73 protein-coding genes and 1 riboswitch are annotated in these 81634 nt (G+C 63.3%); of the genes, 32 read left to right on the forward strand and 41 right to left on the reverse strand.

The features are described 5' to 3' along the window. The first annotated feature begins 212 nt into the window (after window positions 1-212). The gene (locus ACF8FG_RS18975) at window positions 213-1025 is read left to right on the forward strand and encodes an RHS repeat-associated core domain-containing protein (RefSeq protein WP_392519138.1); all 813 of its coding nucleotides are present in this window, start codon (window positions 213-215) and stop codon (window positions 1023-1025) included. Window positions 1026-1197: 172 nt separating this feature from the next. Here the strand turns inward: ACF8FG_RS18975 and ACF8FG_RS18980 are convergent, their stop codons facing one another. From ACF8FG_RS18980 to mnxG, 19 genes are all read right to left on the reverse strand, one after another. Then, window positions 1198-2049: a CsgG/HfaB family protein gene (locus ACF8FG_RS18980; RefSeq protein WP_014590789.1), complete on the reverse strand. Its 852-nt coding sequence runs from the start codon at window positions 2047-2049 to the stop codon at window positions 1198-1200. Between the two features lie 34 nt (window positions 2050-2083). Next, window positions 2084-2497 carry a curli assembly protein CsgF gene (locus ACF8FG_RS18985; RefSeq protein WP_014590788.1) on the reverse strand — a complete coding sequence of 138 codons (414 nt, stop codon included), beginning with the start codon at window positions 2495-2497 and terminating at the stop codon, window positions 2084-2086. Next, a complete protein-coding gene (gene csgE / locus ACF8FG_RS18990; RefSeq protein ID WP_076403148.1) occupies window positions 2494-2895 on the reverse strand; it encodes a curli production assembly/transport protein CsgE in 402 nt (133 codons plus the stop codon). The genes ACF8FG_RS18985 and csgE overlap by 4 nt, the downstream gene beginning before the upstream one ends. After that, a complete protein-coding gene (locus tag ACF8FG_RS18995; protein WP_081384713.1) occupies window positions 2892-3419 on the reverse strand; it encodes a type II secretion system protein in 528 nt (175 codons plus the stop codon). Before ACF8FG_RS18995 ends, csgE begins: the two co-directional genes overlap by 4 nt. Beyond that, window positions 3394-3768: a type II secretion system protein gene (locus tag ACF8FG_RS19000; RefSeq protein ID WP_003247965.1), complete on the reverse strand. Its 375-nt coding sequence runs from the start codon at window positions 3766-3768 to the stop codon at window positions 3394-3396. The genes ACF8FG_RS18995 and ACF8FG_RS19000 overlap by 26 nt, the downstream gene beginning before the upstream one ends. Window positions 3769-3773: 5 nt before the next feature. After that, entirely contained in the window at window positions 3774-4253 is a 480-nt protein-coding gene (locus tag ACF8FG_RS19005) for a type II secretion system protein (protein ID WP_014590786.1), read from the reverse strand. Beyond that, the gene (locus tag ACF8FG_RS19010; protein ID WP_076403150.1) at window positions 4250-6115 is read right to left on the reverse strand and encodes a secretin N-terminal domain-containing protein; all 1866 of its coding nucleotides are present in this window, start codon (window positions 6113-6115) and stop codon (window positions 4250-4252) included. The genes ACF8FG_RS19005 and ACF8FG_RS19010 overlap by 4 nt, the downstream gene beginning before the upstream one ends. Continuing rightward, window positions 6112-6618 (reverse strand): hypothetical protein, encoded by a 507-nt coding sequence (locus ACF8FG_RS19015; RefSeq protein WP_014590784.1) that lies wholly within the window; start codon window positions 6616-6618, stop codon window positions 6112-6114. Before ACF8FG_RS19015 ends, ACF8FG_RS19010 begins: the two co-directional genes overlap by 4 nt. Then, the gene (gene pilO, locus ACF8FG_RS19020) at window positions 6618-7181 is read right to left on the reverse strand and encodes a type 4a pilus biogenesis protein PilO (RefSeq protein ID WP_318078806.1); all 564 of its coding nucleotides are present in this window, start codon (window positions 7179-7181) and stop codon (window positions 6618-6620) included. The genes ACF8FG_RS19015 and pilO overlap by 1 nt, the downstream gene beginning before the upstream one ends. Next, window positions 7168-7710, reverse strand: coding sequence for a pilus protein (locus ACF8FG_RS19025; protein ID WP_014590782.1), 543 nt, complete (start codon window positions 7708-7710; stop codon window positions 7168-7170). The genes pilO and ACF8FG_RS19025 overlap by 14 nt, the downstream gene beginning before the upstream one ends. 1 nt (window position 7711) lies before the next feature. After that, window positions 7712-8491 (reverse strand): hypothetical protein, encoded by a 780-nt coding sequence (locus tag ACF8FG_RS19030; RefSeq protein ID WP_081384714.1) that lies wholly within the window; start codon window positions 8489-8491, stop codon window positions 7712-7714. After that, the gene (locus ACF8FG_RS19035; RefSeq protein ID WP_070383956.1) at window positions 8475-10148 is read right to left on the reverse strand and encodes a GspE/PulE family protein; all 1674 of its coding nucleotides are present in this window, start codon (window positions 10146-10148) and stop codon (window positions 8475-8477) included. The genes ACF8FG_RS19030 and ACF8FG_RS19035 overlap by 17 nt, the downstream gene beginning before the upstream one ends. 183 nt (window positions 10149-10331) lie before the next feature. Further along, window positions 10332-10865 carry a response regulator gene (locus ACF8FG_RS19040; RefSeq protein WP_019437656.1) on the reverse strand — a complete coding sequence of 178 codons (534 nt, stop codon included), beginning with the start codon at window positions 10863-10865 and terminating at the stop codon, window positions 10332-10334. A 249-nt stretch (window positions 10866-11114) separates the two neighbouring features. Further along, window positions 11115-11756: a SurA N-terminal domain-containing protein gene (locus ACF8FG_RS19045; protein WP_014590778.1), complete on the reverse strand. Its 642-nt coding sequence runs from the start codon at window positions 11754-11756 to the stop codon at window positions 11115-11117. Between the two features lie 12 nt (window positions 11757-11768). Beyond that, complete coding sequence (locus ACF8FG_RS19050) at window positions 11769-13259, reverse strand: ABC transporter substrate-binding protein (protein ID WP_240432668.1); 1491 nt, start codon at window positions 13257-13259, stop codon at window positions 11769-11771. 194 nt (window positions 13260-13453) lie between these two features. Beyond that, window positions 13454-14119 (reverse strand): SCO family protein, encoded by a 666-nt coding sequence (locus tag ACF8FG_RS19055; protein WP_014590776.1) that lies wholly within the window; start codon window positions 14117-14119, stop codon window positions 13454-13456. Beyond that, window positions 14116-14772, reverse strand: a complete 657-nt coding sequence (locus ACF8FG_RS19060) for an SCO family protein (RefSeq protein WP_318078804.1) — start codon at window positions 14770-14772, stop codon at window positions 14116-14118. Before ACF8FG_RS19060 ends, ACF8FG_RS19055 begins: the two co-directional genes overlap by 4 nt. Continuing rightward, the gene (locus ACF8FG_RS19065) at window positions 14769-16745 is read right to left on the reverse strand and encodes a cytochrome D1 domain-containing protein (protein ID WP_014590774.1); all 1977 of its coding nucleotides are present in this window, start codon (window positions 16743-16745) and stop codon (window positions 14769-14771) included. The genes ACF8FG_RS19060 and ACF8FG_RS19065 overlap by 4 nt, the downstream gene beginning before the upstream one ends. A gap of 18 nt (window positions 16746-16763) precedes the next feature. Next, window positions 16764-22628, reverse strand: coding sequence for a manganese-oxidizing multicopper oxidase MnxG (gene mnxG / locus ACF8FG_RS19070; RefSeq protein WP_318078803.1), 5865 nt, complete (start codon window positions 22626-22628; stop codon window positions 16764-16766). Window positions 22629-22956: 328 nt separating this feature from the next. On the opposite strand from mnxG, the gene ACF8FG_RS19075 reads away from it, so the two are divergent. After that, window positions 22957-24030, forward strand: a complete 1074-nt coding sequence (locus ACF8FG_RS19075) for an enoyl-CoA hydratase/isomerase family protein (protein WP_070383960.1) — start codon at window positions 22957-22959, stop codon at window positions 24028-24030. A 16-nt stretch (window positions 24031-24046) separates the two neighbouring features. Then, window positions 24047-25198 (forward strand): acyl-CoA dehydrogenase family protein, encoded by a 1152-nt coding sequence (locus ACF8FG_RS19080; RefSeq protein WP_014590771.1) that lies wholly within the window; start codon window positions 24047-24049, stop codon window positions 25196-25198. A gap of 116 nt (window positions 25199-25314) precedes the next feature. Here the strand turns inward: ACF8FG_RS19080 and ACF8FG_RS19085 are convergent, their stop codons facing one another. Beyond that, the gene (locus ACF8FG_RS19085) at window positions 25315-26247 is read right to left on the reverse strand and encodes a LysR family transcriptional regulator (protein WP_014590770.1); all 933 of its coding nucleotides are present in this window, start codon (window positions 26245-26247) and stop codon (window positions 25315-25317) included. A 120-nt stretch (window positions 26248-26367) separates the two neighbouring features. Here ACF8FG_RS19085 and ACF8FG_RS19090 point away from each other — a divergent pair, with 120 nt between their 5' ends. Continuing rightward, entirely contained in the window at window positions 26368-26628 is a 261-nt protein-coding gene (locus ACF8FG_RS19090) for a DUF2790 domain-containing protein (protein WP_318078802.1), read from the forward strand. A gap of 1 nt (window position 26629) precedes the next feature. Here ACF8FG_RS19090 and ACF8FG_RS19095 read toward each other — a convergent pair whose 3' ends face one another. Beyond that, the gene (locus tag ACF8FG_RS19095) at window positions 26630-27322 is read right to left on the reverse strand and encodes a tRNA (adenine(22)-N(1))-methyltransferase TrmK (protein WP_053868119.1); all 693 of its coding nucleotides are present in this window, start codon (window positions 27320-27322) and stop codon (window positions 26630-26632) included. A gap of 136 nt (window positions 27323-27458) precedes the next feature. Here ACF8FG_RS19095 and ACF8FG_RS19100 point away from each other — a divergent pair, with 136 nt between their 5' ends. Then, window positions 27459-27839: a RidA family protein gene (locus ACF8FG_RS19100; protein ID WP_004577524.1), complete on the forward strand. Its 381-nt coding sequence runs from the start codon at window positions 27459-27461 to the stop codon at window positions 27837-27839. A 215-nt stretch (window positions 27840-28054) separates the two neighbouring features. Further along, window positions 28055-30055 carry a U32 family peptidase gene (locus ACF8FG_RS19105; protein ID WP_076403154.1) on the forward strand — a complete coding sequence of 667 codons (2001 nt, stop codon included), beginning with the start codon at window positions 28055-28057 and terminating at the stop codon, window positions 30053-30055. 329 nt (window positions 30056-30384) lie between these two features. Here ACF8FG_RS19105 and ACF8FG_RS19110 read toward each other — a convergent pair whose 3' ends face one another. Then, the gene (locus tag ACF8FG_RS19110; protein ID WP_014590767.1) at window positions 30385-31710 is read right to left on the reverse strand and encodes a sigma-54 dependent transcriptional regulator; all 1326 of its coding nucleotides are present in this window, start codon (window positions 31708-31710) and stop codon (window positions 30385-30387) included. Window positions 31711-32050: 340 nt separating this feature from the next. On the opposite strand from ACF8FG_RS19110, the gene ACF8FG_RS19115 reads away from it, so the two are divergent. After that, window positions 32051-32317 (forward strand): hypothetical protein, encoded by a 267-nt coding sequence (locus ACF8FG_RS19115; RefSeq protein WP_014590766.1) that lies wholly within the window; start codon window positions 32051-32053, stop codon window positions 32315-32317. A 106-nt stretch (window positions 32318-32423) separates the two neighbouring features. On the opposite strand, the gene ACF8FG_RS19120 is transcribed toward ACF8FG_RS19115, so the two are convergent. From ACF8FG_RS19120 to cobW, 4 genes are all read right to left on the reverse strand, one after another. Continuing rightward, a complete protein-coding gene (locus tag ACF8FG_RS19120) occupies window positions 32424-33014 on the reverse strand; it encodes a VWA domain-containing protein (RefSeq protein ID WP_014590765.1) in 591 nt (196 codons plus the stop codon). 77 nt (window positions 33015-33091) lie between these two features. After that, window positions 33092-34105, reverse strand: a complete 1014-nt coding sequence (locus ACF8FG_RS19125) for an ATP-binding protein (RefSeq protein ID WP_014590764.1) — start codon at window positions 34103-34105, stop codon at window positions 33092-33094. A 1-nt stretch (window position 34106) separates the two neighbouring features. Further along, window positions 34107-37868 carry a cobaltochelatase subunit CobN gene (gene cobN, locus ACF8FG_RS19130; RefSeq protein ID WP_267273901.1) on the reverse strand — a complete coding sequence of 1254 codons (3762 nt, stop codon included), beginning with the start codon at window positions 37866-37868 and terminating at the stop codon, window positions 34107-34109. A 3-nt stretch (window positions 37869-37871) separates the two neighbouring features. After that, complete coding sequence (cobW, locus tag ACF8FG_RS19135) at window positions 37872-38939, reverse strand: cobalamin biosynthesis protein CobW (RefSeq protein ID WP_318080666.1); 1068 nt, start codon at window positions 38937-38939, stop codon at window positions 37872-37874. 99 nt (window positions 38940-39038) lie between these two features. After that, window positions 39039-39256: riboswitch (cobalamin riboswitch) on the reverse strand. A 100-nt stretch (window positions 39257-39356) separates the two neighbouring features. Here cobW and ACF8FG_RS19140 point away from each other — a divergent pair. The 4 genes from ACF8FG_RS19140 to ACF8FG_RS19155 all read left to right on the forward strand — a co-directional run bounded on the left by ACF8FG_RS19140 (window position 39357) and on the right by ACF8FG_RS19155 (window position 42998). Further along, on the forward strand, window positions 39357-39734 hold the full coding sequence (locus ACF8FG_RS19140) for a glyoxalase superfamily protein (protein ID WP_010954367.1): 378 nt from the start codon (window positions 39357-39359) through the stop codon (window positions 39732-39734). After that, a complete protein-coding gene (locus ACF8FG_RS19145; RefSeq protein ID WP_318080667.1) occupies window positions 39731-40093 on the forward strand; it encodes a hypothetical protein in 363 nt (120 codons plus the stop codon). Before ACF8FG_RS19140 ends, ACF8FG_RS19145 begins: the two co-directional genes overlap by 4 nt. A 171-nt stretch (window positions 40094-40264) precedes the next feature. Further along, window positions 40265-41842, forward strand: coding sequence for an ATP-binding cassette domain-containing protein (locus ACF8FG_RS19150; RefSeq protein WP_318080668.1), 1578 nt, complete (start codon window positions 40265-40267; stop codon window positions 41840-41842). Window positions 41843-41978: 136 nt separating this feature from the next. After that, entirely contained in the window at window positions 41979-42998 is a 1020-nt protein-coding gene (locus tag ACF8FG_RS19155; protein ID WP_014590758.1) for a branched-chain amino acid aminotransferase, read from the forward strand. Between the two features lie 231 nt (window positions 42999-43229). Here ACF8FG_RS19155 and ACF8FG_RS19160 read toward each other — a convergent pair whose 3' ends face one another. Next, window positions 43230-43658, reverse strand: a complete 429-nt coding sequence (locus tag ACF8FG_RS19160) for a multidrug/biocide efflux PACE transporter (RefSeq protein WP_019436996.1) — start codon at window positions 43656-43658, stop codon at window positions 43230-43232. A 92-nt stretch (window positions 43659-43750) separates the two neighbouring features. On the opposite strand from ACF8FG_RS19160, the gene ACF8FG_RS19165 reads away from it, so the two are divergent. From ACF8FG_RS19165 to ACF8FG_RS19180, 4 genes are all read left to right on the forward strand, one after another. After that, window positions 43751-44605: a LysR family transcriptional regulator gene (locus tag ACF8FG_RS19165; protein WP_019436995.1), complete on the forward strand. Its 855-nt coding sequence runs from the start codon at window positions 43751-43753 to the stop codon at window positions 44603-44605. 155 nt (window positions 44606-44760) lie between these two features. Beyond that, window positions 44761-46506: a hydantoinase B/oxoprolinase family protein gene (locus ACF8FG_RS19170; protein WP_070383965.1), complete on the forward strand. Its 1746-nt coding sequence runs from the start codon at window positions 44761-44763 to the stop codon at window positions 46504-46506. A gap of 13 nt (window positions 46507-46519) precedes the next feature. After that, on the forward strand, window positions 46520-48604 hold the full coding sequence (locus ACF8FG_RS19175) for a hydantoinase/oxoprolinase family protein (RefSeq protein ID WP_119713547.1): 2085 nt from the start codon (window positions 46520-46522) through the stop codon (window positions 48602-48604). 148 nt (window positions 48605-48752) lie between these two features. Then, window positions 48753-49709, forward strand: coding sequence for a helix-turn-helix domain-containing protein (locus tag ACF8FG_RS19180; RefSeq protein ID WP_014590753.1), 957 nt, complete (start codon window positions 48753-48755; stop codon window positions 49707-49709). A 60-nt stretch (window positions 49710-49769) separates the two neighbouring features. Here ACF8FG_RS19180 and ACF8FG_RS19185 read toward each other — a convergent pair whose 3' ends face one another. Both ACF8FG_RS19185 and ACF8FG_RS19190 read right to left on the reverse strand, forming a co-directional pair. Continuing rightward, window positions 49770-50663: a DUF2950 domain-containing protein gene (locus ACF8FG_RS19185; protein WP_119713546.1), complete on the reverse strand. Its 894-nt coding sequence runs from the start codon at window positions 50661-50663 to the stop codon at window positions 49770-49772. Next, the gene (locus tag ACF8FG_RS19190) at window positions 50660-52120 is read right to left on the reverse strand and encodes a DUF3300 domain-containing protein (RefSeq protein WP_019436990.1); all 1461 of its coding nucleotides are present in this window, start codon (window positions 52118-52120) and stop codon (window positions 50660-50662) included. Before ACF8FG_RS19190 ends, ACF8FG_RS19185 begins: the two co-directional genes overlap by 4 nt. 243 nt (window positions 52121-52363) lie before the next feature. Between ACF8FG_RS19190 and ACF8FG_RS19195 the strand changes: the two genes are divergently transcribed. Then, on the forward strand, window positions 52364-52615 hold the full coding sequence (locus ACF8FG_RS19195; RefSeq protein WP_014590750.1) for a hypothetical protein: 252 nt from the start codon (window positions 52364-52366) through the stop codon (window positions 52613-52615). 81 nt (window positions 52616-52696) lie between these two features. Next, a complete protein-coding gene (locus ACF8FG_RS19200; protein ID WP_070383967.1) occupies window positions 52697-53416 on the forward strand; it encodes a TorF family putative porin in 720 nt (239 codons plus the stop codon). Here the strand turns inward: ACF8FG_RS19200 and ACF8FG_RS19205 are convergent. The 3 genes from ACF8FG_RS19205 to ACF8FG_RS19215 all read right to left on the reverse strand — a co-directional run bounded on the left by ACF8FG_RS19205 (window position 53413) and on the right by ACF8FG_RS19215 (window position 56215). Then, window positions 53413-54285 (reverse strand): DMT family transporter, encoded by an 873-nt coding sequence (locus ACF8FG_RS19205; RefSeq protein ID WP_134697680.1) that lies wholly within the window; start codon window positions 54283-54285, stop codon window positions 53413-53415. The two genes, ACF8FG_RS19200 and ACF8FG_RS19205, sit on opposite strands and share 4 nt — an antisense overlap. A 328-nt stretch (window positions 54286-54613) precedes the next feature. After that, window positions 54614-55648 (reverse strand): RHS repeat-associated core domain-containing protein, encoded by a 1035-nt coding sequence (locus ACF8FG_RS19210; RefSeq protein ID WP_080557789.1) that lies wholly within the window; start codon window positions 55646-55648, stop codon window positions 54614-54616. Between the two features lie 144 nt (window positions 55649-55792). Next, window positions 55793-56215 (reverse strand): RidA family protein, encoded by a 423-nt coding sequence (locus ACF8FG_RS19215; protein WP_014590747.1) that lies wholly within the window; start codon window positions 56213-56215, stop codon window positions 55793-55795. 188 nt (window positions 56216-56403) lie between these two features. Between ACF8FG_RS19215 and ACF8FG_RS19220 the strand changes: the two genes are divergently transcribed. Continuing rightward, a complete protein-coding gene (locus ACF8FG_RS19220) occupies window positions 56404-56730 on the forward strand; it encodes a hypothetical protein (protein WP_014590746.1) in 327 nt (108 codons plus the stop codon). A 44-nt stretch (window positions 56731-56774) separates the two neighbouring features. Here the strand turns inward: ACF8FG_RS19220 and ACF8FG_RS19225 are convergent, their stop codons facing one another. After that, window positions 56775-56987, reverse strand: a complete 213-nt coding sequence (locus tag ACF8FG_RS19225) for a PLDc N-terminal domain-containing protein (protein WP_003247877.1) — start codon at window positions 56985-56987, stop codon at window positions 56775-56777. 102 nt (window positions 56988-57089) lie between these two features. Beyond that, window positions 57090-57560, reverse strand: coding sequence for an FAD/FMN-containing dehydrogenase (locus ACF8FG_RS19230; RefSeq protein ID WP_134697679.1), 471 nt, complete (start codon window positions 57558-57560; stop codon window positions 57090-57092). 161 nt (window positions 57561-57721) lie between these two features. Here ACF8FG_RS19230 and ACF8FG_RS19235 point away from each other — a divergent pair, with 161 nt between their 5' ends. Then, entirely contained in the window at window positions 57722-58729 is a 1008-nt protein-coding gene (locus ACF8FG_RS19235) for a GlxA family transcriptional regulator (protein ID WP_014590744.1), read from the forward strand. Window positions 58730-58765: 36 nt separating this feature from the next. On the opposite strand, the gene ACF8FG_RS19240 is transcribed toward ACF8FG_RS19235, so the two are convergent. After that, the gene (locus ACF8FG_RS19240; RefSeq protein ID WP_014590743.1) at window positions 58766-59449 is read right to left on the reverse strand and encodes a TetR/AcrR family transcriptional regulator; all 684 of its coding nucleotides are present in this window, start codon (window positions 59447-59449) and stop codon (window positions 58766-58768) included. Between the two features lie 277 nt (window positions 59450-59726). On the opposite strand from ACF8FG_RS19240, the gene ACF8FG_RS19245 reads away from it, so the two are divergent. The 4 genes from ACF8FG_RS19245 to ACF8FG_RS19260 all read left to right on the forward strand — a co-directional run bounded on the left by ACF8FG_RS19245 (window position 59727) and on the right by ACF8FG_RS19260 (window position 63747). Next, window positions 59727-60707 (forward strand): aliphatic sulfonate ABC transporter substrate-binding protein, encoded by a 981-nt coding sequence (locus ACF8FG_RS19245; RefSeq protein WP_014590742.1) that lies wholly within the window; start codon window positions 59727-59729, stop codon window positions 60705-60707. 16 nt (window positions 60708-60723) lie between these two features. After that, window positions 60724-62088, forward strand: a complete 1365-nt coding sequence (locus ACF8FG_RS19250; RefSeq protein WP_392519136.1) for an LLM class flavin-dependent oxidoreductase — start codon at window positions 60724-60726, stop codon at window positions 62086-62088. Between the two features lie 133 nt (window positions 62089-62221). Further along, complete coding sequence (locus tag ACF8FG_RS19255; RefSeq protein ID WP_003247865.1) at window positions 62222-63058, forward strand: bifunctional allantoicase/(S)-ureidoglycine aminohydrolase; 837 nt, start codon at window positions 62222-62224, stop codon at window positions 63056-63058. A gap of 89 nt (window positions 63059-63147) precedes the next feature. Next, window positions 63148-63747 carry an START domain-containing protein gene (locus tag ACF8FG_RS19260; protein WP_019436985.1) on the forward strand — a complete coding sequence of 200 codons (600 nt, stop codon included), beginning with the start codon at window positions 63148-63150 and terminating at the stop codon, window positions 63745-63747. Between the two features lie 82 nt (window positions 63748-63829). Here ACF8FG_RS19260 and ACF8FG_RS19265 read toward each other — a convergent pair whose 3' ends face one another. Further along, entirely contained in the window at window positions 63830-64252 is a 423-nt protein-coding gene (locus tag ACF8FG_RS19265) for an Lrp/AsnC family transcriptional regulator (RefSeq protein WP_010954389.1), read from the reverse strand. Window positions 64253-64439: 187 nt separating this feature from the next. Between ACF8FG_RS19265 and ACF8FG_RS19270 the strand changes: the two genes are divergently transcribed. Then, window positions 64440-65492 (forward strand): ornithine cyclodeaminase, encoded by a 1053-nt coding sequence (locus ACF8FG_RS19270; RefSeq protein ID WP_318081800.1) that lies wholly within the window; start codon window positions 64440-64442, stop codon window positions 65490-65492. 67 nt (window positions 65493-65559) lie between these two features. On the opposite strand, the gene ACF8FG_RS19275 is transcribed toward ACF8FG_RS19270, so the two are convergent. From ACF8FG_RS19275 to pobA, 3 genes are all read right to left on the reverse strand, one after another. Beyond that, on the reverse strand, window positions 65560-66441 hold the full coding sequence (locus tag ACF8FG_RS19275) for a LysR substrate-binding domain-containing protein (protein ID WP_014590738.1): 882 nt from the start codon (window positions 66439-66441) through the stop codon (window positions 65560-65562). A gap of 44 nt (window positions 66442-66485) precedes the next feature. Further along, the gene (ggt, locus tag ACF8FG_RS19280; protein ID WP_019436983.1) at window positions 66486-68276 is read right to left on the reverse strand and encodes a gamma-glutamyltransferase; all 1791 of its coding nucleotides are present in this window, start codon (window positions 68274-68276) and stop codon (window positions 66486-66488) included. Between the two features lie 150 nt (window positions 68277-68426). Next, window positions 68427-69614, reverse strand: a complete 1188-nt coding sequence (gene pobA / locus ACF8FG_RS19285) for a 4-hydroxybenzoate 3-monooxygenase (RefSeq protein ID WP_019436982.1) — start codon at window positions 69612-69614, stop codon at window positions 68427-68429. A 172-nt stretch (window positions 69615-69786) separates the two neighbouring features. On the opposite strand from pobA, the gene ACF8FG_RS19290 reads away from it, so the two are divergent. The 3 genes from ACF8FG_RS19290 (at window position 69787) to ACF8FG_RS19300 (ending at window position 72058) form a co-directional block, all read left to right on the forward strand. Next, complete coding sequence (locus tag ACF8FG_RS19290; protein ID WP_014590735.1) at window positions 69787-70665, forward strand: helix-turn-helix domain-containing protein; 879 nt, start codon at window positions 69787-69789, stop codon at window positions 70663-70665. Window positions 70666-70740: 75 nt separating this feature from the next. After that, window positions 70741-71139 carry a MerR family DNA-binding transcriptional regulator gene (locus ACF8FG_RS19295; protein WP_003247847.1) on the forward strand — a complete coding sequence of 133 codons (399 nt, stop codon included), beginning with the start codon at window positions 70741-70743 and terminating at the stop codon, window positions 71137-71139. Between the two features lie 19 nt (window positions 71140-71158). Next, window positions 71159-72058: a hydroxymethylglutaryl-CoA lyase gene (locus ACF8FG_RS19300; RefSeq protein ID WP_070383972.1), complete on the forward strand. Its 900-nt coding sequence runs from the start codon at window positions 71159-71161 to the stop codon at window positions 72056-72058. Between the two features lie 533 nt (window positions 72059-72591). On the opposite strand, the gene ACF8FG_RS19305 is transcribed toward ACF8FG_RS19300, so the two are convergent. Beyond that, the gene (locus tag ACF8FG_RS19305; protein WP_014590733.1) at window positions 72592-73110 is read right to left on the reverse strand and encodes an MgtC/SapB family protein; all 519 of its coding nucleotides are present in this window, start codon (window positions 73108-73110) and stop codon (window positions 72592-72594) included. A 169-nt stretch (window positions 73111-73279) separates the two neighbouring features. Between ACF8FG_RS19305 and ACF8FG_RS19310 the strand changes: the two genes are divergently transcribed. From ACF8FG_RS19310 to ACF8FG_RS19330, 5 genes are all read left to right on the forward strand, one after another. Beyond that, the gene (locus ACF8FG_RS19310; protein ID WP_014590732.1) at window positions 73280-73519 is read left to right on the forward strand and encodes a DUF3203 family protein; all 240 of its coding nucleotides are present in this window, start codon (window positions 73280-73282) and stop codon (window positions 73517-73519) included. Between the two features lie 121 nt (window positions 73520-73640). Further along, window positions 73641-75044, forward strand: coding sequence for a cytochrome c oxidase accessory protein CcoG (ccoG, locus tag ACF8FG_RS19315; RefSeq protein WP_318081807.1), 1404 nt, complete (start codon window positions 73641-73643; stop codon window positions 75042-75044). Between the two features lie 50 nt (window positions 75045-75094). Further along, window positions 75095-76504 (forward strand): GntR family transcriptional regulator MpaR, encoded by a 1410-nt coding sequence (mapR, locus tag ACF8FG_RS19320; protein ID WP_003247831.1) that lies wholly within the window; start codon window positions 75095-75097, stop codon window positions 76502-76504. Window positions 76505-76561: 57 nt separating this feature from the next. After that, entirely contained in the window at window positions 76562-78223 is a 1662-nt protein-coding gene (locus ACF8FG_RS19325; RefSeq protein WP_392519137.1) for an ATP-binding protein, read from the forward strand. 61 nt (window positions 78224-78284) lie between these two features. Then, on the forward strand, window positions 78285-80351 hold the full coding sequence (locus tag ACF8FG_RS19330; protein WP_019436977.1) for a PAS domain-containing protein: 2067 nt from the start codon (window positions 78285-78287) through the stop codon (window positions 80349-80351). Window positions 80352-80358: 7 nt separating this feature from the next. On the opposite strand, the gene ACF8FG_RS19335 is transcribed toward ACF8FG_RS19330, so the two are convergent. After that, entirely contained in the window at window positions 80359-81105 is a 747-nt protein-coding gene (locus ACF8FG_RS19335; RefSeq protein WP_041167155.1) for an SDR family oxidoreductase, read from the reverse strand. Window positions 81106-81634: the final 529 nt, after the last annotated feature.

Below are 81634 nucleotides of genomic sequence, written 5' to 3' on the forward strand. Positions count from 1 at the left end.
CTGAAAATGAATTTCTCGAACATACTCCAAAAAAACCTTGGTAAATCTCGATGAGCAGTCAACGTCACCTCCCGCACTTCTACATGCATACGCACTTACACTCGGTGCTGACAAGCGCTGCCAGCGCTACGTTCTTCCGTGACAGCTCCGTAGTACTGGCCGAATTATTGTGTGAAGCCAATCAGACAGCGACCACGCTTGTAGGCTCTGACATGGCCAGATCACCCATAACACGCAGTACGGAAAGCACCTCCTTACCGCAGGCTTACACCTCATACGGCTACGAGCAACCGCCAGAGCCCACGCTCAAATTAACGGGTTTTACCGGCCAACCCCGATCAGTATCTGCACATTTATACCTGATGGGCAGTGGGCGCCGTGCCTATAATACTGCCCTCATGCGCTTCTGTTCCCCTGACGATCTGAGTCCATTCGCTAAAGGCGGGATCAACGCTTACGCTTATTGTAAAAATGATCCGACAAATTACTCAGATCAATCGGGGCGTACCCCGATATCTAACCTAAGCACAAAGAAACCCCCCACTTCTCTATACAAGCCAAACCCGGCAAGCAAAACCATAAAAAAGACAAACCCCGCATACGATTTGGAATTTGATTTTGTCGAGGACCTTATCAGACGAAAGCCCTCAAGCACCAGCAAAGTCGACCAAGCAGGCAGCGGAGTCGACACCGTTAAAAATTTAACACCTGACGAAATTCAATCCACATTGAGAGCCATCACCCCAAGATCCGAAACACACCCTGACATAAATATCACACTGCCGACCAGTATTACACCTCCTGAGGTAGACGCCTTAGTAGCCTATCAAAAACAAGCAGTATCAAGGGTTACAATCACAGGACTTGATGCCTGGGTAACGGCTCGAACACTCAACCTAAAAATAGAATCCATTATGACGGACGCCGGACTCCCCTACAATGACCTACGCAGAATGCACGGTATCCTGGGCAGGAAACTGCGTATACTCCGACAACAACCTAGCCCTTCACTGACAAAGCGTTAACGTAGCCGAACGCAAACATCGTATATCGCCCCGGCCACCGCATCCATTACCGCTACTGAGCCAGTTGCAGATCTTCCTGGCGAACAGCAAACTCTACCTTAAACTTCAGTGACCAAGTGCCTTGCGCAGCCTAAGGCTAACATCATGCCCGCCTAAAGGCCCTTAACACTCATCAAGGCTGCAGATTCTGGCTCAAGAACTTGTCCACCGTGGCCTTGCCATCAGCTGGATCCCCCGCGACCTGCCACAACCGCCGCTCGATCCCCTGCGCCAGCAAGTGCCCCACCGCCGCTTCGATCGCCGACAGCACGCACAGCTGCGCCGGTTCATTGGTGGTATACCCCACCTCGGCTTCCAGCAGTTTCTTGAACTCGATGAACTTGAATACCCCGGCACTGCGCCCTACCGAGTAGATGGTCTTGCTGGTCATCACGTTGGCCAGCACCTGCCCGGTGCGCACGTCCACGGCGCGCAGGTTGACGGTGACCTGGTCCACCCGGTATTCGCGGGAGATGTCGATCCCCAGGTAGCGGGCACCTTCGCCGCCGCTGCGCACGTTGGTGTCGTAGGCGATGATGCCGCCTTCGAGCATCAGGTTGGCGGCCTGCAGCGGTGGCAGCTCGCCCATGATGTTTTCCGCCACATCCGGCTTTTTCTGCGAAGCACGGATGATCTTGCGCTCGGTCAGCAGGTTCTGCAGCCCTTCACGCTCCAGCACCACGAACCAGCCGCTGGCACTCAGGGCGTCCATCAGCATGCTGGCCGCGCCTTGGGTGACGCTGGTGGAGAACGAGCTGGCCGGGGTCGGCTTGTATTGCCCGGTCTGGTCGCGGAAGCCGTACACCACGGCCATCAGCCGGCCTTTGGGCCGTGGCATGTTGATCAGGTCGTAGTAAGTCGAGGCCCTTGGGGTCAGGGTCGGGGTTTCCGAGTCCTGTTCGGCCGACATGGGTTCGCGCAGGCTGCAACCACTTTGCAGGCCTAGGGCGGTGAGGATCAGCAGCGTGCTCAGCAGACGTTTCATGGTGTTCTCTCCCCAACATAAAAGCCCTTCCCTCTCAGGGGTTCAGGCCGCTGACCTCAATGATCGAAATTTCTCCTGTGGCACGATCGGTGACCTTGATGCTCAAGGCCCCGGAATCGTCGATGACGTCGATGAGAAACGCATCGGTCGCCATGCTGCCGGTGTTGCCGTTGCTGATGTTGTCCAGCAACTGCGACAACATCCGCGACTCCAGCTGGTTGCTGAAGCGCTCAAGGGCTGTGGTGCCGGTAAAGGCCGAGGCACGGTCCTTGAGGTCCGGGTCGTCGTAGTCGTTCTGCGCCTGGGCGTTGTTCAACAGCCAGGTGCCGTTCAACGGGTTGCCGCCAAAGGCCGGGTTGACCGGGGTGTACACCAGCTCGGTGGCCTGGGCAGCACAGGCGCTGGCCAGCAGGCAGGCGGCAATGCAACGTGGAATGTGGTGGTTCATAGCTCGTCCCTCTCCAAGTCGGTGGTGTCCTGTAGCAGGCGTTGCAGCTTGCGTTGAATGATCTGCTGCTTGACCAGGTCGGCGGCGGCGACGGCCTCGTCTTTGAGCTCGGTGGTGTTCGGTGGCAGGAAGCGGCGGTACACCACTTCACGCTCGAACTCCACCGTCACCAGGCTGCCCCAGCGGGCATCGGGGCGTTCGCGTACCACCAGGTTGAAGTCCAGACGGCTGGTGGCACGCAGGCGGTCGGCGAAGTAGTAGTAAAAGTCGTGGCCGATGTGCGAGATCGTGTTGTCGACGATAAAGCCCTGCATCTCGTCTTCAGCACCGGCCCTGGCACAGGTAGTCACCCCTGCCATCAGCAGCAGGCCCAGGCACAGCGTAGCCAGGCGCTTCATGGCGTGTCTCCCGGGCCTGCATTCGTCTGCACACCGCGTGCACTTTCGGTAAAGGCCTGTTCGGCGACGAACTGCCAGTCGCTGTAGTGCTCCAGCCCCTCGAAACCGCTCCATTCGGCGCTGAAGCCACTGCGCTTGAAAGGGGTGGCGTCCGAGCGGCTGTACACCCCGGTGATACGGCCGTCGATCGAGCGCAGCAGGCCCCATTCGTCGCTGTTGCTGATCGGGTCAGGGTAAAGCCTGCGAATGTGCCGTTTGGCCTGCGGGTAGCGGTTGTCCTGCAGCAGGTCGGCCAGATCCTGGGGGTACTGGGCCAGCCCTGGCGAGGCGCGATAGTAGCTGCGCAAGGCCTGGGCATACTGGCTGCCGACCCACAGCAACTGGCGTTCGCGGTCGCGCTGGGCGGCGCTCGCCCAGATCGTGCCGGTGGCCGCCAGGGCCACGCTGCTGACCGCAATCAGCAGCAGCACACCCAGGTAGGTGAAGCCGCCGTTGGCCTTACCATTCAGCGAAGAGGCTGCCATCACGCGCCCTCCCTGTGGCACCGCTCTTGATATCGGCCACGCCGCCCGCCACACCCTCGGGCGGTGGCACCAGTTGCCAGGCATCGCTGCGCTCGGTGATCGGGTCGACCGGTGTGTTGCGCAGGTAACGTTGCTCCACCAGTTGTTCCAGCGAATCGGGGTAGTGGCCGGTATCACCGTAGTAATGGTCCAGCGCCTCGCGCAGCACTGCCAGGCTTTGCCGCAGGGTGGCCTCGCGCGAGCTTTCCAGGCTGTTGAAGTAGCGCGGCATGGCGATGGTCATCAGCGTGGCGATGATCGCCATCACCACCAGCAGTTCGATCAGGGTGAAGCCTTTGCTGCGTTTCATGGCTGTCACCATTGCCCGTAAGGGATATTGTTCAGGCCTTTGCCGCGGGCCCTGGAATAAACGTCGAACACGTCTTCGCCCTCGCGCGGGTTGTCGGGGCTGCTGTCGTAGGCGCGCAGGCCCCAGCCGCCTTCGTCTTCATCCTTTGCCGCCACCAGCGGGTCGTGCGGGATGCGCCGCAGGAAGTAGAACTTGGCGCCCTTGGCACTGCGCACATCGCGCACGCCCTCTACCAGCACCTGCAGGTTCGGCGGGTAGCCACTGCTGTCCACGCGTTTCTCGATGTAGCCGGCGTCGAAGGCCCGCTTGTAGGCATCGATGGCGTCGCGAATCTGGTACAGCGCCTCGCGCAGTTGCTGCTCCTTGCCGCGGCGTACCACCGTTTCGGTCAGCGGCGCGGCCATGCTGGCGAGCAACCCGAGCAGTGCCAGGGTCAGCACCACCTCGATCAGGCTGAAGCCGTGCATGCGACGCCGGGCGTTCATGGCCGTGGGCTCCCGTTGACCGGGGCGACCGCCATCTGGCTGTCCACGACCGGTTCATCGGTGGTCGGCGCATTACCAGGTACGTCCATCGGCGGGAGTGGCGCCATCTGGCGCACCTGCATGGCCGACTCGGTGCCCGTGGAAAACTCCATGTCCGACGGGCTCTGGTACGGCAGGTTACGCACGATGCGCGGGGTGATCGCCAGCACCAGCTCACTCTTGCTCATGTCGTCCTTGTTGCTGCCGAACAGCCGGCCCAGGCCCGGGATGTCGCCAAGGCCGGGAATCTTGTTGCCACTGGCGTTGTGGTCGTTGCGCACCAGGCCGGCCAGCACCTGGGTTTCGCCGTCGTGCAGGCGCAGGCTGGTCTGCGCGTTGCGGGTGTCGACCTGGACCGGGATGGTGCCCTGGCGGGTGGCCTCCAGCGGGGTGGCGTTGCTGACCTCGAGCGCCACCTTGATCGCCACTTCGTTGTTCAGGTGCACGGTGGGCTGCACTTCAAGCTTCAAGCCGACGTCCAGGTAGGTGACGCTCTCGGTAATGACCGGCCCTTGAGTCGACGGCACCGAGGTGGCGCTGATGATCGGTACCCGCTGGCCGATGTGGATGCGCGCCTGCTCGCGGTTGCTGACGCGGATCACCGGGCTGGCCAGGGTGTTGATGTCTTTGTCCTGGGCGTTGATCTTGGCCTGCGGCGCCGGCGCAATGCTGATGCGGCTGGAATTGATGCCTTTGAGCTGGTCGAGCACGCTGACCGGGTTGCCATCGTCGCTCAGCACGCCGAAGGTGTTGGGCCATTGCAGGCCAAGGTCGAGGATGCGCGAGGTGGCCACTTCCATCACCTCCACTTCCAGCACCACCTCGGGGTTTGACTGGTCCTGCGACTGCAGCAGCTTCTCGGCCATGCGCACGGCATCCGGAGTATCGCGCATGGTCAGGGTGTTGAGGCGCTCGTCAACGAACACGTCGCGGGTCTTGAGCATGGTCTTGACCATGTTCAACGCGGTGTTGGCGTCGATGCTGGTCAGGTAGAACGTGCGCATGACCAGTTCCTGGTAGTCCTTGGTCTTCTGCGGCGAATCGGGGTAGACCATGACGGTGTTGTCGTTGACGATCTTCTGGCGCAGCTGGTTTTGTTCCAGCAGCAGCGCTATCGCGTCCTCAATGCGCACCTCGCGCACGAAGATGGTGGCTTTCATGTCCGGGCGCAGGTCCTTGTCGAAGATGAAGTTGATGCCGGCCACCTGCGACAGCACTTCGAAGATGGTCTTCAGGTTGGCATCGCGAAACTCCAGGGTGACCGGCCGCTCGAGCTTGCTGCGCAATTGCGGGTACGGCTGCGCGGTGCGTGCCTGCACGTTTTCGATGTCGCTGCGCAGGGTCATGCCCTTCTGGTTCTGCGGGTCCAGACGCAAGACTTCGCGCATGTAGCGTTCGGCACCGAACAGATCGCCCTGGCGCAGCGCCGCCTGGCCAAGCGCTATGCGTTCGTCCAGGGTGCGGATCAGCTCCAGCTGGCGAATGCCTTCCTGGGCGCGGCGGTTGTTCGGCTCCAGGGTGAGCACCCGGCCATAGCCCATTCGGGCATTGGCGAAGTCATGGCGGACGCGGTCGCTGTCGGCCTGGCTAATCAAGGCCTCGACCGCCGCCTGGCGGCTGTGGGCCAGGGCGATATTCAGCTCTGTATCACGCGGGTCGTCGCGCAGGGCCTCTTCCAGGCGGGCGATGCCGGCCTCGTACTGGCCCTCTTTCATCAACTGGTCGCTGTCCTGGCGAACCGCACTGGAGCCGCAACCGGCAATGGCCACGCACAGCGCCACGAGCAGAAACGGAGCAGGCTTGCACAGCTTTGACGACTTCATGGTGCGCTCCCGACAGACAAGGTCTGCGACTGGTGCAAAGGCAGGTAGACCAGGTTCAGCTCGCTGGCCGATACCCGATCGAGGCGATAGGTGTCTTCGATCACGTCGCCTTGGCGCACGACGTAGAGTTTTTCGCCGCTCTGCAGGAAGACCTGCAGGTCGTCGCGGTCACCCATGCGGCCGATGAACTGGAAAGGCAGTTCCGGGGCCGTCGGGGCCGCGGCGACGACAGGTGCGGTCATCACGGGTTGTTCGGTGACCGTGGCCAGGGTTTTGGGTTGGGTCCATTGCTGGGTTGGGAACAGGTCGCGGGAGGCCTGTTCCGGCCCTTTCGCGGGCAAGCCCGCGCCTACAATGGGCGCAGCGCTTTCTGTTGTAGGAGCGGGTTTACCCGCGAAGGCCGCGACGCCATCGTCCTGGCCAAACCAATGGTCCGGTGCCCAGGCCAGCGCCGCGCTCACACCGAGGAAGCCGGCCCAGATGACTGCACGTTGTGTGTTCATCACGACCTCGACAGATAAAGGGTCATGCGCAGGCGGGCATTGAGCTCGCTGTCGCCGATGCGCTTGCGTTGCAGCTCAAGGTCTTCCAGCACCAGCGTCGGCAGTTGCTTGAGCAGGCCCTTGATAAAGCCGCGAATCTGCGGGTAGCTGCCGCGCACTGGCAGCACGATCTGGTAGCGGGCCAGCTGGGTCTTGGGGTCGATACCCAACGCGTATTCACCGCGGGCCAAGCTGATGCGCTCGGCGCTGGCCAGACGGTACAGACGCTCGATCAACTCGCTGGCCTGGGGCTGACCGGGCAGTTGCTGGCGCAGGCTGTCGAGGGCCTGCTGCTCGGGCTGGACCGCAATCTTCAGCTCACCCCGCTTGACACGCCCTACCTGTTCGCTGGCCTGCGCTTCGGTGGCACGCAGTTCGCGTACGCTTTGCCATTGCGGCAGCACGCCGGTACACCCCACGCCAATGGCGAGCAGGCCTACGGCTACGGCAGCCAGGCCTACCGGGCCGACAACGCGCAGGCGCTCCTGGAGGATCAGGCTGCTGAACGATTCAAGGGCGCGCATGGCCGGTCTCCCAGGTGGCGGTGAGGGTGAAGCGCACCGGGTGCTCGGGCCGCGCAGCGAGTACCTCGTGGTTGAGCAGCGACACGTCGCTGAGCTCATCACTGGCTTCCAGGCGCTGGTGGTACTGCAGCATCGCTTCGAGGTTGCGCGCCTCGGCGGCAATGCGCACCTGGCCCTTGCGCGCATCCGGCGTCAGGCCGAGCAGCGCGACGTCGTCCTGCGGCATGGCTTCAAGCATGGCGAACAGTTGCTGCCAAGGGCGTTGCAGTTGCTGCGACACACTGCGCATTTGTGCCAGGCGCTCAGCCTGCTCCCGGCTGGCAGCGCTGTTCTTGGGTTGTGCGATGGCCGGGCGGCGGCCCAGTTGCAGTTCCAGGCTATGGACGCTGGCTTCCAGCGCCACTTGCTCGGTCTGCAAGCGTTGCTGCAGCAGCACCAGGCCGGCGACCATGGCGCAGGCAAGGACGAGCAGCGACCAAACCAGCGGGCCGCTGCGCCGTGGCTGGAATTCCAGGTCGAGGCGGCGCATGTCAGGCCACCGCCCGCCACATGGCGCACAGCGGGTCGGCTTCGCTGGCTGGCTGGCACAATTGCACCGCCGCCAGTTGCGGCACGTCGCAGCGGCCCGGGGCATGCAGGTACACCCGCGGCAGGTGCTCGCCGTACAGCTCACAGGTACGCTCGATCAGTGCTTGCAGGGCCTGGTCGCTGTCAGCGCAGCCTTGCGCCAGCACTTGTTGCCAGGCACCGCCGGCGGCCAGCAGCAATACACTGCGGCGCGGCTCGGCCAGGACGAACAGGAAGTCACCCTGCTCCAGCTGTGACCAGCAACGGTTGTAGGCAGCCATCAGGTATGGCTGCACCGAGCGCAGGCTCAGGCGGCTTTCCCGGCCCAGTGCCTGCAGCCGCTGCAGCAAGGCTTCGGGCAGCGCCGTGGCAATGCGCGCGGCACCGGCAGGCTCCGGTGACAGCACGATGCGCCAGTCGTCCAACGGCTGCCCGTAGAGGTTTTCGAAGCAAGCGCGGGCATAGGCGTCCAGCTCGCGAGTGTGGCCGATGGCGTCACTCCAGGGCACCAGGCAGAAGCGGCTGTAGCGGGCCGACAGCAGCACCCGCAACTGGGCGCCACGTACCGCATGCTCGGCCAACAGCGCAGCAAGTGCATCGACGGCAGCTTCCCAGGCCGGTTGGGTGACGTCGCTGCTGAACGCGCGGCTGCCCAGCCATTGGTGGTGGTTCTTGTGCCAGCGACCCAGGCCGACACCCTCGGCGCCCAATACGGCGCAGTAACGGTCAGATGAATGTGACACGGTTGATCTCCTCAAGGGTGGTGCGGCCATCGCGGACCAGGTCCAGGGCCGAGGCCCGCAGCAGGCGCAGGCCGCGCTGGCAGGCAAGCGTCTTGATCTGCGCCAGCGGGCGGCGCTCCACGATCATTTGCCGCAGGTCATCATCCAGGTGCAGCAGTTCGGCAATGGCACTGCGGCCGCGGTAACCACTGCCACGGCAGTGGCCGCAGCCCTTGACGCGGACGAACGTCCAGCCGGCCACCCCCTCGCGGGTCAGGCCTGAGCCATACAGGGTGTCGTCATCGTGTTCGCAGGGCGTGGCGCAGTGCGGGCAGGCCAGGCGAATCAGGCGCTGGGCCAGTACCGCATTGAGCGCGGAAACGAAGCTGTAGGGGTCGACCTGCATCTGGCTGAAGCGGCCAATCACGTCGAACACGTTGTTGGCGTGGATGGTGGTGAACACCAGGTGACCGGTGAGTGCCGATTGCACGGCAATCTGGGCCGTGTCGGGGTCACGGATTTCGCCGACCAGAATCTTGTCCGGGTCGTGCCGCAGGATCGAGCGCAGGCCGCGGGCGAAGGTCAGGCCCTTCTTCTCGTTGACCGGGATCTGCAGCACGCCGGGCAATTGATACTCGACCGGGTCCTCGATGGTGATGATCTTGTCCACGCCATGGTTGATCTCGCTGATCATGGCGTACAGGGTGGTGGTCTTGCCGCTGCCTGTAGGGCCGGTAACCAGAATCATGCCGTAGGGTTCTGCCGCCAACCGGCGCAGGGCGCGCAAGGTCTCGTCGGCAAAGCCCAAAGCTTGCAGCTGCACGCCGCTGACCCGGTCGGACAAGTCCTGCTTGTCGAGCACCCGCAGCACGGCATCTTCACCGAAGATGCTAGGCATGATCGACACCCGAAAGTCGATTTGCCGGTCGCCCACGGCCACCTTGAAGCGGCCGTCCTGGGGCACGCGTTTTTCGCCGATGTCCAGCTCAGCCATGACCTTGATGCGCGAGATCACCTGGTCGGCGAAGGCGCTGCCACTGGCCTTGCCGGCACCGTTGAGCACGCCGTCGATGCGGTACTTGATGGTCAGGCCCTGGCCGGTCATGCCCAGGTGGATGTCGCTGGCGTGCAGCTTGAGGGCGTCGTACAGGGTGGAGTTAACCAGCTTGACCACGCGGCTCTGATCTTCGCTGATACTGGCCAGCGACAGGCGTTGCAGCGGGTCGCCCTCGCTGCTGGCTTCGGCGTCGTGGTCAAGGGCATCGACTGCGTGGAAGCTTTCTTCATGACGGGCCAGGAAGGTGGCCAGGTCGGCGGCGTGGGCCAGGTAAAGCGGCGCGCCTTGCAGTACGTCGTCGATCCAGGCCAGGCGAGCGGGGTCGAAGGGGTCGGCGAACACGCCCAGCAACTGGCCGCCTTGCTCGATCAGCACACATTCGCGCTTGAGGCACTGGGCCAAGGCCACCTTGTCGAAGCGTGGGGTGCTGGCCAGCAGGCTGTGGTTGTCGAGTACCGGGTAATGCAGGGTCAGGCCAAGGCGCCGGGTGAAGGTGTCGGGGGTGTCGCAGGTCAGGCGTTCCAGGCAGTCGAGCAGGCGCTCGTCAGTGGCTTGCAGGCGGGCCTGGGCCAGCAGTTCGCGGGGGTAGGCGGAAATTTTTGCTGGGTTCTTCGCGGGCATGCCCGCTCCCACAGGTACATCACAGGTCTGTGGGCTGCATACATCCTGTGGGAGCGGGCATGCCCGCGAAGACGTCAGTGCAGGCTTTGCAGATTCAGGGGTTGCATCGAATGCTTCTGGCATGGCCTGCGACTCCGCTCTGGGGCGCGTCGCAGGCTGGCTCGGCCAGGGGTGCGGGCGCCGCTATTCCCCTGTGAGCAGTTGATCGTCGTCGGGCCCTGGTGGCTTGGCGCCGTTACGGCGGCGGTCGGCCAACACCCAGCTTCCATCGTACAACTGCAGGGGGAACGATTCGTTCCTGTTCTGGCGTCGTTCGACGAACCCTTCGGCCGGGTTGTCCGTGGCCCTGCGCCGGCGCTCGATGCCCAGCAGGTCGAAGATCGCACGCGCCAGCTCCATCAGTGGGAACGGCTTGAACAGGACGTGACTCACTCCGAGTTCGGCGGCCCGCTCACGCACCTCGACGGTGGGGTGGGCGGTGATCAGCACGAAGTGGCATTGCCTGTTCTTGCGTACAGCCTCCAGAACCTGAAAACCTTCCATGTCGGGCAGGCGGTAATCCAGCACAACTACTTGCGGTGCCAGGCTTTCAGCCTGTTCGATACCACTGGCACCGTCGTGGGCAACATGAACTTCCAGGCCTTGCGCCTGCAGATACGCTTGCAGGTTCTGCGCAAGAGTCTGTTCGTCATCGACTACCAATACTCTGTTCACCAAGGTCGACTCCCAAGAACTGCCCGGTTTCCCGGTCTGCGAAGTACGCCCTTGTAGAGACTTGAGCAGGCTTCGTGCCAGGCGTGAATAATCATGTTGCACCACTGTAAACCACTGATTTTACTAAGGTGCCTGCCAGCAACCGACAGACGCTGAACAAGCACACCCAACCCGTTCCCCACAAGCGGGGAAAATGATGGCACATTGCCAAACCTTAATTCCCCAGCATTGGGGGAAGCGCCCTCAACGGCCTCAGTCGGCGATTTCCACTTTAGCGGACTCGCGCAAACGTTGGCGCACGGATTGGCGCGCCTGCGCCTCCCGCTGCCCGATGAGCGCTGCCCTGGCCAAGGCCAGGCCGTGTTCGCGTATGACCGATGGATTATCACTTTGGTTCTGCGCTCCTTGCAGTCTCTCCTGGTTGGCATCATAAAATGCCTCCACTTCGCCCTGGCTCGGCGCGTCGACTGCGCTGAGCAGGGCGTACACTTGCTGGGCCGCCATCTCATGCCGGGTGTATTCAGTGTACTGCGCCCTGTCGAAGCCCGCCTCTGCCAGTCGCCTTTCGAATAACGCCGGGCTGCCAAATGCCGCTTCTATCTCGCCAACCTGCGCCGACACTTGTTCATCGCTGACGGCAATGCCTTGGCGTTGCGCTTCCTGCCACAACAGCTCCTTGTCGATCAGCTCGTCCAACGCTTGGTCGCGCAGGCGTTTGTACAGGCCTGGGTTGCGGATGCTGGTCACCGCCCGCCCCTGGGCGTCCAGGTACTCGCTGAAGTAGCGCTCCAGGCGCATCAACCCGATCTCGACACCATTGACCCGCGCCGCCGGTACATCGGCCCAGCTCGCCCTGGTCAGCACCAGCAACAGGCACAACCACACGATCCGCATGACAACCTCCGCTCAAGGGCTGGCCGGCACTGGCCGGTAGGGGCTGACCGAAGTAAAGCGCGGTCCGGGCAGGGCCACCGCCACCACATGGGCACCTGCCATGCCCTGGCGGCGACCAGGGCCAAAGCCCAGTGCCGGGGTCAGGCCGGTGGGCACATCGTGCAGGCCTTCGAGCGCAGCGATCAGTTGCTCGCGGCTGGCATCCCGACCAATCTGCTTCAGCGCTTCGCTCAGCAGGCGCAACGCGCACAGCGTATTGACCTGCAATGACGCCTGACGCGGGTCCAGGCCCTGGCGCTGCTGCAGCCCGGCGAGCGTAGCCAGGCCTTGCTCGGTCCAGTCCTCAGGCACGTAGGGGTAGGCCAGAAACAGCCGCTGCGACCACTGCGCCGGCAAGCGCGCCACAGCGCCGGCTACCTGACTGGAAGCAGCGAACAGGTAGGGCTCGCGGCCGGCCACCTGCAACGCCGCCGCCAACTCGGCAAAGGCCTGGGCGCGGCCAAGGAAGACGATACCCTGCCCGTCCACCGCCTGGCCGTCGAACGCCTGGATAGCGGGTGGCGCCCAGCCCTGCTGTCGTAAACGCTCGCGCACCTGCTCGGCCAGCGCGGCCTGTTCGTTACCGGCATACACCACACGTAACCCATCCGGGGCCAAGCCCAGCGCCACACGGGCATGCACTGCCAGGCTCAGCAATTGCTCGGGCAAGCCGGGTAGCGGGTCGAAGACCTGTGCGCTGCCGCCGCTGCGCGGGGTGCTGCCGACCATCGGCACGTTCTGTGGCGCCAGCAAGGTCGTCAGGCGCTGGTCGAGCATGGGCGCCAATGGCGTGATCAGGGCGAACACCCGCTTTGGCTCGAGCAATTGTTGCAAGGCGCGTTCGGCACTGACCGGGTCGGAACCTGGGTCTAGTACGACCAGTTCCAGGCGCCGCCCGTGAATGCCGCCTTGCTGATTGAGTTGACCCACGCCGTCTTCCAGCACGGCACGCATCACCTGCCCGGCTTCGGCCAGCGGACCGCTCGCAGGCAGCAGCGTACCAAGGCGCAGCACGCCCTCCTCCACACCAGGGTCGCGTTCATCGGCCAAGCGTTTGAGATAGGCGGTGAGGTTGCGCTGGTCGGCCAAGGTCAACTCAAAGCGTGGCATGGCCGGGTCGAGGCGATTGCCAGCCGGGTCAATGCCCTGCTGGATGGCCCGCGCCAGGCTGCTGTCGGTGTAGGCCGGATAGCGACGGCCGTTGGCCTCGCGAGGGCCCTGGCCGAGTGCCAGGCGTTGCCAGTCGAGGCCGGGGGGGCGAACACCACCTTCGGCACGGCCACGGCCGTCGTTGCCATGGCAACTGGCACAGGGCAGCACGCTGGCGGGGACTGTGATGTCGCTGGCGCCGACCCGGGCTTGCAGTTGAACGTCGCTACTGGAAACGCCCTCGCGGTAGAGGCGTTTGCCGGCTTGTTCGTGGTCGGTCAGGTCCAGGGCCAGGGCTGAGGTCGAAGATGCCATGCCAAGCACGCATGTGAGCCATATCGCAAGCCCTGTGGGAGCGGCCTTGCGTCGCGAAAGGGCTGCGCAGCAGCCCCGGCAGTGGCAGCTCAAGCGCAGAAAGAGGGGAGCGCTGCGCGCTCCTTTCGCGACGCAAGGCCGCTCCCACAACAGGTGATGCCACAGAGGCCAATTGCCCAGGCGGCCCATGATACTCACCGACCGGCCAGCGGCTGGGTCAACAGCTGCATGCGCTGGGCAATCGCCGCTGGCGGTGCATCCGGGCGAATCTTGCTCCAGCGTTTACCTGCAACATCACCGGCAATCAGCTGCGTCGAATGCTGCTCGGGACTCGGCAGGAACTGCCCTATACGGCCAAGCACCAGGTCGACATTGGCCTTGTCACCGGTCAGGAACAGCCAGTTCGGCCCATCCACCCCCTGCTTGGCGGCGAACGCCTTCAGCGCCTCGGGCGTATCGTTCAGCGGGTCACTGCTGATCGACACGAAGGTCACCTGGCCGGCCAGCGCTGGCCCCATGGCCTCGCGCACCTCGCGCAGCTTGCGGGTGATCAGCGGGCAGGCATCGGTGCAGTGGGTGAAGATCACGTTGAGCATCACCACCTTGTCCTTGAGCACGTCACTGTAAAAGCGCAGCTCGCGGCCATTCTGGTCCTTCAGCACGGTGTCGGTGAACCAGGCCTTGGCGTCGCGGGTACCGCCACCACTGGCCATCGCCTGCGGTGCCGGCTGCGGCTCGGGGGCTTGCGGCGCATGGCCTTCGTGGGCGAACGCCACCGACGAGAGGATCCACAGGCAGCCAGCCAACACCAGCCAGTCGAATGCACGCATGCCAGCGCGGTGGGAGGTTGCAGTGCTCATGGTTGCACCTCGTGATGGTCGGCTATGGCAGTGCTCTTGGCATGCACCCGGCGCGCACTGAGGCGGTTGATTTCTTCGATCAATACGCCTGGGTCGGTGAAGCCGTAGTAACGCGTCCAGTGCCCGCTACGCCCGTCACCCACCAGTATCAGCGGCGGGTGCTGGCTGAGGTCGGCGTTGAAGCTGCCCAGCCCCTTCAGGGTTTCGGTGATGGCGTACGGGGTACCGGTCAGCCAGCTCCAGCCCGGCCCTTTCTGGAATGCCTTGGCATAGTTTTGCAGGCGCTTGGCGTCGTCCCGCTGGGGGTCGACACTGATCGACACCAGGCGAACCTCCTCGCCTACCCGGCCGCCCAGCTGCTGCTGGACCTTGCCCATGATCGACGACACCACCGGGCATACCGTGGTGCAGCTGGTGTAAATGAAGCCCATGACCACCAGATGGTCAGCCACCAGGTCCTTCTCCAGGCGTACCGGCATGCCTTCCTGGTTCAGCAGCGACACATCGGCAAAACGCACACTGGCCTTTTCCTGATGCGCCGCCGGGGGCTGCCCGGCATGGCCGTCATGCTCGTGACCGGCGTGGGCCATGGCCAGGTGACTGGCGAATGCCAGGCTAAGGGCCAACAGTGTGCAAGCAGGCTTGGCGTTCATCGCACATTCCTCACGTCAGTCTGGGAGGCGTTGATTGCAGCAGCCGGCAGAACGCGCAGGCTGGTGTAGTTTTCTTCGGCAAACTTGCGCCCCAACGAGGGCGACTGCACATGCAGGTACCAGGCACCGGCTTCAGGCAAGTTCAGCGCCGCCTGGTAGACACCTTCGCCCACCTCTTGCAGCTGCAGGTTGCGCGGCATCGACGATGGCGCCAGGAAGTAGCGCAGGCTCAAGTCGTTCAGGCCCAGGCGCGGCTGCCCGTCGTCACCGACAATCCGTACCCGCGCGGTGAAGTCGCTGTGCTGCGGCAGCGGCTGGTCGAGGCCGATGAACTCGGCACGCGCGCCTTTGCGTTTGCTGGCATCGCTCCCTGCGGCCACCTCGGTGCTGAAGCAATGAATGATTTGCGGCTGGTTGAGCAGGAAGGCAACGTCGAACTTGCCGGCGGCGGGCAGCTTCACCGTCGAGCCATACACCCCGGGGGCCATTTCGCGCAGGCTGCGGTCAACGACGATGGCGGCGCGGGCCTGGTGGCCGCGGTTGTTGTAGCCGGACATCGGCGCATTCATGCCTTCGGCATAGAAGTAGGTGTTGTTGTCCACCGGGTTGACCACGAACACCGAATTGTCATCACGCGATACCGACAGCCCCTGGGCCAATGGCAGGTCACCGGCCTGGCGCGGCGCTGCCGGGCCCGCCTCGAAGCCTTGCACGATGGGCGAACGCCCCTCGCCCAGGCTGGCCAGATTGATCATGCTCACTTTCGGCGAGGCCAGGCCACGCACATAGGCATAGCCTTTGGTGAACGTCAGCTGGTACGGTTCGGCCGCCACCGGGATGTGGTGGATCAGCTTGTCGGTACTGGCGTCGATGACCAGGGCCTGGTTCTCCAGGGTATTGAGCACGATGCCGTAGCGGCCATCATGGCTGAAGCGCATCGGCCCCAGGCCCTGTTCGGCCTGGACCGTGTGGCGCAGCTGATGGCTGCGGGCATCGAACACCCGTACGCTGCCCTCCTCGCCATCGACCACGTACACGGCCTGGGACAACGCCGAATAGCTGACCGACAGCGGGTGCGGGCCCACCTTGATGGTCTTGGCCAGGCGCATTTCCGGGATGTCGATGACGCTCAGGGTGCCGCTGTCGCGATTGCTGACGTAGGCATAGCGCGAGTCGGCGCTGAAGGCGATTTCGTGGTGCCCGGTACCGGTGTTGAAGTGCTTCATGGTGCTGCGCCCCGGCACGTCGATCACTGTTACCCCGCCTTTGCCCGGGTCGCTGCTGTTGTTGCCAACCCACAGCCGATGCTGGTCCGGCTGCAGGGCCACGCGCAGCGGCTGGTCGCCGGCGTCCAGGTCGGCCACGCGGGTAAAGGTTTCGGTATCGATCACCGAGACCTTGCCCCGCTCGGGTATCGACACGAAAACCTGCTTGTCGTCGCTGGTGGCCGCCCAGTCCATGGGCCGCCCTGGTAGCTCGATGCGGGCCATGGTGCTGGTCACGCCCCCCACCGACACCGTCGGGTCGATCACTGTCAGGCTGGCGTCATTGTTCAGCATCAGCAAGAAGTAGCTGTTCAGGTCGAGCAGCGGCCGGGCCCCGATGCTGCTCTTGAGAAACAGCGCCACCCGCGCCTTGCAGCTCTGCTCGCGGTCCCCTGCCGGGGCCGACTGTGCCGGGTCGATCCACGCCCCCGGGGCCATGCCCGACAGCGGTTGGCCACTGGTCTGGTCGCTGAGCTTGAAGCGGATGTTGGCGAAGCCGCCCTCCTTCAGCTCGCCGCCGGCCAATGGCCGGGCCTCGAACTCCACGGTCACGCCGTCCCGGCTGAGCCGGTGCAAGGCCTGCGGGCCGCCCCTTTCCTGCAACAACTCGCGCGGGTCGCACCATAGCTTTTCGTACGCCACGCCCAGGCCGATCAGCGCTACCCCCAGCACTACCCCCAAGTAAGCAGGGCGAGTCTTTTTGTTCATGCTCGCGTTCCCCTTCCGTCACTGCGCCGGGGCCGTTGCCGGCGGCGCTTCATTGGTCACCCGCAAGATCCCCCACAGCCCCGAAACGTTGCCGAAGGCGGCGTAGTCGCGGAACAGGTAGTCACCCGCCACCGCGTTGGCCCCGCCGGCACTCGGCAGCATGAAGCTGAAGTGCGCCGCTGGCAGTACGCTTTCCTGCGCGCCGATGTACATGGCCATCGGGTTGTAGCCAAAGCGCACCGAACCGATACCGGACAGTTTCATCGGGTAACCGTCCGCATCGTTCTTCTCGGCCTGGTAGTTGTGCAGGGGCCACAGGTGGCCATCGAGCTGGTAAGTGATACCCCGGCTGCCGCCACTGGGCATCAGCACATGGCTGCGTACCGGCTGGCCAGGCTTGGCGTACAACACCGGGGTTTGCGGGTCGCCACCAACCAAGGCATTGCTGTAGGCCATGTGCGCGTTGGGTACATCGGCGAAGCCAACGCCATCGGCATGGCCGAAGGGTGCATCCGGCGCCAGGCCGAAGCGCAACCACAGCGGTTCGGTCTTGTAGTTCATGGCCATGTTGCCGTTGTCCTTCGGATCCCCCGGCACGCCGTTCCCTTCGGTGGCGATGCCTTCGACCGGACGGCCGTCAGCCCAGCGCATGTTCATCGAGCGTTGCCACACGGTCACCAGGTCGCGGTAGTCGGGCTGCCCGCTGACCTTCACCGTGGCCTGTGCCCGGCTGGCGGCGTCCTCGGTCCAGGTGGCGGTCTGCGGCAGAATGCTCATGCCACCAACCAGGCCTTTTTGCGGCTGCTTGATGAAATCCGACGGGGTCAGGTTGAGGCCGCCGAACTCGATAGGCGTGGTGTTTATGTTGTCCACCGTGCGGCCCAGCTGCAGGGTCGGCTTGCCTTCACGCTCCAGGTGGCCGGCGTAGTACTGGTACACCCGGCTTGGATAAGCACCGCTGTTGCCAGCTCGCGGTGGCACGGTCTGTACCGGGTTTGCGCCCACATTGGCACCGTCGGACTTGGTGATGTCGTAGGCCAGTAACTGCGCATGCAGGCCGACATGGCTGGACGGCCGCATCAGGTTGTTGTTGAAGGCGGTGGAGCCCTCGCTGTCGAAGCGGTCGCGCTTGACCACGTTCTGCATCACTGCGGTGCTGGGCAGGTCCGGCATGACCAGCGGCAGGCGGTTTTCCAGGGTAATGCTGATGCAGTCGCCAGCATTGGCGCGCAGCACCAGCGGTTCTACCGGTACACCCGCCTTGAGCTTGCCGCTGACCGGGTCAAGGTCGGCCTTGCGCACGTACAGTACGGCAGTAGGATCATGCAGCGGAGCGCTATGGCCGCCCACGGTGAAGGTGGTACCGTCCTCCTCGTCGACCACCGTCACCTGCGGGATGCTGGTGTTGCGGCTGTTGAACACCAAAGTGCCGCCATTGGCCTTGAGCGGGGCGCCGACATGCTGGCCGACACCGGCCGGGTCATTGATGCTCACGCCATTACGGTTTTCGAGGATGTCGTTGGCCAGCGCAGCAACGATCTCATAGCTGCGCTTGACCGTGGGACGCGTACCGATTCCGTTTGCGTTGGCCGTGGTTTTCGGGCAGATGCCGTCGAAGTTCACGGTGTTGCGCATGGCCACTGGCTGCGGGTTGTTTGGCAGCGGGAACAGGTCCTGGCGTTGCGCGGTGTAGTTGCGCATCACCCCCCAGATGCCGTTCCAGTAGCCTTCCAGCGCCGCGTCCATGGAATACAGGTAATCGCCGTTGGTAGCCGCGGAACTGGAAATCATCGACACCGGCGACATGAAGCCCATCTGCTCGGAAATGCCGATCATCTGCGAGGCCTTCCAGCCCGAGTTCGAACTGCTGCCAAAGCCCGAGCCGTTCTGCAGCCATTTCACGCCGTGCAGGGTGACGTTGTGCTCCTCTTCATAGCCACCGGCGTGCAGGCGCAGGCGAACGTTATCACCCGAATAGGTGCGCAGCATCGGCGTGAACGGGTCGCCAGGCTCGCTGCCGGCCTTGTTGATGTGCGGCGGGAACAGCGTGGTGCCACCGGTGGGGCCGACTGCCGAGGTGATCGCCGAGGGCGCCATGTTCATGGCTGGGATGGCACGGTCGGTACGGCTCTGCAAGGCGAAGCTGAGGTCGCCACCCAGGCCGTCTGCCTGCATGCCGCGCTTGCCGTCGGGGCCGACCTTGTTCGGGTCGAACACGCGCAGCGCCAAGGGCTCGTTCCGGTAGTTGACGACAAACATGCCAGGGTCATCCACCGAGATCGCCTGCGGGCATGGCCGGCTTGGGCAGCCCGGGCTCAGGCCGCCGCGCGACTCCACCACCGATTCGAGCAGGTTGGAAGCCTTCTGCCGCACGGGCGGGTTGATGGCGTAGCGGAAGCTGTCGGCAGTAGGCGGATACGCCTGGCCATTTGGCACGCCGTCGGGACCGGCCCCCACATACACGCCGGCTTCATAGGCATGCTGGAAGTCGCTGTACTCCAGGAAGAACTCGCGGTAACTGTCGTTCTTGCCATCGCCATCATGGTCGCCGGTCTGCACCACCGCCTGCCAGGAAGTTGGCCCACCATCCTGCCGCGTGGCCGGGTTGTAGAGCTTCTCGCCGGTTTCGGCGTGGAACCAGGTGGAGCCGGCAGGTTCGGCCAATACGGTGGCGTAGAGCCCAAGTTGCTGGTGGGTCGATGGGCCGAGGTGGTCGTGGGTGAAGATGGTGCCCAGCCCACGGTCCACGTTGTGGACGTTCACCAGGGGGTCGGCAAACCAACGCTGCATGGCGGTACGTGCGCCTAGCCAGTCAGCCCGGCCAAAGCGGCCGAAGTACGGGTGCTGCCTGGCTTTCGGGCAGGCAGCAGTGCCGTCACGGCTGTCACCCTCGGTGCAGTCGTTGTAGGCACGGATGGCATGCACCCGTTCCACCACGCTACCGGGCGAGAGGATACCGTCTTCGTAGTTCCAGCCATTGGCCGAGCCGTCGGCGGCGGTCAGGTCCCACTTGGGCAGGTGGATGTGCTGGCCGATCACGTCGGTGGGGGTGCGTACCTGGTAGTCGTCCATTTCATAGACCGACGGGATCAGGTTGGTGTGGGTGTACATCGCGCAGTCGAAGGTGTTCATGCGCATCACCAGAGGCTCTGGCGGGCGCTGCTTGGTGATGATCGGCCAGGCGTCTTCCCACAACGCAAGGATACGCGCCTGCGGGAAGTGGTAGCCGACCTTGTTGTACACCGCATCGAACTGGATGTTGGCGCCCTTGTAGATGCGCGGCCGGTCGGCGGTGAACGTCGAGGTGCCACGGAAGTTCATGCCGGTCAGGCTTTCACCGCTGACAAACTCGCCCATGCCGGACGTCTGGGTCAGGCGCTTGCCCCTATCGTCCATGCAGGGCTCGTAGAATGGCGCGCCTGCCGTAGGCAGCGCACCGTTGGTGCGGAATGCCTTGGCTACCGGCTGACTGCCGGGGATCAAGGCGAAGCTTGGGTGTTCGGGCTTGGCGTGGAACTCCATCGCTGCCTGTTCGACATCGGTACCTTCTTCAGGCATGTAGATCGGCTTGGCCTTGTGCACCACCTTGGAGAAGTCGAGCTTGGTGGTGGTGGTCTGCGCTTCGCCGCCGGCAGACACCCCGTCCAGCGCATGCCGGCCCAGGCCACCGTCCCAGCCATCGACCTGGTTCGGGTCAAGGTTGGCCCACAGGGCCTTGCCGCTGTCCTTGAGCTGTTGCGCCAGGGCCGGGTCAAGCATGTCCAGCGGCGGGGTTGGCGGGCGGTTACCGACACTGCTTTCCATGCCACCGATCCAGAACGGATAGCCGGGGTTTTTCAAGCTGCCATCGGCGTTGCGGTTGGCATCGCTGCGGTCGACCAGCGCCAGTGAGCCGACGGCCTTGCGCACGGGGGCGTCATTGGCATGCTCGTCATCGCCCTCGTCTTCGCCGTCCTCGTCATCGTCGTGAGCAGCGACCAGTGCTTCGGATAACTTGGGCACCACCACCACCTTGCCCGGCATCGGCGCCATGGCCTTGCCTGGCAGCGGCACGATGGCCGGAATTGGCGTACCGGCGACAATTTCGCCATCCGGCAGGGCCCGTGCGCCAGCTGCCGGCTTGCCACTGCGCAGGGCGAACGGCGTAGCGTGGAAACCGTTGTCACCCTGCCCGCTCACTTCCAGCCGGGTACCTTCCTCGAAGGTATCGTGTACCCGCCACATTGCCCACATTCCTTGCGCGAAGTGTGGGTAGAAGTGGCAATGGTAGATGGCGTCGCCCGCTACCCGGTTGCGGTTACCCGAACCGCCGTTGGCAATTTCATAGGTATAACCAATGCCCGGCCCGATACCCTGGGCGTCGATATAGTCGGAGTTATCGTCATTGGGGTTGAACAGCCACTGGTGACCATGCAGGTGGAAAATGTGCTGTTCATGGCCATTGTGAGTGTTGCGGAACTTGGTGAAATCGCCGATGTAGCTGTGGTGCACGTTGGCAGGTTCGGCAGGGTACAGCGCCATGCTGGCTTTCACCCCGATGGCGCTGGCCGGTGGAACTTCGCCTGGGCGGATATGCTCCAGGCCGACGTTGGCCGGCACATCCACCAGCGTGCCGATATCGCCCACGGTATGCGCGCTGAGGAAGAACTCTTCGTAGGCGCACGACAGGCAGTCGTGCATCGGGCCCACGCCCAGGCGGTTGGCCACCACCTCGGCGCCCATGCCGCCAGAGCCGTAGTTGATCATGAACGAATCGCGCGTCGGCTCCAGTACATGGCCCATCACCGGGTCCGCCCAGTAGGCGGGGAAAGCCTGGGTGGCGGCCACTTCGTCAGCGAACTGCGAGGCGAAATCGCGGAAGGCTTCCAGGCGATTGGGCAGCGCAGGGTTGCGCTTGTTGATATTTTCCAGCGGGTAGGTAGAACGCGGGAAGCTGCCGTCCGGGTTAGGCCCCATGACAATGGCATCGGTTTCGCTGTTGACGATCTCGTTGCCATCGGTCATGGCGATGATCGGCTTGCCGGCCTTGCCCTCGCTCAGCCAGGGCTCGGCCTGCGGATACCGCGCCTGGTAGTCGATCACCGGCTGGCCGGTGGCGGTACGCCCGGTGGTAGCGAGGCGCATTTCTTCTTCGGTGAGGGTATTGCGGTAAGTGCGCCCCCCTTTGGGCACCACCACCACCTGGCCGAACAAGCCATTGGCGACGTTGCCGGCGCCACCTTCGCCACCAAAGGTGGCGCCTTGGCTGGTTGCCGCGAAAGCGCCCTCACGTTCGGCGTAAAGGGTGTAGCTGCGGGTATTGCCCGGCGACACCAGGAAATTGCCGTTGCGCCCGGTGTTGGCGGCGATGTCACCAATGCTGTTGACGGCCTGCATGCCGTTAACCTGGAAGCCCACGTGGCGGTCGCTGACCTGCTCGTCGGCCACGAAGTGCTCACCGCCCTCGTTCTCCACTTCGATTTCCGGCCCTTCCTCTTCTTCTCCTTCGACCTCGGTTTCCTCGTGGTCGATGCCATGCTTGTTGGGGTTGGCCTGGTAGGCCAGCAGGTTGGTCAGGTTGACCGTCAGGCAGTCACCGGCCGCCACGCGCAGCACGATAGGCCGCGGGCGCTTGTCCGGGCGCAGGGTAACTTTGCCCGGCACTGCGGCCCCGCCCATGCTCAGCGGGACGAGCTTGTCGTCCACCACATCCTCGCGCAGGGCAAACATCATGCCGTTGGCGTTTTGCGCGCCAAGGCGGTTGAACATCAGTGGCTGATCCAGTGCCACCACGTTGGCGACCAGGGTGCGCTGGCACTGCACAGCCGCCTCGCTGGTTGCTTCCCAGCCAAGCAAGGCCAGTACAAGTGATGACAGGATGGGGCCTTTCAGCGGCGTCGACATGCTGCACCTCCGGGACACAGGATCTCTGCGGGGAGCTGGAGCAAGGTGTGTGCCAGAAGAAAAATTTCATGTTTATCAGCAAGTTGCATGATCAACCGCAACGGATTGGGGAGGATCCCCCAGCAGGTTCCCCCGAATCGGGGGACGAAATCCCGTGGGGGTAAAGGCTGCTCCACAGGCGCACGCTGGCCTCACACAAGGTAAAAACGCACGGTACCCTTGCACAATTGTCGATTGTGCAAGGCAAATTCGCATGCCAGGATCCTGCGATCCTCCAGCGAACTCCAGACTTCACTTGGAAAATCAATAACAAAGCAGGGAGAACGCAATGACTGCACACGCTCATACCCCGGCAGCAACCGACCATGTACTGGCCGAGGTCCGTAACCAGATCGGCCATCTGACCCTGAATCGCCCAGCCGGTCTCAATGCCTTGACCCTGGACATGGTGCGCAGCCTGCGTCAGCACCTGGACCAGTGGGCCGACAACCCGCACGTACGCGCCGTGGTCCTGCGCGGCGAAGGCCCCAAGGGTTTCTGTGCCGGTGGCGATATCCGCTCGCTGCACGACAGCTTCAAGGCCGGCGACACGCTGCATGAAACCTTTTTCGTCGAAGAGTACGCCCTCGACCTGGTCATCCACCGCTACCGCAAGCCGATACTGGTAGTGATGGACGGCTTCACCCTCGGGGGCGGCATGGGCCTGGCCCAGGGCTGCGACCTGCGGGTGGTCACCGAGCGCAGCCGGCTGGGCATGCCCGAGGTCGGCATCGGCTACTTCCCGGACGTGGGCGGCAGCTACTTCCTCTCGCGCATCCCCGGCGAGCTGGGCATCTACCTGGGTGTCAGCGGTGCCCAGATCCAGGCGGCCGACGCCTTGTACTGCGGCCTGGCCGACTGGTACCTGGCCAGCGACCAGCTCGCAGCCCTCGACCGGGGCCTCGACCAGCTCGACTTCAGCGACCACCCGCTCAAGGACCTGCAAAACCTGCTGGCCAGGCTCGGTACCCAGACACTGGATGATGCGCCACTGGAAAAGCTGCGCCCGGCCATCGACCACTTCTTCGCCCTGCCCGACCTGCCAGCCATTGTCGAGCAACTGCGTGCGGTGAGCATTGGCGACAGCCACGCCTGGGCAGTGGCCACCGCCGATCAGCTGGAAACCCGCTCGCCTCTGGCCATGGCGGTTACGCTGGAGATGCTGCGCCGGGGGCGCGAGCTGAGCATTGACGACTGCTTTGCCATGGAACTGCACCTGGACCGCCAGTGGTTCCAGCACGGCGACATCATCGAAGGCGTGCGTGCCCTGATCATCGACAAGGACAAGCAGCCCCGCTGGAACCCGCCGACCCTGGCCGCGCTGCAAAGCCAGCGGGTCGAACAATTCTTCGAAGGCCTGTGAGCCCGGGAGTACACAGATGCAAGACCTCGAACTGAGCGAAGAACAGATCATGATTCGCGACATGGCCCGGGACTTTGCCCGTGGCGAAATCGCACCCCATGCCCAGGCTTGGGAAAAGGCCGGCTGGATCGATGATGGCGTGGTGCGCAAGATGGGCGAACTGGGCCTGTTGGGCATGGTGGTGCCCGAGGACTTCGGCGGCAGCTACACCGACTATGTCGCCTATGCCCTGGCCGTGGAAGAGATCGCCGCCGGCTGCGGCGCCACCGGGGCGATGATGAGCATCCACAACTCGGTAGGTTGCGGCCCGCTGCTGGCCTACGGCACCGCCGAACAGCAACAGCAGTGGCTGCCTCGCCTGGCCAGCGGCGAGGTGATTGGCTGCTTCTGCCTGACCGAGCCACAGGCCGGCTCCGAGGCGCACAACCTGCGCACCCGCGCCGAGCTGGTGGATGGCCAGTGGGTCATCAACGGTGCCAAGCAGTTCGTCAGCAATGCCCGCCGTGCCGGCCTGGCGATCGTCTTCGCAGTGACCGACCCGGAGCTGGGCAAGAAAGGCCTGTCGGCGTTCCTGGTGCCCACCGACAACCCTGGGTTCAAGGTTGACCGCAGCGAGCACAAGATGGGCATTCGCGCCTCCGATACCTGCGCAGTGACCTTCGACAACTGCCGCATTCCAGCCGCCAATATCCTCGGTGAGCGTGGCAAGGGACTGGCCATTGCCCTGTCCAACCTCGAAGGCGGCCGTATCGGCATTGCCGCCCAGGCCTTGGGCATCGCCCGCGCCGCATTCGAAGCGGCGCTGGTCTACTCGCGTGACCGCATACAGTTTGGCAAGCCGATCAACGAACACCAGAGCATCGCCAACCTGCTGGCCGACATGCAGGTGCAGGTGAACGCCGCACGTTTGCTGATTCTGCATGCCGCCCGCCTGCGCAGCGCCGGCAAGCCGTGCCTGTCGGAAGCGTCACAGGCCAAGCTGTTCGCTTCGGAAATGGCCGAGCGGGTGTGCTCGATGGCCATCCAGGTGCATGGTGGATACGGCTATCTGGAAGATTACCCGGTGGAGCGCTACTACCGGGATGCGCGGATTACCCAGATCTATGAAGGGTCGAGCGAGATCCAGCGCATGCTGATTGCACGGGAATTGAAAAACTATCCGCTGTAACGCAAAGGCAACGCGGTTCTTGGGGGAGCGGGCGACGCTGTGGCTGGCACCGGCTTTGCCGGTGTTCGCGGGCGCGCCCGCTCCCACAGGAATGTCACCGCGGCAAACTTCTCGCCTCAGCGCCAATACCGCGCATCATCCACTACCCTGGCATGCCCCTCGAACAGCGCAGGCAGCTGCTCCTTGAGGTAGTCGATCCAGGTGCGCACCTTCGCGTCCAGATAATGGCGTGACGGATACATCGCATACAGCGCACTCTCCCGCAGCCGATACGGTGCCAATAACCGGCACAAGCGCCCCTGCCCGATCGCCTCGCTGGCGGTGTAGAACGGCAGCAGGCCAATGCCCATGCCCAGCTCGCTGGCCACCAGCATGGCGTCGGCAACGTTGGTGGAGAAACTGTCGTTTGGCGCGATCACGCACTGGTCAACCCCTTGCGGGAACACCCAGTCGCCTTCGTACATCGGGTAAGCCATGCGCAGGCAGCGATGGCCGTGCAAGTCTTCGGGGCGCTCCGGTACACCGTGGGTATCCAGGTAACCGGGGGCCGCGCAGGGGATGCTGAAAATGTTGCCCAGCGGCACAGCGATCAGTTGCGAATCCGGCAGCGCACCGTCCACGGTAATCACCACGTCATGCCCTTCGGCCAGCGGGTCGGGGTTGCGCTGCGACAGCGTCAGCTCGATCACCACTTCCGGGTATAGCGTGTTGTAGCCAGCCACCAGCGGCATCAGCAACAGCCCCATGCCGTGCGGGCAGTGCAAACGCAGATGACCGCGAGGCGTAAGGTGCGCCCCTCGCGCTTCACCCACGGCTTCTTCGGTCAACAGCATGATCTGGCGCGCCCGCTCCAGAAACCGCTCTCCCGCCTCGCTCATGCGCAAGCGCCGGGTGGTGCGATGCAGCAGGCGGGTCTGCAGCTGGTTCTCCAGCTCGGCGACGATGCGCGAAACCTGCGCTGCAGAAATATCCAGAGCATTGGCAGCTGCAGCGAAGCTGCCACATTCCACCACACGGGTGAAGGTACGCATGGCATGCAGCATGTCCATGAAGGGGTGCTCCTTGTTTTATTCCTGCATTAAAGGCAGGAATCTATCACGGTTTAGCCCATTTATTGTGGATGACCAATGAATAGATCATTAGCCATCCATTAAAAAAAGGAGCCTGTCATGAAACGCTCGATCGCTGTCCTTGCCATTACCGCTGCCTTCACCTCGTTCGGTGCTTTTGCCGGTGCAGGCGAAAACCAGCCCGCAAGCAGCACCTATGAATACGGCATGCCGCTGGACGTGGCCAAGGTCTTCTCCATCACACCGGCCAGCAACACCGCCGACTGCCAGGTAGGCACCGCACACATGGTGTACGTCGACCATCAGGGCCAGAAGCGCGAAATCGACTACCGGGAAATGGGCAACTGCTCGCAGCAGTGAGTCAGGCCAGCACCTGGGTGATCCAGCCCACCTGCTGATTGAAATCGTCGATCTTCGCCTGAGGCACCGCATCGCGGGCCCGCTGGAAATTGGCCAGGGTCTGCTGCTTCTGCCGCAGCATGCGCCGCCACTTGACCACAAACGCCTCGCTTTTTTCCTGCATCAACACGGGGCCGAAGTACAGCTGTTCAGCGCTATACACCCCCCTGCCCGGCTCGGCGACGATGATCTCGTAATCGAAGCGGTTCTCCCGCAGCAGCTCCTCGCTGACGATCTGGTAATCATTGCCCGCCAGCCACTGGCGCAGTTCGCGCTCACCGCCATTGGGCTGCAGTACCAGGCGCGTGACGCCGCCAAGGCGCTGCTTGCCGGCTTCGAGTATCTCGCACATGGTGTCGCCGCCCATCCCGCAGATGCTCACCACCGAGATACGGTCTTGCGGCTCGACCGCTGCCAGCCCATCGGCCAGGCGTACGGTTACCTGCGCTTGCAGGCCGTTTCTGCGCACATTGCGCTGGGCCGAGGCGAACGGCGTCGGTGCCACTTCACCCGCTACCGCGGCCTCGAGCACGCCACGCAGCATCAAGGCCACCGGCAGGTAGCCGTGGTCCGAGCCAATGTCGGCCAGGCGCGCGCCCTGCGGTACATGGGCGGCCACGCGCTCCAGGCGCCTGGACAAAGTCTGTTCGTTCAACGTAAACCCCTGGTTTTGCAATCGCCTGCGATTCTGACGGCGAACGCCGCGCATTTCAAACGCCGAGGCACGCTCGACCGGGCAGGTGCGCTCGCGTAGGCTTGCCGTTTTCCTTCCGTTGCAAGGCAGACACACCATGGCACATGCAGACATCATCTACACCCCGGACCCGGACGCCGAGTCGATTTCCTCGGACGTTGCCGAGTACAACGGCGTGCTGGTCACCACGCAAATCCCGACCCACGCCGACGGCAGCCTGGAACTGGGCGGCATCGTCGAGCAGAGCGAATGCACCCTGCAGGCGCTGAAAGTGGCCCTGGAAAAGGCCGGCAGCGGTATGGACCGCGTGCTGCACCTGACCATCTACCTGACCGACATGGCCGACCGCGCAGCGTTCAACGAGGTGTACCAGCGCTTCTTCAGCAAGCCCTGGCCGGTGCGTGCGGCGGTGGGTGTGGCTTCACTGGCCTTTGAAGGCATGCGTGTGGAAGTGACGGCGATGGCTGCCAAGCGCTGAGCTGCGCTTGTGGGGGTGCGCAGCGCCCCCGACATCGTTGATTGGCCGGAAAATCGCCCGGGGCCGCTCTGCGGCCCTTTCGCGACGCAAGGCCGCTCCCACAGTTGCGCGTACCCGCAGCCAATCCCGCACCTCTCGGCACCCCAATGATGCCGCCAGCCCGTTTCACCGCTACAATGCCCGCCTAAACCGTGACAGCCCGAAAATATAACGACATGTCCCTTCCAAAGAATCACCTGGAACTGCTCAGCCCTGCCCGTGACGTGGCCATCGCCCGTGAAGCGATCCTGCACGGCGCTGACGCCATCTATATCGGCGGCCCGAGCTTCGGCGCGCGCCATAACGCCTGCAACGAAGTCAGCGATATCGCCGAGCTGGTCGAGTTCGCCCATCGCTACCATGCACGCGTGTTCACCACCATCAACACCATCCTGCACGACAACGAGCTGGAACCGGCGCGCAAGCTGATTCACCAGCTGTACGATGCCGGCGTTGACGCGCTGATCGTGCAGGACCTTGGGGTGATGGAGCTGGACATCCCGCCGATCGAGCTGCATGCCAGCACCCAGACCGACATCCGCACCCTGGAACGGGCCAAGTTCCTCGACCAGGCCGGGTTCTCGCAACTGGTATTGGCGCGGGAGCTGAACCTGCAGCAAATCCGCGCCATCGCCGCCGAAACCGATGCCGCCATCGAGTTCTTCATCCACGGCGCGCTGTGCGTGGCGTTCTCTGGCCAATGCAACATTTCCCATGCGCAGACCGGCCGCAGCGCCAACCGTGGTGATTGCTCGCAAGCCTGCCGCCTGCCCTACACGCTGAAAGATGACCAGGGCCGCGTGGTTGCGTTCGAGAAACACCTGCTGTCGATGAAGGACAACAACCAGACCGCCAACCTGGCTGACCTGGTCGAGGCCGGCGTGCGCTCGTTCAAGATCGAGGGCCGCTACAAGGACATGGGCTATGTGAAGAACATCACCGCCCATTACCGCAAAGAGCTCGATGCCATCCTTGAAGACCGTCCTCAGTACGCCCGCGCGTCCAGCGGCCGTACCGAACATTTCTTCGTGCCCGACCCGGATAAAACCTTCCACCGCGGCAGCACCGACTACTTCGTGACCGACCGCAAGGTCGATATCGGCGCTTTCGACTCGCCAACCTTCACCGGCCTGCCGGTGGGCGTAGTGGAAAAGGTCGGCAAGCGTGACATGCAAGTGGTGACCGACGTACCGCTGACCAACGGCGACGGCCTCAATGTGCTGGTCAAACGCGAAGTGGTGGGCTTCCGCGCCAACATCGCCGAACCGCGTGGCGAATTCGAAGAAGACGGCCACAAGCGCTACCGCTATCGCGTCGAGCCCAACGAAATGCCCGAAGGCCTGCACAAGCTGCGGCCCAACCACCCGCTGTCGCGCAACCTCGACCACAACTGGCAACAGGCCCTGCAACGCACCTCCTCCGAACGCCGGGTCGGCGTGGAGTGGCACGCCGTCCTGCGCGAGCAACGCTTGATGCTTACCCTGAGCAGTGAAGAAGGCGTGAGCGTGCAGGTGGCCCTGGACGGCCCATTCGGCGTAGCCAACAAGCCGCAGCAGGCACTGGAGCAGTTGCATGACCTGCTCGGCCAGCTGGGCACCACCCTGTACCACGCCGACCGCATCGAACTGGATGCCCCGCAGGCGTACTTCATTCCCAACTCGCAGCTCAAGGCCCTGCGCCGCGAAGCCATCGAGGCACTGACTGCAGCACGCGTGCAGGCGCATCCGCGTGGCGGGCGCAAGGCCGAGACCACGCCACCGCCGGTGTACCCCGAGTCGCACCTGTCGTTCCTGGCCAACGTATACAACCAGAAGGCCCGCGACTTCTACCACCGCCACGGTGTGCAACTGATCGATGCGGCCTATGAAGCGCATGAAGAACACGGCGAAGTGCCGGTGATGATCACCAAGCACTGCCTGCGCTTCTCCTTCAACCTGTGCCCCAAGCAGGCCAAGGGCGTGACCGGTGTGCGTACCAAGGTGGCACCGATGCAGCTGATTCAGGGTGACGAAGTGCTGACCCTGAAGTTCGACTGCAAGCCGTGCGAGATGCATGTGATAGGCAAGATGAAGAGCCATATCATCGACCTGCCGACCCCGGGCAGCGCGGTGGCCCAGGTGGTGGGGCATATCAGCCCCGAAGACTTGCTCAAGACCATCCCGCGCGGACCGCACTGAGTTCGCCGGGCAGGGCCTCTTCGCCGCTAAACCGATGTGTGTCCACCCCGATCAGGTGTAGGAGCGGGTTTACCCGCGAATACGGTAGCCGCGACAACAGTGAACGGCGGGTGGACATTGGCCAGCAGGCCCGGCCCTTTCGCGGGTAAACCCGCTCCTACACAGGCTTGTGCTTTCCCTGTAGGAGCGGGTTTACCCGCGAATACGGTAGCGGCGACAGCAGTGAACGGCGGGTGGACATTGGCCAGCAGGCCCGGCCCTTTCGCGGGTAAACCCCTCCTACAGGGGGCTTGTGGTTTCCCTGTAAGAGCGGCTTCAAAGAGCGCCGCTCAGCGTATCTGGTGCTTGTGCAGCAACCGATAGAACGTCGGCCGTGAAATGCCCAGCACCTTGGCCGCCACGCTCAGGTTGTCGCTGTGCCGGTTGAGCACATCGCACAGCGCCTGGCGCTCGGCGCGCTGCTTGTACTCTTCCAGCGTGCCCAGCGGCTGTTGTTCCGGGTCGAGCAGCTGCAACCCCAGGTCCTGCGCCTCGATCTGCCGCCCTTCAGCCAGCACCAGCCCGCGGCGCACGCGGTTGGCCAGCTCGCGCACATTGCCCGGCCAGTCATGCCGCCCCATCGCCGCCAGGGCATGGTCGCTGAACGATCGTGGCCGACGCCCGGTCTCCACGCTGTAGAAATGGGCAAAATGGTTGGCCAGCATCGACAGGTCACCATGCCGGTCGCGCAACGGCGCGGTCACCACCTGCAAGACGTTCAGGCGGTAATACAAGTCTTCGCGGAAACGCCCTTGCTCGATGGCCCGCTCCAGGTCCACATGGGTGGCCGCCAGCACCCGAACATCCACCGGTATTGGCTGGCTGCCACCCACCCGCTCGATGTGCTTCTCCTGCAAAAAACGCAGCAAGTTGGCCTGCAACTCCAACGGCAAGTCGCCGATTTCATCAAGGAACAGTGTGCCGCCATCGGCCGCTTCGATACGCCCGGTCTTGCGCTGGTGGGCACCGGTAAAGGCGCCCTTCTCATGGCCGAACAGTTCGGACTGGATCAAGTGCTCAGGGATCGCCCCGCAGTTGATCGCGATGAACGGCTGCTCGCTGCGTTGCGACTGGCGGTGCAGTGTGCGCGCCACCAGCTCTTTGCCGGTGCCGCTCTCACCGCGGATCAGCACCGGCGATTCGGTGGGTGCCAGTTTACCCAGCAACTTGCGCAACTCGCGGATAGGCCGGCTTTCGCCGAGCAACTCATGGGTCGTCTCATCGACCTTGACGGTCCCCTTGCCGCGCAGGCGTGCCATGCCAAAGGCCCGGCCCAGGGTTACCTGCACGCGGGAGACGTCGAACGGCAGGGTATGGAAGTCGAAAAACCACTCACACACAAAATCACCGAACGCCGGCATGCGCAGTTGGTCGGCGCTGAGCACGGCAATCCATTCGGTGTTGCTGCGCTTGATCATGTCCTTGACCGCGTCCGGGTGCCTCAGATGCGAAGCCTGCAAGCGCAATAGCCCGACATCGCACGTGTGGTCCAACGCGGCCCCGAGCATACAGCTGTCCACATCCCAACCTGCGTTGCGCAGACCAGGTAGCAAGCGGTGACAATCGTCGCAGGGGTCGACGATAAGCAAACGGCGTTGAGCGGCAGGCTGCTGCATAACCGATCCTTGGCGCCAGTTTTTGGTTTTTTGAAATAAAACAGCAAGTTGTGGCGCCCGTTTAACAGTAGCAACGAAGTTGACGGTGCCCAGTACCGTCTGTCTGCCGAATCATTTTTTTACAAACCGCCATGGGAATTTTCGCACTTTATCGACATCCCATGGCGGCGCAGGCAAGAACAGCGTCAACCCTGAAAAAAAATTACAGCCAATGTGTGACTTACCCACGAACAACGAGCATCAGTAGACATAACCCCGCGCTGCACTTCGCGATCAATGAGGCGACTTTGAAGCAACGCGGACTTCACTTCGATGTTTGGGACCATAGAGAGACCGAACCATGAATGCCCCGCTCCGTGTCAACGAAGCACTGCTGATTGCCGACCACGCCTTCGAACCTTTCCAGTGCGTAGCCTGGGATGCACCCAACGGTACTGGTGAACTGAGCCTGGCAGTGATCGACCGGACCAGCACCCGCATCGGCGCCAAGCAAGTGTCGTCGCGCATCTACTCCGACCCGGCCCAGTGGGCCAGCCTGATCGAAGAAGTGCGCGCCGAATTGTCTGAAAAGGGCTACGACCTGCAACCGTGGTCGATGCCAAAGTAATATCGGCCGGCACAACAAGTGCGTGCATGGTCACGCACTTGTACAACTTCTCTGTTGCTGTTGTGGCAACTTTCCCAATTGCGACAGAGTGTCGCAACCTGCCAGTTCAATCCACCACCTTGAATTGTTGCAAGTGCTGGTAATCAGCCTGCAATTGTTCTGCCAGACGCTGCGCGCGTCCCAGGCGCACTGGCGCCAGTTCCATATCGACCAACAACGTGGCGCATGGCATCGGCTGCACGGTATTGCTGTGCTGCAGGCGACCGTCGGTGAACACCAGGCAACGCAAGGCCTCTTGCGGGTGGGCTCGCTGCCGCGCCTGTAGCCAGTGCCGCGCCTGTTCCAGTGCGGCGATCAGCGGCGTGCCCCCGCCTGCCCCCAAGGCCTGCAGCCAGTGTTGCAAGGCAGCGGATGCCTTCAGCCCGTGGCGCTGCCACTGCGGCGTGCGGCCGCTGGCAGTCAGCAGGGCCAGGCGGGCGCGCTGGCGATAGGCCTGGTCGAACAACGCCGCCAGCAGCCCTTTGGTCTGCGCCAGCGCCTGATGGCGCCGGGTTGAAGCCGAGGCATCGACGATCACCAGCCACAATTCTGCCGGCCTGCCTTGGCGCTGCTGCCAGCACAGGTCCTGTCGCTGACGTGGCCGTCCTTTGAGCAAGGTTGGCAGCCAGGCTACCCGGCCGGCCGCCGCACTTCGCACGAGGCCACGGCGGCTACCGTTCTGCTTGCCTATGCCCGCTCTGGCATCCGCCCCTTTGGCTGGTGGCTGGGGGATGCTCAGGGCTTTTTTGCCCAGTTCGGCACCTCACGGCGCGCGCCGCTGGCCACCGGCTGTGCCGGTAATGCCCCCCAGTCGCCCTGCCCACCCTGTTCACCCGGGTTGCCGGCACCAGGCTGCTGGTCAGGCGACTGTGGCGCCGACGGCGGATTGGCCTGGGGCGTCATACGGCGGCGATGGCGCAAGGCGAATTCGGCCACCGCCTCGACATCCACTTCTTCGATAGCTGCAGCCCCCCGCCAGGCACAGTGGGCGCGCGCAGCGCGCAGCCACACCAGGTCGGCGCGCAGGCCGTCCACGCCGGCGGCGTAGCAGCGCTCGGTGATCCAGGCCAGCGCCTGGTCATCCAGGGCAATGTCGGCCAGGGCCTGGCGCGCCGCCTGGCAGCGCTCGCGCAGTTGCGCCTGGGCCTGGGCCCAGTGTGCGCAGAACGCCTGCGGGTCACTGTCGAAGGCCAGCCGGCGGCGAATGATCTGCTGCCTGGCCTCGGGCTCCGGCAACCCCTCCAGCGCCACGTTCAGGCCGAAACGGTCGAGCAACTGCGGGCGCAGCTCGCCCTCTTCCGGGTTCATGGTGCCGATCAGTACGAAGCGGGCGCTGTGCCGATGCGAGATACCGTCACGCTCGATGCGGTTTGTGCCGCTGGCAGCCACGTCAAGCAACAGATCGACCAAGGTGTCGGGCAGCAGGTTGACCTCATCGACATACAGCACACCGCCGTCGGCCTGGGCCAGCACGCCCGGGGAAAACTGCGCCTTGCCCTGCCCCAGCGCGGCATCCAGGTCGAGGGTGCCGACCAACCGCTCTTCACTGGCGCCCAATGGCAAGGTGACGAACGGGCCTTCGCCAAGCAGGTCGGCCAGGCCACGGGCCAGGGTACTCTTGGCCATGCCACGCGGCCCTTCGATCAGCACACCACCGATCCTGGGGTCGATGGCGGTCAGGCACAGCGCCAGCTTGAGGTCGTCTGCACCGACCACGGCCGCCAGCGGAAATTGTACGGGTTCACTCATTTCAAGCCTGTTCCTCGCCGTCGAGCAATTGTTCCTCAAGGGCTTCGCGGTAGTCGCCCGGCGCCTGCCACAAGCCGCGCTGCTGGGCCTCCAGCAGGCGCTCGGTGAGGTCGCGCAGGGCCTCGGGGTTGTGCTCGCGCATGAAATCGCGGGTCGCCGGGTCGAGCACATAGGCATCGGCCAGCCCCTGGTAATGATGGTCGTCTATCAGGTGCGTGGTGGCGTCGAAGGCGAACAGGTTGTCGACTGTCGCGGCCATCTCGAAGGCACCCTTGTAGCCGTGACGCTTGACCCCGTCGATCCACTTGGGGTTGAGCGCACGGGCGCGGATCACCCGGTTCAGCTCTTCCTTGAGGGTACGGATGCGCGGTCGGTCGGCCTGGCTGTGGTCGCCATGGTAGCTGGCCACCACCGCCCCGGACAGGGTTTCCGAGGCCGCCAGCATGCCGCCCTGGAACTGGTAGTAATCGTTGGAATCGAGCAGGTCGTGCTCGTGGTTGTCCTGGTTCTGCAGCACCGCCTGCACCTTGGCCAGGCGCTGGGCGAACTGGGCGCGGGCCGGGGTGCCGTCGTCGCTGCCGCCATAGGCATAGCCGCCGTGGTTGAGGTAGACCTCTGCCAGGTCGTCGCGGCTGTGCCACAAACGCCCGTCGATGGCGTTCTGCACCCCGGCACCGTATGCGCCGGGTTTGGCACCAAACACCCGCCAGCCAGCCTGGCGTGCGGCCTGCTCGGCATCCACACCTTGAGCCTGCAGCGCGGCCCGCTCGCTGCGCACACGGGCAGCCAGGGGGTTGAGGTCGTCAGGTTCGTCCAGCGCGGCCACGGCCTGCACGGCGGCGTCGAACAGGCGGATCAGGTTACCGAAGGCATCGCGGAAGAAGCCGGAAACGCGCAAGGTCACGTCCACCCGCGGGCGGTCGAGCAGGCTCAACGGCAAGATTTCGAAGTCGTCGACGCGCTGGCTGCCGGTGGCCCAGACAGGCCGCACGCCCATCAGCGCCATGGCCTGCGCGATGTCGTCGCCGCCGGTGCGCATGGTTGCCGTGCCCCACACCGACAGACCGAGCTGGCGCAAGTGATCGCCGTGGTCCTGCAGATGGCGCTCGAGGATCAGGCTGGCCGAGGCGAAGCCCAGGCGCCAGGCTGTGGTGGTGGGCAGGTTGCGCACGTCCACGGTATAGAAGTTGCGGCCGGTGGGCAGCACATCGAGGCGCCCTCGACTTGGCGCACCACTGGGGCCGGCGGGCACGAAGCGCCCGGCCAGTGCCGCCAGCAGGCCATGCATTTCAGCCGTGCCGCAGGCGTCCAGGCTGGGTGCGACCGCTTCACGCAGGGCTTGCACTACAGCGTGCACCGGTTGCCACTCACTCAGGTCGGGTAACTGTGCTGTGCCTTCCAGCGCCTGCCCGATCACCTGCAGTGCCAGCAGCTCAAGGCGCTCGCGGGTGTCGCCACAGGTGCGCCAAGGTTCATTGCTCATGGCCTGCAGCTGTTCAGGGCGCATGCCCTGCCACGGCTGCCCAAGGTCGCAATCGAGCGGGTCCCAGCCCGGTATCAGTGCCTTGGCCAAAGCCCGCAGCAAGCTGGCATTACCGCCACGGCCGTCGCCACGCTCAACCCGCAACAATGCCAGCAGCGTATCCAGGCGTAGCCGCCCTTCAGGTGACTGACCAAACACGTGCAGGCCATCGCGAATTTGCGACTCCTTCAGGTCGCACAGGTAGGTATCCAGGCGCGGCAGCCAGAGCGCCGCATCGTCCAGTTGCCCTTCCAGTTGCAACTCACGGTCAATGTGGTTGGCCTTGACCAGTTCGAGGATGTCACGCTGCAACTCGCGGGCACGCCTTGGGTCGAGCAACTGCGCTTCGTAGAATTCGTCGGCCAGTTGTTCCAGGTGGCGCAGCGGGCCATAGGTTTCGGCACGGGTCAGCGGCGGCATCAGGTGGTCGATGATCACCGCCTGGGTACGGCGCTTGGCCTGGGCACCCTCGCCCGGGTCATTGACGATGAACGGGTAGATGTTCGGCAGCGGGCCCAGCAGCGCGTCCGGCCAGCACTGCGCCGACAGCCCGACGCCTTTGCCGGGCAGCCATTCGAGGTTGCCATGCTTGCCGACGTGGATCACCGCATCGGCGGCAAATGCGTGACGCAGCCAAAAGTGAAATGCCAGGTAGCCATGCGGTGGCACCAGGTCAGGGTCGTGATACACCGCGCTGGGGTCCACCTGGTAGCCCCGCGCCGGCTGGATACCGACGAAGGTCAAGCCAAAGCGCAGGCCGGCAACCATCAGCCGGCCGCTGCGGAACATCGGGTCCTGTTCGGGCGGCCCCCAGCGTTCCAGCACTGCCTGGCGGTTGGCCTGCGGCAGGCGCTCGAAGGCCACCTGGTAATCGGCCAGGCTCAGGCTCTGGGCACAGGGGCGCTGGTCGAGGTGGTCGAGGTCGTTGGTCACCCCACCGAGCAACTGGTGGATCAGTTGCGTACCGCTGCCCGGCAATTTGGCCAGCGGGTAACCTTCGGCCTGCAGCGCCTTGAGGATGTTGAGTGCGGCGGCGGGCGTGTCCAGGCCGACGCCATTGCCAATGCGGCCATCCCGGGTCGGGTAGTTGGCCAGCACCAATGCCACGCGCTTCTGGGCGTTGGGCAGACGGGCCAGCTCGACCCAGCGGCGGGCCAGCTCGGCGACAAAGTCCATGCGCTCGGGGTGGGCGCGGTAGCAGACAACGTCGGATTGGCTGCGCTCGCTGCGCCAGGCCATGTCCTTGAAACTGACCGGGCGCGTGATGATGCGCCCGTCCAGCTCCGGCAATGCAATGTGCATGGCCAGGTCGCGCGCGCCCAGGCCCTGCTCGCTGGCTTCCCAGCCGGGCTGGTTGTCCTGCGCGCAGATGGCCTGCAGCACCGGGATGTCGCGGCGGAACGGGCGCAGGTTGGGGCGCTCGGGGCTGGACAAGGCGAAACCGGTGGTATTGACCAGCACTTCGGCGCCGGCCTCGTCCAGCCAGGCTTCGACCTGTTCCAGGCAAGCGCTTTCCTTGAGGCTGGCCACGGCGATCGGCAACGGGTTCAGGCCGGCAGCCTGCAGGCGCTGGCAGAACACGTCGATGAAGGCGGTATTGGCCGCTTGCAGGTGCGAACGGTAGAACAGCAGCGGCGCCACTGGCTGCTCGGGGTGCCAGTGTGGGTACCAGTCCTCGAGTGTCGCGCTGCCCTTGGCGGGGTGATACACCGCCGTGCGCGGCAAAGGCTGCGGCTCGTCCCAGGCATAGTCGCGGCCCAGCCATTGGCTGGCCAGGCAGTTGAACAGGTTGATGGCGTTGGCCTTGCCGCCCTGGCGCAGGTAATGCCAAAGCCGCTCGGCCTGCTCACCGCGGACGTTGCCCAGGCTGGTCAGCTCCGGGTCCGGGCGGTCATCGCCCGGCACCAGAATCAGCTGCACGCCACGGGCGGCCAGCTCGACCAGTTGTTCGACGCCGTAACGCCAGTAACCAACGCCACCGTGCAGCGACACCAGGATGACCTTGGCGTGGCGCAGCACCTGGTCGACATACAGGTCGACCGAGGCATGGTTCTGCACCTGCATCGGGTTGGCCAGGCGCAGGCTGGGAAAGTCTTCGGGCAATTGCTCGGCGGTGTCGGCGAGCAAGGCCAGGTGTGAATCGCCGCTGCAGAGAATCACCAGCTCGGCGGGTGTCTGGCCGAGGTCGGCAATGCTGTCATCCGGTACGAAACCACCGGGCTGGGTCCGCAGCAGGTGCATGGGTCAGGCGCCCAGTGCCTGGCGCAGGCGCGCTTCCAGTTGGGCAGCATCGAGGTCCTGGCCGATCAGCACCAGGCGGGTGATGCGCGGCTCGTCGGCGCGCCAGGCGCGGTCGAAGTGCTTGTCGAAACGGGTGCCCACGCCTTGTACCAGCAGGCGCATCGGCTTGCCCGGGATGGCGGCGAAGCCTTTGGCGCGCAGGATACCGAACTCCACCACCAGCTGGGTCAGCGCATCGAGCAGCAGGCTTTCGTCGGCTTCCGGCAGGTCGATGGAGATGGAGTCGAAAGCGTCGTGGTCATGATCGTCATGATCGTCGCCGTCGTGGTGCGAATCGTGGTGGGTTCGGCGGCCATCGATATGCGCCTCAGACTCGGCACCCACGCCCAGCAGCACCTCCAGTGGCAGCTTGCCGCTGCTGGCCTCGATCACTTTCACCGCCGGCGGCAGTTCTTCGGCCACCTCGGCACGCACCTTGGCCAGGCCTTCGGCGTCGATCAGGTCGGCCTTGTTCAACACCACCAGGTCGGCACTGGCCAACTGGTCAGCGAACAGCTCGTGCAGGGGCGATTCATGGTCCAGGTTAGGGTCGAGCTTGCGCTGGGCATCGACGTGGTCCGGGTAGGCAGCAAAGGTGCCAGCGGCCACGGCCGGGCTGTCGACCACGGTGATGACCGCATCGACGGTGCAGGCGTTGCGGATTTCCGGCCACTGGAACGCTTGTACCAATGGCTTGGGCAGGGCCAGGCCGCTGGTTTCGATGAGGATGTGGTCGAGGTCGCCACGGCGGGCCACCAGCTCACGCATCACCGGGAAGAATTCTTCCTGCACGGTGCAGCAAAGGCAGCCGTTGGCCAGCTCGTAGACGCGGCCGCTGGCTTCTTCCTCGGTGCACCCGATGCTGCACTGCTTGAGGATTTCGCCATCGATGCCCAGTTCACCAAACTCGTTGACGATGACCGCAATGCGGCGGCCCTGGGCGTTGTCGAGCATGTGGCGCAGCAAGGTGGTCTTGCCCGAGCCGAGGAAGCCGGTGACGATGGTGACGGGGAGCTTGGCCAGTGTTTTCATGTCGCATTGCCCTTGGCAGTGTGGCGCGGGCATGCAGGACGACAGCCGCAGGCCAGGCCGGCCGGGCTTGTTCGCCACCGGATCACCCCGCCCGGTTGAAAGTCGAAAACGTGACGAGGCAGGTCTCCTGGCTTGCACCGTTCCATGTCCCCGTTCAGTCGAACAGCGGGCTGGCGGGATGACGCCTTCCCGCGCGCTGGCGCAGTGGCTGTGTCGATCCGTTGTCGGTGCTTACAGTTGCGGGGGCAGCCGCGGCTTGTACCGCGTTCCCGTCTTAGCTTCGGCCAGGCCGAAGAACCTCGAAGTGGGCAAGGCTACGCAGTGGCTGGCGGGTGGTCAACCATTGCTGCCGGCTGGTCGACCATAAGGGGAGCAACTGCGCTACAGTGGCACCTTTTCAACGGACAAGGACGCACCATGCCCCTCGCCCCCGCCATACCTGTCCTGCGCATATTCTCGATCGACAAGGCCAAGGAGTTCTACCTCGATTTCCTGGGTTTCAGCCTGGACTGGGAGCACCGCTTCAGCCCGGACTTGCCGTTGTACATGCAGATCCATCGTGATGGCCTGATCCTGCACCTTTCAGAGCACCATGGCGATGCCTGCCCTGGCTCGACCGTGTTCGCCCGCCTCGACGACCTGCACGCGCTGGAGCGTGAATTGCAGGGTAAACAGTACGGTTTCGCCCGGCCCGAGGCCGAGCGCCTGGATTGGGGCCTGCAGATGCAGGTGTGGGACCCGTTCGGCAACCGCCTGCGCTTTTGCCAGCAGATCGATGACGAGGCCAACCCGTGAAGGCATTGGGCAAACGCGAAATGGGCCGCCTGGAGCGGGAGTTGGTCGCGTGCCTGACCGATGCCTGCGAAGCCGCCAAGGCGGAGATTGTCGGCTTCAGTTGGCTTACCCATCGCCTCCACCCCGAGGACTTTCCGGGCAGCCTGCGTATTACCTGGGTATTCGGGCAAGAGGCTGACAAGGCAGCGGCCGTGGTCGGTGATGCGAAGGCGCGCATGTTGGCACTTACCGCTCTGGCGCTGGAGCAAGCCGGCATTCAGCTGGACCATCCGGCCTGGCATGTGCGATTCGACAGTGAAGAAGCCTGCTCGCACGGCCATGGCGGAGACTGGGCCAAGCGCTTGCAGACGCAGCGCTAAGCCTCAACCGGCAGCCGGTGCTTTACCCGGCCCCAGACGGTCCGTTAGGCTACGCATTCTCTAAATTACGAGGTGTTCGTCCAATGCGCCATTGATGCCGCCGTCCGTTCGACGGCCAGTCTTCAGCCTCCGGTTCGTTCCGGAGATGTCGCGGCATTTGTGGAGTTGTGCATGACGAACACGTCGATTCTGACGCTGGACAGCGTCTCCTTGGCCTTGCCTGATGGCAGGCCGCTGTTTAGCAACCTCAACGAAACCTTCGACCAACGCCGCACCGGCCTGGTCGGGCGCAATGGCGTGGGCAAAATCCTGCTAGGGCAGATTCTTGCCGGCCGGCGTGAACCGAGCAGCGGCCATTGTCGGCGCCGCGGGCCTGTCCATTTGCTGGACCAGCAAGTCATCGCGCGCAGCGCCACGCTGGCCGACCTGGCCCAAGTGGGGCCGGTGATTGCGGCGCTGGAGCGCATCGAGCAAGGCAGCATCAAACCCCAGGATTTCGACACCGTTGGTGAGCGCTGGGATATGCGCGAGCAATTGCAGCTGCAGCTTCAGGGCCACGGGCTGGGTCAACTCGACTGGCGCCAGCCCGCACGAACCCTGAGCGGTGGCCAAGCCATGCGCGTGGCGCTGATTGGCGCGTGGCTCAGCGATGCCGATTACCTGATCCTCGACGAGCCAAGCAATCACCTGGACAGCAACGCCCGAGCCCAGTTGCTGAGCATGATCGAAGAATGGGACCGTGGCTTGCTGGTGATTAGCCACGACCGCAGCCTGCTGGCGCACATGGCACGCATTGTCGAATTATCCAGCCTGGGCTTGCAGGCCTACGGTGGCAACTACAGCCTCTATAGTGCGCAAAAAGCCAACCGAACGGCGCAGGCGCAGCAGCAACTTGCCCGGCTGAAGCAGGAGCAGCAACGCCAGGCCCGTGAACTGCAGCGCCAACGCGAAGACCTGGAGCGCCATCAGGCCCGGGCCGGGCGCCAAGCCAAGCACGCCAACCAGGCCAAGATTCTGGTCGACCGCAAGCAGGAGCGCAGCCAGGCCACTGCTGGCAAGCAGTGCCGCGACCATCGCGATGCTCGGCAAACGCTACTGGGCAAAGTGCGTGACGCCGCCCGCGAGGTGGAGCAAGACAGCGCCATTACCTTGCACGCGCCCGCACCTCAGCGCCATCCGGGCCGTGAAGTGTTGGCCTTGCAGGCACTTTGCTTGCCCCATGGCACCCGCAAAGCGCTTGACCTGCGCTTGTGCCTGGGCCAGCGCGTAGGGCTGATCGGCGCCAATGGCAGTGGCAAGTCCACCCTGCTCAGGCTGCTGAATGGGGAATTGCCGGCATCGCCCGACAATGTGCACCTCAGTGGTGAGACCGCCCTGCTCGACCAGCACTGCAGCACACTGGCAGGCAACCGCAGCGTGCTCGAACACCTACGCCAAGCCAACCCGACGCTGGCCCAGGGGAAATTGCGCAGCCGCCTGGCGCAACTGGGCCTGGATGCGGCCCGTATCGAACTGCCCAGTCGCCTGCTTAGCGGCGGCGAGCGTATGAAGGCGGCGCTGGCCGCCGTGCTGTACCGCGAACGGCCGCTCGATCTGTTGCTGCTGGACGAACCCGGCAACCACCTGGACCTGCCATCGCTGACAGCCCTGGAACGTATGCTCGGGCAGTTTCGCGGGGCGCTGATAGTGGCGTCCCATGATGCAGTATTGCTGGAAAACCTGGCGCTGGATGAGTACTTGCTGTTGTAGAAACCGAAAAAAAAGCATCGCAGCCTATCAATTCGTGACTGGCCGTTCCCGATCCGCGTGGGATGTATTAAGGTGGCATGGTGCGCATACAACAGCAGCCCGAGCGATCGGGCACTTGCAAGACAATGAGGGTGTCATGAGCAACGAAAGCATTAATTGGGACAAGCTGGGTTTCGACTATATCAAGACTGACAAACGCTACCTGTCCGTATGGCGCAATGGCGAGTGGGACAAGGGCACCCTGACTGAAGACAACGTACTGCACATCAGTGAAGGCTCCACGGCCTTGCACTATGGCCAGCAGTGCTTCGAAGGCCTGAAGGCCTACCGTTGCAAGGACGGCTCGATCAACCTGTTCCGCCCGGACCAGAACGCCGCCCGCATGCAGCGCAGCTGCGCACGCCTGCTGATGCCGCACGTGCCGACCGATGTGTTCATCGAAGCGTGCAAGCAAGTGGTCAAGGCCAACGAAAAGTTCGTACCACCGCACGGCAAAGGCGCCCTGTACCTGCGCCCGTTCGTGATCGGCACCGGCGACAACATTGGCGTGCGCACCGCCCCCGAGTTCATCTTCTCGGTGTTCGCCATCCCGGTTGGTTCGTACTTCAAGGGCGGCATGAAGCCGCACAACTTCCAGATTTCCAGCTTCGACCGTGCTGCCCCACAGGGCACCGGCGCGGCCAAGGTCGGCGGCAACTACGCTGCCAGCCTGCAGCCGGGCGCTGAAGCGAAGAAGGCCAACTTCGCCGACGCCATCTACCTCGACCCGCTGACCCACACCAAGATCGAGGAAGTCGGTTCGGCCAACTTCTTCGGCATCACCGCCAACAACGAGTTCGTCACCCCGAAATCGGCCTCGGTACTGCCAGGCATCACCCGCCTGTCGCTGATGGAACTGGCGCAATCACGCCTGGGCCTGACCGTGATCGAAGGCGACGTCGAAATCAGCAAGCTGGACCGCTTCATCGAAGCCGGCGCTTGCGGTACTGCTGCGGTGATCACCCCGATCGGCGGTATCGAGTACAACGGCAAGCTGCACGTGTTCCACGACCTGGAAAAGGTTGGCCCGGTTACCCAGAAGCTCTACAACGAGCTGACCGGCATCCAGAGCGGCGATGTTGAAGCACCGGCAGGCTGGATCGTCAAGGTCGACTGAGGCGCATCAGATGTATGAAAACGGGGCATGCCAGCGATGGCATGCCCCGTTTTTCATGGGTTTACGCGGCCACCTTGAGGTGCGGGTTTACCCCGACGGCAACGGTGAACGGCGTGTAGAGATTGGCCAGCAGGCCCGGCCCTTTCGCGGGTAAACCCGCTCCTACGACGGCCTGTGCCCAACCCCGACCTGTGCCCACCCCCGATCAATGAACCGCGCCGGGTGGCCGAATCATGCCAGGCGCCGCTGCACCAGCAGGTGCCGGGCTTTGTCGAACGCCCAGTTGTACAGCACCGTGTAGGGCAGGATGATCACGAAGAAGCCCAGCTCCACCATGAACGCCTGCAGCAGCGAAATCTCCAGCATCCAAGCCGCCACCGGCAGGCACCACACCACCAGGCCGGCTTCGAAGCCAAGACCGTGCACGAAACGCGTACTGGCCTTCCAGTTGATGCGTTCGGTTTGCACCCAGCGATCGACCAGTGCGTTGTAGACCATGTTCCACAGCATGGCGATCACCGACAGGGTCACCGCCAGCGCGCCCGCCGTTGCCAACGACTTGCCCATGATCCAGGACAGCAGCGGCGCACACAGCAGTACCGCAAAAACTTCATAGCCAACGGCGTGGACCAGGCGTTCGGTGAAAGACACGTTTTTCATTGCAAATTCCATCCATTGCGGGAGTCGTACTTCCCATTTTCTTTGATAGAACTGATACTCGCGACATAGCTACCATCGGTTTTATCAATACTATGCGTTACTCTCCCGAAGCTCTGGTCGCCTTTACTGAAGCCGCCTCGCTAGGTTCGTTTTCTGCGGCGGCGCGCAAGCTGCACAAAAGCCAGTCCACTGTCAGCATCGCCATCGCCAATTTCGAGGCCGATATCGGCTGCCAGCTGTTTGACCGCAGTGGCCGACACCCCACGCTCAATGAGGCGGGCAGGCAGGTGCTGAGCCATGTCGAAGCAATTCTCGACGCCAGCGCCCAGCTCGATGCGCTGGCAGTGCGACTGGCGCAAAATGTCGAGGCGCTGGTATCTGTGGTGATGTCGGACAGCTACAGCGTAACGTTCCAGGGGGCGGTGATGACTCGTTTCGCCCAGCACTACCCTCATACCGAGCTACGCTGCGGCCCGGCGGAGGACGCTGATGTGATCGAGATGATCCAACAGGGCCTGGCCCATGTCGGCATCCTTGCCACACAGCCCGGCTACCCCGCCGACGTGGCCGTGGCGCGCTTGCCGGAGCAGGCAGAGTTCGGCGTGTATGTCGCCAGCGAGCATCCGCTGGCGAGCCTGGCGCAGGTAAAGGCGCAGCACCTGGAGAACGCACGACAGCTGTATATCAAGACCTATGCCCCCAGCCTGCACCATGGCCGTGGCCAAGCGTGGTCGGCACCGGATTACCTGACCCTGCTTGAGTTCGCCGTGCGCGGGTTTGGCTGGGCCGAGCTGCCCAGGGCGCTGGTAAAACGGTTTGGCAACGAGCTGGTGGAGTTGCAGATAGCGGGCTACCCCCGGCGGGTGGATATGGATGTGGCCTGGTCGAGCCGACGTGCCTTGGGGCCGGCCGGGCAATGGCTGGTGCGACAGATGTTGGGCCAATAGTTGTGTCGCCTGCCCGAACTTGAAGTGCGCCCAGACACAACAACCGGTACACCCAGCGACAAGCCTTCCCCCCACCCCGCCCCTTAGCCTGTCACCACGCGCCGCCCCGCTGCGGCACGCACCCAAAAAAGCACAAGAACAAACGTTGGTGACCTATGCAGACAGTAGATCCGATCACCCTTGCGGTTGTCCGGGGTGCGCTGGAGACAGCGCAACGCGAAATGACCCTGACCCTGGAAAAGACCGGGCGCTCCAGTGTGTTCAACCTGGCCCACGACTATTCCAACTCGCTGTTCGACCACTTGCCGGAAATGATCCTGCAGGGCCAGGACATTCCCATCCACCTGGGCTCGCTGATCCCGGCCATGAAGTGCGTGGCCGAGTTCTTCGGCGACGACATCGCCGAAGGCGACGTGATCTACCACAACGACCCCGCCTACAAGGGCAGCCATATTCTCGACTGCTGCATGTACAAGCCGGTGTACTACCAGGGCGAACTGGTGTTCTGGACCGTGTGCAAGGGCCACCTGACCGACATCGGCGGCCCTGTACCCGCCGGTTACAACCCCGACGCCAAGGAAATCTACGCCGAAGGGCTGCGCATTCCACCGGTCAAGCTGTGGGAAAAGGGCAAGCGCCGCGAAGACGTGATCAACTTCATGCTCACCAACATGCGCGCCCGCCCCTATCAGGAAGGCGACCTTAATGCCCAGTACGGCGCCTGCAAGGTCGGCGAGCGGCACTTGCTGGAGCTGCTGGACAAGTACGGCGTGGCCCAAGTGCGTGCCTGCATTGCCGAGCTGAAGAACATGGCCGACCGACACATGCGGGCGCTGTTGCGCGATGTGCCGGACGGTGACTACAGCGGCACCGCCGTTCTTGAAGATGCCGGCCACGGCCTGGGTGAACTGGCCATCACCGCCCATGTGCGGATCCGTGGCGACCAGGCCCATGTACGCATCGAAAGCCCGCCGCAGGTGCCGTACTTCATCAATTCCTATGAGGGCAACTCGGTATCCGGGGTATACCTGGGGCTGATGATGTTCGCCCAGGTGGCGCCGCCTTACAACGAAGGCCTGTATCGCTGCGTAACGGTCGATGTCGGCCCCAGGGGCACGCTGTGCAATGCCGAGGAACCCGCGCCCCACGTCAATTGCACCACCACGCCGATGGAAACCCTCGCCGATGCCGTGCGCACGGCGCTGGAACAGGCCTCGCCACAGCGGGTAACGGCCTCCTGGGGGCACACCAGCGGCATCAACATCGCCGGCCACGACCCGCGCAACGGCAACAGCGAGTACGTGACGATGGTGCTGGCCTCGATCATTTCCGGTGCCGGTGCCAACCAGGTGATGGATGGCTGGCACGCCTGCGGCCCGCTGTGCTGCTTCGGAGCGCTGATGAGCGGTGACATCGAGCTGCTCGAACACGCTTATCCGGTGCTGATCCACCGCTACAGTCTGATGGCCGACAGTGGTGGCGCCGGTGAGTTGCGCGGAGGTTCGGGCACCCGCCTGGAGATCGAACCGCTGGACCACGCCATGACCGTAGTCGGCTTCGGCGAGGGCCGCCAGTTGCCCACCGCCGGTGCCGCCGGGGCTCGCAATGCCCTGCTTGAGCCCAAACTGGGCCGGCTGATCCATCGCCACGCCGATGGCCGCGAAGACCACTACACGCAGAACCCCATGCTCACCCTGCAGCCCGGCGAACGCATCATCAACATCAACCCCGGTGGTGGTGGCTACGGCGACCCGCTGCGCCGCCCGGTCGCAGCAGTACTGGAGGACGTGCGCAACGGCCTGGTCTCGCCACAAGGCGCAGCCCTGGAATATGGCGTGGTCCTCGATGCCGATGGCCAACTGGACGAAACAGCCACCCGCCTTGCCCGCGCCCCGCGCTAACCGGAGAACCATCATGCGTAACCAATATCGCCTGGGCATAGACGCTGGCGGCACTTTCACCGATTTCATCCTGGCCGACCGCGACGGCGGCGTGCAGCTGTTCAAGGCTCCCTCCACGCCGCAGGATGGCACCCTGGCCATTCGCGCCGGCCTGGCACAGATCGCTGACGCCACCGGGCGCAGCCCGGCCGAACTCATCGCCAACTGTGACCTGTGCATCAATGGCACCACCGTGGCCCTCAACGCGCTGATCGAACGCACCGGGGTCAAGGTAGGCCTGCTGTGCACCGAGGGGCACGAGGACAGCCTGGAAATCCGCCTGGGCCACAAGGAAGAAGGCCACCGCTACGACGCCCATTACCCGCCGGCACACATGCTTGCCCCACGCCACCTGCGCCGCCCGATCGGTGGCCGAATCCTTGGCGATGGCCGGGAGCACAGCCCGCTGGACGAAGCCGCCATCCATGCCGCCATCGACTACTTCCGTGCCGAAGGCGTGCAGGCCGTGGCCATTTCCTTCCTGTGGGCGGTACGCAACCCCAGCCACGAACAGCGGGCCGCCGAGCTGGTACGGGCTGCCCTGCCCGAGGTGTTCGTCTGCACCGGCTGCGAGGTGTTCCCGCAGATTCGCGAATACACCCGCACCTCCACCACCGTGGTCAACGCCTACCTCAGCCCGGTAATGGCACGTTACGTGGCGCGCATCGACAGCCTGTTCCAGGAACTTGGCGCACAGCAGCCGGTACGCTACTTCCAGTCCAACGGCGGGCTGGCGCCCGGGCACCTGATGCGTGAGCGCGCCGTCAACGCGATCAACTCCGGTCCGGCCTCAGCGCCACAAGCCGGGTTGGCAGTAGCGAGGCCGTTCGGTATCGACAACGTCATTACCGTGGACATGGGCGGCACCTCGTTCGACATCACCCTGACCAACGCCGGACGCACCAACTTCAGCAAGGACGTGGACTTCCTGCGCCAGCGCATCGGCGTGCCGATGATCCAGGTGGAGACCCTGGGTGCCGGCGGTGGCTCCATCGCCCACCTGGACGAATTTGGCATGCTCCAGGTCGGACCGCGCAGCGCCGGCGCCATGCCTGGGCCGGTGTGCTACGGCAAGGGTGGCCACGAACCCACGGTCACCGACGCCAACCTGGCACTTGGCTACCTGCCCGACGGCGCACTGCTGGGCGGCAGTATCCGCCTGAACCGCCAGGCCGCGCTGGACGCCATCCAGAGCAATATCGCCGAACCGTTGGGCATCAGTGTGGAACGCGCGGCATTTGGCATCACCACTCTGGTCAACCTGAACATGGTCAACGGCATCCGCCGCGTATCGATCGAGCGCGGTCACGACCCGCGTGACTTCGCCCTGATCGGCGCGGGCGGTGCGGCGGGCATGCACGTGGTGCGCCTGGCCGAAGAAATCGGCATGCACACCGTGCTGATCCCCAAGGTGGCCTCGGGCTTGTGTGCGTTCGGCCAGATCCTGTCCGACGTGCGCTACGACCAGCTCACCAGCCTGTCGATGCGCCTGGACGCCGGGCACGTGGACCTGGCGCAACTCAACCACACCCTTGCCGAGCTGCGTCAGCAAGGCCTGGCCAACCTGCGCGAAGACGGCTTTGGCGACCAGGCCAGCAGCTGCCACTACACCTTGGAGATGCGCTACCTGGGGCAAGTTCACGAATGCAGTGTGGACCTGCAGCAGCACAGCCTGGACGAGGCAGGCCTTGCCGCGCTGATCAGCCGCTTCCACAGCCGCCACCAGACGCTGTACTCGTACAGCGAACCCGACAGCCCGGTGGAGCTGGTGAACCTGGAGTGCTCGGTGATCGGCCACCTGCCACGCCCGCCGCAACCCGAGCTGCTGGGGCCGGCCGAGCCCCCCGCCCCCACCGCGCAATCCGTCCGCCCGATGCTGTTCAGTGCCGACGGTGAATGGCAGCCCACACCGGTGTTCAACGGTAACCACCTGTTGCCAGGGCAGACCGTGCATGGCCCCTGTGTGATCGAGGAAGACACCACCAACATTGTCCTGCCACCCGGCTGGCAGGCTCGCCTGGAGCCTTCGGCCACCTACCGGGTGACACGCGGGGGTTGATCTTGCGGTCGGCGCGCGCCGATCATGGGCCTGATAACCGCCCGGCAGTTTTGCGCTGCCGGGCGGTTCGTACAATAACAAGAGCTGCTTGAGTAGCTTGCCTGCAGTTCCTTTTTTCAATGCTGCCCTCTTTGAAAAAGGACCCACCATGCCCACAGAACTCTCGACCCACGGCTGGCCACAACCGGAACGCCAGGCACGCTGGGCCGAAGCCATCAGTGACACCTATTTCCCCTTGAGCCTTGAATTTGCTGCCGGACAGCCGTTCGATGGCCACCTGCAGCGCTGGAGTACGCCGAGCACGCCACTGAGCCTGTCGCGCTTGCGGTCCAGCCAGCTGGGTTACTCGCGCAGCAAAGCGCATATCGGCCAGGACCATGAAGCGTTCTACCTGGTGACCGTGCCGCATGGCAGCGAAGTGCACTTCGAACAGGACGGCCACCAGATCAGTTGCAGCCCGGGCGGTTTCATCGTCGAGCGCGGCGATGCACCCTACCGCTTCCACTACGGCACGCAGAACGACTTGTGGGTGCTCAAGCTGCCCGAGCGTGCGCTCAAAGCCAACCTGCTGGGGCACAAGCGCTATACCCGGCATTGCTTCGATGCCCGTCAGGGCCTGGGGCGCATCTTCGTCGAGCAACTCGACCTGTGTGCCCGCCATTTCGACACCAGCCCCGCGGCAGCCCGGCATTTACTGCTGGAACAGGCTTCTGCCACCCTGCTGCTGGCCTTGCAACAGGATGAGCGCGTGCTGGGCAGCGAAGGCAGCAACCTCAGCACCCTGCACCTGACGCGGGTCGAGCAGTACGTGCAGCAAAACCTGGGTGACCCCGAACTGTCGCCACAAACCATCGCCAGCGCCTGTGGGCTGTCACTGCGTTATCTGCACAAGCTGTTCGCGATCACGCCCTACACCCTTAACGAGTGGGTACGCCTTCAACGCCTGGAGGCCGTGCACCGGCAACTGCGCGACCCGCATTGCCACCTGGCCATCGGCGAACTGGCATTTCGCTGGGGTTTTGCCGACCAGGCGCAATTCACCCGCGCGTTTCGCCAGCAGTATGGGTGCACGGCGAGCGAAGTGCGGGCTACGCGTACGCACTGATAAAAGCAACGGAAACGTGCCCGCTTCCACAGGGACCGCAGCTGCGTTGGCTGTGCGGGCTCAATCCCCCGCCGCCACATCCACCACTTTCCAGCTGTCATCCGGGTCGAAGCGTTTCATCTCCTTCGCCAGCCTGTCGCCATTCGGCCCGAGGTCTTTTTCGAACACTTGGCCGTCATGGCTGATCATGAAGCTCATCACCCCGGTGTCGTCGTATTTGGCCGGCCAGGCGACCATGGCGAAGCCACGGCTCATCTGGTTACCGATCAGGTAGCTGTAGGCACCGCCCGGGGCGGACGGGCCCTGTGCATCCAGGATGCGGAAGTGGTAGCCATACCAGGCGTCACCGACCACATCCTGGCCGAACAGCGGGCCCAACGGGCTGACGTCACCGTCGCCATCGTCATCCCAATACAGCCCGTCATGCTTGCCCGGCGCGCTGAAAATCTTCTGTGCGTACTCCAGCGCACCATTGCCGTTATGGTCCTGGGTGGCGTAGTCCATTTGCGCATCGTGATAGGCCAGCAGCGACTGCAGAACACCCAGCTCGTTGCGCCCGATACGACGGGCGCGGATTTCGGCACTGCCCGCCTTGAGGTCGAAGCGCCAGCCCTGGCTGGTTCTGGTCAGCGGTATGGGCAAGGTCCAGTGACCGGTGCCCACCGCCAGGATGGCCTTGCCCTCGCCTGACATGTCGATGCTGTGCTGTGCGCGATACTGCTCGAGGAAGGTATCCACATCGCTGCGTTGCACACCACCGCGCGGTATGTAGGTGCGCCAGTCATCGCCCAGCAACTGGGCCAGGCGGGCTTCATCAGGTTTTTCCTGGCCCAGCGCCGCGACAAAGGCTTCCACGGCCTTCTCCGGCGTTGAGAAGGCTTGCTGGGCAGCGGCCATGAACGACCAGGCCAGACCTGCCGTCAGCAGCAATGCAGCGAGTGTTGGGCGCTTCATCGACGGCCTCCTGCGCCGCGACGTGCGGGCGCACTGGGCCGGGAGATCGGGTGCCCGGCGGCACGCGACGCACCAGGCCGCTGAGCGAACGACTGGCTGGTACGGCCGCGGTTGGCCTGCGCGCTGGTGCGCGACGGTGAGCGCACGCCGTCGAAAGCATTGTTGCGGGCACGGCCTGCCGTATTGGCAGGACGGCTCTGCGCCGGCTGCCGCGCCTGGCCGTCGCCCTGCCGGCGTTGATTGGCCAGGTTGCCGTTCTGCTGGCGGCCTTGGTCATTGCGGGTTTCCTGCCGACGGTCAGTAGCCCGCGCGCCATCATCACGGGACGGCATGCGGTTGCCGCCAGGATTGCCTGCCTTGACCTCGCGCATTTGTTCGCGGGCCTGACGGTTACTGGTAGCCGGCCGTTCGATACCTGCGCGGTCCATCGATGCCCTGGCTTTGTCTCGGGCCTGGGCCCGTTGGGCGTCGTCGCCACGGAACGCGGTGCGCTGAGTCGCACCGTCCAGCTGGCGGCCATACTGCTGACGGCTGCGAGAATCGCGGTATGGCACCCCGTCCCGGTTGGCGGCATTGTGCTGCCATTTGTTCTGGTTGTTGGTGATGCGGTTGTTGACGTTGAGGTTGTTGTAGCGGTTGACGTCAATGTCGATGTCATTGTTGTCCCAGTCGCAATCGCCCCACAACGAGGCAACGATCGCCACGCCGGTACCGAAGGCCAGGCCGGCCACCAGCGCGGAACCGGGGTAGTACATGGGCGGCGGCGGATAATACACCGGCGGCGAGGCCGGGTAGGCCCAGGTGCCATAGGTGGTGGTCGGGTTATAGCTGGGCACATACACCACTTGCGGGTCGGCCGGTTCGATGACGATGGTGGTGGGCGGGCTGCTGGCCGCTGCCCCTTGGGTGCTACTGCCGCTGGCGGCTGGCGCAGGTGCGGTCTGCACGGTTACGTTCTGGTACTGGCTGCTCTGCAGATTGCCGGCGGCCTGCGCCTGGTGGCGCAAACGCTGCACGCTGCCCATGACATCATCGGGCTGGGCGAGGAAAGCATCGCCCAGGCGCTGCACCCAGACCGGGTCCTGGCCAAGTGTTGCCAGCACCTGCGGGAAGGCCACCAGTGCCTGTACGCTAGGGTCCCAAGGCTGCTTGGCCACTTGCCTGACTGCATCGTCGCCGGTGGCCTTGGGGTTGGCCTTGGACCAGGTCACGGCTTCATTGACCTGCCCCGGGTAGGTTGACGCCATCAGCACCTGAGCCAGCAACTGATCAGGGTACAAGGCAATGGGGGCCAGCATCTGGTCCAGTTGCTCCTGGGAGAACACCGGGTCCTTGGCCACGGGCGTGGCAGCGGATGGCGCCGGATCCGGCGCGGGCACGTCTTCGGCCAGCACCAGGCCCGGAGCAGCGCTCAGGCAAAGCAGTGCCGACAGGACAGCAAACAATGGCATGCGCATCGCTTATCCCCACAAGGTCAGACCGCGTGGGTTAAGGGTAGCAATGGCGGTGCCGTTGACCAGACGAGGGGACGCAAACTTTTCGCGCTTCAACGGTGGGATGGTTGATGCGTTTGAGTCTAGGTGGGCTTCGCCGGAACCGTCGATAGTCACTATCGAGCAGGGCAATTTCTACCGAGCACTGTGGCCGCATAACCTAGCGCCATCCCCACGCTACCTCCTAGACCGCCCTGGAGCTAACCGATGAATACCTTGGCCCGCCAGCTGTCCGCCACCCTTGTCGTTTTTGCCATCGCCGTGATCAGCGGCTGTGCCAGCCACCCTGAACTGCGCCCGTACACCGCAGAAGAAACCCGCCAGTTGCAACTGGAAGCCTTACAGCGCCGCGGCCTGTCGCTGGACAATTACGAGCAGCAACGGCGGGTGATCCTGCGTGCCGACAAGCTGCCTGTAGTGACCGAGACCGCCGACGCTGAACGTTCGACCAAAGGCTGAACGGGCTAGCCGGCGGTTCCCTCCCTCCACTTGCGCAGGTATTCTCTACCGCTCAACCGCAAGCCTTCCAGGACGGAGACCATGATCAGGCCCCTTCTGTTGCTGAGTGCTGCACTGCTTTTCAGCCCCGTGTTACCAGCCCAGCAGATGAAACGCCAGCTGGGCGATTTCGACTTCACACTCGGCACCACTCCCTCGCGCAGCATGGCGCAAGGGCTTATCTCCCCCAGCGCCGTCGGCGCGTTCCATGGCGGGCTCGACCTCAGCCACCCCAGTGGTTGGTACCTGGGCCAGTACGCCCCAAGCATGGGCGTCACCCCCAACTCGACCCTGCGCCTGGACAGCTACCTGGGCTACAAGCACCATTTCGACAGCAGCCTGGGCTACGAGGTAGGGTTGATCCATTACAGTCAGCCCAATATCGCAGGCCCCGACAGCTACGCCCTGTATGGGGGGATTTCGGTGCTGGGCAGCCGCCTCGGCGGGGCGCTGCGCGACAACCCCGACAACCGCACGGGCACGCTGTTCGCCGACTTCGGCCATCTGCCGATGTTCGACGTCGACTTTACCGTCAAGCTCGCCCACCACCGCCTGGGCACGCCGTTCACCATTGGCGATGGCAGCCAGGTGAATACCTTTTCCGATTGGTCACTGGAGCTGTCGCGGCCCTGGCTGGGCATCGACCTGAACCTGATCTACAGCAACTCCAGCCTGAGTGGCGCGAGCTGCGATGCCTATGCGGGCATCAATACCTATTGCGACAGCGTGGTCACACTCAAGGCCCAGCGCAGCTTTTTTTAACGGCGCGGCGCCAACGCCAGGGCAATACCGCCCAACACCACCACACAGGCGATCAACAAACGCAACGACACCGACTCGCCGATCAGGGCAACCCCGCCCAGTGCAGCAATCACTGGCACGCTGAGCTGCAGGGTCGCCGCCTGTTGCGCACTGATCTGCCTGACCACGCCATACCAAACGGCATAGCCTGCGCCAGAAGCCAGCACACCGGAACCCAAGGCATACAACAAGCCAAGTGGCGTGAAGTGCGGGTCGGCCCCCAGCAACAGCATCGGTAGCAGCAGCACCAGGCACGGCAAGCTACGGGCAAAATTGCCGGCAGTGTCGGCCAGCGGCCTGGGCGAGCCTTTGCCCAGTAGCGTATATACCCCCCAGGCCACACCGGACAGGGCCATCAGCAAGGCACTGGCCAACGGCGGCGCGGAAACGCCGGGCAACAGCAGCACCAGCAGGCCGGCAAAGGCAATCAGCATACCCAGCAGCATGCGTACAGTGATGTGTTCGCCCCTGTACCACGCGAAGCCGAACATGGTGATCTGCACGGCACCGAACAGCAACAACGCCCCCACCCCTGCCCCCAGTTGCAGGTACGCCGCAGAAAACAGGAACGCGTACAGGAACAGGGCCAGACCGCCCCACCAACTGCCGCCCATGGTATGCACCGGCCTGCGCAGGCGAATCAGCAACAGCAGAAACAGCGCACCACTGGCCAGGCGTACCACGGTGAAGGACACCGGGTCGATCGCCCCGTCCTTCAGCGCCAGCCGGCAGAACACCGAGTTGGCGGCAAACGCCACCAGGCTGAACAGAGCAGGCCAAAGCCAGGCCCTGGTCTTGCGGTCGGTAAGCGTGGTCGTGCCTGAACTCATGGTGTGGTCACCTCTGAGTGGGATTGTTGTTATAGCGGCATTTAGTCAGGACCGGCACCGATATACAAGGAAGAATCCACCGTGAGGATGGCACCGGCTACGCCGGTGTTCGCGGGTAAACCCGCGCCTACGTGCGACCGCGCCGGCTTTTCAGGTTTTAAGCAAGACAGTTGCTTCCACCGGTGCAGCGCGTACCTAAAACTTTCGCGATTCTATGCATGCCCCAACACACAAATTCGCTCTATGAGCTATCTGAAACCTGACTAAACGTAATATACTCGCCCCCACCTGCTGCAATAGAGTACCCAGACCCGCTGACCACTACAAATCAATCAGAACGCCAACTGGTAGCCCCCCTCTTATCACGAATTCTGCGGAGTGCACGTGAAATATTATCTGCAACCCTGTCAGCCGTTGAATGCGCCGGCTGAAGTTTACTACCCCTAAGCGCTCCCCGCACATTAATACCAGCAGCCATAGCATCGATCGTAATGGTTCGCAGCTCACGAGACTTCTCTAGATCCAAACCCCAAAAAACATACCTACTCTTAGCATTGAAGCTCCTAAGTTCTTCAATATCGGTGTTATCAAGCTTCTGGCGCCTATAGATCCAGCAGTCCGAAGCCACCGTACCTTTTCCTGCTCTCATACCAGCCATCGAGGATGACGTTACCTGACCAGAGCTTGATGCCTGACCACGCTGCAGGCTACCTTGTACAGGTGCGCCTGAGGTGTTCCAACCCGGCTGCCCATTCAATATGTCTTGCACTGTTTCATCCATGAGCGATGACGACATGTAAAAGCCTTCGCTACTACGTCTTGGCCTTTTTTCAACCCTCCCCGACACAATGCGATTCATCTTCGCCTCTGACTTGAGCCCAGGCAGGCTGTTTGACCTCAATCTTGGTGAATGCCCATCGGGGTCACTGACGTTGACCGGATCGTTCATACAGTAGGCGTAACAGTTCAATCCACCTGCGCCAAAGGGGCAGAAACTGTCCGGACTGTAAAAACGCATCAAGGCAGGGTTATAGCTGCGATAGCCATTACCGAGTAAATACTGGCTGTTCACCAGCAAGTGCCCATTGAATGCTGGCCGGTGCGGAGGAATGTCATGGGGGGTGTGATAGCCATAAGCATTGTAGGCAACCGACTCACGCTGCGCCTGAGACTTGACCACGACCACTGTCTGCACTCCGTCTGTAGCCAATAACGCCGTGCGTGTAGATTCTTGCTCTAGCCGCGTTTCGGCTAATACCTCAGGTTGCGCTCTAACGCACACCATGGCTGATGTACCCGATAAAGCTGTATGAACTTTATCCTGTTGTAAGAAAAAGTGCGTAACTTTGTCAAAGTCGACCATCTGTTAGCTCCCGCATGTCGCTCTGAATCTTAGGCGCTGATACAGATAAAACAACTGGTAAAACTAACAGGGCACTGCCTTATGGCACCGGCTACGCCGGTGTTCGCGGGTAAACCCGCTCCTACGGGCGACCGCGCTGGCTTTTCAGGTTTTGAGCAAGACAGCGGCTACTGCTTCGATCTCCACCAGCATGCCGTCCAGTGCCAGCCGGGGCACCGGTATCAGCGTGCAGGTCGGTTTCATGTGCGCCCCCCAGGCCCTGTCGGCTTCGGCCACCCATTGGTGCAGCCGTGCTTCGGAGTGTTCGACAATCAGCAGGGTCAGCTTGAACACCTGGGCCAGGCTGGCACCTTTCGACGCCAGGGCCAGCTCCAGGTTGGCCAGCGCCTGGCGGGCCTGTTCGGCGAACACGGGTGACAACTGGCCCTGGCTATCCTCCCCACCCTGACCGGCGATGAACAGCAGACGGCTGTCAGCGCGCACTTCGGCGACATGGGAGTAGGCATTGCCACTGGGGTCGTAGAGGCCTTCGGGGTTGCTTAGCTGGAATGCGTTTGATGGGGTCATGACAAGCCCTCGCTCGGTGGGAAGAGCGCAGGAGTATCGGACCTTAAGTTAACTCGAGGTCAAGCGCAAAGTAGGACATTTCGTACAAAGCATCGTCATGCCAGAACCACGCGTGTGTTTGCGCCGTGGCTGTCAGGCCGTAGATTGCAAAGCCCGGCATGGAGGCCTGTAACCAACGGGGAATACCGATGAGCAAATTTGATTTTCAGCTGGCTTACACCATCAAGCCACACAACCCTGCATACGATGAAACCGATGCGGCACAGGCACGTCTGCACCTGCGGGAAAAGCTCGGTCTGGACACCGTTGAGCACATTGAGACCACGCTGCTTGGCATGATCACGCTCAATGGCCCCACCCGCGCTGACCGCAAGCGGGAAGCTGAAAAGCTGGTCCGCGATTACATCCATGACGCGCTCAAGGAACTGCGCGTACTGTCTACCGTGAAGTTCTACGGCTGCCTGATGGTGGACGGGCTGGGTCCTGCCATGCGTTTCGACATCCTGCCCAAATGACCCTCGACGGCCTCAGGCGCCCCCGCGCCCGAGGCCGCAAACCGTCATTTTTCCTGCAACACCGCCCTGCCCTTCACCGCCCGCGGCCCGCGCCAGGCCCAGAACAGCAAACCTGGGAATGGTGCGTAGACCACGAAGACGATCCACAGCATCTTGCGCTCGGCGCGCCGTTCACTGCCGATGATGTGCCAGATGGCCCAGATCTCCAGCAGAATGACCAAGGCCGCGATGATGATCCAGATCGTACCGATTTCCATGAGCGCTCTCCCAATGGCATGTATTGGGTTGGGTTGCTGCAAGCGCTGAGGGTTCAGATTGATTTGACTCACCGCGCCTCTTTGCAGACGCGGCGATAGGCCTCATTGCCGTGGTGCATTCTCCAGTGCAGCCTTCAACGCTGCTGCATCGGTGAACGCCCGTTGGCTGACCAGCACGCCCTGCTGCAGTTGCAACCACTGCACCTGGCCCTCCTGCCCGGGGTAACGGCTGGCCACTCGCCCATCACGGTCGAGCAGCACCCGGTAGCTGTAATCGCGCATGGCCGGGACCGCGAACAGTTTGCTGATCAGCGCAGGCATGCGCTGAATGTCGGCCACGAATACAGCGGCCCGTGCTTCCAGGTAGCCCTTGGGCTGCTCGGCCAGTGCCGCCTTGACCAGCTTGGCACCGTCCATATCGCGCGCCACTAGCAGAATCTGCGTGTCGGCAACAAGGCTGTAGGCCTGGTCGTACTGGTCGAGCAGCGTGAACGGGGCGAGCTTGTCGCCCTGCTCCAGGGCGTTGGCCAGCAACGGCAACAGGCTGAGCAACACTACAGCGGCATATCTCATCAGGGGCATCCTCAATGACGGAACGTCAGCATAGCGGTATGGCACCAGGACAGGCTGGTTTGCCTGAACACGACCTGTAATACGACACAGCCACCCGGGAGATTGTCTTTCCTCCGGGCACCGTCCACACTCTGCGAGCCAGCCAGGAAGCGGAGTTCAGAGTGCCCACGCCACGCCAGTTCAGCCAAAAGACCAGCACCAGCAACATGCTACGGCTCAAAACAAGCAGCGCCAATGCCCAGGCGCCCTATCGGGTCGACTTTATCCTGCTCGAACACTTCTCGATGGCCAGTTTCACGGTGGCCATGGACGTACTGGTCACGGCCAACCTGCTACGTGCCGACAGCTTCCGGTTCACCCCGCTGTCGCTGGACGGCGACCGGGTGCTCAGCGACCTGGGACTGGAACTGGTAGCCACCGAGCTGTCCGCTGCGGCGCTGAAGGAACTGGACCTGTTGGTGGTCTGTGGCGGCTTGCGCACACCACTCAAGTACCCGGAACTCGATCGCCTGCTGAACGATTGCGCTGCCCACGGCATGGCCTTGGGCGGCTTGTGGAACGGCGCCTGGTTCCTTGGCCGTGCCGGGGTGCTGGACGACTACGGTTGCAGCATCCACCCCGAGCAACGTGCCAGCCTGTCGGAGCGCAGCCCGCAAACCCGCATCACCCCGGCCAGCTTTACCCTCGACCGTGACCGCCTCAGCGCCGCCAGCCCCAATGGCGCCATGGAGCTGATGCTGGGCCTGGTGCGCCGGCTGTACGGTGATGGCCTGGCCGAAGGCGTCGAGGAAATCCTGTCATTCTCCGGTGCGCGCTACCGCCAGGTGGGTCCTGGGGCGAAGAAGTCCATGAGCCTGCACCTGCGCACCATTGTCGAGCTGATGGAGAACAACCTCGAGGAAACCCTCAGCCTCGACCAGTTGGCCGCCTACAGCGGGCGCTCGCGGCGACAGATCGACCGCCTGTTCCAGGCCCAGCTGGGCACGTCGCCCCGGCGCTATTACATGGAGCTGCGCATCACCAAGAGCCGCCGGCTGCTGCAGTACTCCGACCTGTCGGTGATGGAAGTGGCGGTGGCCTGCGGGTTTGTCTCGGTGTCGCACTTCAGCAAGTGCTATGCGGCGTATTTCGGCTACCCGCCGTCGCGCGAGCAACGGCTGGGCGAGTGACCCAGGCTTCGAGTCAGCCCAGGCGCTCGAGCAATCTCAGGTACGGGGCTCGAGCTGGATATACCGCAACACCGCATCACAGATCATGGCTTTGTGGCGCAGCTTTATTTGCTCATCAGACAGGTCGATCTGGAAGATCTCGCCAAACGTATGGCGGTTCGACACCCGGTAGAAGCAGAACGAGCTCATCAGCATGTGCAGGTCGATGACCTCGATGCCGGCGCGGAACACGCCTTCCTGAACGCCACGGCGCAGAGTGTTGCCCAAGGCCTCCAGCACCAGGCTGCTCATTTCGCGAATGGCCGGCGACTGCTTGACGTACTCACCATAGTGGATGTTTTCGGTGCAGATGATGCGCACGAAATCGACGTTGCGGTCATGGTGATCGAAGGTGAACTCCACCAGCCGGCGGATCGCCTGCTCAGCCGGCAACGACTCCAGGTCCAGGCTCTGCTCGGTCTTGCGGATATCCCCGTACAACTTCACCAGGCACTCGCAATACAGCTGCTCCTTGCTGCCGAAATAGTAGTAGATCATGCGCTTGGAAGTGGCGGTGCGTTCGGCAATGGCGTCGACGCGGGCGCCGGCCAGCCCCTGCTGAACGAACTCGCTGATGGCGGCCTGGAGGATGTCCTCGCGTGTTTTCTCAGGGTTGTTCTTGCGCGTTTTGCGCACCCCTTCGGTTTCAGGCTGGCCGAGGCCGACTACGGAATCACTCATACCCACTCACAGGCTGTTTATTGGAATGCGGGGGATTATCCGTTAGCGCGGCCATGCAGGGAAGCACGCTGTTGGTCGGGTAGCCATCATGCCTTGGCCATTGGCAAGCCTTTCGCGCCCCATAACCCCTCCTGCAACGATAGACGCCAAGCCAAAAAACAAAAGGATATAAAAATAACAAATCAATCTAACAAATCGGAATATATAAATTGAAAGCCAAACGCCACCTCCTTAGTCTGGGCAGATCGCCTCTCACCCGATTCAAGGAGCAATGCCCATGCCCAAACATGCCTTCTCCCCACTACGCCGTCTGCTGATCGGCGGTTTACTGGCCAGCGTCGCCAGCGCCCTGCTGCCCTGGTCCGAAGCCATTGCCGACGACGCCAGGACACTGCGCATCGGCTACCAGAAATTCAACAGCATCAACATCCTCAAAGGCAGCGGCGCCCTGGAGAAGGCCCTGGCACCGCAAGGTGTGAAGGTCAGCTGGCATGAGTTCGCCGCAGGCCCCCAGCTCCTGGAGGCACTGAGCACCGGCGCCATCGACCTTGGCCACGCAGCCGATGCGCCCTCGGTGTTCGCCCAGGCCGCAGGCAAGCCTGTGGTCTACCTGGCCGCCGAACAACCCTACCCACGCGGCATTGGCCTGGTCGTGCGCGAGCAGGACTACCTGGCCAGTGTGCAGGACCTGAAAGGCAAGCGCGTGGCCACCGGCCGCGGCTGGAATGCCCAATACCTGCTGGCCGTAGCCCTGCAGCAGGCTGGCCTCAGTTACAAGGACATTACCCCCGCCTACGTCAACAATGCCGCCGATGCCGTGGCCGCCCTGCAATCGGGCAGTGTGCAGGCCGTGACCCTTTGGGACCCGTTCCTCGCCGCCGCAGAAAGCCAGCCAGGGTTGAAGAACCTGCGCGACGGCAGCGGTCTGTCCAACAACCGCACCTTCTACCTGTCCACAGCCCGCTATGCCGACCAGCACCGTGCACTGCTGAAAACCTTCTTTGCCGAGCTGGGCAAAGTCAGCCAGTGGGCCAACGCCAAGCCCGCCGAAGTTGCCGCGCTGCTGGCACCGCAGCTGGGGATCAGTACCCAGGTGCTGGAAGTGGCCAGCGAACGGCGCAACTACAACGCCGTCGCTATCACCCCGCAGATCGTTGCCGAACAACAGAAGCTGGCGGACACCTTCCAGGGCCTGGGCCTGATTCCACGCAAGCTACAGGTGGCCGACGCGGTCTACCCGGCTTCCGTGTTGCCTTGAACGGAGCGCGCTGACCATGCCTCGCCCGATCCGCTTCAACGCCTTCAGCATGAACGCTGCCAGCCACCAGTCCCCTGGGCTGTGGCGCCATCCGCGCAACACCAGTGTGGCGTTCAACCGCCTGAGTTACTGGACCGACCTGGCCCGCCTGCTCGAGCGCGGCCTGTTCGACGCCCTGTTCATCGCCGATGTGCTGGGTATCTACGACGTCTATCAAGGCAGCCCGCAAGCCGCCCTGCGCGGTGGCGTGCAGGTGCCGGTCAATGATCCGCTGCTGCTGGTGCCGGCAATGGCCGGGGTGACCGAGCACCTGGGTTTCGGTGTCACCTTTTCGCTGACCTACGAACACCCCTACCCCTTCGCCCGGCGCATGTCCACGCTCGACCACCTGAGCAATGGCCGGGTCGGCTGGAACATCGTCACCGGGTATCTGGACAGCGCTGCGCGCAACCTCGGCCTGGCGCGTCAACTGGGCCACGACCAACGCTACGACCTGGCCGAGGAATACCTGCAGGTGCTGTACAAGCTGTGGGAGAAAAGCTGGGACGACGACGCCGTGCTGCTAGAGCGTGCAAGCGGGCGCTATATCGAACCCTCGCGGGTACACCCGATCAACCATGTGGGCGAGCACTTCCAGGTGCCCGGCATGCACCTGTGCCAGCCGTCGCCGCAACGCACCCCGGTGTTGTTCCAGGCCGGGGCGTCGGTACGCGGTCAGCAGTTTGCCGCACGGCATGCCGAATGCGTGTTCATCAGCGGGCCAACGCCGACGGTGCTGCGCCGCTACGCCGACGGCATCCGCCAGGCCTGCGAAGCGGCCGGGCGTGGCCGTGACGAAGTGCTGATCTACGCCCAGGCGCTGTTGATCATCGCCCCCACGCGGGAAGAGGCCCAGGCCCGCTTTAACGACTATCGCCGCTATGTCGACCTGGACGCTGCCCTGGCGCTGCTGTCAGGCTGGACCGGTATCGACTTTGCCGGCCTCGACCCTGATGCACCGATCGAGTACGTCGAGAACGATGCTGGCCGTGCTGCGCTGGCAGCCTTTACCGCCGCCGACCCCACTCGCCGCTGGACCGTACGCGAAGCCGCCGAGTTCGTTGGCCTGGGCGGTCGCGGCCCCGTGCTGATCGGCGCTGCCAGCGAGGTGGCCGACCAGCTGGAAACCTGGCTGGACCATACCGGCATCGACGGTTTCAACCTGACCTACGCCGTGCAACCGGACGACCTGGCCAATGTAGTCGACCTGCTGGTGCCCGAGCTGCAACGGCGCGGCCGCTACCCGCTGAGCTACACCGAGGGCCCCCTGCGCCACAAGCTGTTCGGCCGCGGCGGCCAGCTGCCCGAACGGCACGTTGGGCGCCAGGTCAGCATTCAGTGATCAAATACCGGGTATTCCAACATTTAATTTGTGGATGGCACGTACTCGACCCTATTCTGTGGCCACATCCCCTGCGCCGCACCGGCCGGTGCGGTTCAAGGCATGGGGAGAGAACAACAAGTCGAGATCGTCCATGTCGAACCATTCGTACTTCGCCCCCCACGGTGGGCACCCGGCTCAAACCGAGCTGCTGACTGACCGTGCCATGTTCACCGAAGCCTATGCCGTCATCCCCAAAGGCGTGATGCGTGACATCGTCACCAGCCACCTGCCCTTTTGGGACAAGATGCGCATGTGGGTCATCGCCCGCCCGCTGACCGGTTTTGCCGAAACGTTCTCCCAGTACATCGTCGAACTGGCCCCGGAAGGCGGCAGCGAGCGCCCTGAGCTGGACGCCGATGCGGAAGCCGTGGTGTTCATCGTCGAAGGCGAACTGGACATCACCGTCGAAGGCAAACACCACACCCTGGTACCTGGCGGCTACGCCTTCCTGGCCCCAGGCGCCGAGTGGAGCCTGCGTAACAACAGCAAGTCCAACGTCACCTTCCACTGGCTGCGCAAGCACTACCAGAAGGTTGAAGGTCTGGACGTACCGGAATCCTTCGTCACCCACCGCGACAACGCCACCGTCATCGAGATGCCGGGTACCGAAGGCCGCTGGAAAACCACCCGCTTTGTCGACATGGCCGACATGCGCCACGACATGCACGTGAACATCGTCACCTTCCAGCCGGGCGGTGTGATTCCGTTCGCAGAAACCCACGTGATGGAACACGGCCTGTACGTGCTGGAAGGCAAGGCGGTGTACCGCCTGAACCAGGACTGGGTCGAAGTGGAAGCCGGCGACTTCATGTGGCTGCGCGCCTTCTGCCCGCAAGCCTGCTACGCCGGCGGCCCAGGCAACTTCAGCTACCTGCTGTACAAGGACGTGAACCGTCACGTACACCTGACGCTGAACCCCAAGCGCTAAGCCCAGGCTGATGCCCGCAAGCCCGCCAGCCTGGCGGGCTTTCTGTTTGCCGCGCATACTGAAATACCCACCCTTGCAGGGTACCGGCCATGAACCGCTGCCTGCTGATTGCGACCTTGCTGCTGTGCACCTCTGCCCTGGCCACCAATGGCTGGAATCTGGCCTACGACCGCGAAGGCATTCGCGTGTACCTGAAAGACCCAAGCGCCTCGCCCTACCAGCAGTTTCGTGGTGTCAGCACCATGAAAGCCAGCGTGCGCACGCTCACTGGCCTGCAGGATAACCTGCGCGTAGCCTGCAAGTGGCTGTACGCCTGTGACCAGATGCGGCTGCTGGATGTGGAAGGTGACAGCACCTGGATATACCTGACCACCAACCCACCATGGCCGACGAGGCCGCGGGACATCGTGCTGAAAGTGACCAGCGAACGCCTGGCCGACGGTACCCTGGTGCGTCACCTGAGCGCCGAGCCCGACAGGATCCCCAACGTTGACGGACTGATCCGGGTACGGCACCTGAGTGGCAAGTGGCGGATGAAGCCGCTGGGTGAACGGGTGACCGAGGTGACCTACCAGTTGCAGGCCGCCCCTGCCGGGGATGTGCCGAGTTGGCTGGCCAACCGGTTCATGGTGGATACAGCGGTGGTCACGCTGCGTACGTTGCGCGCGGTGGCTGAGCGCCAACCTTGAAGTGCCGGCAGGCCGCAGACCGACTGCAGCAGGGCCGGCAGCCTTTTATGCAGTACACCTGGCAAAAGGCCTGGCTCAGCGGTCACATCTTGTAGGTCGAAAGCAGGATGCTGGTCTCGGTGTTCTCGATATGCGGGATCGAGCGGATGGCGTTCAGCGCCCGGTCGAACGCTTCGAGGGTGTCGGCGCGCAGCTCTGCCATCAGGTCCCAGCGGCCATTGGTGGTGTGGATGGCCACTACATTGGGATGCCCGCGCAGCGCGTGCTTGACCTCTGCGGCATGGTGGCCGCTGATGCCGATGCTGGTGATTGCCCGCACCCCCTGGTCCAGCGCATCGGAGCGCAAACGTACCGTGTAACCGATGATCACACCTTGTTCTTCAAGCCGGGTGATGCGGTTGTGCACCGTTGCCCTGGCCACCTTCAGCTTCTTCGCCAGGGTCAGCACAGGGGTACGTGCGTTGTCCCGCAACAGTGCAATCAGTTCCCGATCGATCGTGTCCATAAGCCTGCCAAATAATCAGATTGCTACGTTGGGTTAGCAGATTGTCCAGAAGCCTGACAAAACTGACAACCTGCATGCTTCCGATTGACGCAACCTGTCATCAAAATGTTCATGCGGCTTCACTTCGATAATCCCAAGCGCTTACCCCGCACTGCTGGGCAAGCGCACAATAACAAGGTGCAAGAGCATGACGTATTTCATTGATGTTCCAACCATGTCGGACTTGGTGCATGACATTGGCGTAGCGCCGTTTATTGGCGAGCTTGCCGCTGCCCTGCGGAACGATTTCAAACGCTGGCAGGCGTTTGACAAGTCCGCGCGCGTTGCCAGCCACTCGGAAGTGGGCGTGATCGAACTGATGCCGGTCGCCGACAAAAGCCGCTATGCCTTCAAATACGTCAACGGCCACCCGGCCAACACTGCACGCGACCTGCATACGGTGATGGCCTTCGGTGTGCTGGCCGATGTCGACACCGGTTACCCGGTGCTGCTGTCCGAACTGACCATCGCCACCGCCCTGCGCACCGCAGCGACTTCGCTGATGGCAGCCCAGGCACTGGCCCGCCCGAACGCGCGCAAGATGGCGCTGATCGGCAACGGTGCGCAAAGTGAATTCCAGGCCCTGGCCTTCCACAAGCATCTGGGCATCGAAGAAATCGTCGCCTATGACACCGACCCGCTGGCCACCGCCAAGCTTATCGCCAACCTCAAGGAATACAGCGGCTTGACCATCCGCCGGGCCAGCTCGGTAGCCGACGCAGTGAAAGGCGTGGACATCATCACCACGGTGACGGCCGACAAGGCCTACGCCACCATCATTACCCCCGACATGCTGGAGCCTGGTATGCACCTGAACGCCGTGGGCGGTGACTGCCCAGGCAAGACCGAGCTGCACGCCGATGTGCTGCGCAACGCGCGGGTGTTCGTCGAGTACGAACCACAAACCCGTATCGAAGGTGAGATCCAGCAGCTGCCAGCGGACTTTCCGGTGGTCGACCTGTGGCGCGTACTCTGCGGAGAAACGGAGGGCCGCCAAAGCGACAGCCAGGTCACTGTGTTCGATTCGGTGGGCTTCGCCCTCGAAGACTACACCGTACTACAGTACGTACTACAGCAAGCCGAAAAGCGCGGGATGGGTGCCAGGATCGACCTGGTGCCGTGGGTTGAGGACGACCCGAAAGACCTGTTCAGCCACACCCGAGGCCGCGCTGGCAAAAGGCGCATCCGACGGGTTGCCTGACATTGAATCGGGCTGGACGAAAGTGTGTGGGCTTTGTTTCATGTGCAAGCGCATCGCCCACAGATCGTCAGATCCCACCGCCCGCCAGCAACTGCGTCATCACCTCAGCCAACGCCTTGACCATCACATCCGCCGTCGGCCGATGCACGATGACGATCTCATAGCTGTCGACCTCCGGCAGCCCTTGCCCGCCCCCCAGCACCCTGTGCTCGCCGGTGGCCGCCCTGGGTGGCAGCAGGCTGATACCCATGCCATCGGCGACCGCAGCCTGGATGCCACTGAGGCTGGAACTGGTAAAGCTGATGCGCCAGCGCCGCCCCATGCCTTCGATGGCGTTGATCATGTCCTCGCGGTACAGGCCGCGCGGCGGAAAGGTGACCAATGGGATCGGGTCCAGCTCGAAGGCGGGCGTGCGCGCGCTGTCGATCCACTGCAGACGCTCTGGCCAACAGGCCACGCCCTCACGGCTGTTGCGCCGCTGCTTGAGCAGCACCAGGTCAAGTTCGCCATTGTCGTAGGCCTGGCTCAGGTCACGGCACAAGCCACTGGTCACTTCGAGCTTCACCTGTGGGTGCAGCCGGCTGAATGCCGACAGCGCATTGGTGGTACGCCCGCCAACGAAGTCCTCGGGCACGCCAAGGCGTACCGTGGTACCCACCATCGCCCCGGCCAGGGCTTCAAGCATCTGGTCGTTCAGGGCCAGCATGTGCCGGGCATAGCCGAGCAAGGTCTGCCCGGCGTCGGTCGGCAGCACGTCACGGTTGCCCCGCACCAGCAGGCGGTGGCCGACCATGTCTTCCAGGCGGCGCACCTTCTGGCTGATCGTCGACTGGGTCGAATGCAGCCGCGCGGCAGCGGTGGTAAAGCTGCCGCAGTCTGCCACCACGACAATGGCGCGCAGCAGGTCGAGGTCGAACAGAGCCCTATTCGATTTAACGCTGATAGACATCTTGGTATTCAACTACTGAATGGCAAGTCTGCGTTCTATCACGGCTAGTCACCGAGGGCCACTCCTTCCCGCCGAGGATCGGCACCGCCTGACCAACCCTCGCCGCTGCGCTGGATGATCTGCATGCCGCTGGTCATGGTCATCGGTGTCACCTCATGGCCCCAGGCTGCCAACTGGCGGATCAGCGCCGGGCTGCTCAGCCCTGCTTCCACTTCGGTGCCGGCATTGCGGCTGCCGAAGTTGGGCAGACCGGCGGCCTGCTGGGGGTCGAGCTGCCAATCCAGCAGGCCGATCAGTGCCTTGTTCACGTAACCGATGATCTGCGAACCACCCGGCGAACCGAGGCTCGCGACAAACTCGCCCGTGGCACGCGAGAACACCAATGTTGGCGCCATGGCCGACAGCGGCCGTTTGTCCGGCTGCACCCGATTGGCCACCGGCTTGCCGTGCTCGTGGGGGATGAACGAGAAGTCGGTCAGCTGATTGTTGAGCAGGAAGCCCTTGACCATCAGGTGCGAACCAAATGCGGCCTCCACCGAGGTGGTCATGGCCAGGGCCTGGCCGCTGTCATCCACCGCACTGAGGTGAGAGGTGGAGATGCGCAGTGGCGAGCGGTCGGGCGCAAGCGCCAGGTCCGCTCCTTGCGGCTGACCCGGGTGGGCGCGCTTCATGCTGTGCTCGCCGATCAGCGCCGCGCGGCTGGCCAGATAAGCAGAATCGGTCAGGGCCTTGACCGGGACGGGCACGTAGTCGCTGTCGGCCAGGTACTGAGCGCGGTCGGCGTAGGCCAGGCGCTCGGCCTCGGCGATCAGGTGCACGGCCAACGGCGGGGCCTCCAGGCGGGCGGGGGACGACGTGGCCAACGGTCGCAGCGCTGCCAGGTCGCGTTGCGGCGCGGTGCGCTGCACGGCTTCGAGCAGGCCCAAGGTCTGCAGCACGGTCACCCCACCCGAAGACGGTGGCGGCATGCCGCATATTTGCCAAGCCTTGTAGGGGCCGCACAACGGCTCGCGCTCCTTGGCCTGGTACTGCTGCAAGTCCTGCAACGACAGATACCCGGCATTGGCATGGCCACGCACCTTGGCGACGATGGCTTCGGCAATTTCACCGCTGTAGAACACCTCGGGCCCCTGAGCGGCGATCTGCTCCAAGGTATGTGCCAGCTCAGGGTTGCGCAGGATCGTACCCACGGCCAGCGGCCTACCCTGTTCATCCAGGAAGTAACGGGCCATTGCGGGTGAGCGGGCAATATAGGGGTCCCCGGCCAGTAGCGTGTGCAGGCGCTCGGAAACCGCGAAGCCGTTGCGTGCCAAGGCGATGGCCGGGGCGAACAGGGTGTGCCAGGGCAACTTGCCGTGCTGCTCGTGGGCCTGTTTCAGGGCACGCAGCACCCCGGGCACACCCACCGAACGCCCACCGATCTGCGCCACCCGGAACGGCATGGGTGTGCCATCGGCTTGCAGGAACAGTTTTTCCGTCACCGCCGCAGGTGCTGCCTCACGCCCGTCGAATGCCTGCACGCGCTTGCCATCCCAGTACAGGATGAACGCCCCGCCACCGATGCCACTGGACTGCGGCTCGACCAGTGTCAACACCATTTGCATGGCGATGGCGGCGTCAATCGCACTGCCGCCGGCACGCAACATCGCCCGCCCCGCTTCACTGGCCAACGGGTTGGCTGCGGCGACCATGTGCCGGCTGGCGGGCACCGGCTGCAAACCGCTGCGGTAGCCGGAGGCCAGTTCCGGTGGGGCGGGCAATACCTGGTCGGCACCGGCCCAGTTACTGGTAACCAGCAGGCACAGAGCGCCGATCAGCGGGGTGGGGTATTTCATCGTCATGCATCCTGCCATCACCTGTTCAGCGAAGCACTGTCGGTCATACCCAGTCTCGACTTCAAGCCTTGGTGTAATTACCGGCAAGCCATTCGCTGACCAATGCAGCCCTTGCTCTCTGCGTGAGTGCCAGGTATGCGCAATGACAGATCAGGTCACTTCTTCGAACGGCAGCCCCACATAGTTCTCGGCAATGTTCGCCAGGCCCGCCGGCGAGGTCAGGAAGTACTCGCGGTCAGCTTCCTGCATCTTCTGGTCCCAGGCATCCTTGTGGCTTCCGAAGTCATGCAGCAGTTGGGTCATGAACCAGCTGAAGCGCTCGCCCTTCCACACGCGGCGCAGGGCCAGCGGCGAGTATTGCGCAAGCAGGTCGACGCGCCCTTCGTGGTACACCTTGACCAGAATGCGGTACAGGTAGTTGACGTCCGAGGCCGCCAGGTTAAGGCCTTTGGCACCGGTAGGGGGAACGATGTGCGCCGCGTCACCCACCAGGAACAGGTGACCATACTGCATGGGTTCGACCACCAGGCTACGCAGCGGCGCAATGCTTTTTTCCAACGCGGGGCCTGTGACCAGGTCCGCCGCCACCTCGGCGGGCAAACGGGCTTTCAGTTCGTCCCAGAAACGCTCGTCAGACCACTCCTCGACACGATCCTGCAAAGGTACCTGCAGGTAGTAGCGGCTGCGTGTTTGCGAGCGTTGGCTACACAGCGCGAAACCGCGCGCATGGTGGGCGTAGATCAGCTCGTGATTGACCGGCGGTGTGTCCGACAGCAGGCCCAGCCAGCCAAACGGGTAAACCCGCTCATACTGCTTCAGCACGCCCTCCGGAATGCTCTGCCGCGAGATGCCGTGGAAGCCGTCGCAGCCGGCGATATAGTCGCAGTCAACCCGCTGCACCCGGCCATCCTTTTCGAACGTCAGGTAGGGCTTCTCGCCTTTCAATTCATGCGGCTGAACGTTGGCGGCTGAATAAATGATCGGCGCACCACTGGCTTCGCGGGCCTGCATCAGGTCACGGGTGACTTCGGTCTGGCCGTAGACCATCACCGTCTTGCCACCGGTCAGCGCCTTGAGGTCCAGGCGTTGACGGCGCCCGCCAACCAGCAGCTCGACCCCCTCGTGCACCAGGCCTTCACGGTCCATGCGCTCGGCCACGCCGGCCTCGCGCAGCAGGTCGACCGTGCCTTGCTCCAGCACGCCGGCGCGGATGCGGCCTAGTACGTACTCGGCGGTCTGGCGTTCGACGATGATGTTATCGATACCGGCCTTGTGCAGCAGTTGGCCCAGCAGCAGGCCAGACGGACCTGCACCAATAATTGCAACCTGAGTTTTCATTGTTGTTGTCTCTGTTCGGACGATACCGGCCTAGGACTGGCAGCGGGGCGGCATCTACTGTTAGGGTTTGCCATTGCATTTTTACTGGCAGAAAACGCCGCTTAAGTGTGCTATTCCATAAAAAACCTGCACTTTTACGAAAAGCGTTCGATTAACGGACAGGTCAACCCTGATGAAATCCACCCTCCCCGGCGTCCCGTTGTTCAAGCTGTATGGCGAAAATCAGGCCTGGCCCGGCACCGACCTGCTGCACTGCGAATCGATCCCGGCACGCAGCCGCCTGCATCACTGGGAGATCAAGCCGCACCAGCATGCCGAGCTGTTCCAGCTGCTGTATGTACAGCGTGGCCAGGCCCAGGTGGCGATCGAGGGGGTGCGCAGTGCCATCGGCGAAGCGGCGATCCAGGTCGTGCCACCGATGACCGTGCATGGCTTTCGCTTCAGCGCCGATATCCAGGGCTATGTCCTGACCTTTGGTACTGCCCTAGTAGCGAACCTGGAACAGCGGTTGGGCGCGCCACTGACGGTGCTGGCACAACCTGCGTGTTATCCGTTGGGCCCTGACCGCGTGCACCTGCGCAGCCTGGTCGACACCTTGCAGCGGGAGTACCAAGGCAACGCCCCGGCACGCGCAGCGATGCTGGAAGCGTTGGTGACCGCGCTGATGGTGTGGATCAGCCGCCGTCAGCAGCAAGGGCAGGCACCGCGTAACCGTGATGAACGTGACCGGCAGTTGCTGGGGCAATACTTGCGCTTGGTCGAAGCGCATTACCGCGAACATCTGTCGGTTGAAGACTTTGCCGCGCGGCTTAACGTTCCGAGCTTGCAACTGAACCAGCTGTGCCGGGCGCTGAGTGGCCAGACTGCGTTGCAGGTGGTGCACCAGCGGTTGTTGCTGGAGGCGCGGCGCAACCTGATCTACACGCGGATGAGCATCGGGCAGTTGTCGGATAGCCTGGGGTTTACCGACCCGACCTACTTCGCCCGGTGGTTCAAGCGCTTGAGTGGGCAAACGCCCAATGGGTATCGCAGATCAGGGTTGTCGGAATAATCCTTGGCGGCCTCTTCTTGACGTATACGTCAACCTGCCCTCAGGATATCCGCACACCCCACGCCGAGCCCGAGCATGAGCACTCAGACCTACAGCATCTCCGACCTGTCCCGCGAACTGGACATCACCACCCGCGCTATCCGCTTCTACGAAGAACAGGGCCTGCTCAGCCCTGAGCGTCGTGGCTTGGAACGTATCTACTCACCGCGCGACAAGGTCAGCCTGAAGCTCATCCTGCGCGGCAAGCGCATCGGCTTTTCCCTGGCCGAGTGCCGCGAGCTGATCGAACTGTACGACCCCACCAGCGGCAACCTCAAACAGCTCAACAGCATGCTGGCGAAGATCGCCGAGCGCCGCGCCCAGTTGGAGCAGCAGATGCTGGACATTCACCAGATGCAACTGGAACTGGACACCGCCCAGGAACGCTGCGAACAAGCCCTGGCCGCCACCCTGAACAACAAAGACAACCGCTGAACGCCACAGGAAACCCGCCATGTCCTTGCCCAAACACGTCCGCCTGGTCGAAGTCGGCCCCCGCGACGGCCTGCAGAACGAAGCCCAGCCCATCAGCGTCGCCGACAAGGTACGCCTGGTCAACGACCTCACCGAAGCGGGCCTGACCTATATAGAAGTGGGCAGTTTCGTGTCACCCAAGTGGGTGCCACAGATGGCCGGCTCTGCCGAGGTATTCGCCGGCATCCAGCAGCGCCCCGGCGTGACTTATGCCGCACTGGCGCCGAACCTGCGTGGCTTCGAGGACGCCCTGGCTGCCGGGGTGAAGGAAGTAGCGGTGTTCGCTGCAGCCTCCGAAGCGTTCTCGCAACGCAATATCAATTGCTCGATCAGCGAAAGCCTCAAGCGCTTCGAACCCATCATGGACGCTGCGCGCAGCCACGGCGTGCGCGTGCGCGGGTATGTGTCGTGTGTGCTTGGCTGCCCTTACGAGGGCAAGGTCAGCGCCGAGCAGGTGGCCCCGGTAGCCCGCGCCCTGCACGACATGGGCTGCTACGAGGTCTCGCTGGGTGACACCATCGGCACCGGTACCGCAGGCGACACCCGACGCCTGTTCGAGGTGGTGTCGGCCCAGGTACCGCGCGAGCAGTTGGCCGGACACTTCCATGACACTTACGGCCAGGCCTTGGCCAACGTCTATGCCAGCCTGCTCGAAGGCATCAGCGTATTCGACAGCTCGGTAGCCGGGCTGGGCGGCTGCCCTTACGCCAAGGGGGCTACTGGCAATATCGCCACCGAGGATGTTGTGTACCTGCTGCAGGGGCTCGGCATTGAAACCGGCATCGACCTGGGCCGGCTGATAGCCGCCGGCCAGCGCATCAGCGACGTGCTGGGCCGCGACAACGGGTCGCGGGTAGCACGGGCGTTCAGCGCACGATAGGTCACACGGGTGTCACATTGGTGTGGGTGAAGTGTTACCTCCCGCACATTTCACAGCAAAAAATCGGGTAACAGGGAAACAAATCGGCAGAATTTCAGGCTGGGCGGTGTCGACCAAAATTCTTAACTCATTGATTTTAAAGGGTTTTCAAAAGTTGGCACGCACCCTGCTATATCTCTGGTACAACAACAAAAAAAACGCGATACCCAATAAAAACAACAGGTAACGGCTCTGACATAACAAGAACAACACGGCAGAGGCGTAGCAAGCAGATTTTTTTGGAGTCGACACGCTTTTCAGGGGTTCGCCCCGCGGTCTGGCACAGAACAATAAAAACTACCTCAAGGTAGCGGCAGCCAGGTTCGGATCAGCAATGATGAAAGCAGGTCAGCGCTCAAAAAAATACGTTTGCTCTTGACCCCGCATGGGGGTCGCCCGCAACACCAGGACAAGCCGACAAAAACAACAATAGGCCGGTCCCAATAATAAAAAAAGAGCAGGCAACAACGCTTTGAGGGGAGCTTCGGCTCCCCTCAGTGCTTCCTGCCCTCTTCCTCCTTCTGCTTCTCCTCATCCTGCCCTTCGACCTTCTCCACCAGCAACGGCATCGTGCCCAGTACCAGCAGGGCCAGTACCGTGCTGATCAACGCCGTGGCTTCGCGCCCCATGCCAGCCGCCGTACCGATGGCAGCTGTCATCCATAGCCCGGCAGCGGTCGTCAGGCCCTTCACATGGCTCGTGTCCTGGCCGTTACCCTTCAGAATGGTACCCGCACCGAGAAAACCGATACCGGCAACGATGCCTTGGATCACCCGACTGAGTGCCTGTTCGTCGGACCCCGCCATACTGGGCGACAGAACGAACAGGGCGGCCCCCAGCGACACCAGCATATGGGTACGCACCCCGGCAGACTTGCCCTTGTGTTCGCGCTCGAAGCCCAGTACTGCGCCGAGCACAGCAGCCATCAGCAAGCGCACAAGGATTTGCGTGACCTCGCGCTCATCGGTGACATCGGCGAATTCCGCCTGGATTGCTTGCCAGATGACGTCCATCGCAGTTGTTTCCCTTGCTTGAGCTCTATGAATCCGCCTGCCACGTCGGCAGGCCTGCCCTATGCAAGGTTGACCGTCACACGTACTGCAAAGTGCCGCTCAGCTTGCTGATGCAGCAACTGGCCCCTGGCCGTGGTCCACCCTGTAATCACCCCGGGAGGACCCCACCATGCCCATTGAAATCGACGAAACCACCCGCCGCTGCACGCTGATCGGTGAAGACCTGCGCATCGAGGGCGAAGGCCCGGACATCGAGATCATCACCGACGAGCAGTTGCGCATGTCGGTGGCCATACTGGCCGGCCAACGCGTGCCCATTACCGAAACCGAGGCCGATGCACTGACCGTGGCGGGTGCGGTGGATAGCCGCAGGCATCTGAAGGCCAGCGCGCCAGGCTCGGTGATATGAGGCCTGGCGGGGGCATGCGGCAAATCTGATATGGTTTTTATCGTAAAACCTGAACCTGTGCTGATAACAGCTTCAGCGCCATAGTGCTCATGCCTGATCGAGGCCTGATGAGCACCGAACCATGAACGATAGAATCCCTTTTACAGAGATCGCCACCGCCCCAGCCAGCATCCAAGCGCGACGCACCGACAGCGGCATCCATACTCGCAGCTTTACCGGGCTTTACCGTAACCTGCGCATCGGCTTTGCCGGCGCCCTGTTCGTGCTGTTCTTCGGCACGGCCTGGCTGAACTGGAACGGCCGCCAGGCCGTACTGTGGGACCTGGGCAACAGCAAGTTCCACATCTTCGGCGCCACCTTCTGGCCCCAGGATTTCATCCTGCTGTCGGCGCTGCTGATCATCTGTGCCTTTGGCCTGTTCGCCATCACCGTCTACGCCGGGCGCGTCTGGTGCGGTTACAGTTGCCCACAAAGTACCTGGACCTGGCTATTCATGTGGTGCGAAAAGGTTACCGAGGGGGACCGCAACCAGCGCATCAAGCTGGCCGCGGCGCCCTGGAGCCTGAACAAACTGGCCCGTCGCACGCTCAAGCACAGCCTGTGGTTGGCCATTGGCGTGCTCACGGGTCTGACCTTCGTCGGCTACTTCACCCCGATCCGGCCACTGGCCGCAGAATTGCTCACCTTGCAACTGGGCGGTGTGGCACTGTTCTGGGTGATGTTCTTCACGGCCGCTACCTATATCAACGCCGGCCTGCTGCGTGAAGCGGTGTGCCTGCACATGTGCCCGTATGCGCGCTTCCAGAGCGTGATGTTCGACAAGGACACCCTGGCGGTCGCTTACGACCCGCGTCGTGGCGAGGCCCGTGGTCCGCGCAAGAAAGGCAGTGACGTCGGTGCCCACGGACTGGGCGACTGCATCGATTGCACCCTGTGCGTGCAGGTGTGCCCCACCGGCATCGACATCCGTGATGGCTTGCAGATGGCTTGCATCGGCTGCGCCGCGTGCATCGACGCCTGTGACGGGGTAATGGACAAGATGGGTTACGCCCGCGGCCTGATTGGCTACAAGTCCGAGCACAGCCTGCAAGGCGGTACCACTCACTGGCTGCGCCCGCGCCTGTTGGGCTACGCTGCCGCTCTGCTGGTCATGATCGGGGCACTGGTGGTGGCCCTGCAGATGCGCCCGATGGTATCGCTGGATGTGATCAAGGACCGCGGCCTGTTCCGCGAAAACGCCCAAGGCCAGATCGAGAACATTTACCTGCTCAAGGTCATCAACAAGACCGAACGTACCCAGCACTATCAATTGCGCCTGCTGGACGCTGACGGTTTCTCCCTGCAGGGCAATAACGCACTGGTCATCCCTGCTGGCGAAATGAGCGAAATGCCGGTGTCGGTGGCGATGCTCGCCGAGCGCCCGACCAGCAGCTCGCAGACGCTGAGCTTTGAAATCAGCGAGCGAGACGACCCCGCTATCCGCAGCGTCGCGCACAGTCGCTTCGTCGCCCCCATGAACCGCTGATCCCTTACACTCACGCCACCGTGCCTGCCAGGCTTGGACAGAAGGCCAGAATGAAACGCTACGAACGCTTCGCCGATGACATTGCCGAACTGATCCGCTCCGGGGTGCTGGGCCCCGGCCAGCGCGTACCGTCCGTGCGCTACGCCAGCCAGACCCATGGGGTCAGCCCGTCCACCGTTTTCCAGGCCTATTACCTGCTGGAACGGCGCGGGCTGATCCGCGCCCGGCCGCGCTCCGGGTATTTCGTCAATGCCCACGTCCCGCGCCAGTTCAGCGAGCCGCAGGCGCTGCAGCCGGTGAGCGAGTCTACCGATGTCGACGTTAGCGCCTTGGTATTTTCGATCCTCGACTCGATCAAGGACCCCAACACCATTGCCTTCGGCTCAGCCTTTCCCAGCCCTGAGCTGTTCCCGCTGCAACGCCTGTCACGCTCACTGGCCAGTGCCAGCCGCAGCATGGACCCGCGCATGGTGGTGACCGATCTGTCCCCCGGCAACCCGCAGCTGCGCCGGCAGATCGCCCTGCGCTACATGGTCGGTGGGCTGATGCTGCCGATGGAAGAGCTGTTGATCACCAACGGCGCACTGGAGGCTCTGAACCTGTGCCTGCAGGCCGTGACCCAGCCGGGCGACCTGGTCGCCATCGAGGCCCCGGCTTTCTATGCCTGCCTGCAGGTGCTGGAGCGGCTCAAACTCAAGGCCGTGGAAATCCCCGTGCATCCGCGTGAGGGCATGGACCTGGGGGTGCTGGCGCAGACCCTGGAAAAGCACCCGGTAAAGGCCGTGTGGTGCATGACCAACTTCCAGAACCCGGTAGGTGCAAGCATGCCAGAGGCCAAGAAACAGGCCCTGGTGGAGTTGCTGGCGCGCCATCAGGTGCCGTTGATCGAAGACGACGTGTACGCCGAGCTGTACTACTCGCAACAGGCGCCCAAACCCGCCAAGGCCTTCGACACCCAGGGCCTGGTCATGCACTGCGGCTCGTTCGCCAAAAGCCTGGCACCGGGCTATCGCATTGGCTGGGTGGCCGCCGGGCGCTTTGCGCAGAAGATCGAGCGGTTGAAACTGATGACCTCCCTTTGTGCCTCCATGCCGGCCCAGGCGGCCATCGCCGACTACCTGCAACACGGCGGCTACGACCGCCACCTGCGCAAGCTGCGCTACGCGCTGGAGGGCCAGCAGGCCAACATGCTGGCAGCCATCGCCCGCCACTTCCCGGCGCAGACACGGGTCAGCCAGCCCTCCGGCGGCTACTTCCTGTGGCTGGAACTGCCCGAGCAGATGGACGCCCTCAAGCTGTTCCACATGGCCCTGGCCCAAGGCATCAGCATCGCCCCTGGGCCAATCTTTTCGCCCACCCGGCGCTTTGGCAATTGCATCCGCCTGAACTACGGCAGCCCCTGGCATGACGGCGCCGAACAGGCCATGGAAACCCTCGGGCGGATCATTCGCTCGTTCTGATAGCCGGGGGCCCGAGGGGCGACTATAGTTGCTCGATCCGATCATCAGGCCCTCGTCATGTCGCCAGATACGCTTGCGCCCTTTGCCCAGTTGCAGGCGCGTGTCGCAGAACTGGAAGCACGCCTGGCAGAGCGCGAAGATAGCGTTCAGGCGCATGACAGGCTGCTTGGAGAACTGCTCGACAACAGCGTGGCCAACGTGTTTGCTGCCGACCGCAGGATGCGCCTGTTGGCCATCAATCGCACGGCGCGCGAAACCTTCAAACGTTACCGAGGCTTCGTACCGCAGATTGGCGACTACGTACCCCAGTTCCTGACCGATCAACCCGACATCATGGGCCGCCTGGCCCCGATATGGCCGCGCATACTGGCAGGGGAAGCGTTCATCGACACCGTCACCTTCGGGCTGGACGACGCACCACGCCACTACGAAATTCGCTACCACCCGTGGCTCGATGCTCAGCAGCGAATTCAGGGCGGCTACCTGTTCGCCTATGACATCACGCAGCGCGTGACCGAACAGGAGCGCCTGCAGCAGGCCGAAGAAGCACTGCGCCAGGCGCAGAAAATGGAGGCGGTCGGCCAGTTGACCGGCGGGATTGCCCATGATTTCAACAACCTGCTGGCCAGCATCCTTGGCGCCCTGGAACTGGCCGGGCAACGTCTGGTGCAGCAACAGCTGACGGATACTGCGCAGCTGCTTGAAATCAGCCGGCATAATGCGCAACGCGCCGCAGCCTTGGTGCAGCGCTTGCTGGCATTCTCACGGCAGCAGACGCTGGTCCCGCAACGGGTCGATGTGCAGCAACTGGTGGCCGGTATGCACGACCTGATCAGCAGCTCCACCGGCCCCTATGTCGACTACCACGACCAGACACATGCCGGACTATGGCCTATCCGAATAGACGCACAGCAACTGGAAAACGCGCTGCTCAACCTGTGCATCAACGCCCGTGACGCCATGCCGCTTGGCGGCACCTTGAGCATCGGTTGTGCCAATGTCGAAGTGCAAGGCGCCGAAGCCAGGCAACTGGACCTGACCGCTGGCCGGTTTCTGCGTATCCGCGTTGAAGACACCGGCATGGGCATGTCCAAAGCAGTGATGCAGCGCGCCCTTGAGCCCTTCTTCACCACCAAGCCGCTCGGCCAGGGCACTGGCCTTGGGTTGTCCATGGTCTACGGCTTTGTGCGGCAATCCGGTGGCCAGCTGGTCATCGATAGCGCGCCTGGCCAGGGTACGGTCATCAACCTGTATCTCCCCCACGATGAAAGCATAGACGCCGCTTCACCCAGCCCCGACGTCGAGGGGCCTGCCCCTGCGGTCTCACATCAGCGGCGCGTGTGCAAGGTGATGCTGGTGGAAGACGAGCCGGCCCTGCGCCTGGTCATGCTGGAGGTATTGATAGATCAGGGCCATGAAGTTCAGGCATTCGAAGATGGCCGCCAGGCCTTCAAGGCCTTGCAGGAAGCCCCAGCGCCGGACTTGCTGATCACCGATGTCTGCCTGCCAGGGGGTATCGATGGCCACCGACTCGCGCAAGCCTGTCGAAGTATTGCACCACATGCAGCGGTGCTGCTGATTACAGGCCCTGACGCTGCGCACAGTACGGCAAAAGCGCGGCCCGACCGGCGCACAGAACTGCTGGCCAAGCCATTCGATCTTCAAACACTTGCCCAGGCGCTTGAACGGCTGCTGGGGAGCACCGCCCAGTCGCACTGAGCGGCTATTCGCCTACAGGTGAACACGTTAAAGTCATCACTTTCATTTGCCGGACGCAGGCATGTCTTCTAGTGATCTGAACTCACTGCGCCAACAAGTCGAAGACCTCCAGCGACAGAACACACTGCTGGAGCAACGGCTTGCAAGCAACCAGGCGCACGACCAGGACTTCTATCGCTCACTGTTCGACACCATGGACGAAGGCTTCTGCATCATCGAGTTCTTCGATGGCCCTCATGGCCCCCTGAGTGACTACGTGCATGTGCTGGCCAACGCAGCCTATGCCAAACACGCCGGCATCCCTAACGTGGTCGGGCAAAAACTGCGCGAGATGGTGCCCGATGAGGCGGATGACTGGGTGGCCCGCTATGGCGCGGTGCTTCGCACCGGCGAACCGCTGCACTTCGAGCAGGAACTGATTGCCACGGGCCACGTGCTGTCGGTGACCACGTTTCGCATAGAACCTGCCGAGAAACGTCAGGTAGCGGTACTGTTCAAGGATGTCACCGAACGCCGGCGTGCAGAGCAGGCTCTGCAGCGCCTGAACGAAGAGCTTGAACAAAGGGTGAATGCAGCGCTGGCGGAGCGCCGCTTGTTTGCCGAGCTGGTCGATCACAGTGTGGTCAATGTGCATGTGGTCGACAAGGACCTGCGCTGGCTGGCTGTCAATCGCCAAGCCAGGCATGACTTCCACCTGCTGTACGGGAGGACACCCGAAATCGGCGACTACCTGCCCGGATTGTTCGAGGATGGCGCCGCCGGCCAGACGCCTGTTCTGCCGATGTGGCAGCGCGCCCTGGCAGGCGAGCAGTTCATCGAGATCGGCACCTTCGGCAAGCCCCCCGCGCTGCGCCATTATGAGTTGCGCTTCAACGCCTTGCGCGACCCAGAAGGCGAGGTACATGGCGCGTTTCTGTTCGCCTATGACATCAGTGAGCGAGTACAAGAGCAGGAACGCTTGGCCAAGGCAGAAGCGGCGCTGCGCCAGGCACAGAAGATGGAAGCCGTAGGCCAGCTCAGTGGCGGCATAGCCCACGACTTCAACAATTTGCTGGGCGGCATCCTGGGCGCCCAGGAGCTGATGCGGCAACGCCTGGAGCAGTCACGCTTCGACGCCCTGGCGCCTTTGCTGGAGCTGTCCAGCAGCGCGGCGCAGCGGGCCTCTTCGCTGGTGCACCGGCTGCTGGCGTTCTCCCGCCAGCAGACCCTGCAACCCTGCTCCACGCAAGTGGCCACCTTGGTGGCCGGCATGGAAGACCTGCTGCGCCGCACCATCGGCCCGGCGATTACCCTGAGCAGCCGCTTCGCCAGCCAGCTGTGGCCGACCTTCATCGACCCTCCCCAACTGGAAAGCGCCTTGCTCAACTTATGCATCAACGCGCGCGATGCCATGCCTGCCGGTGGTGTGATCGAGATCATTGGCGACAACCTGCAGCTTGACGACAAGCAGGCCGTGGCACTGGAACTGCCGGCCAGCGAGTTCGTGCGGCTGAGCGTCGTCGACAACGGTAGCGGCATGTCGGCCGAAGTTGTCGAGCGCGCTGTCGAGCCGTTCTTCACCACCAAGCCGATGGGCCAGGGCACCGGCCTGGGTCTGTCCATGACCTATGGCTTCGTGCGCCAGTCGGGTGGGCAATTACGGGTGCTGTCGGTGCCTGGCGAGGGTACCCGCATCGAGCTGCTGTTACCCCGCCACCACGAGCAAGCCCAGGCGCCAATCAGCAAAGCTCCGCGCGCGCCCTTGCGAAGAAGCAGCGAGAGTGCAAAACGCATTCTGTTGGTTGAAGACCAGACTGCCTTGCGTCTGGTGATTGGCGAAGTGTTGGAAGAGCTGGGCTATCGGGTGGACGCCTTCGAGAACGGTCCGTCTGCCCTCACCCACCTGCAAGGCGGCGAACGGCCAGACTTGCTGCTGAGCGATGTCGGCCTGCCTGGCGGCCTGAATGGCCGCCAGTTAGCCGAACGCTGCCGTGAGCGCTACCCGGACCTCAAGGTGCTGTTGATCACCGGCTACGATGAGAGCGCGGCGCTCAGCGACGGCCAACCGCTGCAAGGTACGTTGGTGTTGACCAAGCCGTTCGAACTGGAAGCACTGGCAGAGCGGGTTCGCGAGCTGCTGGAACCTTGACGGGCGCTCAGCGCCCGCCGCCCAGGTCGATGAAGCTGCCGGTGGCATAGGAGGCTTTGTCCGAAAGCAACCAGAGGATGGCCTGGGCCACTTCCTCGGGATACCCTCCTCGGCCCATGGGCAAGCCAGGTTCAAGCTTGCTGACGCGGTCCGGGTCGCCCGAAAGCGCATGGAAACCGGTATGGATATAGCCTGGTCGTACGCCATTGACGCGCACGCCCTCGCCTGCCACTTCTTTGGCCAGGCCGATGGTGAAGGTGTCGAGCGCGCCCTTGGAGGCGGCATAGTCGACATATTCGTTGGGCGAACCCAGGCGTGCGGCGACCGATGATACGTTGACGATGGCCCCGCCTTGCCCGCCATGCCGGCGTGCCATGCGCAGCAGGGCGTGCTTGGCGCAGAGCATGGGGCCGACGACGTTGGTCTTCATGACGTTCAGCAGACGGAACTCGGACATGTCCTCGACCCTGCTCTGCTGGCCGATGGTGCCGGCGTTGTTGACCAGTGCGGTGACCGGGCCGAGCTCATCGTCGACGCGCAGGAACAGCTGGATGATTTCATCTTCGACGCTGACGTCGGCGCGCACCGCGATGGCCTCGGCGCCCAGGGCGCGGACCTGGCTGAGGATGGCTTCGGCGGCCTGGTCATCGGCGTGATAGTTGATGCAGATGCGGTAGCCCTGGCGGGCGGCCAGCAGCGCAGTGGCGGCGCCGATACCGCGGCTGCCGCCGGTGATGACAATGACGTTCTCCATGGGTTTGCCAATGGTTTTGAGAAGGGAGCATCGACAATAGGCGAAATGGCGCTGCGTTGGAATGACGAAGATCAGCACAGCCAACCCTCTGCTGTTGATCTAGCTTTTGATCTTGATCTTGATCTTGATCTTGATCTTCGCGACTTCAGGAGGCCGAACGCAGGCCTTGCGGAGGCAGGTGACGGGCATGGATGCCCGTCAAGCGCTGAGGCCCCAGGATGGGGCCTTCGGCGCGGTCCTGCCGGGAGCAAGGCCGGAGTGAGGGAACCCCGGAGCGTAGCGCAGGGGCCGGATGTAAGTATCGCTTCTTGGCGTCCGTTGTCACGGGGCAGGCCCATGGTTACTTTTTGTCGCGTTTGACAAAAAGTGACTCGCCGTAAGGGCGAAAAGGTGAGTCAGCGTCGCCATCGCGAATGGACTGTTCGCTGAGTCAAAACAGACGAGTTTGCTTCTTGCTTCTTGCTTCTTGCTTCTTGCTTCTTGCTTCTTGGATGTGGGCATTCACATCGAGTAGGTATTCATTCACGCA

This window comes from Pseudomonas sp. YQ_6 (genome assembly GCF_043103245.1).
GTDB classification, from domain to species: domain Bacteria; phylum Pseudomonadota; class Gammaproteobacteria; order Pseudomonadales; family Pseudomonadaceae; genus Aquipseudomonas; species Aquipseudomonas alloputida.

Bases quoted from the DNA above. Each gene is read 5' to 3' on its own strand.
- ACF8FG_RS18975 (WP_392519138.1), top strand. From the start codon at position 213: ATGGCCAGATCACCCATAACACGCAGTACGGAAAGCACCTCCTTACCG.
- ACF8FG_RS18980 (WP_014590789.1), bottom strand. From the start codon at position 2,049: ATGAAACGTCTGCTGAGCACGCTGCTGATCCTCACCGCCCTAGGCCTG.
- ACF8FG_RS18985 (WP_014590788.1), bottom strand. From the start codon at position 2,497: ATGAACCACCACATTCCACGTTGCATTGCCGCCTGCCTGCTGGCCAGC.
- csgE (WP_076403148.1), bottom strand. From the start codon at position 2,895: ATGAAGCGCCTGGCTACGCTGTGCCTGGGCCTGCTGCTGATGGCAGGG.
- ACF8FG_RS18995 (WP_081384713.1), bottom strand. From the start codon at position 3,419: ATGGCAGCCTCTTCGCTGAATGGTAAGGCCAACGGCGGCTTCACCTAC.
- ACF8FG_RS19000 (WP_003247965.1), bottom strand. From the start codon at position 3,768: ATGAAACGCAGCAAAGGCTTCACCCTGATCGAACTGCTGGTGGTGATG.
- ACF8FG_RS19005 (WP_014590786.1), bottom strand. From the start codon at position 4,253: ATGAACGCCCGGCGTCGCATGCACGGCTTCAGCCTGATCGAGGTGGTG.
- ACF8FG_RS19010 (WP_076403150.1), bottom strand. From the start codon at position 6,115: ATGAAGTCGTCAAAGCTGTGCAAGCCTGCTCCGTTTCTGCTCGTGGCG.
- ACF8FG_RS19015 (WP_014590784.1), bottom strand. From the start codon at position 6,618: ATGAACACACAACGTGCAGTCATCTGGGCCGGCTTCCTCGGTGTGAGC.
- pilO (WP_318078806.1), bottom strand. From the start codon at position 7,181: ATGCGCGCCCTTGAATCGTTCAGCAGCCTGATCCTCCAGGAGCGCCTG.
- ACF8FG_RS19025 (WP_014590782.1), bottom strand. From the start codon at position 7,710: ATGCGCCGCCTCGACCTGGAATTCCAGCCACGGCGCAGCGGCCCGCTG.
- ACF8FG_RS19035 (WP_070383956.1), bottom strand. From the start codon at position 10,148: ATGCCCGCGAAGAACCCAGCAAAAATTTCCGCCTACCCCCGCGAACTG.
- ACF8FG_RS19045 (WP_014590778.1), bottom strand. From the start codon at position 11,756: ATGCGGATCGTGTGGTTGTGCCTGTTGCTGGTGCTGACCAGGGCGAGC.
- ACF8FG_RS19050 (WP_240432668.1), bottom strand. From the start codon at position 13,259: ATGGCATCTTCGACCTCAGCCCTGGCCCTGGACCTGACCGACCACGAA.
- ACF8FG_RS19055 (WP_014590776.1), bottom strand. From the start codon at position 14,119: ATGAGCACTGCAACCTCCCACCGCGCTGGCATGCGTGCATTCGACTGG.
- ACF8FG_RS19060 (WP_318078804.1), bottom strand. From the start codon at position 14,772: ATGAACGCCAAGCCTGCTTGCACACTGTTGGCCCTTAGCCTGGCATTC.
- ACF8FG_RS19065 (WP_014590774.1), bottom strand. From the start codon at position 16,745: ATGAACAAAAAGACTCGCCCTGCTTACTTGGGGGTAGTGCTGGGGGTA.
- mnxG (WP_318078803.1), bottom strand. From the start codon at position 22,628: ATGTCGACGCCGCTGAAAGGCCCCATCCTGTCATCACTTGTACTGGCC.
- ACF8FG_RS19075 (WP_070383960.1), top strand. From the start codon at position 22,957: ATGACTGCACACGCTCATACCCCGGCAGCAACCGACCATGTACTGGCC.
- ACF8FG_RS19080 (WP_014590771.1), top strand. From the start codon at position 24,047: ATGCAAGACCTCGAACTGAGCGAAGAACAGATCATGATTCGCGACATG.
- ACF8FG_RS19085 (WP_014590770.1), bottom strand. From the start codon at position 26,247: ATGGACATGCTGCATGCCATGCGTACCTTCACCCGTGTGGTGGAATGT.
- ACF8FG_RS19090 (WP_318078802.1), top strand. From the start codon at position 26,368: ATGAAACGCTCGATCGCTGTCCTTGCCATTACCGCTGCCTTCACCTCG.
- ACF8FG_RS19100 (WP_004577524.1), top strand. From the start codon at position 27,459: ATGGCACATGCAGACATCATCTACACCCCGGACCCGGACGCCGAGTCG.
- ACF8FG_RS19105 (WP_076403154.1), top strand. From the start codon at position 28,055: ATGTCCCTTCCAAAGAATCACCTGGAACTGCTCAGCCCTGCCCGTGAC.
- ACF8FG_RS19110 (WP_014590767.1), bottom strand. From the start codon at position 31,710: ATGCAGCAGCCTGCCGCTCAACGCCGTTTGCTTATCGTCGACCCCTGC.
- ACF8FG_RS19115 (WP_014590766.1), top strand. From the start codon at position 32,051: ATGAATGCCCCGCTCCGTGTCAACGAAGCACTGCTGATTGCCGACCAC.
- ACF8FG_RS19125 (WP_014590764.1), bottom strand. From the start codon at position 34,105: ATGAGTGAACCCGTACAATTTCCGCTGGCGGCCGTGGTCGGTGCAGAC.
- cobN (WP_267273901.1), bottom strand. From the start codon at position 37,868: ATGCACCTGCTGCGGACCCAGCCCGGTGGTTTCGTACCGGATGACAGC.
- cobW (WP_318080666.1), bottom strand. From the start codon at position 38,939: ATGAAAACACTGGCCAAGCTCCCCGTCACCATCGTCACCGGCTTCCTC.
- ACF8FG_RS19140 (WP_010954367.1), top strand. From the start codon at position 39,357: ATGCCCCTCGCCCCCGCCATACCTGTCCTGCGCATATTCTCGATCGAC.
- ACF8FG_RS19150 (WP_318080668.1), top strand. From the start codon at position 40,265: ATGACGAACACGTCGATTCTGACGCTGGACAGCGTCTCCTTGGCCTTG.
- ACF8FG_RS19155 (WP_014590758.1), top strand. From the start codon at position 41,979: ATGAGCAACGAAAGCATTAATTGGGACAAGCTGGGTTTCGACTATATC.
- ACF8FG_RS19160 (WP_019436996.1), bottom strand. From the start codon at position 43,658: ATGAAAAACGTGTCTTTCACCGAACGCCTGGTCCACGCCGTTGGCTAT.
- ACF8FG_RS19165 (WP_019436995.1), top strand. From the start codon at position 43,751: ATGCGTTACTCTCCCGAAGCTCTGGTCGCCTTTACTGAAGCCGCCTCG.
- ACF8FG_RS19170 (WP_070383965.1), top strand. From the start codon at position 44,761: ATGCAGACAGTAGATCCGATCACCCTTGCGGTTGTCCGGGGTGCGCTG.
- ACF8FG_RS19175 (WP_119713547.1), top strand. From the start codon at position 46,520: ATGCGTAACCAATATCGCCTGGGCATAGACGCTGGCGGCACTTTCACC.
- ACF8FG_RS19180 (WP_014590753.1), top strand. From the start codon at position 48,753: ATGCCCACAGAACTCTCGACCCACGGCTGGCCACAACCGGAACGCCAG.
- ACF8FG_RS19185 (WP_119713546.1), bottom strand. From the start codon at position 50,663: ATGAAGCGCCCAACACTCGCTGCATTGCTGCTGACGGCAGGTCTGGCC.
- ACF8FG_RS19190 (WP_019436990.1), bottom strand. From the start codon at position 52,120: ATGCGCATGCCATTGTTTGCTGTCCTGTCGGCACTGCTTTGCCTGAGC.
- ACF8FG_RS19195 (WP_014590750.1), top strand. From the start codon at position 52,364: ATGAATACCTTGGCCCGCCAGCTGTCCGCCACCCTTGTCGTTTTTGCC.
- ACF8FG_RS19200 (WP_070383967.1), top strand. From the start codon at position 52,697: ATGATCAGGCCCCTTCTGTTGCTGAGTGCTGCACTGCTTTTCAGCCCC.
- ACF8FG_RS19205 (WP_134697680.1), bottom strand. From the start codon at position 54,285: ATGAGTTCAGGCACGACCACGCTTACCGACCGCAAGACCAGGGCCTGG.
- ACF8FG_RS19210 (WP_080557789.1), bottom strand. From the start codon at position 55,648: ATGGTCGACTTTGACAAAGTTACGCACTTTTTCTTACAACAGGATAAA.
- ACF8FG_RS19215 (WP_014590747.1), bottom strand. From the start codon at position 56,215: ATGACCCCATCAAACGCATTCCAGCTAAGCAACCCCGAAGGCCTCTAC.
- ACF8FG_RS19220 (WP_014590746.1), top strand. From the start codon at position 56,404: ATGAGCAAATTTGATTTTCAGCTGGCTTACACCATCAAGCCACACAAC.
- ACF8FG_RS19225 (WP_003247877.1), bottom strand. From the start codon at position 56,987: ATGGAAATCGGTACGATCTGGATCATCATCGCGGCCTTGGTCATTCTG.
- ACF8FG_RS19230 (WP_134697679.1), bottom strand. From the start codon at position 57,560: ATGAGATATGCCGCTGTAGTGTTGCTCAGCCTGTTGCCGTTGCTGGCC.
- ACF8FG_RS19240 (WP_014590743.1), bottom strand. From the start codon at position 59,449: ATGAGTGATTCCGTAGTCGGCCTCGGCCAGCCTGAAACCGAAGGGGTG.
- ACF8FG_RS19245 (WP_014590742.1), top strand. From the start codon at position 59,727: ATGCCCAAACATGCCTTCTCCCCACTACGCCGTCTGCTGATCGGCGGT.
- ACF8FG_RS19250 (WP_392519136.1), top strand. From the start codon at position 60,724: ATGCCTCGCCCGATCCGCTTCAACGCCTTCAGCATGAACGCTGCCAGC.
- ACF8FG_RS19255 (WP_003247865.1), top strand. From the start codon at position 62,222: ATGTCGAACCATTCGTACTTCGCCCCCCACGGTGGGCACCCGGCTCAA.
- ACF8FG_RS19260 (WP_019436985.1), top strand. From the start codon at position 63,148: ATGAACCGCTGCCTGCTGATTGCGACCTTGCTGCTGTGCACCTCTGCC.
- ACF8FG_RS19265 (WP_010954389.1), bottom strand. From the start codon at position 64,252: ATGGACACGATCGATCGGGAACTGATTGCACTGTTGCGGGACAACGCA.
- ACF8FG_RS19270 (WP_318081800.1), top strand. From the start codon at position 64,440: ATGACGTATTTCATTGATGTTCCAACCATGTCGGACTTGGTGCATGAC.
- ACF8FG_RS19275 (WP_014590738.1), bottom strand. From the start codon at position 66,441: ATGTCTATCAGCGTTAAATCGAATAGGGCTCTGTTCGACCTCGACCTG.
- ggt (WP_019436983.1), bottom strand. From the start codon at position 68,276: ATGAAATACCCCACCCCGCTGATCGGCGCTCTGTGCCTGCTGGTTACC.
- pobA (WP_019436982.1), bottom strand. From the start codon at position 69,614: ATGAAAACTCAGGTTGCAATTATTGGTGCAGGTCCGTCTGGCCTGCTG.
- ACF8FG_RS19290 (WP_014590735.1), top strand. From the start codon at position 69,787: ATGAAATCCACCCTCCCCGGCGTCCCGTTGTTCAAGCTGTATGGCGAA.
- ACF8FG_RS19295 (WP_003247847.1), top strand. From the start codon at position 70,741: ATGAGCACTCAGACCTACAGCATCTCCGACCTGTCCCGCGAACTGGAC.
- ACF8FG_RS19300 (WP_070383972.1), top strand. From the start codon at position 71,159: ATGTCCTTGCCCAAACACGTCCGCCTGGTCGAAGTCGGCCCCCGCGAC.
- ACF8FG_RS19305 (WP_014590733.1), bottom strand. From the start codon at position 73,110: ATGGACGTCATCTGGCAAGCAATCCAGGCGGAATTCGCCGATGTCACC.
- ACF8FG_RS19310 (WP_014590732.1), top strand. From the start codon at position 73,280: ATGCCCATTGAAATCGACGAAACCACCCGCCGCTGCACGCTGATCGGT.
- ccoG (WP_318081807.1), top strand. From the start codon at position 73,641: ATGAACGATAGAATCCCTTTTACAGAGATCGCCACCGCCCCAGCCAGC.
- mapR (WP_003247831.1), top strand. From the start codon at position 75,095: ATGAAACGCTACGAACGCTTCGCCGATGACATTGCCGAACTGATCCGC.
- ACF8FG_RS19325 (WP_392519137.1), top strand. From the start codon at position 76,562: ATGTCGCCAGATACGCTTGCGCCCTTTGCCCAGTTGCAGGCGCGTGTC.
- ACF8FG_RS19330 (WP_019436977.1), top strand. From the start codon at position 78,285: ATGTCTTCTAGTGATCTGAACTCACTGCGCCAACAAGTCGAAGACCTC.
- ACF8FG_RS19335 (WP_041167155.1), bottom strand. From the start codon at position 81,105: ATGGAGAACGTCATTGTCATCACCGGCGGCAGCCGCGGTATCGGCGCC.